Origin of the sequence: Undibacterium sp. RuTC16W, assembly GCF_049339445.1 — a bacterium.
GTDB lineage: Bacteria > Pseudomonadota > Gammaproteobacteria > Burkholderiales > Burkholderiaceae_D > Undibacterium.
Genome location: NZ_JBMPPE010000010.1, coordinates 57,672 through 154,639 on the forward strand (window position 1 = coordinate 57,672; position 96,968 = coordinate 154,639).

Below are 96,968 nucleotides of genomic sequence, written 5' to 3' on the forward strand. Positions count from 1 at the left end.
CAGGCGGATGAACAATTCATTCCCTTGCTGTCGTACCGTGTCGGCCCTTATGCCGCTGGTGGCTCCGGGTTCTATGGCGGGGCGATTGATTACTTTAATCTGATCAATGCCAAAGGCGGATTGAACGGCGTCAAGATTTCATGGGAAGAATGCGAAACCGAATACAACGCTTCTCGCGGTATTGAATGTTACGAACGCCTGAAAAAATCAAATGGCGGCGCATCGCTGGTCGAGCCACTCTCTACCGGCATTGCCTACGGTATTCTGGACCGGGTCGCCGACGACAAAATCCCGATGACGACACTGGGATATGGCCGCTCTGACGCCGCGAACGGTAAAGTATTTCCGTATATTTTTCCCCTGATCACGAGTTACTGGAATCAGGCAGCGGCAATGACAAAATATCTGGGTGATAAATCCGGCGGTATGGATAAACTCAAAGGAAAAAAAATCGTCCATCTGTATCACGACTCTGCATTTGGTAAAGAACCTCTGCCCGTACTCGAAGCGCAGGCCAAACAATACGGCTTTGAACTCATCAAGATCCCGGTCGCCCATCCGGGTAATGAGCAGCAATCACAGTGGCTACAAATCCGTCAGGCCAATCCTGATTACGTGATTCTGTGGGGCTGGGGCGTCATGAATGCCGTCGCGATCAAGACCGCACAACGCAATGGTTTCTCACGCGAAAAAATGCTCGGCGTCTGGTGGGCGGGTTCAGAGGAAGATGCGATTCCAGCAGGCGATGCGGCCAAAGGCTACACCACGATGACCTTCAATACACCGGGCAATTATCCGGTGCTCGATGAAATCCGCAGCAAGGTATATGCCGCGGGCAAAGGCAATCTGGGTGACAAGAGCCGGGTCGGATCGGTGTATCACATGCGTGGTGTAACCGCCGCGATGCTGTGGGCAGAAGCGATTCTGAAAGCGCAGGACAAATACGGTAAGGGTAAAACCGTCACGTCGGAACAAATCCGCTGGGGCTTTGAAAATCTGAATGTCGATGAAGCACGTCAAAAAACCTTGGGCGCGCTCGGCATGTTTCCGCCGGTCAAAACCTCATGCGAAGACCATGAAGGTTCAGGCGCCGTCAAAGTACAGCAATGGACGGGCGACAAATGGAAAGCCATCACACCAAACTGGATGACGGGTGATAAGGCACTGACACGCGCATTGCTGGAGGAATCTTCCAACAAATATGCAGCGGAGAAAAAAATTACCCCGGCTTGCCTGAAGTAAATCACCGCCGTATCGAGATACAACAGCTTCCTTATTGGATTTCCCACTCCTGCCGCCTCATTCGTGAGGGATACAAAGCAGGAGTGGGTTCTTTTAGCGTGATGAATTAGCGCAGATGAAGTTTGATCTGCTATCAGTACAAAACGACTGTGATTGCCGTACACGTGCGAGCCGGCACAACTTGTCCGAGATGAATGAGAACACCATGACGATACACACGATCAGCAATACCAATGCGGGACATGGCAATAGTGGCACCAGTATGGTGGATCAAAATCCTGCCTATCTCAGTGTGAACAATATCGAGGTCATATACGACCATGTAATCCTGGTACTCAAAGGTATTTCACTGCAAGTCCCGCAAGGAAAAATCGTCGCCCTCCTCGGTGCCAACGGCGCGGGCAAATCGACCACGCTAAAAGCCATTTCGACGCTGCTACGCAATGAGCGTGGGGATATTACCAAAGGGGATATTTGTTTTAAAGGACAGCGTGTCGATCACCTGACCCCGAACGAGCTCGTCAAGCGCGGCCTGTCACAAGTCATGGAAGGACGCCACTGCTTTGCGCATCTGAGCATAGAAGAAAATTTATTGACCGGTGCCTATACCCGCAGCATTTCGCGCGGCGAATTAAAAGAGTCGCTGGAGATGGTGTATCACTACTTCCCGCGCTTACGTCAGCGTCGCAGCTCGCTGGCGGGCTATACCTCCGGTGGTGAGCAGCAGATGTGTGCAATCGGACGCGCGCTGATGGCAAAACCGTCGATGATTTTACTCGACGAGCCATCAATGGGAATCGCACCGCAACTGGTCGAAGAGATTTTTGACATCGTCAAAAGCCTGAACACCAAAGAGAACGTGTCCTTCTTGCTGGCCGAACAAAACACCAATGTCGCTTTACGCTATGCCGACTTCGGCTACATCCTGGAAAACGGACGTGTGGTGATGGAAGGTGATGCCAGGGATCTGGCGACCAATGAAGACGTAAAAGAATTTTATCTCGGCGTCTCAGGGGCTGGTCGCAAGAGTTTTCGCGACATGAAATTTTATCGTCGTCGTAAACGCTGGCTGGCTTAGCCAGGCCTCAACAGCATGAGCATGCTTCCATAACACCAACGTGATCTTTTACCGACAACCTCTTTCTATCCTTTTCTATCAGCCATGAGCGCATATTTTGACGCATATCTGGACGCATTAGAAACCCGTCACCCACAGAGCCGCGAGCAGGCATTGATGACGCGGCTACCGCAATTGATCGCCCAGGCGCAAACCGCAGCGGGATGGGCAGCGATTTTGCAGGGAGTACAGGCCAGCGATATCAAAAGCCGCGCCACCCTTGCACAACTGCCGGTGACGCGTAAATCGGATCTGAAACAGATACAAAGAAGCGCGCTGCCCTTCGGCGGACTGACAACGACTGGCGTGCGGCAGATGAATCGCATTTTTATGTCGCCGGGACCGATCTTCGATCCCGAAGGCAGATCACAGGACTGGTGGCGGTTTGCGCGTCCGCTGCATGCGGTCGGCTTGCGCGCCGGACATCTGATTCAAAACTGTTTTTCTTATCACTTCACACCAGCGGCCTTTATGGTAGAAGGTGCCGCCGCCAGAATCGGCTGCACGGTGATCCCGGCAGGCACAGGCCAAACAGAGATGCAGGTGCAGGCGATCGTTGAATTACGCCCTGATGCCTATGTCGGCACGCCAAGTTTTTTAAAAATTATTATCGAAAAAGCGGCAGAAATGGGGGCTGACATCTCCAGCTTGCAATATGCCGTCGTCGGCGCAGAAGCGCTACCACCGAGCCTGCGCCTGTGGCTGCAAGAGCACGGCATACCGAATGTGGTGCAGATGTATGCGACTGCCGATATTGGCAATATTGCGTATGAAACCGTCAGCGGGGGCACACTCAATCCCGGCATGATTCTCGATGAAGACCTGATCCTCGAAATCGTCAGACCGGCCACCGGAGATCTGGTGGCGGAGGGAGAAGTCGGCGAAGTCGTGGTCACCTCATTTAATCCAGATTATCCCGTGATCCGCTTCGGCACCGGGGACATGTCAGCGATATTGCCCGGCATATCACCGTGCGGCCGCACCAATACCCGCATCAAGGGCTGGATGGGCCGCGCAGACCAGACAACCAAGGTCAAGGGCATGTTTGTCCATCCGTCTCAAGTTGCCGAGGTCGTCAAACGCCACCCCGAAATCCGCAAAGCACGGCTGGTCGTCACCGGTGAATTGGCGAATGATACGATGACCTTGCATTGCGAGAGCGAGATACGCGACGCAGCTCTGAAAGCAGCGATTGTGGATAGCTTGCGCGAGGTCACCAAACTACGCGGTGACGTGCTATTTGTCGATCATCAGCAATTGCCGAATGACGGCAAAGTCATTGACGATGCGCGCAGCTATCAGTAGCAGGCAAGGAGGCTGCCGTCTGTAAGGTTGCAGATTCCAGATTGCAGGTTACCTGCTGAACCTTTAACTTGCAATCTGAAGCGACGGGATGAATCAGGCACAGCTACAGGGACTACCAGCGACGCCAGTGATGATAGCCGTAGCCATAACCCCAGCCAGGACTGACGACAACGGGTACTGGCCTGACAACGACAGCGGGGCCATAAGGTGCCGGCGCGTACACTGCGCAACCAGATAACGCGGCCGATGCAGCGATGAGACTAATGAGGGCAAATTGAGATAAACGCATGGGGTACTCCTGTTCGATAGTGTGCATCACACTAAGGAGATAACCCCTGAGATACCTGTTGAGTTGACGCAGAATTTGTAAGAGTTTGTAGCCTTGCCGCACCGCGTAGTGCGCGGTCATTGTTGCGAAAAAAAGTCGCCCTTCCTTGCATGGTGACGCTATGTTACTGGCAGAATTGCCTATACTCCAACCCAGTATAAATAATTCATGCAGTAAATACTATAGGTTGCCCCCTATTTTTTCAAAAAATAGGGGGAGTATAGTAAATACCACTCTCAACGCTAGTTCGATTCTTTAATCAGGCGACCTGATGGTTTCTGGATGGGGCGCGCATTCATCGGATACAAACGGTAAAAAATCGCGAGTTGTTCCGGTGAAATCTCTATCGGCTCTTTCATCACCAGCCACAACACACCCTCACTGCATGGCGGTGTCGTCAGTGATCCCATATAAGTGTAGTAGTCGCGCTTGACTGGCAAAATCTGATTCATATCGATTGTGGTCAGCGCCTTGACCGGGTCATCTTTTTCTAAGGGCAAATTGTTCCAGACCTGCTGCACCAGCGCTTGTGGCTTGCCGCGCTCAATCAATACGGCAACAACGGCGAGCTTGCCGCTCGCGTCTTTGTGCACCAAATGCGCGACCATCTCAAAACTACGGCCATTGACCCGCTCTTCTGAGGGCTTATGAAAATGAAATTGCACCAGTTCATAGCTATGACCGCCCACCATGATGTAGTTACCCGCACCCAGATTGACCTGGATTGTGTGACCGTTATCCAGGACATTGAAACTCGCCGATTTATAGTCAAAGCCAATCGGATCCAATTCAACTTTAATCCCGTCACGTATATCAATCGGAGACTGACGCTCACCGGTATCGCATTTAGCATTAGCCGGACTCAGCTTGCCCCAGCTCAGCGGACCGCCCTCACCCTCATAGCTCCAATGCACAGCGCTATGCGCCGCCAAAGCAGACGCGCCGTGCGCATCAGTCATCTTGGCTTTGCTTTCGATTGACTCAACCGGCTTTCTGACCGGTGAAATATACGAATTACGGATCACAGGACGTGGATTTGGATTAGAACGAACGCTGGCCTCCTCTTTTTCCTTGCGGATAACGGCAAGCTTTTCTGCGATTTTGGCGGCGAGCTCGTCAGCGGCAAGCGACTCTTTTGCCCGCGCCGCCGCCGCGGCCTTGCTCTCTTTGGTTTCTTTTTCCTTAGGTTCTTTTTCCTTGCTGTCTTTCTCTTTGCTGGACGCCTTGCTCTCCTCCTTATCTTTCGAAGAAGCCTCCTCCTTCGCCGACGCCTGCTTGATCGGCTTAGAAGGAGTCGACGCATCATTAGCCTGGACTTGCGCACAGGTCAGCGGTGCCACTAAGGAAATTAAAGCAAGAGTGAGGCGGCGCATAAGAAGTTTCTTCGCGGAAAAGGCTAGAGGTAGTCTGGTTACGGCACACAAGCGAAAAAACTTGAATTTGGGCAGCTGTTTAGACACATGAGGTGCAGGTGACACTGATTGCCAGTGAGCAAATGTATTCTTTAGACAATAGGAAATTTTTCCGGTGATGGAATTTAGTTGGTCGGATAAAAAAATAACCGAGGTTGTCAGGTGCGACCAGAGTCAACTTTCCATTACTAGGCTCAGACAAATATTCAACAGCAAAAAAGGCATCCATGGATGCCTTTTTTATTTCAGTGACTAATCACTACATTCGCACGTATCTCAATCTACGCGTTACTGATACGCTGTTTTGCAGTATCGTATTCCGCCTTCAGACGGGTGACGACTTCGGCGACGCTTGGTGCGTCTTCCATCAGGCCTACGCCCTGGCCTGCGCCCCAGATGTCGCGCCAGGCTTTGGCTTTGCTGCTACTGCCTGAACCAAAGTTCATGGCAGTTTTATCGGCGACCGGCAAATTGTCCGGGTCGAGACCTGCGGCGACGATGGATTTTTTCAGGTAGTTGCCGTGCACGCCAGTGAACAGATTGGTGTAGACGATATCGGCGGCGCTGGATTCGATAATTGCCTGGCGGTAGTCGTCATCGACGTTGGATTCTTGCGTTGCCAGCCAGCGTGAGCCGATGTAGGCGAAGTCTGCGCCCATCGCCAGAGCTGCCAGAATCGCGTCGCCAGAGGCAATCGAGCCGGATAAGGCGATCGGTCCTTTAAAGAATTTGCGGACTTCGCCCACCAAAGCGAACGGGGACAAACCACCGGCGTGACCACCAGCGCCTGCGGCCACCAGAATGAGGCCGTCAACACCGGCTTCCAGGGCTTTTTGTGCATGGCGGATAGAGATCACGTCGTGCAATACGATACCGCCGTAGCTATGGATGGCGTCCAGCATCTCTTTTGGCGGTGCGCGCAGTGATGAGATGATGATAGGGATCTGATGTTTGACGCAGACTTCGACATCATGTGCCAGACGGTCGTTTGACTGGTGCACGATTTGATTGACGGCGATAGGGCCGACTTTGGCATCGGGATTGGCTGCCTGGTACTCGGCCAGCTCGGCTTTGAGATCGGTCAGCCAGGTGTCGAGCAATTCGGCAGGACGGGCGTTCAGTGCAGGAAATGAGCCGACAATACCGGCCTTGCATTGCGCGGCAACGAGCTTGGGACCGCTGGCGATAAACAGCGGTGAGCCGATAACCGGCAAGGAAAGATTCTGTAATGCTTTAGGCAGATGAGAAGTCGTCATAAGGGGTCCGGTCTCTTAATTAAATTGGTTCTCACTGGATGATACCGAGCTGGCGTCAGGCGTCGTCGTATCAATCAAATTGCACAAGAAACCTGGTTTGTTTACCTGTTTAGCGTGTTGTTCTTGGCGTTTTTTAGTGAGGCTGATATGATGTTATCAGAAAAAACGTTGTTTTTCACAAGAATTTTGCGGGTCATTTATGCCAACACCGAAAACCAAAGTCATCGATTTCAAGCAAGGGCAGGAAGAGTTGCGCAACACCCTGCGTCAGGGCATGCTCGACGCGGCAACCCGCTTGCTGGTCGAAGAAGGCGCGGCAGCACTAACCGTGCGCAAGGTCGCCGATGCGGTGAATTGCTCCACCACTTTGTTGTATTCGCTGTTCGGCGGTAAAGACGGATTGTCTAATGCGCTGTATCTGGAAGGGTTTAGCCGCCTGATCCAGGATTTCACGCAATACGAGGCTAGTCTGCCCGTCGCAAAAAAAACCCACGGACTCGATCGGATCTGGATGTACGCAACCAATTATCACGATTACGCCAGACGCAACCCCAGCTATTACATGGTGATGTTCGGCGATGCGATTGCCGGATTTGTGCCGCCGCTGGAATCACGGGTCGCAGCATGGGAATCATTCACGCCGCTGATTAATGAATTTGAGCATTGCATGCAAGAAGGCAGCTTGCCCAAATCCAGTCCGAGTGCCGCGGCCCGCTTGTTGTGGGCGGCAATGCACGGTGTGATCAGTCTGGAGCTCAAAGGCTATTACCTGAAAAAAGAACACTCGGATGAGCTCTACCGTGCCGCCATCCGGGCGGTGCTGCATTCGTTAAAACACCCTGAATAAAGCTTTCTGAATCTGATACGGCGAATTAGTTTGTCTGGCAATTTTTGCGCTACATTCTTACGCCATTTGTATCCACATTATCGGCACTATCAGCTACATCACTAACAACCAAAAATCGCCCACGATCACCCACGATCATCATCTCCGGAGACCCTATGACTTACCAATGTTTTGACTTCAGCATCAAGGACAAAGTCGCTCATCTGCAATTGAACCGGCCTGCCAGTATGAACACGATGCAGCCGGTATTTTTTCGTGAGCTGGTGAGTATTCTGAGCACTCTGCAACGCGAAGCATCGGCACGGGCGCTGGTGATTTCATCAACGGGTAAACACTTCACTGCCGGAATGGCGCTCGACGTATTCGCAGGTGGTGGTGTAAGTCTGGATGACGCCACCGCGGTTGGTCGCGCCAATATCACGCTGGTGCTGCAAGACATGCATCACTCTTTTAATCTGATCGAGCAATTACGCATGCCGGTCATCAGTGCGATTCATGGCGGCTGTATCGGTGGCGGCGTCGATCTGATCTGCGCGAGCGATATCCGGCTCGCCAGCGCGGATGCTTTTTTCTGCATCCAGGAAATCAATATCGGGATGACTGCGGATCTCGGTACCTTACAGCGCTTACCTAAACTGATCCCCGAGGGCATCGTGCATGAAATGGCCTATACCGGTCGCCGCCTGCCCGCCCAGCGCGCGCTCGCGGTCGGGCTGGTGAACGAAGTGTTCGACAGCCGGGAATTAATGATAGAAGCCGCACTGCACATGGCTGCCGAAATCGCCACCAAACCGCCGGTAGCGATCTGGGGCAGCAAACAGGCGATCCATTATGCACGCGACCATTCGACTCACGATGCCTTGCAACAAATGGGCTGGCTGCAATCGGGCATCTGGCAAAGCAGCAACCTGATGGAGGCGTTTATGGCGAAACAGCAAGGCCGGCCAACAGACTATGCAGATCTGGCACCGGTCAGTGCTTTTGAAGATGCGCCTTATCAGTTGAAATAAGCATACTCATCCGGCTCAGCCACTGGTAGTCTCAAGTAGTGAAACAGACTTGGCAATTCAGGACACTAGTAAAATATAGCTATCCACCAGCGAGGCGATCATGGCAGAAAACAAAACCAGGCAAAACGATCTGAGCGTCAGCGACTACGTTGACGCAATCACTGATCCGGTTCGCCGGCAGGATTGCCTGACGCTGATTGAGCTGATGTCTGTAGCGACAGGACATCAAGCGAGAATGTGGGGAACCAGCATCGTCGGTTTTGACACGCGCCACTACCGGTACGAGAGCGGGCGGGAAGGCGATATTTGCCTGATCGGTTTTGCATCGCGCAAACAGGATCTGGCGCTGTATCTGACATTGGGGGCGGGTGGCTGCGATGATTTGCTGGCGGATCTGGGCAAACACAAGCTGGGTAAGGGATGTTTGTATATCAAACGTCTGTCGGAGATAGATCTCTCTAGTCTGACCAGCATCATTGAACAAACTGTCATCCGCATCAGACAGTCGGCCTGATGGCTTATGCGGTAAGTGTCATGAGTATCACTCATGCACTGCAAGCCCGGCAAACCGTGAAAAGTGGTTGCATTGTATTGCATCGCATCCCCATCGCTTATGATGAGTCTCACTCTCCACTCATCGCTGCCAATTTTATCGACATGACTCGTCTCCTTACCTCATGCCTGCCTGCACGGTGTCCGGTTAAAGCTACAGTGCCGCGCTTAGACAAAGTCCCTGAATGACGATGTCTCATACTCTGAAAGGCATCTTCCGTCCGCGCATCACCCTGCAAACCCTGACGCGTGGCGATGGTTTATTAGGTATGAAACCGACCGGCACCTTCGGACCACGCGGCGGCAGTGTGACGGTTATCCAGATTGACTGGCTCTACACCACAGACACGGGAGTGCGCTGGCAGACGTCGGCACCGACCACTTTACTCAACCGCCGCCCGCATTCCACACAGGACCTGCTTGACGCAGAAGGACAACCCGTCGTGTTGCTACGCGATCTCGGCGCGGAAGCGGATGCGCTGGATCAGGTCTGGGATCTGCATTTGCACCCCCTGCCCGCAGCAAGTCTGCAGTGGCGCAGTGATGATGCCGCGATACCATTCGGGCCTTTATGGAGCTTGCAGCAAGAAGATTTTTTTGCTGATTTTTGGGCGGAGCGATTGCCGGCACTGCAAGCGCTTGGCTGGTCCGTAGTCCTCCATCCAGGCTTCGCGCATGAGAGCGTGCCTGTCGATGCCTGGCATCTGATCATCGATCAAGAGACCGGTGAAATAAGCGGTAAAGAAGTGGCATCGCCCCTGCATGGCTATACCACCGCTATCACACGGCTAGGGCTGCCAGCACGTGAGGGATCGTGGCTTCTCAGCCTGGGGATAGAAATCGACGGCCAGGTACTGGATCTGGTTCCCATGCTGGCGAATCTGATACAGCGCGATGCCCGCTGGTTGAGCGCGGCGCAAGTCGCTGCGATTGACGATCTGGCCGTGATCCAGTTACGGGCGCCGGGTGGCAAGCGGATCGATGCGCTGGCAGCTCCGCTCAAAGCGATTGTCATGCACATGCTGGAATTGCTGACCGATGAAAAACGTCTGCAAGATAAACTGCAAGGTCCCCTGCAGTTATCCACCTGGGATGCCCAAAGAATAGAAGCACTGCGCCTGAGTTTGTTAGAGAGTCAGGCCGCGCGCGCCGGTGTGCATGGCGGCTGGCAATTGCAAGGTGAATCCGGCTTGCGCACGCTGGCAAGACGTCTGCAAGCCGTTGGTCAGCCACAAGCGATCAACGCACCTCCGGGCCTGGGCATTACGCTGCGACCGTATCAATTGCATGGCGTCGCCTGGCTACAATATTTACGGGCGAATCATCTGGCGGGTATTTTGGCGGATGACATGGGCCTGGGGAAAACTGCACAAGCTCTTGCTCATATTTTGATTGAAAAACAGGCTGGCAGGCTCGACCATCCGGCGCTAGTCGTCTTACCCACTTCGCTGATCTTTAACTGGCAAGCCGAAGCCCGACGGATAACGCCGGGCTTACGTGTGCTGGCATTACAAGGCTCGCAACGCGCCGATGAATTTGCCAACATCGCAAATGCCGATATCGTGCTGACGACCTATCCGCTACTGTGGCGTGATCTAGCAATGCTGGAAGCGCAGACCTTCCACCTACTACTACTCGATGAAGCCCAGACCGTCAAAAACGCTGCCAGCCGCAGCGCCGATGCCGTACGGCGCTTGCGAGCCCGGCATCGCTTATGCATTACCGGCACGCCGCTGGAAAATCATCTTGGCGAGTTATGGACGCAGTTTGATTTTTTGATGCCGGGTTTTCTTGGCGACATGCGCAGCTTTACCCGCTTATGGCGCAAACCCATCGAAGTCAATGGTGAAACCCTGCGCGCACAACTGCTGGCACAACGCGTGCGGCCCTTTATTTTGCGACGCCGGAAGCAGGATGTCGCCAGCGAATTGCCGCCAAAAACCGAGATCATTAAACGACTCAAACTGAGCGGACAACAACGCGATCTGTATGAGAGCGTGCGAGTCGCTGCCGATGAACAGGTACGCCGTATTTTGCAACGCAAAGGCTTTGCCGGAGCGCAGATCACGATACTCGATGCCTTGCTCAAATTGCGGCAGGTATGTTGCGATCCCTATCTGCTGAAAGGGACAAAAACACCGGACACGATGGAGCGAGCCAAACTCGAACTGCTCAGTGACATGCTGCCCAGTCTGGTGGCCGAAGGCCGCCGTGTGCTGGTATTTTCACAGTTTACAGAAATGCTCGGCCTGATCGCCGGACGACTGACGACGCTGGCATTGCCCCACCTGAGCCTGACCGGCAAAACCCCGACCGCACAACGCGGCAGCATCGTCGCGCAGTTCCAGAACAAGGAGATGCCTGTCATACTGATCAGCCTGAAAGCCGGTGGAGTCGGGCTTAATCTGACAGCGGCTGACACGGTAATTCACATGGATCCGTGGTGGAATCCGGCAGTCGAAGAACAAGCAAGCGCACGCGCTCACCGCATCGGTCAGGAGCAAGCCGTGTTTGTGTATAAGCTGGTGGTCGAAGGCAGTATCGAAGAACGCATTCTCGATCTGCAAGCGCGTAAGGCCGCACTGGCAGAAGGCGTACTGGGCAGCGATGCCGCGCTGGCACCGAAATTTAATGCAGACGATCTGCAGGCGTTGCTGGCGCCTTTGAGCGTGTAATGTCTTTCAATCAGAGCTTACAAATTCTGAAAAGAATAGCATCGAAAACAGAATCCGCTTATTCCATGCGCTTTTCCACGTGTTTTTGGCCCAGAAGCCCCACAGAATATGCGGATTGATTTTTTTAGACTTCTAAAAATCCTTTACTCGATAGAACGATGAACTGATTACTACTGCTACTCCTGTCCTTTCTCTGTGTCTCCGTGTCTCTGTGTCTCTGTGGTGAGAGGTCTTATTTTTTGCGTCACTCCTGTCAATGTGATTTTTTAATGTGAAGGTTATTAGAAATTTCTTTTTTAAGATTTTATTACTCTAGCGCTTACAATTCTTGCAGTCCGATGTCGTAATCGTTCAATACACCAATTTTTTACCCGGGTAGTATGCCTTTCTATGCCAGTAACCGAACTCAATAAAATTCCACAAACCAGCATGTGGCCCGCCAGTGCCCGCTGGGCTGAGCATGTTCTGATGTATGTGGTCAGGGATACGCGAGGCTGTGAACTGAATGAGGTCGAACGTATGAACCATTTTCCTGCGACGCCGTTCTGCTGCATCACCTGGATGCTGGCGGGCGAAACGGAGTTGCGACAGCAAGGAGAACAAGTTCGCGATCAGCGCCTGCCGCGCATCATCCTGGCCGGTTGCCAGAGCCACTATGGAATGACGATGAATATCGGTGAGCGGCATAGCTTTATGGCGGTATTTTTTTCAGATGCGTTTCATCATTTGTTTGAAGTGGATCTGTCCTTACTACAAGACCAGCTTGTCGATGCAACAACGTACCTGAATGCAACTGGAGCAGCTTTATTACAAGCAGTCGCTGTAGCGCCGGATCATGCGCAAAGACGTCGCCTGATTGAGAATTTTGTGGCGCTGCACACCCGGCAACTTGAGAATAGTCCGTGGCTGAGATTGCGGCGTCTTGGTCACAATCTGAGTTTGCATGTGGCCAGTATTTTTGTCGGAGTTGGCGCGCGTCAGATACAACGCAGGGTAAGGCGGGAGACGGGTCTGCCTTTACTAGGTTTGTCTAAATTGTGGCGCGCCAATCGCAGCTATCAACAATTGAAAGAAAATCTGAAACAGGGCAAAGCCTTGAGCTGGGCGGACCATGCCAGCGATCAGGGGTATGCCGATCAATCGCATATGGTCAGGGACTGTAAAGAGATTACCGGTCGTAGTCCGCAGCAAATTTTGAACGATACAAAGAAGAACGAGAACGACTGGATGTACCGCCTGTAGCCGCACTTTCTATTTTTTACTTTCTATTTTTTTGTTGTCTCTGCATTGATATGCAGATTCGTCAATAAGGAGTTTTCATGGATCAAGGACAACGCCTGCATTCGCTCGATAATCTGCGCGCGGTCATGATGTGGCTAGGCATCGTCCTGCACATTGCCGTCATCTACACCGCGGGACCACGCATGCTACCCTGGCACGACAATCAGAGTACGCTGGCGGCAGATTTGCTGGTTGTTGTGATCCATGCATTCCGGATGCCGGTATTTTTTATCGTGGCCGGTTTTTTCGTCGGCATGCAACTGCAGCAGCGCGGGATAGAGGCGATGTTACGTAACCGACTGCGCCGCCTGGCGCTGCCTTTTATCGCGTTCTGGCCGCCGCTGTTTATTGCCTCCGGTTTGATGATCAGTTTATATGTGCACCTGAATCAGTTTGGTACTGTCGGATTTGATACGTCACTGATCCCCCAGATACCGGGTAAGGCGGTCATACATACCCTGCATCTGTGGTTCATCTATTATCTGATGCTGTTTTGCCTGACCGCAGCCGCCGTGCATCGCTTAAGCCAGCATCTGACGGATACACTGAAAACGCGTATCACCCACATCTGGAAAATCCTGTCCTCGGCATGGTGGGGCTTCTTGGTACTAGCCTTGCCACTGGCAATGACGGGAGCCTTCTATCGCGGTGGCGTGGTAGCACCGGGCGGGTCGTTTGTTCCGGATGCGGCAGAGTTCATACACAACGGGCTGTTCTTCGTTTTTGGCTGCTACCTGTATCAGAATCAGTCGGCGGTGTTAACACTTTATGCGCGCTATCGCTGGCGTTATATGCTGGCGGGCTTTGTACTATTGTTTGTATATCTGGCGCTGTTTAAACGCTTTGAAACTCTGCAAGACAGCCTGTTACCGCTCAAGGCGGGGATGGCTTTTTTATATAACGGTGTCAGTTGGTTGTGGTGCTTTGGCATGATCGGTCTGTTTTTACACTACCTGCCCAAACAAAACCGGTTCCTGGCGTATATCGCGGAGAGTTCTTACTGGGTCTATCTGGTCCATCTGGTGATGACCATCGGCTTCGGAGCCTTGCTGTATAACAGCCCGCTCAATGCCGTCGGACGCATCGCTGTCAATATCGGACTGACAAGCGCTGCCTGTCTGCTGAGTTATCAACTGCTGGTAAGACATACCTGGCTAGGCCGATTTTTAAATGGAAAAATCCTGTTTAAAACAGTGAATCCCGCACAGGCTGACGTTATTACCCGGGACTAAGGTACAGCGGGTGCTAATGAAATTACAGGATTTCTGCCACCGTCGCTCAACACAAACTGAGTCACGGTATCGAGGGTGGGTGCCAGAGCGCGTAAAGGCCAGGCCATACTGCCGATCAGGCTGACATGGTTAGTATGAGCGAAGTGAAATTCCTGCACCGGCACACCCGCGGCACGAAGCTTGTTTGCCAAACCCGTCGTATTACGCACGGGATTCACTAATGTATCTTCCAGCGGCGCAATGAGTAGACTGGGCGGCGCACTGGCGCTGACGTGATGAACCGGTTGTGATTCTCTGGGTGTATCGGGATAAAAAAATACCGGACGGGCATCGACATTGGTAATCGGAATAAAGTCGTAGGGTCCGGCTAGTCCGATCAGGCCTCGAAATATTGATGGCTGCATCCCGACTTCTGCCAACCAGCGCGGATCAAGCGCGAGCATTGCCGCGTTATAAGCCCCCGCGCTGTGCCCCATCACAAAAAGACGGGAAGGATCTCCGCCATAACGCTGTATCTCTTTGTTGACATAGGCGATCGCCAGCGCACCATCCTGTATAAAAGTAGGATAACGGACTTGAGGATATAACCGGTAATCTGCCAGCACACAAAGGATGCCGCGTGAGGTGAGCGCCTCTGCGACGAAGAGATAATCTGCACGCTGACCGGAATTCCAGGTTCCGCCATAAAAGAACACCACGACAGGGACGCTACTGCCAGAGGGCACATGAGCCGGAGCATAGATGTCGAGTTTCTGCCGTAGATCTGCTCCGTAAGCAAGGTCCGCCGTCTTGACATAAGCTGAACCGGGTGTCAGGGCATTAATCGTACGCACCGGAGAACAAGCAGCGATCACGCCAAACAAGATCAGGAATGCGCTAAAGGAAAATAGTATTTTGAGCCAGACTGCCACGATACCTCCGACAAGATGTGTACAACTTTATTCGCAGGAAAATCGCTTTTGGTTTCAACAATCTCAAGATTGAGACCGGTGATGCAAGAAATCAGAATTAAGGTGTGCAGATTAATGTTCGCTAATTAATGTGTGCTAACTAACGTGTACTAATTAATACATCGCCTTGCAGGCTTGCAACACCGGATTTGAGCAAATCCGCGACCAGAGAATCGAGCAAAGGATCCAACGGCTCATCGACAAGATGCGCCGACGCTTGCATCAGCCGATGCTGAACTAAGGATTGCCTGATCTGACGGAGCGGCAATTGCTGCGACTCCAGCAGCTGAAAAGCGATCATGACTTTAAGCGCATTCCGCGCATTGCGTCTGGGATCGGCTGATAAATATGCAAGCCGGCTGCGAGCACGATCAATCGCATCTGCCACGTCACTAAACGGCGCGCCATGACCGGGAATGACGATACGGACATCGAGTTTGTCAATCAAGTCCAGCACAGCGGCCTGCTCGGTAAAACCCGATTCAGCTTCCAGCTCGGGGAAAATAACGCCAAAGCCGTTTTGCCATAATGCGTCTGCAGAAATGAGTATGGCTTCGCTGGCGCAGTACAACATCAATGAGTGAGGATCATGCCCGGGAGCCGCCAGCGCCTGCCATGATAAACCGCCCAGATGCAGCTTCTGACCGTGGGACAGGATGCCATCGAAAGTGAAACGCTGGCAACGCTGTCCGGTCGCGCTGAAGGTCAATGCGTCTTCATCCCATGCAGCGACCGCTGCGGCATCTGCCTCCGGAATCAGGGTATGGCAGCGATACGCTTGTTGCAATATCGCGTTACCACCGCAATGATCAGAATGCAGATGAGTGTTGATCAGCAGATCGAGTGGCCGCGCCTGCAATGCATGCTGCACCAGCGCCAGCGTCTGATCAGCGTGGATCATATAGCCGCTATCGACCAGCGCAGCAGATGCAGAATCAGATGCGTCATCAATGAATAAAATATTATTCGACGACAGCCAGCCTCGCTCGAATACCTGCATGCTGGCGGGCAATTCTGGTACTTGTGCGGCGGCTGTTGACATAGAAATTGTCGCTTATTTTGGCTTGATACATTATTCTGAACTAAGTAATCTCAATTAATTAAGTAAGCTCAACTAAGTGCGTTGAACTAATTGATCTCAATTGCCTGATCTGAATTGTTGAACTGTTTGGGTTGTTTGATTTTTTTAAAAAACCTGAGCAAGATCCAGCCTAACCCGGCTCAAACATACGCTGTTTAATCTCGATCCAGACGCGTCGCTTGGCATCATTACTGGCGCGGCTCCACATCGTGATCTCATCAATGCTACGAAAGCAGCCAACGCACCAGCTCCGCGTCTCATTCATTTTACAGATACCAACGCAAGGCGACGGTACCTCATTGACAGCAGCCTGTGCGCTCGTCGGATCGTAATCGTACAAAATACTCATCAGGCGACCCTCAAAGCGATATCTGCTACCGGCGCCTGCGTCATCGCAATCAACTGTGCGGGCGTCAGTTTAAAAACCGCATGCGGATGCCCCGCAGCGGCCCAGACTGCGGCGTATTGAAGCAAGTCCTGGTCGATCAGCATCACTGTTTTTTCGACGTGTCCAATAGGACAAACGCCACCAATCGCGTAGCCAATTTTTTCTTTCACGAACTTCGCATCAGCCTTGCCCAAAGGGCCGACAAGTGCTGCGACTTTGGCCTCATCGACACGGTTGCTGCCGCTGGCAACCACCATCACTGCAGCATTATCGGATAAGCGGCGGAAGACAATCGATTTGGCAATTTCGGCGACACTGCAACCGAGACCGGCAGCAGCCTCGGCGGATGTCTTGCCGGTTTCCGGGAGCATAACGATGGCGTGTTCGTGAGCAAGTTGTTGTAGCAAAACGGCGACGCGCTGTGCTGTATCTGGAAGCGTAGGATGTGATGACATAGTAATTAATTAAACCGAAGTTTTCATTCGACGCACCACGAGTAGACGGGTACACAGTTACTACGGAGTGCTGATGGCGAATTTTCGCTCATCATCTTAAATCGTATCGAAAACATCCGGATGGGCGGAAGAGTATGTTTATAACACAGCAGGTAGTGCCGTGCTCAGGAGTGCGGGAAGTGTTCCGGGATCATCTTGAAAAGCCGAGCTGCCGGGCTTATTCCATGGTGACCGGAGCACCGGCCCAGCTTTGCAGCAACAACAGATGTTCCGGTGCAAAGTCGAAATATTTCATACCGGAGCGGTATTCATTGCCGCTTAAAATATTGTAGCGAACCGTCGCCTTGCAGACGACCTGGGTGCGTTGCGACGCATCGCGCTTCGATGGCACTTCCATCATGATCTGATATGTCTGTCCTTCCTTCAGAACATGAGCGCATTGCAGTTGTATACCTGCCATCGTGAAATCCAGAATTTTGGCCGCAACAATGTTGCCGGGAGCGAGCAAAATCGCAGCGCGCCAGGAAACTTTAGACCGGGGATTTGAACGAGAGTCACTCATGCCACAAATACAGATGTCAAACAAAACAAATAGAATCGGAGCCAATCAGTATCATGAATTAGTCACGGTACATAGTGCGTAGATTGTACCAAATTTCCGCACTGCAAGATGACTGAGTCCAGACTATTTAACATTTAATGGACGCGGGGATAAACTGAATTCTGCTGTTTGCTAAGCTGTCAATTGATCTGAGGTGATCTACAGGGCTTACACAAAAACTAAGACCTCTCACCACGGAGACACAAAGAGAAGGCAGGAGTAAGCTGCTCCATGACATATGGATTCAAGGTTTTTTAGAAGTCCCCTGTGTATTGGCAGGCATCGCGTCACTTTGCGTAAGTCCTGAATAAAATAATATTATTTATTGAACATGACTCAATCAATAGACTTCAATTTATATCAAAGTCTTATTTTTTAACCAGTTTATCGCTCCGCTGCCTGCACGCTTACCCGTGGAAAAACAAGCGGTGAGCAAATAACCGCCTGTCGGTGCTTCCCAGTCCAGCATTTCACCTGCACAAAAAATACCGGGCAAATCTAGCAACATCAACTGATCATTGAGCTCCTCAAACCGCACACCCCCTGCACTGCTGATTGCCTCATCAATCGGCCTTGCCGCGTGCAACACGAGAGGCAAGGCTTTGATCGCTGCGGCCAGCAGAACCGGTTGCTGAAATTGATCCGGAGGCAAGCATTCGCGCAACAAGGCCATCTTTACGGCATCGAGTCCGACTTTCGTTTGTAAGTGGCTTGAAAGCGAGCGTGATCCGCGTGGATGCGTGACCTCTTCTAAAATGCGCTCGGCACTTTTACCCGGTGCCAGATCGAGATGCAGCAGCGCTTTACCCTGGCTCGCAATCCGCTTGCGTATCAAGGCTGATAGTGCATAAATCAGGCTACCTTCTACACCACCGCCGGTAACGACAAACTGCCCCTGACGCACCAAGGACGTACCATCATCCTGAGCGAACTGCACGGCAACCGTCATGAGCGCCTGACCTGCAAATCGCTGCCGGAAGTAGTCCGACCACGTCACATCAAAGCCACAATTTGACGGCGCCAGAGGTGCAACCGCAATACCACGTTGCTGCAGAGGCGCAACCCAGGCTCCGTCCGATCCCAGACGCGCCCAGCTGCCGCCCCCCATTGCCAGCACTACGGTATCAGCGGGGATGATTTTCTCACCATCGGGCGTCGCAAACAGATAATCATTACCGTGCCAGCCCAGCCAGCGATGACGCATATGAAACCGGACTCCGGCTTGACGCAAGCGGTGCAACCAGGCACGCAGGAGAGGTGCGGCTTTCATATCTACGGGGAATACCCGTCCGGAACTACCGACAAAAGTCGCGATGCCCAAACCGTCTGCCCATGCCCGCAATTCCTGCGCGCCAAATTCTGTGAGCATCGCACTTAAATCCGCCTGGCGCTCACGATAACGGGTATGGAACGCACCAACTGGTTCTGAGTGGGTGAGATTCATACCGCCCTTTCCGGCCAATAAAAACTTGCGCCCGACCGACGGCATCGCATCATACACATCCACCTGAATACCGGCAGCCGCCATGGTTTCTGCAGCCATTAAACCAGCTGGTCCACCGCCAATGACGATGACTCCTGGCGATGCAGATCGCGTATTTTTTTCATCATTTTTCATGCGCGAATTGTAATTCTATTTCACCATTTCAGGAACAATCCCGGATTGTCCATCATCTCGCCAGCGCCATCAGGTCGCACAAAACAAGAAGGGCAATCAGTTGCCTGATCGCCCTTCTCGCGGTAGCCGATTAACTCGTCAACTCATGTAGCCAAACATACGCGACGTGGTTTATTTTGCCCAGATTCTCTGATACTGGCTGCGATAATCATTACTCGGATCAAAGACGTTTTTCGGGCCACCGTCATACGCGATATTTTGCGCGGTGACCAGATGTACCGGTGTGATATAACCGCTAGGAGCCACATCTGAGAAGGCGCGGTTGAGTTCATCAACCAATTGCCAGCCGTGCATAAACAGAGGCTCCGGCACTGTACCGATTTGCAATGAACTGGCACGAATACGTTTGAAAGCACCGCTTGATCCATCGCCTGCCGATAAACCCGCCACCTTATTCGTCGCGATCAGCGCAGCGATAGCGGGCCGTTCCATTAAATCAAAATACATATCGTTCACACCGATTGCGTGAGTCCATTTGGCACCAAATTTCTTGGTCAGGTTCTCGACTACATGCTGCATTTTGGCGCCAGCTTCTGCGACAGGAACATCCTCTACACTTAACAGACGGCAGCTTTCGCATTGCTTAATGATTTCAACAATCGCCTTTGATTTTTCGACAGAGTAAGGATTTGAGGTATCCGAAAAAACCACAATACCGGCTTTACTATTGGATTCGACCACACCGTACAAGGCGGCGATCTGCGCAGCTTCTTTTGGATTCGACGTCACATTCGTGAACAATCCGTCAGTAGGACCGCTCTTCACAGAAGCATGCCAGCCAACGACAGGAACTTTAGCATTGGCTGCCGCAGCAAGACCCTTAGCCTGACTAGCAGCGTCAACACCAGCGAGAATAATACCGTTTGGCGACATATCCAGTGCCTGACTCACGATGGCGGCACCCTGATTGCAGCGACCACGACAATCGATGTACAGGATTTCCCAGCCAGCACCGTTGATCGCTTCTTTCACGCCGTTAAACAGACCCGCGATACTCGGATCGCTGAGATCGGAGGCAATGAATACAATCTTTTTCTTTTTCAATAATTTAGGCCCGTCAACCGGACCTTCCCAACGAGTCTTCAATGCGGCAGCTTTTGCTACTTTCGCATTCGCACGGCTCAGGAACTGCATAGGATTTTCCTGCGCTACAGCATCGGTAATCAGACAAAAAGCAACAAGCAACACGGTCAGGCACTTACTTTGGATAGCAGTCATGATTCTGGGTCGGTCAAGTTAAGAGGAAAAACCGGCATGTCTTTTTATTTTTTGAGACATCCGCACCACGAATGAAACTTTTTTTACAAATGCGGAACGATTATTGCAGAAAATTGTCCCAAGTAAATAGAGTTTCACTACCAAGCAGCGGCCATTGAATTTTATTTCATTTTACTGAAGCAGTACTACATTATATTTGGTGCAAAGCAACATTTCCCATGATAAATACCAAAATCAGTGGTTGCAGCGCGACACAATTTTCCTGCTGATACTCACTGATTTGGTGAATATTTTGATGTAATGGCATGCCTGATCCAACGGTATCACTCTCTGCTGATGTCCGCTTTATTTTTCCATTTTTATTGCCGGTTTATCGCTTATTGATTACTTATTTATTGCCAGTAAATATCGCCGGATCCTGATTTTGTCAGTTGGCGTTTTGCCGGATTACCGTAGACTCTGACGTCGCCACTACCACTCAACTGACCTTTGATTTCTTGTGTTGCCGTAATTTTGGCGTCGGATGAGCCACTAAGACTGATGCTAGCCTGGTTGCTTTTCAAGCCAGCCGCATCCAGATTACCTGAGCCGCTTAATTTTGCACGCAATACTTTGGTTTGCCCCTTGACCATGACATCGCCGGAACCCATCACGCTGATGTCCACATTCTCGCAGACAGCCAGAGCCATCTTCATATCACCGCTGCCGACAATGCTGGCCAGTACGTCCTGGAAGTCACTATCAAACTGCAAGTCACCGGAACCACGAATGGAGACATCGATTTTTTTCCCGCGAAAACCCTTCACACTTGCATCGCCACTGCCCTGCATCTGTAATTTTTCCAGTGCTGGCAAGGCCATCTCTAACTGCAAAGGCTGACGGATCATAACGAACATGCCTCGGGTACCGATATATAAGGTATTGCCTTCGATCCGGGTAGTCACGCGTGACAGCATCGAGGATTCGCCACGCACCATCAGTTCCGGTGTGGCAGCCTGCCTGAGCACCAGATCAATAGGGCCATTCATGACGATATTGATGACACCCGCATCGACGGTACGCGTCTCACTCGATACAGAGGCGCTGGAGCTGGCAGCGGGAGCGCCTGCATGCGCCCGCATCACCGCCGTGCTGATGGCGATCAGGACGATGGCCATCAATAACATTCCTACCGCGGTTTTAACTAAATTTTTCATGATGATTCTCCTTTGAGGAATAATTCAATCAAGCATTCGCTGGAATACGGAGCAAAGATATATTCCATTGCAGGTAATTTTTAAAACCAACGAAGGTATATCGGGTCATCAGTAAACTCAGCAAGAACAGAGCGATGCCACCCAGCAAAATACCGATGCCCTGAACAGCGTTGTAGCGGCGTAATTTGTTTTCCACATTGACTTCGACACGACCAGGCGCAACTGTCGATACACTGGCAGATGCGACCTCAGAACCGCCGAGTACGGCGACGGCGACAGGGTTGCCGGCCGTAGTTGCTGATGCTGAAGCAGATACTGCGCTAGCAGGGGGTTTTTCCAGATTTTTCCCTTGCGCCTTTTCTTGTACTTTTCCTTGTACTTTTCCTTGTACTTTGTCTTGTTCCTCAACCATGATCCCCGAGGACGAAATATCGACCTTGAATCCATCATTAGAGCGAGAATGAATACGTACGTCGTCGCCGTCGTCCACCATGACCTCATAACGATGCGAAGGCATATTGACTTTGAAGTGCTCGACACCCGACAAGCTACCCGCAGTAATCACAATACCCGCAACATAAAAAACCATTGAAGCAACAAATGCCGTAAATAACATGCTGGCATACACCATCGCCGGAATGATCATGAAGAAGTTAAACACCATCACGCCGATCAGAGACACAAACAGGGCAGCGAGATTGGACGGACTGGCTTGCTGTTTAAATGCATCCAGACGCTGTTTGCTGCGCTTTTGTGCGGCAACCAGTTGAGGACTTGGCAAGCTGGCCACAACTTGCTCCTCGGTGCGCCCTTCCATCATGGCATTAACGAATTTCGCTTCGTAATCCCACATCGTTTCTTCAATCACGATGGCAGGCAAACCTTGCAAGGCTTGCTTGAGTGAATTCATATAATCGGCTTTGTTCATGTCTTATCTCCCTGATCACTTTGCGATGAATACCTCATCGGATTGAGGCAAATTGGATTGCGTAGGGTGACTTTAAGCAAACGCCAGAGGCAAGACCAGCAGGATGCGACAGTGCGCAGAAATGGGGGAACAGATGGCAGGGATCAGCGACAGAATGAGTGCGTTCGAGCGCTCTTAACAAGCTCTGCCAGCGATGAGCGCCCTACAGATACTAGCGATGGGCAGCATTACGCCTTGCAATCCAGGCATCTACTATGGCGCTGACCTCAGCTGGGTTATGCAAACCCAGCTTAGTACGGCGCCACAATATATCTTGTGCCGTGCAGGCCCATTCGCGATGAATCAAATACTCGGCTTCGGCCTCATACAAGCCCTCAACAATTTGCTGACCCATGGCGGCCAGAGACTGTCGCCCCTCCAGTAGCTTGCGGATACGTGTGCCGTAAGCGCGGGCATAACGGTGCAATAGCGCAGGAGGAAGCCAGGGATATTCGTCAGCGAGTTGATGTATGAAGCGATCAAATTCGAGGACTGCGCGGTTGTCTGGCCGATTGGTAAAAATATCCCCGCCTGGTAAGCAGGCACTGGCCGTCCACGCAGACGGATGCGGCTTGTCGCTCGCGATTACAGGCATCAGCATGTCGACGGCCTCTTCTGCGAGTTTGCGAAACGTGGTTATCTTGCCACCAAACACCGTCAGCATGGGCGCGTCAGCATCGGATAACTCCAGACGATAATCGCGCGTAATCGCTTTGGCATCTACACTGCCGTCATCGACCAGCGGACGCACACCCGCATAAGACCACAGCACATCGGCAGGCTGAATGCTCTGCTGAAAATACAAACTGCTCAGCTCACACAGGTACTGAATTTCATCCGGCTCAATCGCGACCTGATTGATATCGCCGTGATAATCGATATCGGTTGTACCGATCAGCGTAAAGTCATTCTGATAGGGAATGGCAAACACAATCCGGCCATCGGGATGCTGAAAAATATAGGCGTACGGATGCTCGAATAAGCGTTTAACAACAATATGGCTACCCTTTATCAGACGTAAGGTTTTACCTGCCTGATCGGGAGCGACCATCTGCTGAAATTGTGCCGCCCAGGAGCCGCTCGCATTGACCAGGCTCTTCGCACGTACCGTCGTCAGCCGGCCATCGTCATCACGCAATTCGGCCAGCCATGCACCGCTATCTCGTTGCGCCGACAGGCAAACTGTGCGCGTAAGTATCCTTGCGCCACGCTCTGCCGCATCCATCGCATTCAATACGACGAGGCGTGCATCATCAACCCAGCCGTCGGAGTACTCAAATCCCCGAACCAGATGTTGCTGTAGCGGGACACCAGCAGGATGCTGATGAAGTTTGATGGCGAATGACGAAGGAAGCAATTCGCGAGGTGCCAGATAATCATATAAAAACAGCCCGGCACGCAGCATCCATGCGGGTCTCAGGCCTTTCATATGGGGCATGACGAAGCGCAATGGCGTGATAATGTGGGGAGCCGAACGCAATAAAACTTCGCGCTCAATCAGCGATTTTCTGACCAGTCCGAATTCGTAATACTCGAGATAACGCAGGCCGCCATGAATTAATTTGGAAGAAGCAGATGAGGTATGTGAGGCAAGGTCATCTTTCTCACACAGCACCACGGACAGTCCGCGTCCGGCTGCGTCCCGTGCGATACCGGCACCATTGATGCCTCCACCGACGACCAGCACATCACTGTCGATTACGGCTGAAGGCTTGGACGGGATACTCATGGCAGGCGACAAGCTAAGCCTTTTCTACCCGGTTACGGCCATTATGTTTAGCGCGATACAGGGCAGCGTCAGCGCGGCTCATCATTGATTTCAGATCGTCGCCATCCTGAATATGGGTAACACCAAAACTCATGGTGACGTGCAAACCTGCAGCAAGCCGGGACCAGTCAAACGCTTCAATCGCTTTGCGGATACGTTCACAGGCCTCCACCGATTTGGCGGTCCTGTCCAGTACCAGAGCGAATTCTTCTCCTCCGATACGGGCTGCCAGATCGCCGGAACGCAGGCAAGACTGTATCAGGTGGCCGACCTCACGCAATACGTCGTCACCGACCAGATGCGAATAACCGTCATTCACTTTTTTAAAGAAATCGATATCACACATCGCGAATGCGACATTAGTCACGCGGCCTGTCAGGCGTTGCAACATTTTTTCTTCAAGGGCGCGACGATTTGGTAATCCCGTCAGAGCGTCCTCATGTACCTGGACTCGCAGAGTACGGTTGAAATCCTCTAGCTGATCTACCCGTGTTTTATGAACACTGGCCTCTTTCTGCGCCCGTTCCAGATCCATTTTTGCAGCAAAAATCTGCGCGCTGATCTGGGCGCGCTGATCGCGGGATTTCAAGGTAACGCTATGAAATTCTTTATACACTTTCAGCGCAGCATCAAATTCACGACTTGCCTCATAGACCGTCGATAAAATCTTCAGCAGATCCCCCATGAAAGGATAATTGCCGATATGCAAAGCGGATTCGCGCGCTTCCAGCATGCATTGGATGGCTTCGGCAATCTGCCCCAGGTGTAAACGCAGAGCACCGATGCGAACCTTGATGTCGAGTTCTTCTTTCGCAAAACCATGTCCGGATGCACGGTTCAGCCCAGTTGCCAGCTCTTCCAGAGCAAGACTATAAAAACCGCGTTCTTCCAGCGCATGCGCAAGGGTCTCTGTGGCTAATAACTGCGTTCGCAGCAGGGAACCGGACTGTGCATGCTCAAGCGATTCACGTGCCAGACGGATCGCCTCGTCCAGCATGCCAAACGGCGGCGACGCATTATCTTCTTTCAAAGCTTCAAAATAAATGACGAGATTATCTGCCCAATTATTTTTGACCCTTGCCAAACCGTCCTGATCATCATGACGCAGGCATAATTCAAGCGCCTCTGCATACATCAGGGCACCACGCTCAAACTGCTGGGTATAGGTAAAAACCAACCCCAACGTAATCAGTATCTGGGCAAATTTTTTGGGATTATCAACCTCACGACCAATCGCCAGCGCTTTTTCACCATACTGCAATGCGCTGTGGGTATCACCGAAGATGACAAAAGTCCTGGCCAAGCCATGGAATACATCGGCTTTCAATGAGGTGCTGTTGTTGCGCTCGGCGAACTCCAGTGCGGATTCGAAGTCTCGCACCCCCAGAGGGTCGTTGAGCATGAGACGGCAATTACCGAGCTTGCAATAAAGATCGCCCAGCAATTTGGGATCGGTATGACGATCTGCCTGCCGGATCGCTTCCAGCAACACCACAACGGTCTTGGCAGGTTCACTCTCGATCATGGCATCCGTCTGCTGGCTTAACACAGACAGGGCATTATCGACCTCAGTGGCAGGCAAATCGAATCGATTAGACAAAATGTCACTCCAGTTCGTCAGCGAATAAGGCGTGCTATACGGTACATAGTAAGCCATTCTTGATTGGATTTTGCAGAATTTATATGTTGCCCGTCATACCCGGCCCTGCCATCCGGAACGCTTACGCCGCCGCGTTCAATAAATCCATCATCGCCTGATCGATCTTCATCGCTCTGGCTGGTGGAATCACCAGTGTCGTAATCTGTTTCAAATCAGCATGCGGCAAATCACCGAGGCGCAACCTATCTATACGGGTTTGCTCCAGCGGATGAGTTGCCGCCTCGTACAAAATCACCTCATGATCAAGCAGATAATCCCGCGCCAGCTTATCCACCAGCAACTGCAAACGCTGGGTACTGGTATCAAAACGCTTCAAACTCAAATCCCCGGCAATACCCGGTTGCCACAGGATCAGCAAAGCACTCGGATCGATGGTGCGCTGGTAGATCATGAACTGCGTCGCCTCCATTGATTGCATGCCATGTTTACCCGGATCAATACCGATATCGGCAACCAGACAATCCTCGGCAGAAATACCAGGCTCCATATGGGCACTGAATCCCTCAGCCCGCGCATCCGCAATTGCCATGTGCGAGATACAGGCAAAAATCCCGGGATGCCCATAAAATGCGGCGCACACATTTTTACCTGCGCGCAACTCCGCCAGAATCGTGTCTGCCATGCGGCGATAGGTATCACGACGGTCTTTACCCTCTTCATCACAGTCAGAGTAATAACCCAGCAGGCATACGTATTCTTTCGCAATTCCCTGTAACCATTTTCGGGCAAAAATATTCGGCACTGCGGCAACAACGACATCAGAGGTTTCAATATAACTCTGGGCTATCGGGGTCAATTGCCCTGCCATACGCATGCCTGTGCCGACGCAGACCAGCTTACCTTTTTTTGTATTTGGCATTAAGTGCTTTGATGTAAATTATTGAAAAGTCGAAACGCGATTGCGTCCATCGGTTTTTGATACGTATAAGGCCTTATCAGCAGCCGCCAACATGTCTTCAAAACTGGTGTCAGCATGCGCAGCACGGGTGGCAACACCGAAACTCGCCGAAATAGGAAAACGGTAGCCGCTAGGATTGGTATCGATCTCCATAATCGCAACACGACAGCGGTCTGCCAGCGCCACTGTTTCCTCCTCGCTAGCACCCGGGATACAGATGACAAATTCTTCGCCACCGAGGCGTCCGAACAAATCTTTTTTACCTAGTAAAGCTTTAATTTTTTCAGCCACAGTGCGCAGCACCCAGTCGCCCACTGCATGACCAAAACTATCGTTAATGCGTTTAAAAAAGTCCATGTCAAACAAGATCACGCTGACAGCAGTATGCGTCGACTGCATCGCATGCGTACCGCTTGTAATGAAGTGAGCGCGATTACTGATCTGGGTCAGACCATCAATTTGCGCCGTCTGGCGGAATTGATTCTTTTGTTGCCAGGTACGGATCAGCCATGCGGTCAGGATCAATAAGATAACGGAGATTAAAGTCACCAGCAAAATCAGATTTTGATTATTGCGCTTCTCTAATTGACGTGCAATTGCCAGGGTTTTATTTTTCTGTTCCAGCAAACTCAGTTGATTTGCCTTGTCCTGGCTATCGTATTTGACGCGCTGATAAGCGAGATTTTTGTGTAACTGATCGTTTAGGATCTTATCTTTCAACGCAAGGCTGATGTCGTAGTATTCGAGTGCGCTGGAGAATTGACCTTGTGCTCGTTTGATCGCTGCCATTGTTCTGCTAGTTTTTTCTAATTGCAGAACAAGATTTTTTTCCTTGGCCTGTTGGTATGATCGAGTCCCGTAAAACTCTGCACTACTAAGCTTTAACAGTTTTAAATAAGCACGAGCTAAAGCTTCTTCCAATTGAATTACATAATCCGAATTTTCATTAATTTCGTCGAACTCTTTGAGCAAGGGGATGCCGGTACCTATACCATCCATAATTTTTCCTGAATCGATTAAATCAATAGAGGCTAAAGTTTGGACTAACAACGAAATACTCGACATCCCTATAGCATTACAAGTCCGAATCACGGATGGCAAAGTATTTTTTGCATCAACTGCGTTCCCACGTAAAAAATTAATTTCTACTTTGTTTGCTAGCCCCATGCACTTGCTGACATGATTGCTATCATCATTTGTAAGTGCGAACATACGCTCTGCATATGTCATAGACTCGTCAAATGCCCTCAACGAATTAAGCAAAGAAATGGCCGACTGCAACGTAGCCCCCTTTGCATCTAAATCGGTAAGTTTGGGAATTAAAACGATATTCTCGTTCATTACCATCAAAGCTCTCTCAAACTCTCCTTGTGCAACATATGCATCAGATAATTCATACAAAAATTTTGCACGAGTATTTGGTTCTAAATCTTTTTTTATTACAGATAAAATTAAATCAATGCGCTCTTGATGCAATCCTCTATTCGCAAGTGAGTTAGCCAATAGTAGGTAATAGTGCTCACGTTGTACCTTATTAAAGGTGGATTGTTTTTCTTGTAGTTGATTTAATACTTCTATCGTTTTTTCTGGAGCACTTCTCAAATATTTTTCAGACAATTTAAATAGTTGCTCAACTGAAACACCATCATTTGCACTTAGATCAATAGGGAAACTGAGTACGAATATCGACACTATCGAGGAAAATACCCTCAAAAATAAACGATATGTCATACAGATAAAGTTTAGTAAGTGGTATTTTGAGACTGCGGCCAAAGAAGTGCCGGTAAGTCTGCCTCAGGAATTCCTATTGATTTAGCAATTCTCTTCTTATCTTTAGATAAAAATGCGTCTTGCTCATGTGTAGACAATCCAAATTTTTTCATAGCTGCTTTGGGATCTTTGTTATGCGCTTCACGCGCCGCTGCATCTTTATCCAGAGTATTCAGATAATCCAATAATTTAGACATAATTACTCGCTTCAGTTGTGGAGGAATGAATTTGTTACAACAGGGAATTTTATAGCGTTTTGATGCAGTCAAACCAAGTATTTTTGGCAAGTTTTGCTTTGTGTCATCTTAAATAGCTATGCTCTGGCCTCCGATACGGTAATTTAGCTCGGCAGCACGGGTGAAAAGCATGTCTGGCATAGCGACCGTATTGCACTCCGGTCTGGCAATCATGTTGCTCATCTGCCTCATTTTTTGGCAAGCCAGCCTATGCTATTGGCGCGCAGGCTCTGGATATACAGGCGATCTGCCGTCTCGGTGAGGCCGGATGTTTCTGGATAGACGCCTGCAGGATCTTGCATGTCCCTGATGACTTTGCCCGCTTCATCGAAGGCAATGACGTGGCCATAATCCTGCGGCACTTTCCACATCGAGCGTGGCAGGCGCAGGGTCAGTGAACGTAGCCATGGCTTAAGCGACATTTTGTCAAAATCGGCGCTGCGTGGCTTGACGATGCCGACCCACAGTTTGCCGTCTGTGCCGCGCATCAGGTTGTCGGGGAAGCCCGGTAAATTATCCAGCAATACCGATGCTCGCTGCGGATCTGGCTTGTCCTTGAGTTGCAGTTGATCCTCCTGTATCGCGAGCTTCCAGACGCGGTAGCCGGCGGTTTCGCTAACGAATAGATGTTGCTCATCCTGACTCAGGGCGATGCCGTTAGAAAAGCAAAAGCCGTCAGCGACGATGCGGGCGGCTGAAGTGACGGGATCATATTCAAGCACACGTCCGGTACAAGAATGCTCTAAAAAATCGAGCATACTGGCGTTCAGCACACCACCAAATGCATTGACGCCAAAACGCTGGGTCGCATCAGTGAAGTAAATTTTGCCATTGCGGGCAATGACGACGGCATCCACAAACTGCAACGGGATTTGCTTCACTTGTGTGACCAGCTCGCTGACTTTTTTGTCCTGAGTAATCATGAGCAAACCGCGCGAGGGCATGGCAACGATCATGCGTCCCTGCGCATCAAACGCGAAACCTAGTACACGGTCACCCATTGAGATCCATGTCTCTAGCTGTGTGCCATCTGGCTGCATGCGCAAGATCGCGCCGGATGCCACCGCCGCATAAATTTTGCCATCCGGGCCGGGCAAAATATGCTCTGGACCAGACTCTTTACCGAGAGAGACTAGTTGCAAGCCGCTGAGATCACGGTTAGGCGCATGAGCACCGGTGTATCCGGCATTGGCTGGCGCCTGCCAGGCAAGGGGTTGTATCGGCACTGGTGCAAATAACAGATAGACGAATATCAGGAAGATCACTGTGAAGATGCTGATTGCACTACGTATCATTATTTTTTTAAGCATGACTCTCTCCTGATTTGCGACATTGTTAGATATGGATAGACATAGGTTGCTATGATGGCATGTAAGACGCTGGTATTGTCAATGACTCTTGCTCTCTTTTGCTCTCAATAGACTTTTTTGTTCTTCAATTATGCGGAAATTTTTTACACTGATATTGACGGCACTTGTCAGCATCCCGGCCATCACAAGCGCAGAGCCGCTGACTGTCGCCTGGCGGATCAAGCCACCGCATCAGTATATTGAGAACGGTGTTGAGAAGGGCATATTGCTAGATCGTGCCCGGCAGGTATTCGCCGATGCCAAAATTGTCGTACGTTTTTCAGAGGAACCGGCGAAACGGATCTGGAATAATTTTGCGATCGGGACGCAGAATTACTGCTCATTTGGCTGGTACCGGATTCCCGAGCGTGAGGCATTGGTGCAGTTCAGTAATGTATTTCATACAGATCCGCCCCATACCTTACTCGTTAGTACGGTAGCGGCAGCGCAAGTGACGGCGCATAAAACGCTGGGCTCCTTGCTGTCTGACAGCAGCTTAAGCTTAGGCGTTGTGGAGGGTGTGTCCTACGGTGAGACGATTGATACCCTGATCAAGACCAGCCAGAATAATCAGGTACGCAGCAGCGCAGCACCCATGATCATGGCTCGCATGGTCGGCGCAAACCGGGCATCGTTTATGTTTATTGACCGTGAGGACTGGGAATTTTTACATGACAAGGAGGACAGCATGCGTGACACCCTGCAAGTCGATCTGAAAGGCATGCCACCGGGCTTGAATCGCTATATTGTGTGCAGCAAGGATGTCTCTGCCGAAACTATGCGAAAAATCAATCTGTCATTGGCAAAGCTTCTGGCGGTGAAGCGCTAGGAGCTGGCGCTTATTGTGCGCTGCCGCTGTTACTGGCACTGAGCTTAGACTCAAAGGTGCGCAGCCAGGTTAATTGCAAGACCCTTGCATCGCTGCTGGCACGATGACGCGCCACATGCAGCTCTTCCTGAACCCGGTCCTTGGTCGCATGCCAGAGTGCCTGCTGTTCATCCGAGATAATTTCACGTAAATCTGCCAATTTGAATCTCGGCACTTTATCGGCAGCATCAAACAAACGCGCCATCCAGACATAATCCTGCGCCCAGCCATCGGTGTAGACCGTATAGCCACTTAAAAAATAATTAAGCTGATCCGCAACGTAACTGGCGGAACGACCGCGTTCAACCAAAATCTCGCGGGGAATATGATGAACTTTCGCAGCATCAAGGTCCCAGTGATCCCAATCATCTTCCGGACGAATTAAGGTACACCACCCCTCGCCATGCCGGCCAGAGAATCCGACCTCAATCGGATAACTGCCCTTACCAAATCCTGAGGCTTCAAAATCGATAATGATGGGCACGGTCATCATCACTGGCTCCTGTCGGGCGGTTGGTATTTTAACGGTCAAAAAATAAAACCGGCCAATGCCTGACTAGCACCGCCGGTTTTGCTCTATCACCACAACACTAAACGGAAATTAGATCCATTTCATGCACATAATAGGCTAAAGCCGCAGATATGATTGCATTTTGCGCTATTTATATCGCTTTGCAAGCCATATTCATGATTTTTGTTGATTCAACAACAGTGGTAATAAATATCCCACCTTTTACTGAAGTTAAGCAATTCATGAAGCAGATAAATCACCGGCAATAATCTGGAAACAGAGCTTAAAGAATAAAATTCAAAAAAATCCGCCCACTTAAATACAACTCAACAGCCGTACAGTGACTCGTTTTAACCTGCCTAAGTTTCGTCTTTACAAATCCTCTCGCACTTCTCTTTGTCGTCGAGTTCCTTCATGCAACGCTTGTAACAATCTTTCTTGATGTCAAGCGCATAAGCTGTCAAGGCGGACAGTAAAGTAAAGCCCACAAATACCGCTATATATTTTTTCATAGTTATTCTCCTGACGATAAAATTTGAACAGCAAGTATTTTGATTCTAGTCTTACATACTTATTGTTTTACAACGTGATTTTTTATTATTTCATCATAAGCATTTTCATCGAAACCGACTACCATTTTGTTCTGAGAAACGAGCACCGGCACACCGCCTTCGTGTAGCTGTTTAAAACTTAGGGCCGCCTCTTTGGATTCATCAATTAAGACATCATTGAATGCTATGCCAGCTTGTTTTAAAAATGTGCGGGCTGACTGACAATGCGGGCAAGTAGAGGTGCCATATAAAGTCAGACGATGAGGTTTTTTTTCAAGGTGAGCAGAGAAATCTCCGCTTCTGATCGGGCCGCGCCATTGATTAATGAAGTGCGGTAAGTTACCTCCTATCGCTATCGCGGCAGTTACCGTTACGGCCATCAGCACAACGTTCTTCATCCAATTTTTAATCTGTTGTTTCACTTGTTCATCCTTGTTTAGCGGTATTGAGCGGTAATGACTGACATTTATAATTTCACTTCTAACCGAACACCTATTTTTGCCGGCGTCGTCTTATTGGTTTGTAGTCTGATTAATTCATCATTGGCGATATATTCATCGACGCGTGTTGAGGTTTTGTTCAATAAATTATCCAGATTGATAAAGAGCTTGGTATTTGAGCTGAATTTCCAGCTTGCACTTGCGCTCACATTTATTTTGTTTGCATAAAAAATGCGCTGAGAGAGATTGGTACGTACCCAGTCACCTGGCGTCCAGTTCACATCGGTATTTAACTTCAATGGCAATTCTTTCGATTCATAAGTAAGTCCCAGCTTCGCCCGATACGGAGACTGGTCAGCTAAACGATTATCAGGTCCAGGCAAACTACTTATCTGTGAACGTGCAAAACCGAGGCTGCTACGAACGTCAAGTTTGGGCGCATCTGGCCAAACGTCGCGCATCGATAATTGCACTTCCAGATCGACTCCTTGTACCGTTACACGTCCCAGATTCGAGGGGCGCGCAACATAGCGCTGTGTGTTAGACCAGGAAACATTTTCAAGCATGAGGTCGGTACCAATCAGGCGATCAATCGCACGTGAATATAGCTCAACACTCAGTTGGCTATCGGCACCAATGCCGTGTTCATAAGATACATTTAAACCAAGCGCACGCTCCGGCTGCAAACGTGGATTACCTGCTGTATCCGCCGTTTCTATGCTGTTAGTACCGCATACGCCGCTGGCCGCGCACATTGCGAGCGGATTAATCGTTGGACGCAAACTGAGCTGGTCGGGCGACGGTGTTTTGTAGGTTCTTGCCAGGCTAATACGAAATTGACGTGATTCGTCCCCGTCGATTTTTCTGGCTAAGTGGATTGACGGCGAAAACAAATCGTATCGCGTCTCACTGTGAAAGTTACCCTCGGTGATGTCAATGACACGCTCTTCAAATGAGAACCCAAAATTCAGCGCGAACTCTTTGTTCAGCCGCCAGTCATCCTGCATAAACAGCCTGCGCTGGTCTTGTCGCATGTCGCGTCGTGTACCCAGCGCATCCAGACTGGTGTCTGGTGTGCCATTAATCTGGTTGCTGAATTCACTGCTGTTCCTGCCGTATCCTATGTGACCACCGGCTTTGACATCGTGATCATTTGGCAGGGCAATTTTATAATTGACACGCAAAAAATCCGCATCAATGCGTCGATTTTCAGTTCGTTGGCGCAGCGTCGTTGTTTGTTGAGATGAGCTCTCTGTCTGGCTCATTTCGGAGCGTGAGCGAATACGGTTGGAGTTCCAGTTTAGCGTGAGCTGACTTTCGTCATTTGGGATGTAAGTCCAGTTAAGAGGCAAGCCTAAAAAAACAAAAGGTCCTGCTGTCCTTTGTTGCCAATCACGCGTCTTGCCATCGGCATAATTTTTGTGCTCAACGCTACCTTGATCAAAATAGGTATCACTGATTCCCGGTGAAAAGTTAATCGTATTACGTGCATCTGCCTTCCATTCAATTGCGCTGCTCACTGACAGATCCGAATTACGGTTGTACGCTACGACATTAGCATCATCGCTTTGCGTCGTGAGTCCGGCTCGGGTAATAGTTTGCCTCTGCTGGTTTTCATTGGATGAGGATTGGCGGTAAGCAGATACTTGAGTATTGAAACTCAGTGGCGAGTCCGTTTCGCTTTGATTAAGCGACCATGCCAGATCGGCACCCAGCTTGCCGCCCACGCTGCTCGCACCCGCACGTAATTGTTCAGCTTTTTTGCGTTCGATTTTGCGCGTAACGACATTAATCGTCCCTGCGATACCAAAGGGACCAAATTCAGCGACGGCGGATTTGATAATTTCAATTTTTTCTACACGAACCAGATCTAGTTCGCTCAATTCCTTACCTGCCGTCGGCGGCATACCATCAACCAGCACCTGGGTATAACCGGGCAAACCAAGTAAGCCAATGCGACCGTCCTTACCAACCGTCACGACCGGTTCGCGTTTTAATAATTCGGCGACATTTTGTAAGCCACTGTCTTCAATACGCTTACGCCCGATAATGATTTTTCCTGCGACAAAATCACGCCGCGCCTCGACATCAGTCAGGCTGCCATTGATCACAACTTCTTTTGACGCGGAGGTAGCTGGGAGGTCTTCAGCCGAGCTGGAAATTGTTTGCTGACTCGCTAAAACGAGCAAGACCCAGAATCTGGTATGTGTTTTTATGATGATAGTTCCGTGATCGGGTGTCACACCCAAACTATGGGCAACTTTTTGCCTATATTGCCTATAGTTTGGGACAAACTTAGATTACAAGTTAGCAACTACAAATACGTTTGCAGCTTGCTTTAGATACGCCTTCCATACCGCAGAGGCCATAGCAACCAGCGTCACAAGTCGCATACTCAACTGCTTCATATGCGTAAGCCGCAGACATACTGGTAAAAAACACGAATAATAAACTTAAGCGACGAAACATTGAATTTCTCCTTCTGTTAATGGGAAGGCAACAATATCATTTAAAATAGATATTGTGCCAACTTTTCCAACAGGAAAAATTACCATTCAAAAATTATTAAGATAGTAATTTTTGAATGGTTACGTAAGCATTTGATTTATTGGAAATTTTCCCAGCTTAGCGAGGCGACAGAATTCATAGAATCTCAGAATTTATGTGTGTTAAATGCAACACTTTTACCAATCACCATAGGCAAATTAGCGCACTCCCTCAGCTACCACGAGCTTATTCATAGCGCAGACAATCCACCGGCAATAGCCTGGAAGCACGTCTTGCCGGATAAAATCCAAAAAAGATACCGACAAAACTGGCAAAACCGCATGCGACGATCATTGCGCCTACGCCGATTTCCACATCGAGCTTACCGGTCGACGTAATCGCCGCCGCGCCTGCACTCGCCAGCAGGATCCCGATCACACCGCCGACTAAACAGATCACAACCGCCTCGGTCAGAAACTGCAACAGCACATCGCGTGGCTTGGCACCGATTGCCATGCGGATGCCGATTTCGCGGGTACGTTCCGTAACGGATACCAGCATGATGTTCATGATGCCGATACCGCCAACAATCAATGAGATCGCGCCGATAGCTCCTAGCATCGCTGCTAAACCTGCACTGATTTTAGCGCCGGTCTCGGCAATCGATGCAAGGTTGTCGATACGAAAATCATCGACCTGATCGGCGCGAATGCGATGGCGGTCACGCAGCATATCTTTGATGTCATCTTCCGCCTCCTTCATGCCTTTATCACTTTTTCCCTGCACCACAACATAGTGCACATTGCGTGGAAAAGGACTGCGCATCAGGGTTGCCCTCGCTGAGGTAATCGGTACCAGCACCATCTCGCCGAGATCGCCGCCGTCAAACATGCGGCCCTCACCTTGCAAGACGCCGACCACTTGAAACGGTACGTTATCGATGCGGACAAACTGACCTATCGGATTGGCTTTATAGAAAAATTGTTCCGCGAGTTTTTTGCCGATAATGACCATGCGGGCAGCGCCCCGGATATCAGATTCGCTAAAATAATTTCCCTGATCGACTTTCCAGTTACGGACTTTGAACATCTCAGGCGTAATACCGAGCACAGCATTATTCGTATTGTCGTTACCAACTGCAATCTGGAAAAATCCCTGCAAAGCCGGTGCCGCACCGTTCAGGCTTTGCAAATCGTTTAATGCCAGTGCATCTTCAACCGATAACGATGGCGCGGTACCAGTGCGCGCCCGCACGCCTTGTGTCCGGTTAGCGCCCGGGGAGATAATCATCAGATTACTACCCAGTACCTCAAGCTCTTTGGCAATGAACTTTTTGGCGCTTTCGCCGACCGCCAGCATCATGACGACAGAGGTAATACCGATAATAATGCCGAGCATAGTCAGCGACGTGCGCAAGCGATTCGCATTCATCGAGCGGAATGCTTCAATAAACACCTGAAGAAAATTCATACCTGTACCCCGCTTAATCCTTGTTGCAGGCCAGCCAGCGCGTGTGCTTCGTGGCTTTGCACCAGTTGTTGCAAACCCTCGGCAGACGGACCGTCGTATAAGACATGACCATCTTTTAAGCGCATCAGGCGTTTGCTGTAGGTCGCGATATCCGGCTCATGGGTGACCAGTAAAATCGTGATGCCGCGCTCTGCATTTAACTGCTGCAAAGATCGCATGATCTCCACGCTGGTCTGGGTATCCAGATTACCGGTCGGCTCATCTGCCAGAATCAAAGGTGGATCGCCAACCAGAGCGCGGGCAATCGCTACCCTTTGTTGCTGTCCGCCGGATAATTGGTTCGGCAGACGTTTCGCCAAGTCTTTTAATCCTACCCGCTCGAGTTCAACCAATGCTTTTTTATGTGATTTATCACGCGAAACTCCAGCGTAGATCAGGGGCAAGGCAACATTCTCCGCAACACTCATGCGCTTGATCAGATTAAAACTCTGGAATACAAAACCTATCGTGCGGTTGCGTATCGTAGCCAGCTGGCTGCGTGAAAGCGTCAGGGTATCAACACCATTCAGCAGATACGTGCCACCGGTCGCCTGATCGAGACAGCCCAGAATATTCATCAGCGTTGATTTACCAGATCCTGATTGCCCCATGACGGCGAGAAAGTCGCCGTGAGGTACCAGCAGATCGATACCGTGCAAAACCTGGGTTTCAATACCGCCGGAAAAATAACTCTTGGTCACCTGATGAATATCAATCAGCGTCTTTGGTATGGCACTGGACGCATTGAGTGCATTTGAGGCCATCATAGTGCTATCCATTAGCGAGCGCTGGCGCTGGCATTGTCTAGTGCGCGGATGACGACTTTATCACTGAGTTTCAGATCGCCGGACAGCACCTCGGTATAACGAAAATTAGACAATCCAATCTTGATATCAACAGGTTTTGCCTTGTTCTTGTCATCCAGAATAAATATTTTAAATGAGCGTGTCATCTCGCTTTTACTGCGGAACGCAATATCATCATCAGCTTCAGGATAAGGGACTGCATTGGCACTGGCTGACGCGGATGCACTCTCGGTACCGGATTTTTTTGCAGCCTCTTTTTTGGCTTTTTCTTCTTTGGCGATCTCTTCGTCACTCAACTTAAAACGCAATGCGGCGGTAGGAATACGCAAGACATTCTGGCGATTGCCAACGACCAGGCGAACCTGAGCCGTCATCCCGGGCTTCAGTAACTCGTCTTTATTATCTACGTCGAGCACCACGTTGTAGGTGACGACGTTTTGCTGCACATTGGCCGCAAGACGGAACTGACGTAAGGTGGCTTCAAATTCACGATCAGGATAAGCATCGACGACAAACCGTGCGGGCTGGCCGTCTTTCAAGGCACCGACATCGGCCTCTGAAACACTGGTATCGATCTGCATCTTGGTCAGGTCGCGGGCGATCTGGAACAGATTGGGCGTCTGGAACGAAGCGGCAACAGTCTGTCCCATGTCAATCGTACGCTTAATAATCACGCCATCAATCGGCGAGCGAATCACACTATTGTTGTAATCTGCCTGTACCCGGTCGAGCTGGGCTTTGGCGAGTTTGATATTGGCATCGGCGACTTCGACTTCGCGCTTGGCCTGATCCAGCACACTGCCAGAGATATAGTTCTGTGTGACCAGCTTCTGGTTACGCTCAAAATTCGCAACTGCCAGACGCTTGGACGACTCGGCAGATGCCAGACTCGCTTCGCTTTGCTTGATCTGCGCGTTAAAAATAGTCGGATCGAGCTTCAGCAGCACCTGACCTTTTTTGACCCGGTCGTTAAAATCGGCATTCAGTTCAACGACGGTGCCAGAGACTTGCGAACCGACGTTAATCAGCGCGACCGGATTTAAGGTGCCGCTGGCGGTCACAGTCTGCGTGATATTGCCCTTATCAACGATGGCAGTTTTAAACTTAGGCTCATCTTCCTTGTTGGACTTTTGATTTTTCTGATAGTAGCTGGCAGCCGCTCCGGCCAAGACCACAATACCAACAGCCCAAGCAACTCGTTTTTTAGTCAGGAATGTCATCGCAAGATCAATCAAAAAGGTAAAAAATCAGTGAACAATAGGAACTCCGGCATAGCCGAAAGAATGCTATTTGACCAACTACCGGGCATTTCGTTCAATCCGCATCAACCACGCAACACCCAATAACAATAGCACTGCAATGAGCGGCGTCAGCCCCATCCAGCCATACTGCATACTAAAATAGACAGTCGCAGCCCATGACATCGCACTGAAGGCTTCAAGCACACTTGCCAGCCAGTTCCCTTGTCCGCGTTTATTAAATTGCGCTCTGGAGCCTGGCTTGGCCAGCCATAAATTCAGCATAGCGATATTTGTCATCGCAGCGAACGCTGCGATTGTTAACATCAGTCCGGTCAGCGGCGCCTGTAATACCAGCCAGAGTAACAATGGCGCGATGAGTATCAGCAAAGGAATCACTGCCGCGCTGACCTTCGCATTGCGGATAATCCGCTGACTGCTTGGTGCAGACAGAAGCAAATCCGGTGCGTCCTCCGCAGAGACCATGACCCAGATCAATGATCCGGCTAGCGATGCGCCGATAAAAATCACCATCGCCGCAGTAGCGGGCAAGACTGTACCGTTTTTATACGCAATAAAAAACATCGGCATCAGGTACAGTAATTGCAGCAAGACCTGAGAAATCAACTGCGGATCGCGCAGGATCATGCGCCATTCTTTTATAACAACGGTGCGCCATAATCCTGACTTGAACTGATGCTGAGCGCCTTTACGCTTGCCGCCCGTACGGGCTTGCGCCGTGATCGATGCCGCACTGACGCCACCTGCCTGCTGTACGCCCCGGACAAAAAAATCATGCGTCAAGTAAGCCGTCAACTTGAAACATGCAAAACCGAAACCCGCCATGACCAGCATGGCCCAAGGCGAGCCGAACAACGCATGTGCAGGCAACCAGACCATACTCTGCTCACTCAGCAAGCGACCTGGCTCCAGTAGTGGCTGAATCTGGGCAAAGACTTTTTGACGCCAGGCGATATCCAGATGATTCATCAACTGGATGATCAGAAAAATTGACGCGCCACTCGCCGCGCCCAGCAACTGCGCAGCAACCAGCGTACGGCGGACGCCTAGCCATCGCACCAGGCCTAGTGTCAGCATCATGGATAAGGACGAGGCAATCAAAGCCATACTCACGATGGCCGGATAAACACCCAGATAACGTGGCTGCCCCAGAATCAAGCCCACATGGGCAACCGGTGTCAACAACAGTAAAAACAACGTCGCCACACCAATCACAATGCCCGTCAGCCTGACCGTAAAAATCGTCTGCGATGCCAGCGGCGAAGACAAGAGCAAGTCCAGATCGCCGCGCTCAAACAGGGCCCGTACGCTGCGGTTCAGACCAAAGGAAAGCATGAAGGTGAACATCACAAATAGTGCCGCACCCGCCCCCATCATGATCATCGCAGGTGGTTCGTCCTTGAGTACCGGCATTTTGCGCATGACGAGCCAGACAGCGGTGTGCACCAGCAAGAACATCGCGATGATGAGGAGTTTGCTCATCCGTGACATACCGCGTTTACGCTTTTTTCCTGACTTGCTCTCACCCATGTCGTAAAAAAACAGCCGTACTTCATGTGCCAGCAACCATGCTGCGCTTCCCTCTCTCAATTGGAGCAGGCCCGCCATTATGTCGGCTCCGTGAGTTGCAGGAAGACATCCTCCAGTGTCGTCGCACCGTGACTGGTCTGGCTACGCAGCTCGTCGAGAGTACCCTCGGCGATTAATTTGCCGTTTTGAATAATCCCTATCCGTTCTGCCAGACGCTCTGCCACGTCGAGAATATGCGTAGTCAGGATCACTGTGCCACCGGCCTGCACATGCCGCAGCAACAAATCCTTGACCTGGCGCGCAGCGGCGGCGTCCAGTCCGGTCAATGGTTCATCGAGAATAATCAGTTCCGGCGAATGAATCAGCGCACCGGCCAGTGCGAGTTTTTGTTTCATGCCACGCGAAAACCCTTCGGTCAGTTCATCCGCATGTTTGCTGAGATCGAGCCAGTCGAGCAATTCCTGCGCTTTGGTTTGTGCAATTTCCGCAGACATCCCCCACAGACCCGCGACGAACTCCAGATATTCAAATGGCTTGAGCTTGTTGTACAACATGGGATCGTCAGGCAAGTACGCGAGCTTTTGTTTGGCCACATGGGGCTCTCTGGCGAGATCGGTACCCAGTATCCGGATGCTGCCTGAGTCCGGTGCCAGCAGGCCTGCCACCATGCGCAGTGTCGTCGTCTTACCCGCGCCATTCGGGCCCAGCAGAGCATACAGCTCGCCGCGCCGGACTTGCAGATTCAGTTGATCGACCGCAGGGCGTCCAAATTGCTTGCTCAGTCCGCTGAGTTCCAGCGCCGGGGTAGTCGGTGTCAGGTTCATTTTTATTTGCTTTTTTGGAAATAGTGAATCTATTATATTTTCCAAAAGGGAATTTTTTGTTGTCTGCCGGTTTTATTTTTCATCAGTCTGGATTTCTCTTCTGAAAATCCGGGGCCAAGGTATTCGCCTTGCGTTCTTGATGTGACTCTACTAGCATGGGCGGGTCTCATTACTCCCCTACCTCGCCATGGCCGCTTTACCAGAACTGCAGGAACTGGAACGTATATTGGAATTAGGTCGTGGCCATCTGGAGGCAGAAGTCGTCTGCGAAGTCAGTGCGGCTCATCAACGCTTTCCGGTCTATCAGATCTGCCTGGGCAATCCTGATCCAGGGTTGCCGGCGATCGGATTTTTTGGTGGTATTCATGGTCTTGAGAGGATCGGCACGCAAGTGCTGCTGAGTTTTTTGCGTGGATTATTGACACGGCTGACGTGGGATAAAAGCTTGCATCATCTGTTGCAAGATGTGCGGCTGGTGTTTATGCCGCTGATTAATCCCGGTGGCATGTGGCAATCTACCCGCTGTAATCCGCAAGGCGTCGATCTGATGCGCAACGCACCGGTCGATGCCGAAGGCAAGGTTCCCTTCCTGGTCGGCGGTCATCGTATCAGCCGGCATCTGCCCTGGTATCGCGGTGCCGCAGGTGCCGGAATGGAAGCCGAAAATCAGGCGCTATGCCAGGTCGTACAAAAAGAGTTGCTAGGCCGCTCGTTCAGCATGGCGATTGATTGTCATTCGGGTTTTGGCCTGCGCGACCGGATCTGGTTTCCGCATGCGCATGATGTGCATCCGATTCCGCATCTGGCGGATATTTTGTCGCTGGAAGAATTATTTCAGCAAACGCATCCGAATCATCACTATCTGTTTGAACCGCAAAGCCTGCAATATCAGACGCATGGTGATGTCTGGGATTATCTGTATCTGCAATCACAGCAGCATCATGGCAATACTTTTTTACCGCTCACGCTGGAGATGGGATCATGGTTGTGGGTAAAAAAAAATCCCCGTCAGTTATTCTCGCGTCACGGCATGTTCAATCCGATTGCGGAACATCGCTTGCAACGAGTGCTGCGCCGTCATAATTCCTGGCTTGATTTCTTAATGCGTGCTACCTGCGGGCATCAGCAATGGCTGGCACAGGGACCAAGCCGTCTGCGTCTGCAAGAACGTGCCGTCGCCCGCTGGTATCGGCCATGACCTGGGTACTGCTGCGCGGGCTGATGCGTGAGTCACGCCACTGGGGCGAGTTTGCGACGCAATTTAGGGCTGCGCATCCGGACGAAGACATCATTACTCTGGACTTTCCGGGAAATGGTGTGCTGCACCGGGAAACGAGCGCCAGCAGCGTGCAAGAAATGGCAGAATTCTGCCGTCATGAACTGAAAAAAAGGGGCTATGCGCCGCCGTATCAGCTCTTATCTGTATCACTGGGAGCCATGGTCGCCGTCGCATGGGCAGATGCTCACCCAGAAGAACTTAGCAGGGTCGTACTGATCAACACCAGCCTCGCTCCGCACAACCCGTTTTATCACCGTTTAAGACCCAAGAATTATCCGGCTCTGCTACTCACCATGTTATTTGGTAATGTGGCAAAACGCGAGCAGCTGATCTTGCGTATTACCAGCAAAATTAGCAAACAGAGCACTGCCGTAGCAGAGTCGATTTTAAAACAGTGGCAGACGTATGCAGAGAGCGCTCCTATCTCAGTCAGCAATATCTGGCGCCAATTACATGCCGCATTGGGTTACCGCGCCCCCGCGCAAAAACCCGCCGTGGCACTACTCATGCTGGCGGGTGAACGAGATGATCTGGTTAATCCTCTATGCTCGATCCATCTGGCAAAAAAATGGCAATGCGAACTGCGCCTGCATCCGTCCGCCGGACACGATTTGCCACTGGATGACGCGGCCTGGGTGATACAGCAAGTTGCTACCGACCACGCTGTTTAAGGAACCATGTAAGGTGATCAGGGAAATACCGGCATATGCGGCTCAACACCGCCAAAGCGCACTTCCGGATGACGTTTCGCAATCAAATCTTCGACTTGGGCAACCCGGTGATAAGGCACATCGACCATCATGAGCACCTGGCCACGTTCAATATCCTCACTGAATTGTTTCAGGCGAGAATTCGGAATCGCCGCAGCCGCCATACCTGATGCCCAGGAACCAAAAATCGCGCCACCGAGTATCGACACCAATAGGGAAACCGTACGCAATTCTATGCCTTCGGGAGGAAAAATCAGAATCATGCTACCCGCCAGCAAACCCGAAAACGCACCGATCAGCATCCCGATCTCGGCCCCGTGAATCAGATCTGTTTTTTGGAAAAAATTTGCCTCTGGCATATCACGCGGCAAGCTGCCTTCTTTGGCATGGAAATGCAAACTACGTTCGTCTATACGCGCCAGCAACAACTCGTCCAGCATCGACCTGGCATTAGGTACATCGGGGAGCATGAAATACAGTCGGCGTTTCATAATGGCCTCCATTTTTTGGAAAAAAAGTATCTCGGAGGTTTTGCGTTGCGCGCCGGCATTGGCAGAGTCGTCACAATAAATTTGTCAACAACGGTGGTCAGAAGCAAAGTACATCAATGCAAAGCCTCTTATCTCGTTATAGCAAATTCTGGCTAAATTTCTGGTAATTTTTTAGAAAAAAGCAAAAAAAATTAACCGTCAGATCGTCTTTAAAAAAACATGCTGACCTGCAATAGAAAAACTCTTTTTTGATGTCAAACACTGGTCATTGATTCAAGCTACTATCCAGCAGGTAAAGTAGAACAATCTTGCTTTGTTACTGGCTTGAGGCTGGCTTGCTCAATTGTCTCGTTACCCGCTTACTGGTGACAAAACATGTTCGGCATGTCTCTTCTGCTGGCCTTGACTGATGTTTTATAAAAGGTGGTGTATGTCTGATATCGTTCACGCAAGTAAGGCAATCCAGCAAGAACTCGCCGCAGGACTGCTGGCTGACAGGGCGCACACCTCCCCCAAATATTTTTATGATGCCGTCGGTTCAGTCCTGTTCGAAGCAATTTGTGTGTTGCCGGAGTATTACCCGACACGTACCGAAGCCAGCATCATGTCGGAGCACTTGGGTGACATCGCACATACGATTGGGCCTGGTGGCACGCTCATCGACCTGGGTGCGGGCAACTGCGCCAAAGCAGCGCGACTGTTTCCGCAACTTCATCCGGATCAGTATGTACCGATAGATATTTCAGTGGATCATTTACGTGATGCCGTACGGCGCTTGCAGCAACGCTTTCCCCACATAGAAATGACCGCTCTGGGCATCGATTTTTCGCAAGAATGGCGTCTGCCTGGCGAGGTACGTAACGACCGTCGCCTGTTCTTTTATCCTGGCTCTTCCATCGGTAACTTTGAACCGGAAATGGCGCTCGCCTTCCTCAAGCAACTGCGCGCCTTATGTGGTGAAGACGGCGGTATTCTGATCGGAATAGATCTGATCAAGGAGCATGCGGTATTAAACGCCGCCTACGATGACGGACTGGGCGTGACGGCCGCATTCAACCTGAATGTATTGCGACACATCAATCAACAACTCGGTACCGATTTTGATGTTCAACAATGGCAGCACCGAGCCTTCTTCAATGCAGCACAATCGCGGATAGAAATGCATCTGGAAGCGCGTCAGGATCTGACTATTCATTGGCCCGGCGAACATCGGCACTTCATCCGTGGTGAGCGTATTCACACCGAAAATAGCTACAAGTATAGCCTTGAGTCCTTCATGAATTTGCTCCATGAAGCAGGATTTGGCCAGTCCCGTCACTGGACCGATGCCGCAGAGTGGTTCGCCGTGGTCTATGCTAAAGCTCTCTGACTTGAACGACATCCCTATGCCATCACACTTATTACACCAGCTGTCGCCCCAGTTGCGACAGCGCTGGACGCAAGTCAGAGAGCGTTCGCTGCGCATTGCGGCCTGCTTGTCGGCTGAAGATGCGGGGGCACAATCAATGCCGGATGCCAGTCCGCTGAAATGGCATCTGGCGCATACCACCTGGTTTTACGAGACCTTTATCCTGGCTGAATGTGAATCCGGCTTTCAGCCTTTTCACCCGGCGTTTCGGCTATTGTTTAACTCTTATTACAACGGCATAGGCGAAAAACATCCACGACCGCAGCGAGGTTTGCTAACACGCCCCAGCATCGACGAGGTGCAGGTATACCGGCAGGATGTTGACCGGCGTATGCAGCAGTTGTTCAATCCCTCCTCCAGTGATTCCTTCAATGAAACCCTAGCTGCGACGAACACCTCCGCTAGCCTGATCGGGTTAGTTGAGCTGGGTATACAACATGAACAGCAGCATCAGGAGTTGATGCTGACCGATATCAAGCATCTCCTGTCCTGCAATCCTATGGCTCCCGCAATGCTGACCAGCATCGACACAGATAAAAATGACGATATAACAGATCGTTGCGCTGACGTCGTGCAAACACAGCAATGGCGAACATTCGCAGCGAATCTTGTGGACATCGGTCATGCTGGCGATGGGTTTTGCTTCGACAACGAAGTACCCAGACACCGGCAATTTGTCGAAGCATTTCAGCTGGCACCAGCATTAGTCAGCAACGGCGACTATCTGGCGTTTATCGACGATGGCGGCTACCAGAATCCTGTTCACTGGCTGGCCGAAGGCTGGGACTGGATACAGCAGCACCACATCCGGCATCCGCTGTATTGGCGACACGGATCAGACTGGCAAGAATATAGTTTATACGGCTTACGCGAACTACCTCTGCAACAAGCGGTATGTCACTTATCGTATTTTGAGGCGTCCGCCTATGCAAGCTGGGCAGGTGCGCGACTCCCGACCGAAGCCGAATGGGAATGCGCCGCACGGCAAGAAAAACAGCATCGCCAGGAAGCTAGGGATAACGCCATATCGCAACTCTTCGATTGTTGCTGGCAATGGACCAGCAGCAGCTACGCGCCCTACCCCGGCTACGCAGCAGCAACAGGTGCGATCGGTGAATACAATGGCAAATTCATGGCAAACCAGTATGTTTTGCGCGGCTCCTCCTGTTTTACACCCCAAGATCATTCACGCATCAGCTATCGTAATTTTTTCCCCTCCACCGCCCGTTGGCAAAGAACCGGCATCCGCCTCGCCCGCAGCGTAGCGACTGTCCTCTAATTTCATTAAGGAACTCTATGCCAAGCGCTATCTGGAACAATGCCGTCATCGCCGATGCCGATGCCTCCGAAGTCATCGTGGTCGAGGGCAACACTTACTTCCCGCGACATGCGATCAAATCCGAACATTTCCGGCGTACCGAAAAAGAAACCGTCTGCGGCTGGAAAGGTACGGCCAATTACTTCGATGTCATCGTCAACGACGAGGTCAACGCCAACGCCGCCTGGACCTATGAACATCCCAAAGATGCAGCAAAACAAATCGCCAGTTTTGTCGCCTTCTGGAAAGGTGTGACGGTCGTTGCGTAAGGCTGTAACAAATAAGGCAGTAACAAAATAAAAATGGCGCATTATTTACTAATGCGCCATTGTCAATTCAGCTTACTCAGCTTACTCAGTCTATTCAGCCGCTAAGAAGCCAGTTTATTTTTTCAAGGCATCCAGAAAACCGATACGATCGGTCGTCGCATTACGTGCATCTTCGAGACCAATTTTTTTCTCGATCAACAACTGCTTCAAAGACATGTTCATCGAAAAGCACCCCGGATGCTGCTTGCTCGCGTCACCATCCATCAAAGCCCGCAGACCAGAGATGCCGCCGGTTTCTATCATCCGCGCCACCGCAGGACTCGAGGTCAGACATTCCGTCGCGAGGTAATAGCGTTCGCCTTCGACTGACGGCAATAACGCCTGACATAGAACACCGCGCAAAGCCTGGGCCAGTGCTTGTGCCTGCGGCTCGCCGTTACCCAGCAAGCGCAACATTTTTTGCAACCCCAGCTCGGTCGAACGCGCATGCAGAGATGCCAACACGAGAGGCCCGGACTCCGCCAGCGCCAGCGCCTCTTGTGCCGTCTGCGCATCGCGGATCTCGCCGATCACAATCACATCAGGACGCTCACGCAGAGCATCCAGAGCGCCCAGATAATAGCTCTCGACGTCACCGTCAAAGCCGACTTCGCGTTGCGTGATGATGCATTTGCGTTGCGGTATCAGCGTCTCGACCGGATCTTCGATCGTAATGATGTGACCAGAGCGGGTCTTATTAATCTGATCAAGCATCGACGCAATCGTGGTCGATTTACCCTGGCAGGTATCACCGATGATCAACACCAGACCGCTAGTCAGTTTGGCAAAATCCTGTTCGCACTGACGCAAACCCAGCTGACTCAATTCCATCGGCTCACGCGGGAAACGACGAATCACGCAACCCAGCCGCTTCTTGCCCTGGAACGTAAAACAGTTGGCACGGATACGCGCCGTGTTCAGATCAATCGAGCGGTCAAATGCGCGATCCTGTATCCGCGCAGACCAGTTCGGCTCAATGACTTCAAAAAATTCTTCAAGCTCTTCTTTAGTAATCGGCGAATCCGTCACCGCAACCAGGCCCTTAGGCTGACGCAACATGATAGGACTATTTTGATGAATCAGAATGTCGCTAAAACTCAGACGTGAGTTCAGCAAATGCAAAATTTGCTCAACCAGGGTACCAAATACCGGGTGGTCTTCATTCTCGATATACGACAGGGTACGGATCTGCGAGGACATATGGGCTTCCATCATTATTTGATCTCTGTTTGGAAAATATGCCTGATTATAAACTCAGTATATTTGCAGATGGGAAAGATTCTGCGATTTGTTGCTTTGGATGATTTTTGCTGCTTAAGAAAGTCGCAAGCTGTTCTAGTTGCCAACCGTATTTCACGTCACGGCAAGCATTCAGATTTTTGGAAATTGGCGTTGTCGGGTTGTCCCGTTCGGGTGCGCTACATGCTTTATAGCTTATTCGGCTATGTCGTGATCAACTTCATCTTTTGTATCAACAATATGCCAGGTCATCAAGGCGGATTGAATACGTCAAATGACGGAACCGACGTGCGGCTCTTTTCCGGACATTGGATGGTCTTCTACGCCGTAGCGTTTGCAACGCTTTACTCAGCAATCAATAACCCGCATCTGCTAAAAAACCGGAAGTGCGATCACGGGCATGAGGTCGCACCATTCGACAAGTTCTGTCCAACATGTGGCGCAGTTTTGGTGCCTGATCACCCGAAAGTCTGATCCTCGTATCAAACGCCCCGCCTACCGGTTACGCCCCCAAAAACTCAATCAACCCCTGATTGAATTCCGCCGCATGAGAAAGATTAAATCCGTGCGGGCCGCCCTTGATCACGCATAGCTGACTTCCCTTAATCGCCTTGTGAGTGCGGGCGCCGCTGACTTCCAGCGGTACGATGGCGTCAGCGTCACCGTGGATGATCAGGGTGGGGACAGTGCACTTAGTCAGGTCGTTGCGGAAGTCGGTGTAAGAGAATGCACCTATGCAATCCAGCGTGCCTTGTGGCGAGGCAAATGAGGCGATCTCACGTGCATATACGCGTTGCGCTTCGCTAACCAGCAACTTGCCGCCAGCGCTGAAAAAAATCGCGGTGAAGGCATCCAGAAAAGCAATGCGGTCCTTGATGACGGCGCCCTGAAACTGCTGGATCATTGCATCGTCCAAGCCGCCTTCAGGATTGTCATCGGACTTGTAGAGATACGGCGGAACAGCACCGGCAAACACGGCTTTGGCGACGCGCTCCGTGCCATATTTGCTGATGTAGCGGGCGACTTCGCCACCGCCCATGGAGAATCCGACCAGCGTTGCCTTTTTCAGATCGAGATGGGTCATCAGTTGATGCAAGTCGGCAGCAAAATGGTCGTAGTCGTAGCCTGACCATGGCTGTGATGACCAGCCAAAACCGCGCCGGTCATAGGTAATCACGCGGTAACCGGCTTCTATCAGGGCCGGGACTTGCGCCTCCCACGAGCGTCCGCTCAGTGGCCAGCCGTGGATCAGGACAACGGGCAAACCGCTACCGTGGTCTTCGTAATACAACTCGACCGGGGCTTGCTGAGCATTGTCGATTTTTAGTATTGGCATGTCATAACTCCTTGAGATAGAGATGGAACAGCGATATCGCAACACCACGCTGGCCTGGCGCGACGATGATGGTGTTGATGCTGCAGGATCGTTGCTGCCTGTGCCGCATGCGAAGGACGGACCGGAGAGTGTCTTCGCAACAGCGGGAAGGCGAGTGGAATCGTGTTACGGAAGTCCCGACCTGACCGCTCTCGTCACAATGATCTTTACCAACCGCTGAATCACTCCACCAGCAACGGAATCATCACAGCCTCAGTGCAGATACAGCAGGTCAGAATTATCTCAAATAATTATTAAATCGACATGACAAAAACAATTTTTTACCGCGTATTGTTGTTGAGGTTTTATGTGCGCAAGTGGCTGGATTATTCGTAGTGAACGGCGCGTGGAATCAATGATTGCCCGAATCGTTAGCCATACATTTTGCGCTTGGCTTCGAGTCGCTGTTGGGCATCTAAAGACAGCGTGGCAGTTGGCCGGGCTAAGAGTCGCGGTATCCCGATCGCGTCGCCTGTCTCGGTACACCAGCCATAATCACCTTGCCCGATGCTGGTCAGCGACGTTTGAATTTTCTTGAGCAGTTTGCGCTCGCGGTCACGGGCTCTTAATTCGAGTGTATGTTCTTCTTCCATGGTGGCGCGATCTGCCGGATCTGGCACCAACACGGTCTCTCGCAGGTGCTCCGTCGTTTCATTGATATTGTGTTGCAGCTCGACCTCCATGTCCTTGAGTCGTCGGGTGAAAAAGGCGAGCTGCACGCTGTTCATATAGGCATCGTCGCCCATGGCACGAATTTGCGCCTCGCTCGGAACAGACACCAGATTGCGAGCAGCGTCAGCGGCGTCATTAACATTGTCAAAAGAGGATTGGTGATTGCGCATAGTGACTCCAGGGTGATCATTACAATATGAACCAAGACGGATATGGCGACTGTGCGCTGACGCACAAAAGAGAAATCGCTTTTCAGCCTCCGGTTCTTCAACGGCATTAAGTACAACTGGTGAAATGAGCAACTTACGATCAAATCGGCCTGGCGATTAATATCAAGCTAAAGGCAAAAATCAAGGCTTCTCACCACAGAGGCACAGAGATACCGAGAAAAGCATGCGTATATGATCCGTGAAATATCGATATCAAAATGAACCCGCAAGTAGTATGCGCCTGTTAGCCTGAAATGCCTCTGAAAGCCGCATCCAGCCTGCGGATTCAGTGTGGTGACGACTAAAAATCCTTTAACCAATATTTGGTCTAACCGCTTTTACTCCTGACTTTCCTCGGTGTCTTAGTATCTCTGTGCCTCCGGGGTGAGAGATTTGGGTTTTGTGACAGTCCGGCATCAATCCCGCCGACATCTGCAGCTCTCCCGCATCACCCCTTCTGCACTGATGACCTTAACACCAACTCATAATAAAAATTGAACTGCCGGCTAAAAAGAGAATTCGTTTTAAACAGAGCAACAGGGATTGCAAACGATTGTGATAAATGCGTCAAAATATAAAAATATTTCTGCACACCAAAAATCTCTTGGCTAGACTGAAGGTGAACTGATGCTTGTATTGTTTCTGTTTTATCCTATTGTCAAGTGTGGGTTCCATTAGGAGAACGATCTTGAATACCCCTCCCTTCCCACATACTGAATCTGAACGTGTTGCGGCGTTACATGCCCTGCATGTGATTGATACCGGCCCAAAAGCCGAACTGGACGCGCTGGTCAAAGCCGCCTCACTGGTGTGCGGCGTACCAATATCGCTGATTAATTTGGTCGATACAGAAAAAGTCTGGCTAAAGGCGAATCTGGGTCTGCCCGGTGTTTCTGAGGCTCCCCGGGATATCGCGTTTTGCTCGCTCGCGATTCTGGAAAATGGCATGCTTGAAATCCCGGATACCTTGCTGGATCCTCGCTTTGCCGATAACCCGCTGGTCATCAATGATCCTCTCATCCGATTCTATGCAGGCGCACCGATCAGCATCGGAGATGGCCATCGCATCGGCACCTTATGTGTCCTAGACAAACAACCTCAACGTTTAAACCTACAACAACGTGAGATTCTGCTCTGTCTTGCAGATACGGCAGCAGCGATCCTCGAAGGACATCGCGACAAGCGGGCGCTGCTTGAGAAGGGGCAGCGGTTTGCCGATATTATCGAAAGCACGCGCATCGGCACCTGGGAAAAAAATTTCCAGACTGACGCAATCAAATATAACGAGAGATGGGCGGAAATCACCGGCAGGACATTGGCTGAATTAGGTAAATTGACTACCCAGACCTGGGTCGATCTCATTCATCCGAGCGACAGAATATTGTCGCAGCTAGAGCTGGAAAATCATTTCAACAACCGCGTCAACCGCTATGAATGCGAAGTCCGATTACAGCATAAAAATGGATCATGGATCTGGGTATTAGACAGCGGCAGAGTCATCAGCTGGACTGCCGATGGCAAGCCAGAATGGATGCTGGGCACCCTGCTCGACATCACTGAACGCAAGCATCAGGAAGAAAATCTTCGCAAAAGCCAATTGTTCCTGGACCGGACAGGCAAGCTGGCCGGTGTCGGCGGATGGGAAGTCGACCTGATTACCAACGATATTTACTGGTCAGATGAGACATGCCGCATTCATGGCGTGCCTGCCGGTTTTAAACCGACGATGGATGAGGCGATTCGCTTCTATGCACCTGCCGCTCAGCCTGTCATATTGGCCGCCGTACAAAACGCCATTTTAACGGGGAAGAGCTGGGATCTTGAATTGCCATTTATCCGTGCCGATGGGCATCCTATCTGGGTGCGCGCGGTAGGCACAGTGGAGTTCGCAGATAAAAAACCGATACGGCTGTTCGGTGCTTTTCAGGATATCACTCAGCGCGTTAAAGAAAACCTGGCATTACAGGCCGCAAATGATCGCACCACACTCGCCACCGACAGCGGCGCAATCGGTATCTGGGAATACGATCTGATCAGCGGTACCGTAATATGGGACGCGTGGATGTACCGTCTATTCGGAATGGTGCCACGTAAAGAAACGAGCACGATTGAGCTCTGGCTAAACCAGATTCATCCGGCCGATGTGAAAAAAATTGAATACGCAGCCAGGCAAGCGGTGCGCGGAGAAAATAATTTTGACACCGAATACCGGGTGATCTGGCCAGATGGCAGCCTGCATTATCTCAAGGGCTCGGCCATCGTCAAGCGTAATGCCGACGGGACTGCTCTGCGCATGGTCGGTACAGCCATCGACATCTCAGTACCAAAAAAACTCGCACTGGAATTGGCTGAACAGCACGCCCTGCTGCACGTGACGCTCAAATCTATCGGCGACGCCGTCATCACCACCGATTCTAAAGGCTATATCAACTGGCTCAATCCCGTCGCAGAGCGGATGACAGGATGGCTCGTCGATGAAGCAAAAGGCAGGTCGCTGACGCAGGTCTTCCACATCGTCAATGAAGAAACCCGCAAGCCCGCCGCTAATCCGATCACCGCGTGCCTGGCGCAAGAAAAAGTGGTTGGCTTAGCGACCAGAACGATACTTATCTCCCGCAACGGGACTGAGTACGGCGTTGAAGATTCTGCCGCGCCTATCCGCAATGAGCGCGGCGACGTACTCGGTGTGGTGCTAGTGTTTCATGACGTAACAGAGCAGCGCCGCCTGTCTGGCGAGATGAACTTCCGTGCCAGCCATGATTTGCTCACCGGTCTGGTCAACCGTGCAGAGTTTGACGTACGGTTACGGCGAGTTCTGCAGATGGCGCATAGCGATCAAAGCCAGCATGCCTTGCTCTACATCGATCTTGATCAGTTCAAGCTGGTCAACGACGCCTGCGGACATGCCGTAGGCGATCAGTTACTACAACAAGTCGCCAAGCTATTTGCAGAAACAGCACGGACCCGCGATACCCTGGCAAGGCTGGGTGGCGACGAGTTTGCTATCCTTCTTGAGCAGTGCTCCGTCGATCAGGCACAGCGGGTGGCACAAAAAATATGTGACCGGATGGATGATTTCCGCTTCACGCATGACAACCGGCGTTTTCGGATTGGCGCCAGTATCGGCCTGGTTCCCGTCGACAGCCGCTGGCCCATCACAGAGGCGATTATGCAGGCCGCCGATACCTCTTGTTATGCAGCGAAAGAAGCAGGACGAAACCGCGTACATGCCTGGTTTGACACCGATCTGGCGATGCGTGCCCGTCATGGCGAAATGCAATGGACAACGCGGATAGAACAGGCACTCGACGACAATCATTTCGTACTCTATGCACAAAAAATTATCGCACTGAACGATCAGTCTCCGGGCTTGCATGCCGAGGTCTTGCTAAGGATGCGGGACACTGACGGATCGCTGATCGGGCCCGGTGCTTTTTTACCAGCAGCAGAGCGTTTTCAGCTCGCGACACGGATCGATAAATGGGTATTAAAGCACACCATCGCATGGATGAAGACGCTCGCCTGTATCGACCACATCGGCAAAATCAGCGTCAACTTGTCAGGCCAGTCAGTCGGTGACCGCGCCTTTCACCGCTGGGCAATCGATCTGCTCAAAGAGACCGGATCGCGGATCTGTTCACGGCTATGCATAGAAATCACAGAAACTGCCGCCGTCACCAATCTCTCGGATGCCGCGCTGTTTATCGAACAGATCCGGGAGATCGGCGTGCGCGTAGCCTTAGATGATTTCGGTGCCGGCGCATCATCATTCGGCTATCTGAAAAAAATGCCTGTCGATTATTTAAAAATTGACGGTCAATTCGTCGTAGATGTCGTCACGGATCCTTTAGATGAAGCCGCGGTCAGATGTTTTGCCGACGTCGCCAAAGTAGTTGGCGTAAAAACGGTCGCCGAATTTGTTGACCATCCGGATGTACTGGCAAAATTACGAGAGATCGGAATTGATTTTGCGCAGGGGTTTTTACTGCACAAACCTGCACCGATTGACGAGCTTGCCATGCACCAGAGCGAGATTCTAAGCGTCGCCTGAACACAGATCATGCAGGCGACAGAGGAGAATAGGTGATGAGCAATATCAACGCCTCAAAAACCACAAAAAAACAAGATTTAAAAACCGAATCCGCAAGCTTGGTGCGCCTTCTGGCCTGAAATGCCACTGAAAGCCGCACCCAGTCTGCGGATGTGATATTAGGAACTTCTAAAAACCCTTTCATCGATATTTCATGAAAACCCTTACTCCTGCTCCCCCGCTACTCTGGCGTGTCCTCGGTGTCTCGGTGTTTCTGTGGTGAGAGGTCCTGACTTTTTTACGTAAGTCCGTCGATGTAATTTTTTAATGTGAAGGTTTTTAGACATCCTTTATTAGAAACTTAAAAATCCTCCATCCGAAAACATCAAGCCGGAGACATCTCCTCCGAACTCACCGCCCTTGCCTTATTTACCGAGCTGATCCGCATTGATGACCTCGTCAGGAAAAACAATCCCGATCATTTCGCCGATCTCGGCAATTGACTTCTGCATGCGTTCAAACTTAGGTGGTACCGCTAATTCTTCCTGAATTTGCAGACCATATTTTTTCACTACATCGGCCTGCGACAGCACGTAACCATAGGCGAGTAACTTGGGACGGCGGGCTGGTGAGGCAGGAACGACAACGACTTTCCAGAACAATGTTGGCACGGCAATCGCCACTCCGCCGACCTTGACGGACTTGATACTGTCATCAGTCAGCACCGGTCCGGCAAACAAGACCGCCTGACCGCCACCGGCTGTCACCTGTTTTTCTACGACAGATTCAAACTCACCCCAGATTCCTTTAACACCAGCGTACATTGGTTGTTTGGTGAAGTTGTCTTTCGGATTTTCCTGATTAAATGCCTCATGCTGAGGCGTGCAGTTGGTCCAGTGATAGCTGTCGGCATTGGCGAATGCGGTCTCTTCGCCTTCGACACCCCAGCAGTTATCTTCTCTGCGCACAATATGGCCGCGATCTATACGTTTGCCGGGTCCATAGATGTCTTTATCCTTCAGTTGCAATGCAGGTGGAACACGCGGATCCACTGCCCAATCCTCGCCGCCCAGATCCTGACGCTTACGCTTGTCCTGCCGTGCCGCATCGGAGTAATCAACATTCGACGCTGTCCACATACACATACGCAATGCCTGATTGAAGGCCAGCGAATAATGGTGGTAATGCAGGATCAGCGGATCATCTGCCGTCAGGCCGGACACATCCACATCAGGCACGGCACGATCCGTATCGGCATAGTTCTGATAATCCTTGACGCAATAAAGCTCGCTCAGGCGTGACGCCGCGATAGTAGGTAAAGGCAAGGCGACACCGAGAAAGTGATCGTCGTAACCAGTACGCGATGCATAGTCCGGATCGAAAGTTTGTCTGGCCTCGGTCGCGACGGTACTCACACTGAATGCCATATTATTGATGTTGCTGGCATTGTTGGCGTTGCCAGTATCGGCTCCGACACTGCCGTCATTGGTATTGTTCGCCAGATTGCCCGGTGCATACACATGTATCGTCACCGGACCGTTGAATGAAAATAGATTGTTTGCCATGGTGCTTCTTTCAGAGGAGGAAACAGCTTGAGGACTCGCGGTGTAGGCGACGAGAGGGTCTGTGGTGCTAGTCAGTAATCGCTCCAGCATCAATCGCTGCGCGGAAGAGCTGCCAGATGCGCTCGCATACAAAGCCCCAAGCCGCTTGATCACCGCACTGATGCGCGCACCTTCGTTAGCAATCCAAACGACATCGTTTTCGCTATCGGCATCTTCATTAAAAGGCTGACCGCTACGGGTAATCACCTGATCATTGACGATCTTAGGAATCCCCGCGTGATGGACCCCCAGCAATTCCCAATTGGCGTTGAATAAAGGGGATCCGGATGAGCCAGGCAAGGTATCCGTTTCGTAATGCAGAAAACCTTCGGGCAAGATATCCACCAGACGATTATTGGTTACGGCAAACGCACGGGGCCCGCCATCAGGATGCTGGATGATATTGACAGGCATACCGGTCAGGGTTTTGCCGGTAGCCACAATCAGGCGGCATACACCGACATCAGCGAGACGCTCGCCATTGGTGCCGTTGTCAGACACACCGACCAGCGCAAAATCCAGCACCGGATCCGCAAAGTAAAAACGCTCGACGTCAATCGTGAAATAGCTTCCGGCAGCAGTGCCACGTTCATCCCGGATATAACCAAAATTAGCCGCTGCCTGAAAAGCCTCTTCCTTACGGGGGAAAACATGGTGGTTCGTCATCAGCAAACCCGGCGCCACCATGAAGCCCGTCGCAATCGCGCTAGGGCTGTAGCCATTACCCGGCAATCTGACAATCCGCGCCACAGGAGCCGCCGCCTTCAACGCCAGATCGCCTGGTGCCACCATCGTAAAATCCACCGTCGGCCCGATAATCCGCTCTTGAAAACGCAAATTAACCCGAGCCGATTCACGCAAAGTATGTGCTCGCACCTGATCAACTGGATCCGCCGCACCGATGCCACTCTGAGAAATTCTGGCAAGACCCGCTTCCCGCACCACCGTCCTCTCTCGCCACCGACTTAACGCCGCTGCATTTGCCGAACGAACCGCTTGCGCTAAAGCATTATCAATATCAGCCATCGTCAGTCTCCCATTAAACTAGCTGGTCACTCTTTGACGTTACAGATTTGCTACCACAACATTCATGTCATTCCTTTGGTGCTAAAAATATTCTAGTCCACGTATATGACAGTTCCATGGCAAATATCAGAGAATTTGTACGAAACTTGATGGTTCCGTGCCGCAGAGAAATAGTAGGAAGGAACTTTGTTTGTATCTGGCGTTCATAACGACAATACTGGTGCAATCAAAATATGCAAGTAACGCTCAAGAAATTGAAAGTCCAGCACTCATGAGGCCTTGCAGCCAATATCGGCCTGAGAGCCGCATGGGGATTGCGGAGTCAGTTCCCAAAACAACTCACCGCAGAAATATTGAGACCCGGGAGACCCCGTGAAAAACAGGAGTAAGCTGTAATGCCGTTCAGGTAAGCCGCAAGCTTAAAATCGTCATTCCGGGGCAGGCAGGGAGCCAGCGTCTTTTGGCAATGACGACGCTAGATTCCGACCTTCGCCGGAATGACAAAGCGAAGAGCATGGTTTAGGTAAAAAGCTTGAAGAGTGAACAGTTCCATCGACTATCGATTAAAGTTTTTTTTAGAAGTCTCTGATGAATTTTTAGAGATATTTTTTTAGGTAACCAGACCGCTTTATTGAACGCACGTCAAAACCGAAGGAGTCATCATGAATCGTCAAACACTGATCATCAATTCCGTGCTGTGGGCAAGTACCATCATCGCATCCGCCATCGTCGGCGCACCAAGCCTGCTCACCACCGTACTGCTACCCGCGCTGGCGATCATGTCGCTGATACTCACAGAGCGCAAGCCAAACACGCAATAACAGACAAAACAATTCGCTGAGCTCAGAAGCTTAGTAATAAGAGTAAGGCGGAATTTGTCTGTGAGCATTTCACCATCAAGGACATTTAACGCAAACGGTACGCAACGCTATTACCGTTGCTTTTGAATTTGCAGTTGACCTGCAACCCGCTGTGGCGCTGCCGTTTGAGCAGGTCAGGAATGGAAAAAGAAGTGTCCGTTGTCTGAGCCGCAGGCGAGTTTCGGACACTTCCCATTTTTTGACCTGCTTAAACGTGAACCCGAAGGGCAGCGACTGTGCGGTCGCCTTCTTTTGCTTACTTTTCTTGGCGAAGCAAGAAAAGTAAGTAGCCGCCGGTCTACCACCGGCCTGCAATCCAGGCAGGCGACATCCATAATTTAACAAAAGACGGTGCGCTCGGCGCACCCTACGACTACTACGAATCCTACGAAACTAAAGCTGCCGTTGATTGAAGTTCAGTTTTACAGTATCTGCAATTACTATCCGTCGCGAAGTTGGAACCGCCACAAGCTGAGCATTTGACTGGGTCTAGTTTATTCGATCGATCTTCCAGATAGTAGTAAATAATCAGAGAAAAAATTCCTAATGGCAGTACAAATAGCCAAGCAGCAGATCTCTTTTTTGCTCTTAAATAAAATAAACAAGCAGCCAAAAAACTACCTGTACACACGAAAAGAACTACATTGATTAACCGCTCCTGAATACCTAAGTTTAGTACCTTTATGGCGATGATAATAATCATACTTACAAAATACACTAACGCAGCGGTATCTCTCTTTTTTAAATAATGTGGTGTCATCGTAGGCTTTTAAATATTAAGTTTTAGTTTATGAGAACCATCACAACGGTCAGAATGTTGAGGCCGGAACAAATATAAACTCAGATCAACTTTTCAACAATATTTTTAATTTGGAATTAAAAATACTTTAAGTCTCAATACTAATAAGTCTAATTACCCAGTCCGCTTCGCAGCAATAGCATTCCCAGCACGACTAACCGCCTTCCGCCCAAGATGCCCGGAAATAAACTGCCCGGCATCCACCACCGCATTTAAATCAATCCCAGTAACAATCCCCAAGCCCTGCATCATAAACAGCACATCCTCCGTCGCCACATTACCCGTCGCCCCTTTCGCATACGGACAGCCGCCTAGGCCTGCAACAGATGAATGGAAGATCGAGATTCCGACTTCCAGACTCGCATAAATATTCGCCAGTGCCTGACCATAGGTATCGTGAAAATGTCCCGATAAACTATTTAACGGAAAATCCTGCGCAACCAGTTGCATCACATGTTGTACCTGCCTGGCAGTGCCGACGCCGATAGTGTCGGCAATGTCGATTTCATCGCAACCCAGATCGCGCAGCCGCTTGACCACATCCGCAACGCTGGCGGGATCAACCTCGCCCTGATACGGGCAACCGAAAGAGCAGCTAATCGAACCACGCAGGCGGATCTTGTTTTGCTTGGCAGCTAGTGCAACATCACGGAAACGCTCTATCGATTCGGTGATCGAGCAATTGATGTTCTTTTGTGCGAAGGCTTCAGACGCCGAGCTAAAGATCACCACTTCGTCAGCACCGGCGGCGAGCGCTGCTTCGAAGCCTTTCATGTTTGGGGTGAGTACCGAGTAAATCACACCGGCCTTGCGCTGGATGCCTGCCATGACTTCGGCTGAGGTTGCCATCTGTGGCACCCATTTGGGAGAGACAAACGAGGCGGCTTCGATATTGCTGAACCCGGCATCGGTGAGGCGATTGACCAGCGCGATTTTGACCTCGGCAGGGATGCTTTCTTTTTCGTTCTGCAGGCCATCACGTGGACCGACTTCAACGATGTTGACTTGTTTGGGTAAACTGGTCGTCATATTAATATCCTCTCGATGCGTCAACGATACCGCTGATCACCTGACCTTGTTGCAGTGCCTGAATCTTGTCGGCGATCTGCCTTGCGCTTTCGTCACGCAGGGTGAGTGCAGCGATATGCGGGGTAATACTGATGCGCGGCTCGGACCAGAATGCATGTCCGGCTGGCAGCGGCTCTTGCTGAAATACATCGAGGGTCGCGCCTGCAATATGCTCCTCTTGTACCAGCGCCAGCACGTCCTGTTCGACCACATGCGCACCGCGTGCGACGTTGATCAGGTAAGCGCCTTTGGGTAATTTTTGCAAGTTCTCGCGATGCAAAATACCGTATGTGTCCTCGGTCAAGGGCAGGATGCAAACGAGTACGCGCGATGCTTGTAAAAATGCATCCAGGCCGTCTGTCCCGGCATAACAAGTAACGCCGGGAATATGTTTTTGCGTGCGGCTCCAGCCATGGAGCGGAAAGCCAAAATGAGCAACCGCATCAACGATGCGCTGCCCCAATACGCCGAGCCCTAATATGCCGACGCTAAAATCGCTTTTTTCAAACGGCTTCAAAAACCGCCAGTGCTGCGCGTCACGCTGGTGATCGTAGCTGTCAAACCGCCGGAAGTATCGCAGCACCGCGTGGCTGACATACTCTGCCATCTGTATCCCCATACCAGCATCGTCGAGACGAATCACCGGCACGCCGGCTGGCAAGGCATCCCCCAACTGCAAAATCGCGTCAACACCGGCACCGAGATTAAAAATCCCTTTTAAATCGCTGCGGCCTGCCAGCATCGCAGCAGGCGGTTTCCAGACAATGGCGTAATCAGCAGGCGCAGTATCGCCCTCATGCCAGACGCGGATGTGGTGCTGCGGGAGTGCGAGATTGAGGCTGTGCAACCAATGATCCGGATTGCCGCCGGTGGCGTGGAAAATAATTTTCATATTCGATAGCCGTAATATTTCCCCTCCCACAAGCGGGAGAGGGTTCTGACAATCAGCTTAGTCTTGCTTGAAACTCAGCAAAGGTGCGCCCTCTGCGACCTGATCGCCGATCGCGTACAGCACCTCATCGACCACGCCGTCATGCGGTGCGGCGATAGTGTGTTCCATCTTCATGGCTTCCATGATCAGCAGGGCATCGCCTTTTTTGACTTCTTGCGCTGAGCTGACCAGGACAGCGACGATCTTGCCCGGCATCGGTGCCGTGAGGCGACCGCCTTCGGCCTCGGCTTCGCCTGCGTGGGCGAGGGCGTCGTGGTAATGCAGATCAGTATGCACGCCACGGCTAAAGACATGGAAATGCTCGCCATCGCGCACCACCGTGCCCGTGATCGTCTGGTCAGCGATTGTCAACACCAGATCACTCCGGGTTGCCGATCCAAGTTTGACCTGAGCTACTGCACCTCCCGTCTGGACCTGCCATCCACCCGCCAGATAAGTCAGCAGGACATCATGCGTCTGGTGTTCTTCGGTGAATTGCAAAGCGCGTTGCAATTGACTATTCATGCGCCAGCCCTGGCTGCTTTGCCACGGGTCACTGCCTTGGGATTTTTCAGACAACACGAGTGACACGCTTGCCAGCGCCAGTGTCGTCAGCGATGCAGCGACCGGCATCGGAAATAATTCGTCCTGATTACGCTCGATCAAACCCGTATCCAGATCTGCGCCGGAGAAGGCTTTGCTGCCGATCAGGCGCGACAAGAAGGCGATGTTCGATGACAAGCCGACGATCTGGTATTGCGACAAGGCCTGTGACATACGCGCCAGCGCTTCGGTTCTGTCTTTGCCCCAGACAATCATCTTGGCAATCATCGGATCGTAAAAAGGAGAAATCGTATCGCCTTCACGGACACCGCTGTCGATACGGAATGCCGCCGGATCCGCGCTACCGCCAAGCTCAAAATGTACTGCGGCTGGTGTGCGTGCGTGGCGCAAAGTACCGATCGATGGCAAGAAGCCTTTTTCCGGATTCTCCGCGTAGACCCGGGCTTCAATGGCATGACCATGAATACGTAATGCAGACTGCAGCATTGGCAGCGGCTCGCCTGCGGCAACCCGCAATTGCCATTCAACCAGATCCGTACCGGTGATCATCTCGGTCACGGGATGCTCAACCTGCAAACGGGTATTCATTTCCATGAAATAGAAAGAACCATCCTGATTGGCAATAAATTCCACGGTACCGGCACCGACATAACCTACCGCCTTTGCAGCAGCGACGGCGGCCTCACCCATGGCAGCACGGCGTTCTGCAGTCATCCCTGGCGCGGGTGCCTCTTCTAATACTTTTTGATGGCGACGCTGTACCGAGCAATCGCGCTCAAACAGGTAGACGCAATTGCCGTGCGTGTCGGCGAACACCTGGATCTCGATATGACGAGGGCGTTGCAGATATTTTTCGGCGAGAACCTTGTCATCACCAAAGGAGTTAATTGCCTCTCGTTTGCAAGAGGCGAGTGCATCTTTAAAGTCAGAGGATTTTTCAATCACGCGCATGCCTTTGCCACCGCCGCCGGCGCTGGCTTTGAGCAAGACCGGATAGCCGATGCGGTCAGCTTCTGTTTGCAAAAAATCGGCATCCTGATTATCACCATGGTAGCCGGGCACCAGCGGCACATTGGCTTTTTCCATCAATGATTTAGCGGCCGATTTACTCCCCATCGCCTCAATCGCCGAGGCGGGAGGTCCGATAAAGGCGATACCGACTTTGGCGCAAGCATCAGCAAATTCGCTATTCTCGGATAAAAATCCGTAGCCAGGATGGATCGCTTGCGCACCCGTTGCCAGGGCGACTTCGATGATCTTATCAGCACGCAGATAGCTCTCTTTAGCGGGAGCCGGTCCGATCAGGACAGCTTCATCGCAGACAGCCACATGTTTCGCGTTCGCATCGGCTTCGGAGTAGACAGCGACAGTTTTGATGCCCATGCGGCGTGCGGTAGCAGCGACACGGCAAGCGATTTCGCCACGGTTGGCGATGAGTATTTTGGTGAACATGTCTCTAACCTCTGTTGGATTTTTTTCTGTTTTTTTAATTGCAGCTACCTGCTTTGGCTTCGACCTTGCCGCGGGTTTTCAAACCCAATTTATCGAGCAAGACGCGGTCATCTTCGGCTTCAGGATTTTGCGTGGTCAGTAATTTATCGCCGTAAAAAATCGAATTGGCACCAGCCAGAAAGCACATCGCCTGTACGGCTTCGCCCATCTGGCGACGACCGGCTGACAAGCGCACCCGGGCTTTTGGCATGGTGATGCGGGCTACCGCGATGGTGCGGACAAATTCCAGAGGATCGAGCGGGTCGAGACCATGCAGAGGCGTGCCCTCTACCTGCACCAGATGATTGACAGGCACGGATTCTGGATACGGGTTGAGGTTTGCCAGTTGGGCAATCAAACCAGCGCGCTGGCGGCGTGATTCGCCCATACCAACGATGCCACCGCAGCAAACCTTGAGTCCGGCACTGCGCACGTGACCAAGTGTATCCAGCCGATCCTGATAATCGCGGGTAGAAATCACATTGCTATAGAACTCGGGGGCGGTGTCCAGATTATGATTGTAGTAATCAAGGCCCGCATCAGCGAGGCGTTGCGCCTGTTCTTCTTTCAGCATGCCTAAAGTCGCGCAGGTTTCTAATCCCATGGCCTTGACTTCGCGCACCATGGTTTCTACTTTTTCCATGTCGCGGTCTTTCGGTGAACGCCATGCTGCCCCCATACAGAAACGGGTTGCGCCGTTTTCACGAGCGGCTTTGGCGGCATCTAAGACTTCGCGCACATCGAGCATTTTTTTTGCTTCGACGCCGGTGTCGTAACGCGCTGCTTGCGGACAGTAACCGCAATCTTCTTCGCAACCACCGGTTTTGATCGACAACAAGGTCGCAAGCTCGATATCGGCATTCGGGAAGTTTGCGCGATGCGCAGTCTGCGCCTGAAACATCAAATCATTAAACGGTAAATCAAACAAGGCCAGGACATCATCTACTGGCCAGGTATCGGCTTCGATTTTTTTGACTGGTGCTTGAAATTGAACCGCTTGTTGTGTTTGTTCTTTGGCTTGCATGAGTCTTCCTTCACTTCAATAAATTCACATTGATATACGCGGCAGCACGCTGCGCCAGCGTTACGTCTGCACCCGGTGCGGATGCATCTAATCTTGGTATCTGTCCTAATAAAGGTGCGGATAATCGCATCTGTAAAGCCGCTATGTTATCAGCAAGGTAGAGCATGTCCGGATCGACGGTATTCGCGACCCAGCCTGCCAGCCTTAAACCACGTGCAGCAATCGCTTGCGCCGTCAGCAAGGCATGATTAATACAACCGAGGCGCAAGCCCACAACCAGAATCACCGGCAAACCCAGTTGCTGTGCCATATCGGCAGTGTCGTACTGCGCTGTCAGCGGTACACAGAAACCACCGACGCCTTCCACCACGACGGCATCTGCCTGCGTCGTCAACTGCTGGTAACAAGCGCGAATATGCGGCAAAGAGATCATCACCTGTTCACGCTGCGCCACGATATGCGGTGCAGCAGGTGTCTGCATCAGATACGGACAAACTAATTCCAGCGGCGCACTGACCGATGATGCGGCAAATAAAGAGTCGACATCATCGTTATGTAATACGCCATCGCGCACATCAGCACCGGCAGCGATGGGCTTCATGCCGACACTACGCCAGCCTTGCTGCGTCATTGCATGCAGAACGGCGCTGCTAACCAGTGTCTTGCCAATCTCGGTATCTGTACCGGTCACAAAATAATCATGCGGACGTAAATGTGCATGTTTATTTATATCGGTATTTCGCTCGGCATTTAGTTCGGCACTTATTTCTGTACTCACGCTGTCTCCACCAGATTCATCGCCAGATCGCTACCATTTTGTGCGTCCAGCGTATTCAGGGCATCGACTAACTGCGTCACTTGCGTCTCAGTATGGGATGCCGACAAGGTGATACGTAGCCGCGCTGAACCGACCGGCACGGTGGGCGGGCGAATTGCACCGACCCAGATCTCCTGCTCCAGCAAATCCGCTGCTACCTGTAACATCACCGCATTGTCGCCAATCACAATAGGTTGTATCGCCGTATCTGAAGGCATCAGCTCCCAGCTAGGCAAGTGCAAACCCTGACGAAAACTTGCAATCAGTTGCTGTAAATGACGACGTCGCTGTTGACCCTCGGCACCGCTGATGATGTCGAGACTAGTCAGCAACGCATGCGCCAGAGCGGGCGGTGCCGCGGTGGTATAAATGTAGGGACGGGCTTTTTGTACCAGCCATTCGATCACCGTGGTGTGCGCGGCGACAAACGCTCCGCCAACACCTGCGGCTTTACCAAGCGTACCCATGTAGACCAAATTCGGTGAGCACAAATTAAAATGTTCCAGCACGCCACGACCATGTTCACCGAGCACACCAAAACCATGCGCATCATCGACAATCAGCCAGGCATCGTAACGCTCGCACAAAGCAAGCAAGGCAGGCAGATCAGCGATATTGCCATCCATGCTGAACACACTATCGGTGACAACGACCTTGGTAGTTGCCGTCGACTCTTGTAGCATCTGCGCCAGCAACAGGTAATCACGATGCGGAAATACTTTGACCGCAGCGCGCGATAAACGGGCACCGTCTATCAATGAGGCATGATTTAATGCTTCTGAAAACAAGGCTGCGTCTTTACCGGCAAGCGCACTGATAACCGCAAGATTTGCCATATACCCGGTACAAAAATACAGGGCACGCGCATGATCTATGTAAGGTGAGATAAATTCAGCAAGGCGATCTTCCAGCAGCGCATGCGCCCTGCTATGTCCGCTGATCAGGTGTGACGCGCCGCTGCCTGCGCCGTACAGACTTGCCCCTTCTTGAATAGCGGCGATAACTGCCGGATGTGCTGCCAGTCCTAAATAGTCATTGCTGCAAAACGCGAGCAAGTCCCGGCCATCGGCGCGCAACGCCGGGGCTGACGCGGTCTCAACCGTACGACGACGGCGAATCAGATGCCTGGCGTCCAGCTCATCAAGTTCATCGCGTAATTGGCTTAATGGGTGGAACAAACGCTGACTCATACAGCCACCTCAGTCATGACTTCATTAAATACCTGCATCGTTTTTGACGCTAACAAGGCGATTTCTTGCGGGTCGAGAATGTACGGCGGCATCAGATACACAGTGCGGCTAATCGGGCGCAATAACAATTCCTGTTTTAAGGCCGCCGAAAAAAATCGACGTGAAAAAGTCGCGGCCTGCGCAGCATCCTCTACCACCGCATCAAATGCGAAGATCATGCCCTGCTGCCTGATGTGACTCACACGCGGATCATCGGTCAGGCCGGCGAAAGCATCTTTAATCGCTATTGCCTTGATGCGATTTTTTTCCAGTATCTGGTCGTCTTCAAAAATTGCCAGCGTCGCCAGGGCTGCACGGCAGGCCAGCGGGTTGCCGGTGTACGAATGCGAATGCAAAAAGCCACGGCGCATATCTGCATCATAAAAAGCCTGATACACCGAGTCCGTCGTCATCACCAGCGATAAAGGCAAATAGCCGCCGCTGATGCCTTTAGACAAGCATAAAAAATCTGGCCAGATACTGGCAGATTCACAGGCAAAGAAAGTACCGGTACGGCCACAACCGACAGCAATTTCATCGGCAATCAGATGCACCTGATACTGGTCGCATAATTCGCGCAAACGGCGCAGATATACAGGGTCGTGCATGGCCATGCCAGTCGCACACTGCACCAGCGGCTCAATAATTACAGCGGCAATTTTGCCCTCACGCTCTTGCAAAACACGCTCAAGATCGGCAGCGGCACGCAATGCGACATCAGCGGCTGTTTCTCCCGCTTGCGCCAGACGGGCATCAGGTGAGGCAACGACATGCGCTCGTTGCAGCATCGGGCCATAGGCTTCACGAAACAGGCTGACATCGGTGACCGCCAATGCGCCCACAGTCTCGCCGTGATAGCTGCCTTTGATACAGATAAATTCTTGCTTCTCTGTTTGACCACCGTTGCGCCAGGCGTGGAAACTCATTTTCAAGGCGATCTCGACTGCCGATGCGCCATCGGATGCGTAAAAGCAATGACCTAAGGCGTGGTTACTGAGCGCGGCTAATTTTTCTGATAACTGAATCACCGGCTCATGCGTAAAACCGGCGAGCATCGCATGTTCGAGCTTATCGAGCTGATCTTTAAGTTCTGCATTGATACGAGGATTGGCATGACCAAACAAATTCACCCACCACGAGCTGATCGCGTCGAGATAGCGCTTGCCGTCCATATCGTAGAGCCAGGCACCGCGACCATGACTGACAGGAATCAGCGGCACAGGATTGGCACTGGAATGATGCTGCATCTGGGTACATGGATGCCATACATGCTGCAGGCTACGTGCGACCCAGTCTTGTTGATTATTCAAATTTACTCCAGACTACTTTTAAAACCCGCACATTTTACGGGCTTTTCCAGCCATTTCTGACTTAACACCCGCATAAATGCTGGACTTATTTGTCAGACTATCTAAAACCTTCTCTAACCGGAATACAAAATACTGCACTGTATCGTGATGACTATTGCGTTTTTTGCAGGCGCTAGCCGCTCCGCTACAACGACTACCGTTAAGAATGACGACACAGCTACCAGACACCAGTCCGTCACTCTGACGAGGGTGATTAGAACTGAATTTCCTTAAGATGATTCTCGATATGCATGACATGCGCGTTTGCAAACTCTGTCTTACTCAATACACCATAGGCAAAGTGCGGACGCAGTTCACCGCTATAACTCTGGAACGCTTGTAATGCCTTGATCACCAGATCAATTGCCTCACTGACATTGCCCGTATCGGCAATTACCGGCGCCCCCGGAATCGGCTCGGTCAGGTTATGACGCATCGCTCCGGCGACCGAGAACGCATAGAAGGCGACGCTGCCAGCGGTATGCTGAAACAGCTCCGGCTTCATTTCGGGGTAGCCGGTCATCGAATACTGAATACTCTGCGCCAGATGCACGAATACTTTGTAGGGTGCCCAGCCCGTTTTAGCAACTAATTTCGTCACTGAGTCAGGCGACTTCAGCGCCTCTAACTGCATCAGCATCGTGGCAATTGAGGTGATTTCCACTGTTGATTTGCGATAGGTCGCTAATCCAAGCGCGGCGACCGCAGTGAGGGCGACCGCACCTGTCAATAAACGTCTCTTTTTCATGGCAACCATCCTGGTTTGCGTTTTTCTAAAAATGAACGGACACCTTCGCGCCCCTCTTCCGATGCGCGTATATGGGCAATGCCTTCAACAGTTGCAGCAATCAGTTCACCAGTGAGTTCGCGACTGGCAACCTCCTGCACCAGACGCTTTGCCTGCCTGACTGCATTCGGACTGTTCGACACCAGCGACTTGACGATTTCAGCCAGCTTTTCATCAAGCGCCTCAGCACTGACCAGTTCATGCACGAAGCCGATACGATGCGCCTCTGCTGCACTGAAACGTTCAGCCGTGATGAAATAACGCCGCGCCGCACTTTCCCCCATCGCCTTAATCACATACGGTGAAATCGTCGCCGGAATCAAACCGAGCTTGACTTCACTTAAACAATAATTCGCGACATCTGCGCTGACCACGATATCGCATGCAGCAACCAATCCCATGCCACCCGCGTAGCAATCGCCCTGCACTTTGGCAACCACCGGTTTGCTACAGGTATAAATCGTGCGCAACATCTCGGCCAATTGCCCTGCATCGGCAAGATTTTCTTCATGCGAATAATCGGCCATCTTCTTCATCCAGTTCAGGTCAGCACCTGCACAAAACGCCGGGCCATTCGCTGCGAGCACCACAGCACGGATCGTAGTGTCTGTATCAAGTTCACGAAACACCTGTGTGATTTCGGCAATCGTTGTTTCGTTAAAAGCGTTGCGGACGTCGGCACGATTGAGGGTCACTGTCGCCAGTCGCTCAGTAATTGAAAGGATCAAAGTCTGGTAATTCATTCTTGCTTGCTCTCTACTAACATAGTAATCATGTCTGGCTAAGGACTAAGCAACTCCATCGCCGTCAATACTGCATTTATCTCGAGGTAACGCTGAATATCATCATTCAGGGCATGACTCAGACCGTGCTAAGAACACACTAAGCTGAGCGCCGGAAATACGGACACGATGCATCACCTCGTCGTTATCGTTCATGTTGTCCGGTTTGTTCGTCAAGCAGAGATCTCTCCAGATTTAGATTTAGATTTAGATTTAGTTTTGCTTTTGTTTTGCAAAAAAATCTGAATACTCATACTACTCACTGTGCCAAATCAGGAAAATCAGGAACGGCTAAAGGCCGGTCATCACTGGTCAAAGATTTTTTATAAATCGATGGCAACTGTTTTGTCCAAGCAATAAATTTATCCATATATATCTGCTTATCAGTGTCTTTTTCTAAACGGTCCTTGTGCCAGTCGCTTTTAATCCAGCTAGCATTCTTTGATGGCGTCTGACCAGCAAGCTCAGGATTGATCCAAAAGCGAACCTTCACAAAATCACCGGTTTGATATTTGTCATATTGCGCGAGCAGGGTGGTCACAGGGACTTTAATCTGATTATTTTCTAACCACAATGGCACGGCATTCAGCCAAGTGTTACTCGATGCGAATGCATTCGTGTTGTGGTTTATCAACAGGCACTCCGGATAGTCATAATTGCTTTTCATCGTATCCTTAAAAACTACGTCATCACGCTTACATGGTTCTGGCATCCAGCGATGAGTGGCGGTTGACGAAGTAGTTGCCTCTATTTTGACACTCGCGCGAAATTGTTTGTCTTTAACGTTGATTAAATATGCAGTCAAAATATCAGCACCTTGCTGACTGGAATACGCAAAAGTAACCCGACTTTTATTTTTTCCAATCAAGACCCATTCTCCTGGTGGAAGCGGATATTGGTGTGACCCGATTTGAACAATACCGTCTTTAACAATCGCGCCAACCTCAGTCTTGTCGATCTCTATACCGTATGCCAATGACGCCAGCATAAACGACAAAATACCCAGGCTAAAATTCCGTATTCTTTTACTCAAGTTCATCTCCGACATAGTTGAAAATAAGACCCCATTTACTACGAAAAACAGCAATTAAATACTCGTGATTTATTCAAAAAAATACCAAAAAAAACTACTCACCTATTCCTTACACGGATGTGTGGCATCAAAAAATTTTTGATAAAAAATTATTTTCTGCTCATTTTATTTTACATCCTGAACAAGCCAAATTTCACATCAGGAATAGGTGCATTCAACGCGGCTGACAAACCTAATCCCAAGACCATCCGCGTATCAGCCGGATCGATCACGCCGTCATCCCACAAGCGTGCCGAGGCGTAATAAGGATGCCCCTGATGCTCATATTGTTCTTTGATGGGCTGTTTGAAAGCGGCCTCTTCATCTGCGGTCCAGCTACCGCCTTTACCTTCGATACCGTCACGTTTGACCGTCGCCAGAACGCTGGCAGCTTGCTCACCACCCATGACCGAGATCCGCGCATTTGGCCACATCCACATAAAGCGCGGAGAGAAAGCGCGACCGCACATGCCGTAGTTACCGGCACCAAAACTACCACCGATGATGACGGTGAACTTTGGTACATTGGCGGTGGCAACAGCAGTCACCATCTTCGCGCCGTTGCGGGCGATGCCTTCATTCTCGTATTTGCGCCCCACCATGAATCCGGTGATATTTTGCAGAAATACTAACGGAATCTTGCGCTGGCAACATAGCTCAATAAAATGCGTTCCCTTCAATGCAGACTCAGAAAAAAGAATGCCGTTATTCGCGATAATACCCACCGGCATACCGTGAATATGTGCGAAGCCGCAGACTAGAGTTGTTCCATAACGCGCTTTGAATTCATCGAAATGACTGCCGTCAACCACACGCGCAATAACCTCTCTTACATCAAATGGCTTACGGGTATCGACCGGGATCACACCATATAATTCTTGCGCGGGAAATTTTGGTTCTTCGACGTCTTTCAATACGACGCTGGCTGGCTTTTGACGATTCAGATTCGAGACGATGGTACGCGCCATGGATAAGGCATGCGTGTCGTTTTGTGCGAGATGGTCGACTACGCCTGACAAACGCGTATGGACATCACCGCCACCAAGATCTTCGGCGCTGACGACCTCACCGGTCGCGGCTTTGACTAAGGGGGGGCCACCGAGAAAAATCGTACCTTGATTTTTGACGATAATCGATTCATCGCTCATCGCCGGGACGTACGCGCCACCAGCAGTGCAAGACCCCATGACGACCGCGATCTGCGGAATACCTTTAGCCGACATGGTGGCCTGATTAAAAAAGATACGACCGAAATGATCGCGATCCGGAAATACATCGTCCTGATTCGGCAAATTCGCACCGCCGCTATCGACCAGATAAATACATGGCAAATTGTTTTGCTCGGCAATTTCTTGTGCGCGCAAATGCTTCTTTACTGTCATCGGATAGTAGGTACCACCTTTGACCGTCGCGTCATTACAGACAATAACGCATTCTTGCCCGGACACCCGGCCAATACCGGTAATCACACCCGCTGACGGTGCGGCATCGACATCATTTTTTTCCTTGTACATGTCGTAAGCCGCAAGCTGAGAAAACTCCATAAACGGTGTACCCGCATCAAGCAACATTTGTACGCGGTCACGTGGTAATAACTTGCCACGTGCTAGATGTTTCTTGCGTGCTTCTTCACCACCACCGAGAGCGATTTTAGCAATTTTTTCTTTTAAGTCGTCGACCACGCGTTGCATCGCAGCGGCGTTCGCCTTGAAGTCTTCGGAGCGGCTATTCAGTTTGGAATCTAAGGTCGTCATTTGTCTTTTCTCTTCTTGTCATCTTTGGTCGGGAAGTTACCATCCACATAAAACCATTTGCCGTCTTCTTGTGAAAAACGGCTCACTTCATGCAGGCGATGTGCTCGCCCGCCTATTTTGTAACGCGCCACAAATTCTACGGTGGCGCTGTCTGTCTTACCTGTATCCAGTGCGTATTTTTTGACCTCCAGGCCCAGCCATTGCGTCGGATCATCATGGACAATACGCTCGACAGGACAGGTACGCGCATCCCAGGTAGCGCGCAAATAGGCCTCGTCACCCAGAGTGTAAGCCGAGTAACGTGAGCGCATTAAGGTCTCAGCATCCGGCGCGATCGCACTACCGTTTAAAAATGGTGCACAACAATGCTCAAACTCTTTTCCAGAACAGCAGGGACACATGACCTTCATACTGATTTATTTACTTTCACTTTTAGCTGGCTTAGCCGTCACTGGCGCGCCTGCCGCTTTCCATGCGCTAAAACCACCGTCAATATGCGCGACATTCTCTAAGCCCATATCTTGTACGGTCTTGGTTGTCAACGCGCTACGCCAGCCAGCGGCACAAAAAAATATGAACTCTTTACGCTCACCGAAGACCGGTTTGAAATACGGAGAATCAGGGTCAATCCAAAACTCGATCATGCCGCGAGGTGCATGAAAAGCCCCGGGAACCATGCCCTCACGCTCCAGTTCACGAACATCGCGGATATCAATGAACTGCACATCAGGATCAGTCAATTTAGCCTGTGCTTCAGCAACGCTATAGGTCTTGATCTCTGCGCTGGCTTCATCGACTAATTGTTTGTAGCCTTTTTTCATCTATCCCTCCGTAAGGTACGCCATGCGCACCAAGCGACTCCACCGGTGCGCGTGACACACCCTACCCTATCGTTACGCCAGTGCCCTGGCGATCAGGATTTTTTGAATATCTGAGGTGCCTTCATAGATCTGGCAAACCCGCACATCACGATAAATACGCTCGACCGGGAAATCGCTGACATAGCCATAGCCACCGTGAATCTGGATCGCATCGGAGCAGACTTTTTCTGCCATTTCAGATGCAAACAATTTCGCCATCGCCGCTTCTTTCAGGCAAGGCTTACCCGCATCTTTTAAGCTCGCCGCGTGCCAGATCAATTGACGGGCGGCCTCGATCTGGGTCGCCATGTCGGCAAGTTTGAACTGCACCGATTGATGATCAAAAATCGCCTTACCAAAACTGGTACGGTCTTTGGCATACGCCAGAGCTGCGTCGAATGCGGCGCGTGCCATGCCGACTGATTGCGAGGCAATTCCGATGCGTCCACCCTCTAAGCCGGATAAGGCAATTTTGTAGCCCATGCCCTCTTCACCGATCAAATTCTCGGCGGGGATACGGCAATTCTCGAACAAAATTTGTGCCGTATCGGAAGAATGCTGGCCCATTTTTTGTTCCAGGCTGGCGACGATATAGCCCGGTGTAGTGGTAGGTACCCAGAATGCACTGATACCTTTTTTGCCTGCCGCTTTATCCGTGACTGCCATGACAATCGCGACGTCCGCATGTTTGCCACTGGTGATGAATTGCTTGACGCCGTTGAGTACGTATTCATTACCCTTTTCGCTTTTTTCCAGCTTCGCTGTCGTACGCAACTCGGAGGCATCACTGCCTGCATGCGGTTCTGTCAGGCAAAATGCGCCGAGCATGTCACCGCTAGCCAAGGGGCGTAACCATTGTTCTTTTTGGGCCTCGTTGGCATACATCATGGCGATACTGCATACGGGACAATTATTGACGGAGATCACGGTAGAAGTCCCGCCATCGCCGGCGGCAACCTCTTCCAGCACCAGTGCCAGGGACCGATAATCCATGCCCGCACCGCCGAGCTCTTCTGGCACTGCCACGCCATACGCGCCCATCTGCGCGAGCTCCTTTAATTCTGCAGCGGGGAAATGATGCTCTTTATCCCAGCGCGCGGCGTTAGGGACTAACTTTTCCTGGGCAAAGGCGCGAATGGCATCGCGTATCATTTCGTGTTCGGGCGTTAGTAACATACTCTGTCTCGTGGTTCTGTTATTAGTTACCAGCTCAGGCTGGAACCGTTGTAATTAAAAAATTGTCCGTTGTCGTCGGCGTGCAGACCGGCAAGTGTGTTGCGTATGCCTTGCGCACTGTCTTCCACAGTAAGTTCAGCACCGACACCGCCCATTTCTGTTTTGACCCAACCCGGATGCAGCGCCACACAAATTGCCTGTTGCGTCTGCAAAGACACATCCTTGAGCACAGAATTCAAAGCGGCTTTACTCGCGCGATATAACCAGCCGTGGCTACCATTACGCTCACTGATGGAACCCATCATGGATGAAATCACGGCAAGGCGGCCACCGGCGTTTTCAACCAGCGGCAACACCATCGGCAATATCCGCATCGCCGCCAGCACGTTGGTATGCATCACTTCATCAAACTGCGTGTCATGCGGTGTCTGCAATCCTGTCGTGCGCGGGCCATAGACACCGGCATTCAAAATAGCGACGTCGATTTTTTCATCATCAAGCCGCCATCCGAGGCCACCACAGTCATTAATATTCGTCACATCCAAAGGCATGACCTCGCAGCCCATGGATTGCAAAGCGGTCAGATCGACCGCTTTACGTGCGGTGGCAATCACGCGCCATCCGGCGGCCTTATATTGCAAGGCCAGTTCGTGACCAATACCGCGTGAGGCGCCGAGGATGAGTGCTGTTGGCATAGTTATCTACTTTTATTTGAACCGTGACCAGTTATTTTTGTGCGTAACTTTGTGCGTAACTTAATATCTAAGTTCATGCATAAGTTAATTCAATTTCCGATCTGCATAGACCGGCGAAAGCATCACTATACTTCCGGAAATTGAATCCGACGTACCCGTTTTATATCAGTTCAATAGCCATCGCCGTACCTTCACCGCCACCGATACACAGTGATGCAACGCCGCGTTTTTTACCTTGTTTCTTCAACGCGCCGATCAGGGTAATCACGATACGGGCACCGGATGCGCCGATAGGATGACCGAGTGCGCAGGCACCGCCGTGGACATTGACCTTATCATGAGAAATACCGAGGTCTTTCATTGCGGCCATTGGTACTGCGGCGAAGGCCTCATTGATTTCGAACAGATCGACATCGGCGGTTGTCCAGCCGATTTTTTTGTACAATTTTTCAATCGCGCCGATGGGTGCGGTGGTGAACCAGCCTGGTTCTTGTGCATGGCTGGCGTGACCGAGGATTTTGGCGATGGGTGTCAGACCGAGTTCTTTGGCTTTAGATTCGCGCATCAGGACCAGTGCAGCCGCGCCGTCGTTGATTGATGAAGACGATGCAGCAGTGATAGTGCCGTCTTTTTTAAATGCCGGTTTCAATGCAGGGATTTTATCTAGCTTGGCTTTGAGCGGGCCTTCATCTTTGTCGATGACGACATCACCGCCACGACCGGATACGGTGACCGGTGCAATTTCCCAGGCAAAAGAGCCATCGGCGGTTGCTGCCTGCGCACGTTTAACAGACGCGATCGCAAAGGCATCCTGTTCTTCACGACTGAACTGATATTTCGCTGAGCAATCTTCAGCGAAGGTACCCATCGACCGGCCTCCGCCTTTTTCGTCTTTTATGTAGGCGTCTTCCAGTCCATCAAGCATCATATGATCAAAAATCTGACCGTGACCAATACGATAACCGCCACGGGCTTTAGGAATCAGATACGGTGCGTTGGTCATGGATTCCATGCCGCCTGTCACGACCACGTCATTGCTGCCAGCACTGATGGAGTCGAACGCCATCATGGTCGCCTTCATCGCGGAGCCGCACATTTTTGACAAGGTGACCGCGCCGGTGGACATCGGCAAACCCGCCGCCAGCAGTGCCTGACGTGCTGGTGCTTGTCCCTGGCCTGCCATCAGGCAGTTACCGAACAGGACTTCTTCAACCAGCTCCGGTTTGACGCCGGAGCGCTCTACTGCTGCCTTGATGGCGACTGCTCCCAACTGGCTGGCGGTCAGCGAAGAAAAATCGCCCTGAAACGCGCCCATAGGAGTACGTGCAGCACCGACGATAACGATAGGATCATTCATGTTTGTCTCCAAAAAATAGTCAAAAATTCGAGTGGGTCAATGTAAGCAGTGCATTCATTCTTCATCGGTAGTAATTTCAGCAGTCTTCTGCACATTGGCTACCGCTGCCTGATGTCCGGGATACGTACTGGCGTGACTGAAACGCACTTCTTGCGGATACGGAAAAACATCATCGACCTTGCCTTCCATGATGCGTTTTTTACGGGTCTGCCAATAGTCTGCCGTCAGCAGATCTGCATGGTGTTTCATAAAATACTGGCGCACCTTGGTATTACCAAGCAAGAAGGTGCCGAATTGCTCAGGAAACACATCGTTCCTGGCGATCGGATACCATGGCTCTGCAGACATTTCATCTTCTTCATTACGCGGCTGCGGGATCACGCGGAAACTACAATCGCTGATGTACTCAATCTCATCGTAATCGTAAAACACGACACGGCTGTGGCGGGTTACGCCAAAGTTTTTGTACAGCATATCGCCAGGAAAAATATTCGCTGCGACCAACTCCTTGATGGCATTACCATATTCGACTATGCCATGCTCGATAGCGGCATCATCACCACGTTTTTCTGCTTCGGTCAAAAAGATGTTCAGCGGCACCATGCGACGTTCAATATACAGATGCTTGATGATGATTTCATCGTCATCTTCTTCCAGAATCGACGGTGCAAATTGCTTGATCTCTGCCAGTAACTCATCCGAAAAACGGGCGCGTGGAAATGCCACATCCGAATATTCCAGCGTGTCTGCCATGCGGCCGACACGGTCATGGTTTTTGACGAGCTGGTATTTTTCTTTGATCAATGCTTTGGTGGTCTCTTTCGGTGGTGGAAAACTGTCTTTGATCAGCTTAAACACATACGGAAATGACGGCAAAGCAAATACCAGCATGACCAGACCGCGAATACCCGGGGCGGCCTCGATACGGTCGGAGGAGTATTTGAGATGATGTAAAAAATCGCGGTAAAACAAATTCTTGCCATGTTTTTGCAAACCTAGAATCGTATAGATTTCGCTACGTGGCTTTTTCGGCAAAATACTGCGGATAAACTGGACATAGGCCGACGGCACCAGCATATCGACCATGAAATAAGCGCGAGTGAACGAGAACAATACCGTGATCTGAATATTGTCAAACAAGACGGTATCGAGTACCAGTTCGCCTTTACGATTGTGCAGGATGGGGACGACGAACGGATATTCTTTATTACCGTTAATACCTTTACCGACAATGTAGGCGCCCTTGTTACGGAAGAATAAATTTGCCAGTACCTGGATCTGATGATTGGGTTCGATCTTATCGTTGCCGAAGATGGCCGTGAGGCGCTCGGCGACGAAGCCGATATCTCTGTCGAGATCAGAAAAGTTTGCTTTGAGCTGGAAATTCGTGACGATACGTTTTAGCGTGTAATGCAGACCATCGGTGGCCGGGTAATACACACGATAAGTCGGCGGCGTCTCTTTGTTTTCGATGTATTCGGTCGATACCGCCGGACGTACAAAAATGAAGTCATTGTGGAAGTAATTCCGGTGGAGCATTTTGGTACAGACCGTATTGTAAAAAGTCTCGGCCAGCTCAGGTTGCAGATGATCGATCAGCAAACCCATGTAATGCAGTTTGACTTCGCGCCAGACTTCATCGGTCAGATCGTCTTCATCGTATTCATCTTCCAGACTTTGCACACACTCTTTTACGCGCTTGTCGTAATAACCGATACGCTCTCTCGCAGCGCTCTGCGCAGCCTTCCAGTTACCTGATTCAAAATCGCGCTTGGCCGTCTGGCTCGAAGCGCGGAACAGGCGGTAATGCTTGTCGAAGCCATCCATGATCATGCGTGCAATATCGAACGCAATCTGGGATGACAACAATTTAGGGAAGGCGACTTGGGGCATGGCGACTCGGCTGGCAGATTAAAGGAGGTAGCTCATCATGCTCATGTTAGTGATGGGCTAAACGCTAGTGTACCTAGCTTCGCCAAGTTCGCCAGATCTACCCCCATTCCGCCACACACAATCAGTAAAGGACGTTGGTATTGCGCCAAAACCGGTAAATTTTGATAGGCCACCGCCAATGCGGCGCCGCAAGCAGGCTCCACCAGCGCGCGCATATCATCGGCAAAGCGCAGGCAAGCATGGATCGCCTGCGCATCGGTGACGGTCACGGTCTTTATCTCATGTTCTTTCGTGTACTGAAACGCTTGCGGTGCGACACGACGCGCGCCCAGCGTACTGGCAACCGATGTGATCGCCGGTAAGGTGACCAGCTCACCAGCCTGCACGGCTGCATGCAAAGAGGCAGCACCTTCTGTCTCCACTGCGATCACGGGAACATGCGCCAGACCATTTCGCTGCAGGCCCTGCACCACACCGCTCATCAGTCCGCCGCCGCCGACAGAACAAACAACGACATCAAATACGTGGCCAGCGTTCACAACTTCATCAATCAAAGTCGCGTTGCCGTCCCAGATATCGGGATGATCGAAAGGCGGAATATACATCGCCGCAGGGTCCTGACACATACCGAGAGCAAGTTGATTCGCTTCATCCCACTGCTTGCCCTCGACGATCAGTTCGGCGCCGATGGCACGAATCGCCTGACGGACATTGTCCGGTGTCGTGTGCGGCACGACGATGGTCGTACGGACACCTAAAGCGGCACCCGCGACAGCAGCGGCAAATCCGGCGTTGCCCCCCGATGGACAGACCAGGTGCGTCGCCCCCTTGTCCACCGCACGCTGGCACAGCACGCCAATACCGCGCAGCTTGAATGAACCGGACGGCTGTGTGTTTTCCATTTTCAGCCAGACCGCTTTGTCGAGCTGAACCGACAAGCTACGATGCTGCAGCAAAGGTGTTGATATGTGCAAGGGCGTCATGTGATCGGCAATAGACAATTGGTAATAGGCAATCGGTTGATGTGCTGCGCTGTAATTCTCTACAATTTCGCTCTGGTTTTGCTAGAGGCTAGCGACATTTTCTTAGAAGCACTCTTGTGATGCTCTCCCCGCTCTTGTAAGCAGGGAGGAGGCTCACAAATTTATTTCGTCTCAGCAAACAATTCACGACCAATCAGCATACGACGAATTTCGCTGGTGCCTGCGCCGATTTCATACAGCTTGGCATCGCGCCACAGGCGTCCGACCGGATATTCATTGATATAACCGTTACCGCCCAGTGTCTGAATCGCTTCGCCCGCCATCCAAGTCGCTTTTTCTGCGGAGTACAAAATCGCACCAGCAGCATCTTTGCGCAAAGCGCGGATTTGCTCGGGATTGGTGGCGCGGTCACATGCCTGACCGACCGCATAGACATACGCTTTACACGCCATCATGGTGGAATACATGTCGGCAAGTTTGCCTTGCATCAACTGGAATTCGCCAATCGGCTGACCGAATTGCTTGCGGTCATGGACATAAGGCACCACCTCATCCATACAGGCCTGCATGATACCCAGCGGACCGCCGGACAAGACTGTGCGCTCGAAATCCAGGCCAGACATCAGAACATTCACGCCTTTACCCAGACCACCGAGGACGTTTTCTGCGGGCACTTCACAATCCTGGAACACCAGCTCACCGGTGTGAGAACCGCGCATGCCGAGCTTGTCGAGCTTTTGCGCAATGCTGAATCCTTTGAAATCCTTTTCGATCAAAAAAGCCGTCATGCCGCGCGGACCGGCTTCGAGGTCGTTTTTCGCATAGACCACCAGCACATCGGCGTCAGGACCATTCGTGATCCACATCTTGGTACCGTTCAGCACCCAGCGATCACCTTTCCAGTCGGCGCGCAATTTCATGCTGACGACGTCGGATCCGGCGTTTGGCTCGGACATGGCGAGCGCGCCGATATGTTCACCGGAGATTAGTTTTGGCAGGTATTTTTGTTTTTGTTCTTCGCTACCGTTGCGTTTGATCTGGTTCACACATAAATTGGAATGAGCACCGTACGACAAGCCAACCGATGCAGAGGCGCGGGAAATTTCTTCCATCGCGATGATGTGGGCGAGATAGCCCATATTCGCGCCACCGTATTCCTCGCCAACTGTAATGCCCAGAATACCGAGGTCGCCCATTTTGCGCCACAGATCCATGGGAAACTGGTCGTTGCGGTCAATCTCAGCGGCACGCGGGGCGATTTCGGCGGCGGCAAATTGTTGAATTGTCTCGCGCAGAGCGGCGATGTCTTCACCGTGATCAAAAGTCAAACCTGGTAGATGGAGCATGTCATCCTCACTTCATTATTAAAAGTTGTTGTACTTCATATTACGCTTCCGGGCACTGCTGTTGGCGCATTTTCCGGGATTCCGTCCCCCTGCGATCAATCAGTGTCAGGAATTTTCCCTGGGAATTACAAATAAAGTCTGCTGCATGACAGCGCAAAGTTTTTCTTTTCCCAAACTGACGACAAAGAGTTCTGCGCTAGAAACGACCAGCGTTTTTCCTGCCTTGACGACCTTGCCGCGGGCGATCAGGGTGTCGCCGATACCGGGCGACATGATGTTGATTTTATACTCGGCAGTTAAGCACTCACTTACTGGCATCAGCAAGGTATTCGCCGCATAGCCACCTGCCGCATCGGCTAAGGCGCCCATCACACCACCGTGAAAATAGCCGTGCTGCTGACTCACTTTATTACTCATCGGCACAATAATTTCACAGGCACCGGGCGTCATACTGGTCAGGCGCGCATCCCATGAGGTCAGAGCACCTTGCTTGTTAAAGCTCTCCAGCAGCATAAAAGCGAGCTTGTGATCCAGGGCTGCGGGTGTTGTCGGTTGATCCATACATCCTCTGATAGCGGTGAAAATCAGGGTAGTTCAGTGGCACAGTGCCGACATGCTGGCAAGGTACGCTGATGAGTCTGAAAATCATACGTCAAATTGACGTTTACGTAAACGTCAATCAAATCAGTCTAAGGCTTACCGTAGTTTTACTTGCTACCAGCTTGCTCGGCCAATAACCGCTGACTTTCTTCCTCGTGGGCACTGATTTCGGCCAGCATGATCTCTATATCTTCGCGCTGCTGCTCCAGCGCTGCCCGGTGTCGCGCCAGCACCTGCAAGAAACTTTGCAACTGCGCTTCGGTATCCTTGGGCGAACCGTACATGTCGACCAGACTCTTGATATCGGACAGGCTGAGACCGAGCCGCTTGCCGCGCAAGGTCAGCTTCAGGTGCGTACGCTCACGGGCGGTGTACACGCGATTACGCCCGGTCGGGCCGTCGCGCGTCGGGCTAATCAAGCCCTGGTCCTCATAGAAACGAATTGCACGCGGGGTGATATCGAATTCTTTGGCGAGTTCTGTAATCGTGTAGGTGGCCATAGGCAGAAACAAGGAAGTAAATAGTTGATTACAATCTGGGGCGAAACAAAGCGAACCTGGGCATTGCAAAATTCGGGCTCGTGATGTGCACAATGCGTCACAAATGCCGTTTACGTAAACGTCAAATCAGGCAAAATCGCATTGTAGGACATTCTGCGGCGGCTGTGTACACCCTCAACTTAGCAAAGTACTACCTAGTGAAAGTACCACGATGAATCCATTGGAATTGCAACTCGACTACCCGCTCGGCGAGCATTTGCCTGAACTTGGGCAGACCATAGAAATCGCACCCGGTGTGCTGTGGGTGAGAATGGGTTTACCGTTTGCGCTGAACCACATCAATGTATGGCTGATCGAGGATGTGATTGAGAATGAACATGGATCGGTGCATGGCTGGACTCTGGTTGATTGCGGGATTTCCAGCGATGCGACGCGTGCGGCGTGGGAAAGCCTGTTCAGCAATCCCGATGCAGGGCTGCGCGGATTGCCGATCGTCCGGGTGATTGCGACGCATTGTCACCCTGATCATATCGGGCTGGCAGACTGGCTTTGCAATCGCTGGCAGGTACCGTTGTGGATGACAGCAGGAGAATATGCGTTTGCGCGCATGATGTCGGCGAGCTTGCCAGGTGCCGACGGGAGCGCCATGTTTCCGCACTTTAAAAAACATGGCATGGTTACTGACATGCAGGAAAAAATTCAGGAGCGCAAAAGCTATTACACCACGCTGGTGCCCTCGGTGCCGGCCGCTTATCATCGCATGCAAGAGGGTCGCCCCGTTCGCATTGGCGGGCGTGACTGGCAGGTAATCACTGGTTTTGGACATTCGCCGGAACACGCTTCGCTATATTGCGCAGATGTGGGGCTGCTGATTGCAGGCGACATGGTGCTGCCGCGGATCTCAACCAATGTATCGGTATTTGCAATCGAACCGGAAGCCAATCCGGTGCAGCAATATCTGGACTCGCTGGCAAAGTATGCATCCCTGCCAGAGGACGTGCTGATTCTGCCTTCGCACGGCAAACCCTTCCGCGGTTTGCATACCAGGATTCAGCAACTCAATGACCATCACCGCGACCGTCTGGCCGAAGTGGTTGACGTCTGCGCCACGCTGCAATCCGCAGCCGATATCGTGCCTGTCATGTTCCGCCGCCCGCTGGATGCGCATCAGATTACCTTCGCCATGGGCGAGGCACTGGCTCATCTGCACAAACTATGGTTTGACGGCGTGTTGCGTCGTGAACTTGGCGCTGATGGGATTCTGCGGTTTATCCGGATTTAGCCCAAATTATCGGCTGGATAGCGGACTCCCGTAACGGCTCTTATAGACGATCAAGGCTAGTCGGGATTAACTCAATTGAGGCGAGATCGTCAGGACGAAACGCTACGAAGCGCCGCAAGACTAACGGCACTCCGGTATCAGGAATTTTTATATACTACGGTAGAGTATCAACATTAGATTGCCCATCCCGCTTATTAAACGTGCGGAACGTCATCGAAATAAGTGATACTCCCCTATTTTAACTATCTGATCTATCTACGCATCGCCCGAATATCAGCTTTGTTTCATATGAACCATCAGATTTTTTTGCTCTACACTCTCATGTCCACTACCGCACACGCACCACTCCGTACTTATCTCAAACTGATCTGCGTCGCCTTGTTCTGGGGCGGTACTTTTATTGCAGGCAAAATGGTCGCGCAGCAGATCCCGCATCTGATCGCCGCGACGGGCCGTTTTCTGGTCGCCAGTGGTTTGTTGCTGTTACTTGCATGGCGGGTCGAAGGTGGTTTGCCCAAGCTGACCCGGCCGCAATTGCATGCGACCTTTGCGCTCGGTGCGACAGGAATTTTTCTTTACAATATTTGCTTTTTTTCTGCGCTGGCTCGCATGCCTGCGGGACGTACTGCCTTGTTTGTGGCACTTAATCCCATCGTCACGGCACTGGCGCTCGCGCTGCTGTTCGGCGAACGCCTCGGCGCACGTAAATGGCTGGGAATCGCGATTGCCTTTGTCGGCGCGGCGATTGTGATTACGCGCGGCGATCTCGCGGGGGCCGCGCATGATTTGTCACAATCGGTCGGCGTCGGTGAGTTGTTTATGCTGTGTGCTGTTTGTGCGTGGGCAGCCTACACCATCATCGGCCGCCATGCGCTGAAAGGCTTAAGCCCGATCGCGGCCACCACGTATGCATCGCTGTGGGGATTATTGCTGCTGACCTGCGGTTCCCTATTTGAAATTCGCGATGTCGACTGGAGTCAGTTCACCTGGTCCGTACTGGCAGCGATCGTGTACCTAGGGGCGTTCGGTACGGTGATTGGCTTTGTCTGGTACTACGAAGGAGTTAAATCGATAGGACCTGCCCGCACGGCTGTTTTTAATAATCTGGTGCCGGTGTTTGGCATCAGCCTGAGTTCGCTGCTGCTCGGTGAACCTGTTTTGGTGTCGATGGTGATCGGCGGCTTGCTGGTGATTGCCGGTGTCTCGCTGACGAATAAATAATTCATGCAGAGGCGCGAAAGACTCACAACCAACGCTCTCACCGGCCATCTGTATTCCAGCGAACAACGCCGCTCAGCGGAAAACACCATGCCCTCTATTTTTCATTAGCGATCTGTACTATTCTGAGAGCCTGAAACAAAAATAGGGGACAGCATGGCAGACGGAGGACGTGCGGCGTGTGTACTCAGGCAATCTGCGCTTGCCAGACTCGCTGCGGCTGCCCTGTCTGTCCTGTCAACCTGTGCGGATTTAGCATGAGCCCTTCGGACGGCATGCCTACTCCCATGTTTGGCTCTCACGGCATTTCCAGGGAGGCAATCTATCAAGCAATGGTCGAACAATCGCTTGATGCCATGCTGGTGCTGGAGGGGACGCGGTTTGTTGACTGTAATCCAAGTGCCGAGCGCTTATACGGTGCGACACGCGAGCAATTTTCTCGCATCTCTCCCATCGATTTTTCTCCTGAAATACAACCGGATGGCCGCGTATCATTGCCGACCGCGCGTGAGTATGTGCGACTCGCTAACGAAGGCATACCTCAGCGCTTTGAATGGATGGCACGGCGGCTGGACGGCAGTCTTTTTCCGGCAGAACTGGGACTAAGCTGTCTGACGGATAACGGAACGACGCGTACGATTCTGGTAGTACGCGATCTGAGCAGCCGCAAATTAGCCGAACAAGCGACACAGCAAAAAAACTCTACGCTTCAGGCGGTGCTCGATAACTTTCCCGGCGGAGTGGCGCTCATCGATGAGTCATGGCATATCGTGACCTGGAATCAGGCGGTCTTACAAATACTGGGCTTACCTGAGCATTTGTTTGAACAGGGACCGCCTCACGTTCACTCCATCATTTCATTTAATATCGAGCGCGGCGAGTACGGCGAGTTTGGTAAAACCGCCGAAGAAAAATTCACCCGGCTATTGCAAAAGCTGGAACAAGGTCAGGCATATACCTATGAACGCACACGGTCCGATGGCAAAATCATTGAAATAAGCAGCACACCGGTCAGTGGTGGCGGTTTCGTGACAACCTTTGTTGATGTGACGAACAAACGCAACATAGAACGGGAATATAAGCGTCAGTCCTTACTGTTAAAAACCGTGCTGAGCAGCATGCCACAAGGTATCAGTGTATTTGATAAGGACTTGAAACTGCAACTCTGGAACCAGAGCTTTATCGATGTCCTGAATTACGATCCGGCAGTCATTAACGAGGGCAAACATTTCGCTGACTTACTGAGAATCATGGCGGAGCGCGGTGAATATGGCGACGGTGATATTGAGCTGCAGGTACAGCAACGCCTTGCTCTGGCAAAGCGTTTTGAAGCACACAGGTTTGAACGCAGACGCCCCAATGGCCATACCCATCTGGTGCAAGGCACGCCGTATCATGATGAGGGTGAACTGGGTGGTTTCATCACGACTTACACAGATATTACGGACCTCAAAAATACGCAGCTCGCACTCTCCAACGCCAACGCGCTGCTGGAAAAAAACGTCGCGGAACGCACCAGCGAACTGCGTAGCGCATTAGACGATCTGATCCGCAGCGAAAAACTGGCCGCACTCGGCTCACTCGTGGCCGGTGTAGCGCATGAATTAAATACACCGATTGGCAATAGCCTGCTGATTTCAAGCACCCTCAAAGAACGCACCGGTGAATTTAATAAACTGATTGAACAAGGACAATTACGGCGCTCGGATTTGCAGCAATATTTAGCAGAGGCCAGTCACGCCTCCGCATTGCTGGAGCGAGGACTCAACGCAGCGGCGGATCTGATCAGCAGTTTTAAACAGGTGGCAGTTGATCAGGCAAGCTCCAAGCGAAGACACTTTAATCTGGCCAAGGTTGGCAGCGATATCATCGCTACCGTGATGATGAAAATCCGTCAGTCAGGAATTAAAGTCGATCTGGATATCGCAGCGAATATCGAGATGGATAGTTATCCTGGTCCGCTGGAGCAAGTCATCACTAATCTGATCGACAATGCGATTCTGCATGGCTTTGAATCGAAGACCAAAGGAGAAGTCCGGCTCTCGGCGCAACTACTCAATAGGGAAACAGTCGAAATCCGCTTCCGGGATAACGGTGTCGGCATACGACAAGACGATATTCCACGCATCTTTGATCCATTTTTTACCACCAAGCTTGGCAAAGGTGGCAGCGGATTGGGACTGAATATCGTGTACAACATCGTGACATCTCTACTAGGCGGCAATATCCATGTTGAGAGTAATCCTGGTGAAGGTGCCTGTTTTATCTTGCGCTTGCCATTGAGTTCCCCCTCGGAGCAAGAGTAATCCTTAACACGCCGTTTTCATTGATAGTCTGAGCACTCCATACATCCACCTGAAAGGCAATCCCCTCATGAATCATCAAGCAAGCGGCACATTTGAAGTCACACTCCCTGCGCTCAATCTGCATCATGGCGATGCGCAGCCGATGATGGGCAGACGCGCAATTGACAAGCAATTTCATGGTGATCTGCAAGGTAGCAGCCAAGGCGAAATGCTGAGCGCCGGCACGGCAGTAAAAGGCTCGGCAGGCTATGTTGCCATCGAGTTTGTGACGGGTAGTCTGCATGGCCGTCACGGTAGTTTTGCCTTGCAACACAAGGGGATCATGACGCGTGGCGCGGCGAGCTTGTCGTGCACCGTCGTCCCGGATTCAGGTACGGAAGAGTTGCTTGGGCTCAGCGGTACTCTGGCGATCACGATTGCAGATGGCAAACATCACTATGAGTTCAATTACCGTATCGATCCTGATTAACAATAGCGGTAGCGGACGTCTGTTGATTCAATAAAAAATGGCAGCAACCGAAGTTGCTGCCATTTTTTTATGGGACGAATAAGATGTCTTTAAAACTTTTTCCAGAGTCTGGCAAAATACGACGTTCCGTTCAAACCGAACTGCACGCTATCGTAGTAGAAACCATTATCAGTTTCATCCGGATTTTGTCGTGTTGGTTTGACGTTGAAGACGTTATTCGCACCGATGGTCAGCTTGGTTGTATCGTTAAACGCATAAGTCAGGCTCACGTCAGCCGAGGTCTTAGGCGCGTAATACGCGTTCGGCACACCGGCAGCCGTACCGGAGAAAGTGCCCAGAGTCTGAGAACCGAAATGGATAATCTTGACATCGCTTTCCCAAGGACCACGAGTGTAATCAAAGCCTAAAGTTGCCTTCAGGCGTGGTCCACCGTTTTCGATAAACAGTCTTTCGCGTTCAGACAAGACAACATCCTCGAAGCCTGCCAGCGAAGCTGGTGGGTGTACTTTGGTGACTTCAGTCTTGCTGTAGTTCAGCCCGAAATAGGTTCCAAGTTTGGCACCAGCAAAATCCATTTTGTGAGTCAGCGTCAAATCAACACCTTGTGTTTTGGTATCGATGGAGTTGACGAAGAATTGTGCCTGACCAACGCCCAAAGTTGCCAGAGTCGCGCCGAGTGCCGGGTAGTTATCAGAGTCAAAACGGCCTGACAATACGATGCGATCCTTGATATCGATACGATACAAATCGGCTGTGATGGACAAGGCTTTGGCTGGTGTGAGCGTGACACCCAAGGTGTAGTTTTTAGATTTTTCTTCTTTCAGCTTCGGAATACCTGCGGCATTTGCTGCTGCACTGCCATTTGGCGCAAGTACGACGTCTTGTGGCACACCGCTGATGAAGTCAGTAAAAGTCGAGGAGAAATACACTTGTTGCAGCGACGGCGCGCGGAAACCCGTGCTCAGCGAGCCGCGCAACAGAGCGACATTATTCAGCTTATAGCTGCCAGCCAGTTTGCCCGTCAATGTGGAGCCAAAGTCGCTATAGCGTTCGCCGCGAACGGCTGTCTGTACTTTAAAACGATCGCTGACATCGGTTTCAATATCGACATAGGCAGCAACGCTGTTACGACTCTTGTCAGTCCGGTCACCAGGCTGAAAACCCGGGAAACCCTGGCTACCGGCATTACCACCAAAGCCGACGCCGTCGGCATCGATATAGGAGCCGGGTTCGCCTGCATTGATTTTGTAGTTTTCACGACGATATTCACCACCAAACGCGACGTTCACACCATTCATGAAGCCGTCAAAAAAGCGGCTAAAGTCCAGGTTGGTGGTCGCTTGCGAAAAGGAAAAACCACCTGCGTTGAAACTGCTAGGACTAATGCCTTTACCACCTGCCAGCAAATCCTTGTTCGCAATCGAGGCATTCAGTGTATTGGTAATGTTGTATTTCAGCTCGTTGTAACCATAGGTCTGGGACAAGTCTGCACGCCATTCGCCAAGCTGCCATTTATAGCCAGCGGTGCCGTAAATATCGTTGATATCGCCATTGATATAAGGAACGAATCCGTTCGGGTACATGGCGGCCGAGTTACGGGATGGGATGTCGTCAGAACCGATACCACCGCGCGCGAATGCCGCAGAAGAGGCCTTCCGCTGTTGCGTGCCGAGGGTGAAATAAAATTTATCGCTACCGCCGTTCGGCAACTCACCATTCACATATACCGTAGGGCCTTGTACCTTGGTGTCACCGATGGTACGTGGATTACCAGGATCAGCACGATTCGAGCGACCGCGGTCTGTGTACTCAGCGGTGATACCGATCACGCCTTTTTCGCCGATCTGAATACCGCAATAAGCAGAGGGCAAAAAGCTCTTGCCATCGCCAACAGAATACTGGCTGTAGCCAAATACGGCTTCACAACCAAGGTTCTTTTTCAGGGTGATGTCCATAACACCGGCAATCGCATCAGAGCCATACTGCGCTGCTGCGCCGTCACGCAAAATCTGTACGTTATTGATCGCCATCATAGGAATAGAGTTCAGATCGGTACCGGTATTGCCACGATTGCGCGCACCGAACAGATTGACCAGCGAAACGGTATGGCGACGCTTGCCATTCACCAGAACCAGCGTCTGGTCAGAGCCGAGGCCACGCAATGCAGCGGAGTCGATCAGATCGGCCCCATCAGCACCGGTTTGGCGCGTCGAATTAAACGAAGGAGACAGATACTGCAAGGTCTGCGCCAGATCAAACTGACCACCTTGCTCTGCAACCTTGGTCAACGAGATAAAGTCGATAGGCAATGGCGTGTCTGTTGCAGAATTATTTGCACGACGGGATCCGACAATCGTCATCGTCTGAATACCAGAGTCGGCCTTATCGGCAACCGGCGCAGTCTGGGCAAATACGACAGGGCTAACAGTGGCAGCAGTCGCGCCGTAGAGAGCCAGCAGGACAGCTCTTCGCAAAATGGTCATAACAGGATTCCCCAAAAAATGTATACAAAACGAATACGTCTGTCCTCTTTTAGCCAATGTTTCAGATTAAAAAGACGACGTCATTTATTTAATTGAAAGCAAAATATAAGCCTGCAATATGCATCCATGTAGTGCACGCCTATGTCTGCGATGCTGGTGACTTGGAGAGAAGACCAATTCGAAGTCAACATTAAAATCAAGCTGAGAACAGGGGTGACAAAACATTGCCGGATGCTGCTTTATTGCAAGTCACCAGCGCCCCTCATTGCAAGCAAAGAGGATGGTTTGCAGTATCTGCGCGGCCTTCAATATGTGTCAACAAGGATGCGACTGACTGTGTCTTTTATGAGTAATCTTCCACAAAAGAAAGATAAAAATAGGGAAAACGATCTAAACAAAATAAAAATTTTGTTGTTCTGTGATATCGGGCCGGACTATATCTGAAGCCGGGCTCAGCGCTACTCTACGAGAATCAATGTAGACATGCCGCTGGAAAGCAGTTTTTTAAGTCCGCTCTAATGTATTGAGATAACGTAGCCCCTGAATAGCCCTGCTGCCATACCAGGACAGCATTTCCCCATCGACTAACTGAACCGGTTTGCCTAGCTGCCTTTCTAATGCGTCGACATGGGCTTCAGTGAAACGGTACGGTTCGCTGGATAGCAGGACGCGGTCAATGCTGTGTACCAGCTCGTCGCTCCACGCGAAAGATGGGTAACGCTGAGAGGGCGTTTGCTCAGGCTTGCCGGTGCGCCATTGCTGCCAGCCGATCAGCGCTAGCATATTGGCGATGTAGGTATCCTGCGACACTGTCATCCATGGGTCTTTCCAGATGCAGTACAGCACTCGCTGCGGATGCTTGTGTTCGGGTAGTTCGTTATAGGCAAGTTCAAATTCAGAGCACAGCAATTCTGCCGCAGCATCTACACCAAATATGCCGCCTAACATGCGATACAGATCCAGATTGTCGCGTGGCGTATTCGGATGCGTGACGACGATATGAGGAACAAATCCGGCAAGCTGATCGACGGTGGGCTTTTCATTCTCATCGATGTTGACGATCAGGTGCGTCGGTGCGAGACGCCTGATTTTCTCAATATTGACATCTTTGGTACCACCGACTTTGGGAATGTTTTTTATTATTGCTGCCGGATGAATACAAAAGCCAGTACGCCCTACCAGGTACTTCGCCAGGCCAAGATCACAGAGTAATTCCGTAATCGATGGCACGAGACTGACAATGCGCACCGCATCATCCGCGGGTCTGCACGGAAGATGCTGCTGACCTATTGCATCGGTAAAAAATAAAGGCATTCCCATTGTATTCAGCTTTCGCCGGCACGAGGCTTACGGCGCGCTTTCGCAAATACAGCGTCATACAAGAAGTTTGGCAAAAGCCGGAGTATCTTGGCAACGACGCCCATTTGCCACGGGATCACACGATAAGAATCGCCCCTCTCTATCGCAGCAAGCGCTGCCACTGAAAAGGCGCGGACTGGCATCAAAAAAGGCATGGGATACGGATTATCCCTTGTCATCGGCGTATCAATATAGCCGGGAGCGATCGTGACTACCTGGATACCGCTTCCTCTCAGCTCAACACGTAAGGATTCGCAATAACTGATTACGGCAGCCTTCGATGCACTATAGGCTTCGGCACCTGGCAGGCCGCGGATACCGGCAACACTGCCAATTCCGACCAACCGGCACGGATACTCTTTTGCGTAGCCCTGCATCACTTGAATAAATGGTGAAAAAGTCGCTACGGTGGCGATCAGATTGGTCTCAATCACGCGGGCAAATACAGGGATGTCTTCCGCATGTTCCGTCAGGGTGCCAACGGATACACCAGCGTTTGCAATCACGACATTCACACGACCTACCTTGCGAATAAAGGCATTCGCAGCGCTGGCAAGCGCATCGTGATCGGTAACGTCGACAGCATAGATGTGATGCTGATCCGCACCGGGCAAACTCTGCCGTAATTGCTCCAATACGTCCTGGCGACGGGCGACCAGACCCAGGACAGCGCCTTGCTCTGCATAACGGCGGGCCAGTTCAGCACCTATGCCGGATGATGCGCCGGTAATAAAAACGGTTGTCATATAAAAAAAGTCCGCCATTGACTGACGGACTTCCTTAGATTCAGGGCAAGCCCGGAATGATTAGTATTATTTCTTCTTTGATGCGGCTTTTGCTGCTGAGGCTGCCGATGTTGCTGGCGTTGCTGCTGCCGGTGCATTTTTTTCGCGTTGAATTTTGCTGACCAGCGAGTCCAATACCTGGATTTGTGCAAGGTTCTGAGCATCTTCAGTGACACGTCCCATACCGCTGGCAGCCATCACTGGTGAAGTCACATAGCGGCCATCAATCGCAAGTTTAGGCCAGGAATCGACCTGATAAGCGGACATCAATTGTGTCGCACGACTCAGTTTGCTCTGCACAGAAAACGAGTTATAGACGTCGACAAATTTTTGTTTGTCGATACCGGACTTCACGGCAAATTCCAGCACATCACCATCTGACATCAGGCGGTTGTTGCGCTCAACGTGAAAGGTATGAAATACCTTGGCATGCAATTCATCGACCTTACCCAGTGCTTCTAAGGTATAGAACAATTTTTGCTGTGGCAGGACGCGACTGTCAGATACGTGCACACGCTTGAAGACAATATTGTCGCCTTGTTTTTTTACCCAGTCAGCCAATAACGGCTCCAGCGCATTGCAATGCGGGCAGTAGTAAGCGAAGAATTCAATGACTTCAATTTTTTTTCCGCTATCGACTGGCTGCGGTCTTTCCAGCGTTGCATATTCCTTGCCGTTTTCTGGACTGGCAGGTGCAGCACTTGCGGACAAGGCGCACAAACCTAAACCAGCTACGAACAATAATTTCTGTGTCATTTGACGGATAAAACGCATCATATTTCCTTTAAATTAGTCACTTGTTTTATGTTATTTGGCAGTCCGGACAACCGCCACATCCACACTATTCTCAGACAACTTGGCGCGCATTCGGTTCATTGTCTCAATCTGATTGAAAGGACCGATACGCACGCGATACAGATTTCCTGTATCAGAAGGCTTTTCGCTGATACGCGCCTCAAATCCGATCAATGCCAGTTTTGCACGGGCACTTTCTGCATCTGCCTGCTCACGAAATGCGCCAGCTTGCAGATAATAAACGTATTTATCATCGACTGCATCAGCAGACTTAGCCGCAGCATCTGCTGGTTTGGCATCGGTTTTTTCCTGCGTGGTAGCGGTGACTTTATCCACGACAGGTGCCTTGACATCGGGCTTGGTTTCAGGCTTCGTCTCCGGCTTATTGTCGCTGGTTTTATTGGCAGCAGTTTCTGCAGCCTTGACTGCATCATCTTTGGCGAAATCTTTAGCCGCCTCTTTGACGGCATCCTTATTGCCATAAAGCGGCTTGTTCGGATCCTGTATCTGGGTGACCGGTGTATCGGCGGCCTTGTTCCCTTTATTGGTAAAGGGTGTTGAGGATTTGGTAATCAGCAAAGCAACCGCTACAGCAATCGCTAGTCCGATGACTAGGCCAACGATCAAACCTAGCAGAGTGCCGCCACGCTGCTTATGCGACAAAGGATAAATGTGTGATTTCATGCGTCTCCGATACACCTGTTTGTTTACATTTTATTCGGCGCTGACACGCCGATCAGGGCGAGGCCATTACGTAATACCTGACGCGTTGCCAGCATCAAGGCAAGTCTTGCCATCTTAGTCGCTTCGTCATCAACTAAAACACGCTCGGCATTGTAGTAACTATGCAGCTCACCGGCCAGGTCACGCAGATAGAAGGCTACTTGATGCGGGCCAAGCTCTTCCAGTGCTTTTTGCAGAGCTTCGGGATATTCGGCAAGTTTTGCCAATAAGGATGCTTCGCGTGGCGCTGTCAGGAGGGACAAACCGACGTTTCTTAGTTGTCCCAATACTTCTTCATCTGTACTGTATTGCGCCAGTACCGAGCAGATACGAGCATGAGCATACTGGACGTAGTAGACCGGATTTTCATCTGATTGTGCCAAAGCGACGTCAACATCAAACACGAATTCTGTATCTGCCTTGCGCGAGATCAGGAAGAAACGTACGGCATCACGGCCACGCTGTTCATCACCGCCGCCAGACCATTCGATCAGATCACGTACGGTGACATAAGAACCAGCACGTTTGGAAATCTTGACTTCAGCACCATCCTTCATGACGGTGACCATCTTGTGCAGGATGTAGTCGGGGTAGCCTTGCGGGATGCCTACATTCAAGGCCTGCAAGCCACCGCGTACACGGGCAATAGTGCCGTGATGATCACTACCCTGAATATTGATGGCCTTGCGGTAACCACGCTCCCACTTGGTGACGTGGTAGGCCACGTCAGGGACAAAGTACGTATAAGTACCATCCGACTTTTTCATGACGCGGTCTTTGTCGTCACCATAGTCGGTAGTACGCAGCCAGAGGGCGCCGTCTTGCTCATAGGTCTTGCCGGCAGCCTTCAGAGCGGCCACGGTGGTCTCTACCTTGTTATCTTTATACAAGGAAGTTTCAAGATAATAATTATTAAATTTGACGCCAAAAGCCAGTAAGTCAGCATCTTGCTCACGACGCAGATAGGTCACGCTGAAATGGCGTATGGAATCGATATCGTCAACATCGCCACTGGCAGTCACAGGCGGGCAATCACCAGCAGAGACTGTTTGCTTGCTTAAAAAATCTTTTGCAATATCGGCGATATAGTCGCCGTTGTAGGCAGACTCTGGCCAGTTTGCATCGCCAGGCGCAAAACCCTTGGCGCGGGCTTGTACCGACAAAGCCAGGTTGTTGATCTGTACGCCAGCGTCGTTATAGTAAAACTCGCGGCTGACGTCATAGCCTTGCGCATCCAGCAAGGCAGACAAGGCATCACCCAATGCACCCTGACGGCCATGGCCCACATGCAGCGGACCAGTAGGGTTGGCAGAAACGAATTCCACCACCACTTTTTCACCTGCCCCGCGCTGGCTTTTGCCAAATTCAACACCTTTTTGCAAGATATTGCTGACTACTGACTGCTTGGCAGCCGCAGTAAGACGGATATTGATAAAGCCCGGACCAGCGATTTCTACACTGGCAACCAGCGGATGATCTTGTGCCTCCACTGCTGCAACAATATCCTGCGCCAGTTCACGCGGATTTTTACGCAGTGGCTTGGCGATCTGCATGGCGATATTGCATGCTGCATCGCCATGGGAAGGGTCGCGTGGACGTTCCAGCAAGATAGTTGGATTCAGTTCGGAACCCACCAACAAGGGTTCAACCGCGTTCTGGAATAATTTCAGTAATTCTTGTTTTTGTTCAGCTAGCATGGCACAAAAGTTTTATTGTATTTTGACAATAAATAAAATAAGGACAGGGGACATTATACTGTCTCACCCTGCCCCTGTCTGAGATGCCGCACGCGAATCTTGCATCTTCTTGTTACGAATTACGACTCATCCTCTTTCTTTAGCTACCCGTTGTATTTTAAACCTTAGCAGCGCTGGCAAATACTGCGCTGGAAGACATTGCTTGTTTGCACATGATCAGAACACGCAGCATTTTGCCAAGGAACAGACCGTTGAACAGACCGAACAGTGCTGTGGTGATGACAGCGAACGACATGTTGCTATGCAGGGCAGGATCCACATGCAAAGCCACATTGACAACGTACTTCATGACAAAGATGGACATCATCATGACCAGCGGGCCCCAGCTACCACGGTAAAACACTGTGCCTTTTTCAGCCAGGATGCGAACATTCTTGTCGCTGACCATGCTCCAAGACACTGCTACACCTGCTGTCATCGTTGCCAGCCATGCTGCCAGCACCAGAGGATCTGCACCGAAACCGGACAATATGCCTTGTACCGACAAGGCCAGCATAACCAGAGGGATAATCATCACGGACCTGACCGTCAATTCACGGTCTGCGCTGGCTTTGATACCACGAAATGCCAAAAAACCCAGAATTGCCCATACATAGATTGGTGTGTTGCTGATGACTTGGTTCAACATGATGATCTCCTTGAGTGCTGTCAGTATTAGATTCGGGTATTTGTTTTGCTGCGATGGAAGAAGTATTGCAAAGCTGATCTAACCTGTATGCCAGAAAGCGACGAAGCGTTGGTTCTTGCCGCAAAAGGGGTGTTTTTGGTCGTGAGCGTGCGGTCTCAGGCGTGTAGAATGCTAGGTTTTCTTCGTCTGGATACGCTATGTGGTTCAAGAATTTGCAAGTTTTTCGCCTGACAACTCCCTGGAAGATCACTGCCGAGGAGTTACATACCCAATTGTCACGCATCGCCTTTGCGCAATGCGCATCGAACGAGATGCAAAGCCAGGGTTGGGCGTCGCCACGCAGTAATGATCAGCTGGTGCATTGTGTTAATCAGCAATTCCTGATTTCGCTAGCAACTGAAAAAAAACTGCTGCCTTCCAGCGTCATCAACCAGGTGACCAAAGCGCGTGCACTGGAAATTGAAGAAGAACAAGGCTTCGCACCTGGTCGCAAAGCCATGAAAGACCTGAAAGAGCGCATTACGGAAGAATTATTGCCACGTGCCTTTGGCGTCAAGCGCAGTACCAATGTGTGGATCGATCCGGTGAACTGCTGGCTGGTCATTGATGCATCGAGTCCATCCAAGGCTGATGAAGTCATCAAGCTTTTGCTGAAATGCTGCGACAAACTGCCACTCGAAGGCTTGCGCACCAAGACTTCGCCACAAGCAGCCATGACAGGCTGGCTGGCTGGTAACGAAGCTCCCAAAGGTTTCACTATAGACCAGGATACCGAACTCAAGTCTTCGGCTGAAGACAAGGCCACTGTGCGTTATGTGCGCTACACGCTGGAACCGGACGACATCCAGAAACATATTGCTGCCGGCAAGCAATGCACCAAGCTGGCCCTGACCTGGGATGACAAGGTCAGCTTTGTCCTGACCGACACATTGACGATCAAGCGCATCAAACCGCTGGATGTGCTTGATGAAAGCAAGGACAAGGGTAGTAATGAAGAAGAACGCTTTGATGCTGACTTTGTACTCATGATTGCAGAGCTGGCGAGTTTGCTCAATGATGTGGTGTTTGCGCTGGATGGTGAGATGGACAGCGCACAGGCTGCGTGACGGACTGACGCCTCTTATACTGGAAACCCCCGCTCAAGTAATTGGACGGGGGTTTTGTTTTGCACGCGACTTTAATGCAAAAATGAAGACCTCTCAACACAGAGGCACGGAGACACAGAGTCGCACTGAGAAAATGAATCACATACACTGTTGCGAGATTTGAATTACATAATTAGATATTCAGGAAAATGAAATGAAGAAGATTTCGGCATTCCTTCGAGCGAGTATTAACTATCGGATTAAAAATACACTATATTTATAGCCGATGTAAAACTATTGAATGGTAATAACGTGGAGAACAAAAATGGATTGGATATTACCCCTGATTGGCGGACTTGGCCTTGGAGCAGTTATTAAGTCCATTATCGATTTTTTTCTGAATAAAAATACAGCACGGCAAAAAATTCGATATACGGAAATGAGAGATGCTTATCTTGGTTTGCTGGATGCGTTGCACAAGGCTGCAATTGAACCTAGTGACAAAGCTTCAAAAGATTTTGCACTTTGGCATATAAGAGTACAGTTATTTGGCTCTGAAAATGTTTCAAATGCCGTACAAGGCATGATCGATACAAACTCCAGCCCTAAAGATGAGCGGGATCACTTTTACAAAAAAATGATTTCAGAAATGACGAAGGATTTGCAGAGTAAATCGGCATGAATGGAATCTAAAGCATAGGAAAATGCAGACGAAAAAAAAGACAAGCATTGCTTGTCTTTTTTCTTTATAACTGGCGGAGCGGACGGGGCTCGAACCCGCGACCCCCGGCGTGACAGGCCGGTATTCTAACCAACTGAACTACCACTCCGAAACTACTTAACCATTCTTGCTGTTTATCTGTGGTGGGTGCTGAGAGGCTCGAACTCCCGACCTACGCCTTGTAAGGGCGCCGCTCTACCAACTGAGCTAAGCACCCATATTCTTGCCTAGTCAGATAAACTTGATGTGTGTCACCACATCAACAGAAGCAAAATTATACTTCATCTTTATGCTTCTTGTCTAGTCTTTCTCCAGCTTATTTCGCTAAAATCTGCGAAACCGCTTGCAAAATCGACTATTCTCACTTAAAGCAAAAGCCCCGATCAATTTCTTGAACGGGGCTATGCGGAATAAAAGCCTGACGATGACCTACTTTCACACTGGTTGCAGCACTATCATTGGCGCGGAGTCGTTTCACGGTCCTGTTCGGGATG

The 96,968-nt window shown here is 51.0% G+C and carries 84 protein-coding genes and 2 tRNA genes (1 of these 86 only partly in view); 25 read left to right on the plus strand and 61 right to left on the minus strand.

The annotated features are described in order from the left end of the window. The 3 genes from ACO0K4_RS17040 to ACO0K4_RS17050 all read left to right on the plus strand — a co-directional run. Positions 1-1,242: the 3' portion of an ABC transporter substrate-binding protein gene (locus ACO0K4_RS17040; RefSeq protein WP_422957868.1), read on the plus strand. It extends 69 nt beyond the left edge of the window; the window shows 1,242 of its 1,311 coding nt (coding positions 70-1,311); its start codon lies off the left edge, out of view; the stop codon is at positions 1,240-1,242. A gap of 262 nt (positions 1,243-1,504) precedes the next feature. Beyond that, positions 1,505-2,320: an ABC transporter ATP-binding protein gene (locus ACO0K4_RS17045; RefSeq protein ID WP_422957946.1), complete on the plus strand. Its 816-nt coding sequence runs from the start codon at positions 1,505-1,507 to the stop codon at positions 2,318-2,320. Positions 2,321-2,404: 84 nt separating this feature from the next. Next, positions 2,405-3,664, plus strand: coding sequence for a phenylacetate--CoA ligase family protein (locus tag ACO0K4_RS17050; RefSeq protein WP_422957869.1), 1,260 nt, complete (start codon positions 2,405-2,407; stop codon positions 3,662-3,664). Positions 3,665-3,776: 112 nt separating this feature from the next. On the opposite strand, the gene ACO0K4_RS17055 is transcribed toward ACO0K4_RS17050, so the two are convergent. From ACO0K4_RS17055 to ACO0K4_RS17065, 3 genes are all read right to left on the minus strand, one after another. Then, positions 3,777-3,953, minus strand: coding sequence for a hypothetical protein (locus tag ACO0K4_RS17055; protein WP_422957870.1), 177 nt, complete (start codon positions 3,951-3,953; stop codon positions 3,777-3,779). 281 nt (positions 3,954-4,234) lie between these two features. Continuing rightward, positions 4,235-5,365, minus strand: coding sequence for a carbonic anhydrase (locus ACO0K4_RS17060; protein WP_422957871.1), 1,131 nt, complete (start codon positions 5,363-5,365; stop codon positions 4,235-4,237). A gap of 320 nt (positions 5,366-5,685) precedes the next feature. Beyond that, a complete protein-coding gene (locus ACO0K4_RS17065) occupies positions 5,686-6,660 on the minus strand; it encodes an NAD(P)H-dependent flavin oxidoreductase (RefSeq protein ID WP_422957872.1) in 975 nt (324 codons plus the stop codon). Between the two features lie 199 nt (positions 6,661-6,859). Here ACO0K4_RS17065 and ACO0K4_RS17070 point away from each other — a divergent pair, with 199 nt between their 5' ends. The 6 genes from ACO0K4_RS17070 to ACO0K4_RS17095 all read left to right on the plus strand — a co-directional run bounded on the left by ACO0K4_RS17070 (position 6,860) and on the right by ACO0K4_RS17095 (position 14,257). Beyond that, a complete protein-coding gene (locus ACO0K4_RS17070; protein ID WP_422957873.1) occupies positions 6,860-7,507 on the plus strand; it encodes a TetR/AcrR family transcriptional regulator in 648 nt (215 codons plus the stop codon). Positions 7,508-7,662: 155 nt separating this feature from the next. Then, positions 7,663-8,517 carry an enoyl-CoA hydratase-related protein gene (locus ACO0K4_RS17075; protein ID WP_422957874.1) on the plus strand — a complete coding sequence of 285 codons (855 nt, stop codon included), beginning with the start codon at positions 7,663-7,665 and terminating at the stop codon, positions 8,515-8,517. A gap of 100 nt (positions 8,518-8,617) precedes the next feature. Then, positions 8,618-9,031 carry a DUF1801 domain-containing protein gene (locus ACO0K4_RS17080; protein WP_422957875.1) on the plus strand — a complete coding sequence of 138 codons (414 nt, stop codon included), beginning with the start codon at positions 8,618-8,620 and terminating at the stop codon, positions 9,029-9,031. Between the two features lie 229 nt (positions 9,032-9,260). Beyond that, a complete protein-coding gene (locus ACO0K4_RS17085) occupies positions 9,261-11,744 on the plus strand; it encodes a DEAD/DEAH box helicase (RefSeq protein WP_422957876.1) in 2,484 nt (827 codons plus the stop codon). 390 nt (positions 11,745-12,134) lie between these two features. After that, positions 12,135-12,986: a helix-turn-helix domain-containing protein gene (locus ACO0K4_RS17090; RefSeq protein ID WP_422957877.1), complete on the plus strand. Its 852-nt coding sequence runs from the start codon at positions 12,135-12,137 to the stop codon at positions 12,984-12,986. Between the two features lie 77 nt (positions 12,987-13,063). Continuing rightward, entirely contained in the window at positions 13,064-14,257 is a 1,194-nt protein-coding gene (locus ACO0K4_RS17095; protein ID WP_422957878.1) for an acyltransferase family protein, read from the plus strand. Here ACO0K4_RS17095 and ACO0K4_RS17100 read toward each other — a convergent pair. The 15 genes from ACO0K4_RS17100 to ACO0K4_RS17170 all read right to left on the minus strand — a co-directional run bounded on the left by ACO0K4_RS17100 (position 14,254) and on the right by ACO0K4_RS17170 (position 30,433). Then, the gene (locus ACO0K4_RS17100) at positions 14,254-15,168 is read right to left on the minus strand and encodes an alpha/beta hydrolase (RefSeq protein WP_422957879.1); all 915 of its coding nucleotides are present in this window, start codon (positions 15,166-15,168) and stop codon (positions 14,254-14,256) included. The genes ACO0K4_RS17095 and ACO0K4_RS17100 overlap by 4 nt on opposite strands. A gap of 139 nt (positions 15,169-15,307) precedes the next feature. Beyond that, positions 15,308-16,249 (minus strand): MBL fold metallo-hydrolase, encoded by a 942-nt coding sequence (locus ACO0K4_RS17105; protein WP_422957880.1) that lies wholly within the window; start codon positions 16,247-16,249, stop codon positions 15,308-15,310. Positions 16,250-16,418: 169 nt separating this feature from the next. Continuing rightward, on the minus strand, positions 16,419-16,637 hold the full coding sequence (locus ACO0K4_RS17110; RefSeq protein WP_422957881.1) for a DUF1289 domain-containing protein: 219 nt from the start codon (positions 16,635-16,637) through the stop codon (positions 16,419-16,421). After that, complete coding sequence (locus ACO0K4_RS17115; protein ID WP_422957882.1) at positions 16,637-17,131, minus strand: YbaK/EbsC family protein; 495 nt, start codon at positions 17,129-17,131, stop codon at positions 16,637-16,639. Before ACO0K4_RS17115 ends, ACO0K4_RS17110 begins: the two co-directional genes overlap by 1 nt. 217 nt (positions 17,132-17,348) lie before the next feature. Beyond that, the gene (locus ACO0K4_RS17120) at positions 17,349-17,693 is read right to left on the minus strand and encodes a hypothetical protein (protein ID WP_422957883.1); all 345 of its coding nucleotides are present in this window, start codon (positions 17,691-17,693) and stop codon (positions 17,349-17,351) included. A gap of 394 nt (positions 17,694-18,087) precedes the next feature. Then, complete coding sequence (locus tag ACO0K4_RS17125) at positions 18,088-19,350, minus strand: TIGR03862 family flavoprotein (protein WP_422957884.1); 1,263 nt, start codon at positions 19,348-19,350, stop codon at positions 18,088-18,090. A gap of 171 nt (positions 19,351-19,521) precedes the next feature. Beyond that, positions 19,522-20,628 (minus strand): substrate-binding domain-containing protein, encoded by a 1,107-nt coding sequence (locus ACO0K4_RS17130; protein ID WP_422957885.1) that lies wholly within the window; start codon positions 20,626-20,628, stop codon positions 19,522-19,524. A gap of 392 nt (positions 20,629-21,020) precedes the next feature. Next, entirely contained in the window at positions 21,021-21,824 is an 804-nt protein-coding gene (locus ACO0K4_RS17135) for a head GIN domain-containing protein (protein WP_422957886.1), read from the minus strand. A gap of 28 nt (positions 21,825-21,852) precedes the next feature. Next, complete coding sequence (locus ACO0K4_RS17140; RefSeq protein ID WP_422957887.1) at positions 21,853-22,752, minus strand: DUF1700 domain-containing protein; 900 nt, start codon at positions 22,750-22,752, stop codon at positions 21,853-21,855. A gap of 211 nt (positions 22,753-22,963) precedes the next feature. Next, positions 22,964-24,520 (minus strand): glycerol-3-phosphate dehydrogenase, encoded by a 1,557-nt coding sequence (glpD, locus tag ACO0K4_RS17145; protein ID WP_422957888.1) that lies wholly within the window; start codon positions 24,518-24,520, stop codon positions 22,964-22,966. Positions 24,521-24,533: 13 nt separating this feature from the next. Beyond that, the gene (locus ACO0K4_RS17150) at positions 24,534-26,159 is read right to left on the minus strand and encodes a diguanylate cyclase domain-containing protein (RefSeq protein WP_422957889.1); all 1,626 of its coding nucleotides are present in this window, start codon (positions 26,157-26,159) and stop codon (positions 24,534-24,536) included. Positions 26,160-26,280: 121 nt separating this feature from the next. Next, positions 26,281-27,078: an SAM-dependent methyltransferase gene (locus ACO0K4_RS17155; RefSeq protein ID WP_422957890.1), complete on the minus strand. Its 798-nt coding sequence runs from the start codon at positions 27,076-27,078 to the stop codon at positions 26,281-26,283. Between the two features lie 18 nt (positions 27,079-27,096). Further along, positions 27,097-28,848, minus strand: a complete 1,752-nt coding sequence (locus ACO0K4_RS17160) for a diguanylate cyclase (protein ID WP_422957891.1) — start codon at positions 28,846-28,848, stop codon at positions 27,097-27,099. Between the two features lie 11 nt (positions 28,849-28,859). Further along, complete coding sequence (locus tag ACO0K4_RS17165) at positions 28,860-29,084, minus strand: hypothetical protein (RefSeq protein ID WP_422957892.1); 225 nt, start codon at positions 29,082-29,084, stop codon at positions 28,860-28,862. 227 nt (positions 29,085-29,311) lie between these two features. Then, positions 29,312-30,433 (minus strand): SMP-30/gluconolactonase/LRE family protein, encoded by a 1,122-nt coding sequence (locus tag ACO0K4_RS17170; RefSeq protein ID WP_422957893.1) that lies wholly within the window; start codon positions 30,431-30,433, stop codon positions 29,312-29,314. A 130-nt stretch (positions 30,434-30,563) separates the two neighbouring features. Here ACO0K4_RS17170 and ACO0K4_RS17175 point away from each other — a divergent pair, with 130 nt between their 5' ends. Continuing rightward, on the plus strand, positions 30,564-31,301 hold the full coding sequence (locus tag ACO0K4_RS17175) for a hypothetical protein (RefSeq protein ID WP_422957894.1): 738 nt from the start codon (positions 30,564-30,566) through the stop codon (positions 31,299-31,301). Positions 31,302-31,311: 10 nt separating this feature from the next. Here ACO0K4_RS17175 and ACO0K4_RS17180 read toward each other — a convergent pair whose 3' ends face one another. The 8 genes from ACO0K4_RS17180 to ACO0K4_RS17215 all read right to left on the minus strand — a co-directional run bounded on the left by ACO0K4_RS17180 (position 31,312) and on the right by ACO0K4_RS17215 (position 41,257). Beyond that, positions 31,312-31,833 carry a hypothetical protein gene (locus ACO0K4_RS17180; protein ID WP_422957895.1) on the minus strand — a complete coding sequence of 174 codons (522 nt, stop codon included), beginning with the start codon at positions 31,831-31,833 and terminating at the stop codon, positions 31,312-31,314. A gap of 589 nt (positions 31,834-32,422) precedes the next feature. Then, positions 32,423-32,824 (minus strand): glutaredoxin family protein, encoded by a 402-nt coding sequence (locus ACO0K4_RS17185; protein ID WP_422957896.1) that lies wholly within the window; start codon positions 32,822-32,824, stop codon positions 32,423-32,425. Between the two features lie 44 nt (positions 32,825-32,868). After that, entirely contained in the window at positions 32,869-35,031 is a 2,163-nt protein-coding gene (locus ACO0K4_RS17190) for a TonB-dependent receptor plug domain-containing protein (RefSeq protein WP_422957897.1), read from the minus strand. Positions 35,032-35,575: 544 nt separating this feature from the next. Next, positions 35,576-36,799 carry an ABC transporter permease gene (locus tag ACO0K4_RS17195; protein ID WP_422957898.1) on the minus strand — a complete coding sequence of 408 codons (1,224 nt, stop codon included), beginning with the start codon at positions 36,797-36,799 and terminating at the stop codon, positions 35,576-35,578. After that, positions 36,796-37,602 (minus strand): ABC transporter ATP-binding protein, encoded by an 807-nt coding sequence (locus ACO0K4_RS17200; protein WP_422957947.1) that lies wholly within the window; start codon positions 37,600-37,602, stop codon positions 36,796-36,798. The genes ACO0K4_RS17195 and ACO0K4_RS17200 overlap by 4 nt, the downstream gene beginning before the upstream one ends. 14 nt (positions 37,603-37,616) lie before the next feature. Then, positions 37,617-38,864: an efflux RND transporter periplasmic adaptor subunit gene (locus tag ACO0K4_RS17205; RefSeq protein WP_422957899.1), complete on the minus strand. Its 1,248-nt coding sequence runs from the start codon at positions 38,862-38,864 to the stop codon at positions 37,617-37,619. A 78-nt stretch (positions 38,865-38,942) separates the two neighbouring features. Then, positions 38,943-40,511, minus strand: coding sequence for a putative ABC transporter permease subunit (locus ACO0K4_RS17210; RefSeq protein WP_422957900.1), 1,569 nt, complete (start codon positions 40,509-40,511; stop codon positions 38,943-38,945). Then, positions 40,511-41,257, minus strand: a complete 747-nt coding sequence (locus ACO0K4_RS17215) for an ABC transporter ATP-binding protein (RefSeq protein WP_422957901.1) — start codon at positions 41,255-41,257, stop codon at positions 40,511-40,513. The genes ACO0K4_RS17210 and ACO0K4_RS17215 overlap by 1 nt, the downstream gene beginning before the upstream one ends. Positions 41,258-41,444: 187 nt before the next feature. Here ACO0K4_RS17215 and ACO0K4_RS17220 point away from each other — a divergent pair, with 187 nt between their 5' ends. Together ACO0K4_RS17220 and ACO0K4_RS17225 are read left to right on the plus strand one after the other, a co-directional pair. Then, positions 41,445-42,455, plus strand: coding sequence for a M14 family zinc carboxypeptidase (locus tag ACO0K4_RS17220; protein WP_422957902.1), 1,011 nt, complete (start codon positions 41,445-41,447; stop codon positions 42,453-42,455). Next, positions 42,452-43,207 carry an alpha/beta fold hydrolase gene (locus ACO0K4_RS17225; protein ID WP_422957903.1) on the plus strand — a complete coding sequence of 252 codons (756 nt, stop codon included), beginning with the start codon at positions 42,452-42,454 and terminating at the stop codon, positions 43,205-43,207. The genes ACO0K4_RS17220 and ACO0K4_RS17225 overlap by 4 nt, the downstream gene beginning before the upstream one ends. A 17-nt stretch (positions 43,208-43,224) precedes the next feature. Here the strand turns inward: ACO0K4_RS17225 and ACO0K4_RS17230 are convergent, their stop codons facing one another. After that, a complete protein-coding gene (locus ACO0K4_RS17230) occupies positions 43,225-43,737 on the minus strand; it encodes a DUF1269 domain-containing protein (protein ID WP_422957904.1) in 513 nt (170 codons plus the stop codon). Positions 43,738-44,167: 430 nt separating this feature from the next. On the opposite strand from ACO0K4_RS17230, the gene egtD reads away from it, so the two are divergent. Genes egtD through ACO0K4_RS17245 form a run of 3 tightly spaced genes read left to right on the plus strand, consistent with a single transcriptional unit; the run spans position 44,168 to position 46,732 of the window. Next, a complete protein-coding gene (gene egtD, locus ACO0K4_RS17235; RefSeq protein WP_422957905.1) occupies positions 44,168-45,106 on the plus strand; it encodes an L-histidine N(alpha)-methyltransferase in 939 nt (312 codons plus the stop codon). 16 nt (positions 45,107-45,122) lie between these two features. Further along, positions 45,123-46,424, plus strand: coding sequence for an ergothioneine biosynthesis protein EgtB (egtB, locus tag ACO0K4_RS17240; protein ID WP_422957948.1), 1,302 nt, complete (start codon positions 45,123-45,125; stop codon positions 46,422-46,424). A 17-nt stretch (positions 46,425-46,441) separates the two neighbouring features. Next, positions 46,442-46,732, plus strand: a complete 291-nt coding sequence (locus tag ACO0K4_RS17245) for a DUF427 domain-containing protein (RefSeq protein WP_422957906.1) — start codon at positions 46,442-46,444, stop codon at positions 46,730-46,732. A 114-nt stretch (positions 46,733-46,846) separates the two neighbouring features. Here the strand turns inward: ACO0K4_RS17245 and ACO0K4_RS17250 are convergent, their stop codons facing one another. After that, positions 46,847-47,983 (minus strand): type IV pilus twitching motility protein PilT, encoded by a 1,137-nt coding sequence (locus ACO0K4_RS17250; protein ID WP_422957949.1) that lies wholly within the window; start codon positions 47,981-47,983, stop codon positions 46,847-46,849. A gap of 57 nt (positions 47,984-48,040) precedes the next feature. On the opposite strand from ACO0K4_RS17250, the gene ACO0K4_RS17255 reads away from it, so the two are divergent. Beyond that, positions 48,041-48,484 (plus strand): hypothetical protein, encoded by a 444-nt coding sequence (locus tag ACO0K4_RS17255; protein ID WP_422957907.1) that lies wholly within the window; start codon positions 48,041-48,043, stop codon positions 48,482-48,484. Between the two features lie 28 nt (positions 48,485-48,512). Here the strand turns inward: ACO0K4_RS17255 and ACO0K4_RS17260 are convergent, their stop codons facing one another. Together ACO0K4_RS17260 and dksA are read right to left on the minus strand one after the other, a co-directional pair. Then, positions 48,513-49,346, minus strand: coding sequence for an alpha/beta fold hydrolase (locus ACO0K4_RS17260; protein ID WP_422957908.1), 834 nt, complete (start codon positions 49,344-49,346; stop codon positions 48,513-48,515). A gap of 410 nt (positions 49,347-49,756) precedes the next feature. Continuing rightward, positions 49,757-50,131, minus strand: a complete 375-nt coding sequence (gene dksA, locus ACO0K4_RS17265; protein ID WP_422957950.1) for an RNA polymerase-binding protein DksA — start codon at positions 50,129-50,131, stop codon at positions 49,757-49,759. Between the two features lie 823 nt (positions 50,132-50,954). Between dksA and ACO0K4_RS17270 the strand changes: the two genes are divergently transcribed. Further along, entirely contained in the window at positions 50,955-54,317 is a 3,363-nt protein-coding gene (locus ACO0K4_RS17270) for an EAL domain-containing protein (protein WP_422957909.1), read from the plus strand. Positions 54,318-54,721: 404 nt separating this feature from the next. Here ACO0K4_RS17270 and ACO0K4_RS17275 read toward each other — a convergent pair whose 3' ends face one another. Further along, positions 54,722-56,926: a DNA/RNA non-specific endonuclease gene (locus tag ACO0K4_RS17275; RefSeq protein WP_422957910.1), complete on the minus strand. Its 2,205-nt coding sequence runs from the start codon at positions 56,924-56,926 to the stop codon at positions 54,722-54,724. Positions 56,927-57,588: 662 nt separating this feature from the next. Between ACO0K4_RS17275 and ACO0K4_RS17280 the strand changes: the two genes are divergently transcribed. Beyond that, on the plus strand, positions 57,589-57,747 hold the full coding sequence (locus ACO0K4_RS17280; protein WP_422957911.1) for a hypothetical protein: 159 nt from the start codon (positions 57,589-57,591) through the stop codon (positions 57,745-57,747). Positions 57,748-58,699: 952 nt separating this feature from the next. On the opposite strand, the gene ACO0K4_RS17285 is transcribed toward ACO0K4_RS17280, so the two are convergent. The 21 genes from ACO0K4_RS17285 to ACO0K4_RS17385 all read right to left on the minus strand — a co-directional run bounded on the left by ACO0K4_RS17285 (position 58,700) and on the right by ACO0K4_RS17385 (position 80,863). Next, positions 58,700-59,614 (minus strand): hydroxymethylglutaryl-CoA lyase, encoded by a 915-nt coding sequence (locus tag ACO0K4_RS17285; protein ID WP_422957912.1) that lies wholly within the window; start codon positions 59,612-59,614, stop codon positions 58,700-58,702. Between the two features lies 1 nt (position 59,615). Continuing rightward, positions 59,616-60,545 carry a 2-hydroxyacid dehydrogenase gene (locus ACO0K4_RS17290; RefSeq protein ID WP_422957913.1) on the minus strand — a complete coding sequence of 310 codons (930 nt, stop codon included), beginning with the start codon at positions 60,543-60,545 and terminating at the stop codon, positions 59,616-59,618. A gap of 57 nt (positions 60,546-60,602) precedes the next feature. Continuing rightward, positions 60,603-62,600, minus strand: a complete 1,998-nt coding sequence (locus ACO0K4_RS17295) for an acetyl/propionyl/methylcrotonyl-CoA carboxylase subunit alpha (protein WP_422957914.1) — start codon at positions 62,598-62,600, stop codon at positions 60,603-60,605. Positions 62,601-62,634: 34 nt separating this feature from the next. Continuing rightward, positions 62,635-63,663 (minus strand): biotin synthase BioB, encoded by a 1,029-nt coding sequence (gene bioB / locus ACO0K4_RS17300; RefSeq protein WP_422957915.1) that lies wholly within the window; start codon positions 63,661-63,663, stop codon positions 62,635-62,637. 10 nt (positions 63,664-63,673) lie between these two features. Beyond that, positions 63,674-64,393, minus strand: coding sequence for a dethiobiotin synthase (gene bioD, locus ACO0K4_RS17305; protein WP_422957951.1), 720 nt, complete (start codon positions 64,391-64,393; stop codon positions 63,674-63,676). 44 nt (positions 64,394-64,437) lie between these two features. Beyond that, a complete protein-coding gene (gene bioF / locus ACO0K4_RS17310; protein WP_422957916.1) occupies positions 64,438-65,670 on the minus strand; it encodes an 8-amino-7-oxononanoate synthase in 1,233 nt (410 codons plus the stop codon). Then, complete coding sequence (gene bioA, locus ACO0K4_RS17315; RefSeq protein WP_422957917.1) at positions 65,667-67,019, minus strand: adenosylmethionine--8-amino-7-oxononanoate transaminase; 1,353 nt, start codon at positions 67,017-67,019, stop codon at positions 65,667-65,669. Before bioA ends, bioF begins: the two co-directional genes overlap by 4 nt. A gap of 253 nt (positions 67,020-67,272) precedes the next feature. Further along, on the minus strand, positions 67,273-67,806 hold the full coding sequence (locus ACO0K4_RS17320; protein ID WP_422957918.1) for a DUF1569 domain-containing protein: 534 nt from the start codon (positions 67,804-67,806) through the stop codon (positions 67,273-67,275). Further along, a complete protein-coding gene (locus ACO0K4_RS17325; RefSeq protein WP_422957919.1) occupies positions 67,803-68,588 on the minus strand; it encodes an enoyl-CoA hydratase/isomerase family protein in 786 nt (261 codons plus the stop codon). Before ACO0K4_RS17325 ends, ACO0K4_RS17320 begins: the two co-directional genes overlap by 4 nt. 298 nt (positions 68,589-68,886) lie before the next feature. Next, positions 68,887-69,714 carry a hypothetical protein gene (locus ACO0K4_RS17330; RefSeq protein WP_422957920.1) on the minus strand — a complete coding sequence of 276 codons (828 nt, stop codon included), beginning with the start codon at positions 69,712-69,714 and terminating at the stop codon, positions 68,887-68,889. A gap of 116 nt (positions 69,715-69,830) precedes the next feature. Next, complete coding sequence (locus tag ACO0K4_RS17335; protein WP_422957921.1) at positions 69,831-71,453, minus strand: carboxyl transferase domain-containing protein; 1,623 nt, start codon at positions 71,451-71,453, stop codon at positions 69,831-69,833. Continuing rightward, complete coding sequence (locus ACO0K4_RS17340; RefSeq protein ID WP_422957922.1) at positions 71,450-71,863, minus strand: YchJ family protein; 414 nt, start codon at positions 71,861-71,863, stop codon at positions 71,450-71,452. Before ACO0K4_RS17340 ends, ACO0K4_RS17335 begins: the two co-directional genes overlap by 4 nt. A 6-nt stretch (positions 71,864-71,869) precedes the next feature. Then, entirely contained in the window at positions 71,870-72,274 is a 405-nt protein-coding gene (locus ACO0K4_RS17345) for a rhodanese-like domain-containing protein (RefSeq protein ID WP_422957923.1), read from the minus strand. A 72-nt stretch (positions 72,275-72,346) separates the two neighbouring features. Next, positions 72,347-73,489: an acyl-CoA dehydrogenase family protein gene (locus ACO0K4_RS17350; protein WP_422957924.1), complete on the minus strand. Its 1,143-nt coding sequence runs from the start codon at positions 73,487-73,489 to the stop codon at positions 72,347-72,349. Between the two features lie 26 nt (positions 73,490-73,515). Further along, complete coding sequence (locus ACO0K4_RS17355) at positions 73,516-74,184, minus strand: SDR family oxidoreductase (protein WP_422957925.1); 669 nt, start codon at positions 74,182-74,184, stop codon at positions 73,516-73,518. A 160-nt stretch (positions 74,185-74,344) separates the two neighbouring features. Then, entirely contained in the window at positions 74,345-75,541 is a 1,197-nt protein-coding gene (locus ACO0K4_RS17360) for an acetyl-CoA C-acetyltransferase (protein ID WP_422957926.1), read from the minus strand. A 54-nt stretch (positions 75,542-75,595) separates the two neighbouring features. Further along, positions 75,596-77,434 (minus strand): bifunctional isocitrate dehydrogenase kinase/phosphatase, encoded by a 1,839-nt coding sequence (aceK, locus tag ACO0K4_RS17365; protein WP_422957927.1) that lies wholly within the window; start codon positions 77,432-77,434, stop codon positions 75,596-75,598. A 41-nt stretch (positions 77,435-77,475) separates the two neighbouring features. Next, positions 77,476-78,417 (minus strand): pyridoxal-phosphate dependent enzyme, encoded by a 942-nt coding sequence (locus ACO0K4_RS17370; protein ID WP_422957928.1) that lies wholly within the window; start codon positions 78,415-78,417, stop codon positions 77,476-77,478. A gap of 161 nt (positions 78,418-78,578) precedes the next feature. Beyond that, positions 78,579-79,763: an isovaleryl-CoA dehydrogenase gene (locus tag ACO0K4_RS17375; protein ID WP_422957929.1), complete on the minus strand. Its 1,185-nt coding sequence runs from the start codon at positions 79,761-79,763 to the stop codon at positions 78,579-78,581. Between the two features lie 105 nt (positions 79,764-79,868). Further along, positions 79,869-80,324, minus strand: a complete 456-nt coding sequence (locus tag ACO0K4_RS17380) for a PaaI family thioesterase (protein WP_422957930.1) — start codon at positions 80,322-80,324, stop codon at positions 79,869-79,871. 146 nt (positions 80,325-80,470) lie between these two features. Continuing rightward, positions 80,471-80,863, minus strand: coding sequence for a MerR family transcriptional regulator (locus tag ACO0K4_RS17385; RefSeq protein WP_422957952.1), 393 nt, complete (start codon positions 80,861-80,863; stop codon positions 80,471-80,473). A 211-nt stretch (positions 80,864-81,074) separates the two neighbouring features. Here ACO0K4_RS17385 and ACO0K4_RS17390 point away from each other — a divergent pair, with 211 nt between their 5' ends. The 4 genes from ACO0K4_RS17390 (at position 81,075) to ACO0K4_RS17405 (ending at position 86,138) form a co-directional block, all read left to right on the plus strand. Further along, on the plus strand, positions 81,075-82,145 hold the full coding sequence (locus tag ACO0K4_RS17390) for an MBL fold metallo-hydrolase (protein WP_422957931.1): 1,071 nt from the start codon (positions 81,075-81,077) through the stop codon (positions 82,143-82,145). 321 nt (positions 82,146-82,466) lie between these two features. Then, on the plus strand, positions 82,467-83,366 hold the full coding sequence (locus tag ACO0K4_RS17395) for a DMT family transporter (protein ID WP_422957932.1): 900 nt from the start codon (positions 82,467-82,469) through the stop codon (positions 83,364-83,366). Positions 83,367-83,620: 254 nt separating this feature from the next. Then, positions 83,621-85,669 (plus strand): PAS-domain containing protein, encoded by a 2,049-nt coding sequence (locus ACO0K4_RS17400; RefSeq protein ID WP_422957933.1) that lies wholly within the window; start codon positions 83,621-83,623, stop codon positions 85,667-85,669. 67 nt (positions 85,670-85,736) lie between these two features. Then, complete coding sequence (locus ACO0K4_RS17405; protein ID WP_422957934.1) at positions 85,737-86,138, plus strand: DUF3224 domain-containing protein; 402 nt, start codon at positions 85,737-85,739, stop codon at positions 86,136-86,138. An 89-nt stretch (positions 86,139-86,227) separates the two neighbouring features. Here the strand turns inward: ACO0K4_RS17405 and ACO0K4_RS17410 are convergent, their stop codons facing one another. Then, on the minus strand, positions 86,228-88,621 hold the full coding sequence (locus tag ACO0K4_RS17410; protein ID WP_422957935.1) for a TonB-dependent receptor plug domain-containing protein: 2,394 nt from the start codon (positions 88,619-88,621) through the stop codon (positions 86,228-86,230). A gap of 141 nt (positions 88,622-88,762) precedes the next feature. Between ACO0K4_RS17410 and ACO0K4_RS17415 the strand changes: the two genes are divergently transcribed. Beyond that, positions 88,763-89,065, plus strand: a complete 303-nt coding sequence (locus ACO0K4_RS17415) for a hypothetical protein (protein ID WP_422957936.1) — start codon at positions 88,763-88,765, stop codon at positions 89,063-89,065. Positions 89,066-89,125: 60 nt separating this feature from the next. Here ACO0K4_RS17415 and ACO0K4_RS17420 read toward each other — a convergent pair whose 3' ends face one another. The 6 genes from ACO0K4_RS17420 to ACO0K4_RS17445 form a co-directional block, all read right to left on the minus strand. After that, positions 89,126-89,935 (minus strand): helical backbone metal receptor, encoded by an 810-nt coding sequence (locus ACO0K4_RS17420; RefSeq protein WP_422957937.1) that lies wholly within the window; start codon positions 89,933-89,935, stop codon positions 89,126-89,128. Positions 89,936-89,946: 11 nt separating this feature from the next. Further along, positions 89,947-90,726, minus strand: coding sequence for an SDR family oxidoreductase (locus tag ACO0K4_RS17425; RefSeq protein ID WP_422957938.1), 780 nt, complete (start codon positions 90,724-90,726; stop codon positions 89,947-89,949). 66 nt (positions 90,727-90,792) lie between these two features. Next, positions 90,793-91,542: a thiol:disulfide interchange protein DsbA/DsbL gene (locus ACO0K4_RS17430; RefSeq protein ID WP_422957939.1), complete on the minus strand. Its 750-nt coding sequence runs from the start codon at positions 91,540-91,542 to the stop codon at positions 90,793-90,795. 30 nt (positions 91,543-91,572) lie between these two features. Further along, positions 91,573-92,244, minus strand: coding sequence for an SPOR domain-containing protein (locus tag ACO0K4_RS17435; protein WP_422957940.1), 672 nt, complete (start codon positions 92,242-92,244; stop codon positions 91,573-91,575). Positions 92,245-92,267: 23 nt separating this feature from the next. Beyond that, positions 92,268-93,980, minus strand: coding sequence for an arginine--tRNA ligase (gene argS / locus ACO0K4_RS17440; protein ID WP_422957941.1), 1,713 nt, complete (start codon positions 93,978-93,980; stop codon positions 92,268-92,270). A 157-nt stretch (positions 93,981-94,137) separates the two neighbouring features. Continuing rightward, positions 94,138-94,746: a DUF6622 family protein gene (locus ACO0K4_RS17445; RefSeq protein WP_422957953.1), complete on the minus strand. Its 609-nt coding sequence runs from the start codon at positions 94,744-94,746 to the stop codon at positions 94,138-94,140. Positions 94,747-94,865: 119 nt separating this feature from the next. On the opposite strand from ACO0K4_RS17445, the gene ACO0K4_RS17450 reads away from it, so the two are divergent. Both ACO0K4_RS17450 and ACO0K4_RS17455 read left to right on the plus strand, forming a co-directional pair. Continuing rightward, positions 94,866-95,774: a recombination-associated protein RdgC gene (locus tag ACO0K4_RS17450; protein ID WP_422957942.1), complete on the plus strand. Its 909-nt coding sequence runs from the start codon at positions 94,866-94,868 to the stop codon at positions 95,772-95,774. Between the two features lie 304 nt (positions 95,775-96,078). Continuing rightward, the gene (locus ACO0K4_RS17455; RefSeq protein ID WP_422957943.1) at positions 96,079-96,435 is read left to right on the plus strand and encodes a hypothetical protein; all 357 of its coding nucleotides are present in this window, start codon (positions 96,079-96,081) and stop codon (positions 96,433-96,435) included. 71 nt (positions 96,436-96,506) lie between these two features. On the opposite strand, the gene ACO0K4_RS17460 is transcribed toward ACO0K4_RS17455, so the two are convergent. Together ACO0K4_RS17460 and ACO0K4_RS17465 are read right to left on the minus strand one after the other, a co-directional pair. After that, positions 96,507-96,583, minus strand: a tRNA-Asp gene (locus ACO0K4_RS17460). A gap of 32 nt (positions 96,584-96,615) precedes the next feature. After that, positions 96,616-96,691, minus strand: a tRNA-Val gene (locus tag ACO0K4_RS17465). Positions 96,692-96,968: the final 277 nt, after the last annotated feature.

Excerpts from the sequence above, each read along its gene's own strand:
- argS (WP_422957941.1), bottom strand. The coding sequence starts at position 93,980 with ATGCTAGCTGAACAAAAACAAGAATTACTGAAATTATTCCAGAACGCG.
- ACO0K4_RS17130 (WP_422957885.1), bottom strand. The coding sequence starts at position 20,628 with ATGACTGCTATCCAAAGTAAGTGCCTGACCGTGTTGCTTGTTGCTTTT.
- ACO0K4_RS17215 (WP_422957901.1), bottom strand. The coding sequence starts at position 41,257 with ATGAACCTGACACCGACTACCCCGGCGCTGGAACTCAGCGGACTGAGC.
- aceK (WP_422957927.1), bottom strand. The coding sequence starts at position 77,434 with ATGCCCCAAGTCGCCTTCCCTAAATTGTTGTCATCCCAGATTGCGTTC.
- ACO0K4_RS17105 (WP_422957880.1), bottom strand. The coding sequence starts at position 16,249 with ATGTCAACAGCCGCCGCACAAGTACCAGAATTGCCCGCCAGCATGCAG.
- ACO0K4_RS17200 (WP_422957947.1), bottom strand. The coding sequence starts at position 37,602 with ATGGCCTCAAATGCACTCAATGCGTCCAGTGCCATACCAAAGACGCTG.
- ACO0K4_RS17060 (WP_422957871.1), bottom strand. The coding sequence starts at position 5,365 with ATGCGCCGCCTCACTCTTGCTTTAATTTCCTTAGTGGCACCGCTGACC.
- ACO0K4_RS17220 (WP_422957902.1), top strand. The coding sequence starts at position 41,445 with ATGGCCGCTTTACCAGAACTGCAGGAACTGGAACGTATATTGGAATTA.
- ACO0K4_RS17295 (WP_422957914.1), bottom strand. The coding sequence starts at position 62,600 with ATGTTCACCAAAATACTCATCGCCAACCGTGGCGAAATCGCTTGCCGT.
- ACO0K4_RS17070 (WP_422957873.1), top strand. The coding sequence starts at position 6,860 with ATGCCAACACCGAAAACCAAAGTCATCGATTTCAAGCAAGGGCAGGAA.
- ACO0K4_RS17075 (WP_422957874.1), top strand. The coding sequence starts at position 7,663 with ATGACTTACCAATGTTTTGACTTCAGCATCAAGGACAAAGTCGCTCAT.
- ACO0K4_RS17250 (WP_422957949.1), bottom strand. The coding sequence starts at position 47,983 with ATGGAAGCCCATATGTCCTCGCAGATCCGTACCCTGTCGTATATCGAG.
- ACO0K4_RS17375 (WP_422957929.1), bottom strand. The coding sequence starts at position 79,763 with ATGCTCCATCTACCAGGTTTGACTTTTGATCACGGTGAAGACATCGCC.
- ACO0K4_RS17260 (WP_422957908.1), bottom strand. The coding sequence starts at position 49,346 with ATGCCAATACTAAAAATCGACAATGCTCAGCAAGCCCCGGTCGAGTTG.
- ACO0K4_RS17425 (WP_422957938.1), bottom strand. The coding sequence starts at position 90,726 with ATGACAACCGTTTTTATTACCGGCGCATCATCCGGCATAGGTGCTGAA.
- ACO0K4_RS17050 (WP_422957869.1), top strand. The coding sequence starts at position 2,405 with ATGAGCGCATATTTTGACGCATATCTGGACGCATTAGAAACCCGTCAC.
- ACO0K4_RS17065 (WP_422957872.1), bottom strand. The coding sequence starts at position 6,660 with ATGACGACTTCTCATCTGCCTAAAGCATTACAGAATCTTTCCTTGCCG.
- ACO0K4_RS17400 (WP_422957933.1), top strand. The coding sequence starts at position 83,621 with ATGAGCCCTTCGGACGGCATGCCTACTCCCATGTTTGGCTCTCACGGC.
- ACO0K4_RS17140 (WP_422957887.1), bottom strand. The coding sequence starts at position 22,752 with ATGAACAAAGCCGATTATATGAATTCACTCAAGCAAGCCTTGCAAGGT.
- ACO0K4_RS17450 (WP_422957942.1), top strand. The coding sequence starts at position 94,866 with ATGTGGTTCAAGAATTTGCAAGTTTTTCGCCTGACAACTCCCTGGAAG.
- ACO0K4_RS17390 (WP_422957931.1), top strand. The coding sequence starts at position 81,075 with ATGAATCCATTGGAATTGCAACTCGACTACCCGCTCGGCGAGCATTTG.
- ACO0K4_RS17195 (WP_422957898.1), bottom strand. The coding sequence starts at position 36,799 with ATGAATTTTCTTCAGGTGTTTATTGAAGCATTCCGCTCGATGAATGCG.
- ACO0K4_RS17355 (WP_422957925.1), bottom strand. The coding sequence starts at position 74,184 with ATGCCAACAGCACTCATCCTCGGCGCCTCACGCGGTATTGGTCACGAA.
- dksA (WP_422957950.1), bottom strand. The coding sequence starts at position 50,131 with ATGGGCGACGATGCCTATATGAACAGCGTGCAGCTCGCCTTTTTCACC.
- ACO0K4_RS17175 (WP_422957894.1), top strand. The coding sequence starts at position 30,564 with ATGCGGAAATTTTTTACACTGATATTGACGGCACTTGTCAGCATCCCG.
- bioB (WP_422957915.1), bottom strand. The coding sequence starts at position 63,663 with ATGCAAGCCAAAGAACAAACACAACAAGCGGTTCAATTTCAAGCACCA.
- ACO0K4_RS17180 (WP_422957895.1), bottom strand. The coding sequence starts at position 31,833 with ATGATGACCGTGCCCATCATTATCGATTTTGAAGCCTCAGGATTTGGT.
- ACO0K4_RS17385 (WP_422957952.1), bottom strand. The coding sequence starts at position 80,863 with ATGGCCACCTACACGATTACAGAACTCGCCAAAGAATTCGATATCACC.
- ACO0K4_RS17230 (WP_422957904.1), bottom strand. The coding sequence starts at position 43,737 with ATGAAACGCCGACTGTATTTCATGCTCCCCGATGTACCTAATGCCAGG.
- ACO0K4_RS17160 (WP_422957891.1), bottom strand. The coding sequence starts at position 28,848 with ATGACATATCGTTTATTTTTGAGGGTATTTTCCTCGATAGTGTCGATA.
- ACO0K4_RS17360 (WP_422957926.1), bottom strand. The coding sequence starts at position 75,541 with ATGAATGATCCTATCGTTATCGTCGGTGCTGCACGTACTCCTATGGGC.
- ACO0K4_RS17430 (WP_422957939.1), bottom strand. The coding sequence starts at position 91,542 with ATGATGCGTTTTATCCGTCAAATGACACAGAAATTATTGTTCGTAGCT.
- ACO0K4_RS17285 (WP_422957912.1), bottom strand. The coding sequence starts at position 59,614 with ATGACGACCAGTTTACCCAAACAAGTCAACATCGTTGAAGTCGGTCCA.
- ACO0K4_RS17275 (WP_422957910.1), bottom strand. The coding sequence starts at position 56,926 with ATGGCTGATATTGATAATGCTTTAGCGCAAGCGGTTCGTTCGGCAAAT.
- ACO0K4_RS17210 (WP_422957900.1), bottom strand. The coding sequence starts at position 40,511 with ATGGCGGGCCTGCTCCAATTGAGAGAGGGAAGCGCAGCATGGTTGCTG.
- ACO0K4_RS17325 (WP_422957919.1), bottom strand. The coding sequence starts at position 68,588 with ATGAATTACCAGACTTTGATCCTTTCAATTACTGAGCGACTGGCGACA.
- ACO0K4_RS17110 (WP_422957881.1), bottom strand. The coding sequence starts at position 16,637 with ATGAGTATTTTGTACGATTACGATCCGACGAGCGCACAGGCTGCTGTC.
- ACO0K4_RS17225 (WP_422957903.1), top strand. The coding sequence starts at position 42,452 with ATGACCTGGGTACTGCTGCGCGGGCTGATGCGTGAGTCACGCCACTGG.
- ACO0K4_RS17085 (WP_422957876.1), top strand. The coding sequence starts at position 9,261 with ATGTCTCATACTCTGAAAGGCATCTTCCGTCCGCGCATCACCCTGCAA.
- ACO0K4_RS17155 (WP_422957890.1), bottom strand. The coding sequence starts at position 27,078 with ATGCCAAATACAAAAAAAGGTAAGCTGGTCTGCGTCGGCACAGGCATG.
- ACO0K4_RS17125 (WP_422957884.1), bottom strand. The coding sequence starts at position 19,350 with ATGAAAAATGATGAAAAAAATACGCGATCTGCATCGCCAGGAGTCATC.
- ACO0K4_RS17115 (WP_422957882.1), bottom strand. The coding sequence starts at position 17,131 with ATGTCATCACATCCTACGCTTCCAGATACAGCACAGCGCGTCGCCGTT.
- ACO0K4_RS17455 (WP_422957943.1), top strand. The coding sequence starts at position 96,079 with ATGGATTGGATATTACCCCTGATTGGCGGACTTGGCCTTGGAGCAGTT.
- ACO0K4_RS17415 (WP_422957936.1), top strand. The coding sequence starts at position 88,763 with ATGTCTGCGATGCTGGTGACTTGGAGAGAAGACCAATTCGAAGTCAAC.
- ACO0K4_RS17245 (WP_422957906.1), top strand. The coding sequence starts at position 46,442 with ATGCCAAGCGCTATCTGGAACAATGCCGTCATCGCCGATGCCGATGCC.
- ACO0K4_RS17405 (WP_422957934.1), top strand. The coding sequence starts at position 85,737 with ATGAATCATCAAGCAAGCGGCACATTTGAAGTCACACTCCCTGCGCTC.
- egtD (WP_422957905.1), top strand. The coding sequence starts at position 44,168 with ATGTCTGATATCGTTCACGCAAGTAAGGCAATCCAGCAAGAACTCGCC.
- ACO0K4_RS17095 (WP_422957878.1), top strand. The coding sequence starts at position 13,064 with ATGGATCAAGGACAACGCCTGCATTCGCTCGATAATCTGCGCGCGGTC.
- ACO0K4_RS17080 (WP_422957875.1), top strand. The coding sequence starts at position 8,618 with ATGGCAGAAAACAAAACCAGGCAAAACGATCTGAGCGTCAGCGACTAC.
- ACO0K4_RS17420 (WP_422957937.1), bottom strand. The coding sequence starts at position 89,935 with ATGCCTTTATTTTTTACCGATGCAATAGGTCAGCAGCATCTTCCGTGC.
- ACO0K4_RS17335 (WP_422957921.1), bottom strand. The coding sequence starts at position 71,453 with ATGACGACCTTAGATTCCAAACTGAATAGCCGCTCCGAAGACTTCAAG.
- glpD (WP_422957888.1), bottom strand. The coding sequence starts at position 24,520 with ATGAGTATCCCGTCCAAGCCTTCAGCCGTAATCGACAGTGATGTGCTG.
- ACO0K4_RS17135 (WP_422957886.1), bottom strand. The coding sequence starts at position 21,824 with ATGAAAAATTTAGTTAAAACCGCGGTAGGAATGTTATTGATGGCCATC.
- ACO0K4_RS17370 (WP_422957928.1), bottom strand. The coding sequence starts at position 78,417 with ATGACGCCCTTGCACATATCAACACCTTTGCTGCAGCATCGTAGCTTG.
- ACO0K4_RS17205 (WP_422957899.1), bottom strand. The coding sequence starts at position 38,864 with ATGACATTCCTGACTAAAAAACGAGTTGCTTGGGCTGTTGGTATTGTG.
- ACO0K4_RS17165 (WP_422957892.1), bottom strand. The coding sequence starts at position 29,084 with ATGTCTAAATTATTGGATTATCTGAATACTCTGGATAAAGATGCAGCG.
- ACO0K4_RS17410 (WP_422957935.1), bottom strand. The coding sequence starts at position 88,621 with ATGACCATTTTGCGAAGAGCTGTCCTGCTGGCTCTCTACGGCGCGACT.
- ACO0K4_RS17290 (WP_422957913.1), bottom strand. The coding sequence starts at position 60,545 with ATGAAAATTATTTTCCACGCCACCGGCGGCAATCCGGATCATTGGTTG.
- ACO0K4_RS17055 (WP_422957870.1), bottom strand. The coding sequence starts at position 3,953 with ATGCGTTTATCTCAATTTGCCCTCATTAGTCTCATCGCTGCATCGGCC.
- ACO0K4_RS17350 (WP_422957924.1), bottom strand. The coding sequence starts at position 73,489 with ATGTTACTAACGCCCGAACACGAAATGATACGCGATGCCATTCGCGCC.
- ACO0K4_RS17320 (WP_422957918.1), bottom strand. The coding sequence starts at position 67,806 with ATGAAAAAGAGACGTTTATTGACAGGTGCGGTCGCCCTCACTGCGGTC.
- bioF (WP_422957916.1), bottom strand. The coding sequence starts at position 65,670 with ATGAGTCAGCGTTTGTTCCACCCATTAAGCCAATTACGCGATGAACTT.
- ACO0K4_RS17395 (WP_422957932.1), top strand. The coding sequence starts at position 82,467 with ATGTCCACTACCGCACACGCACCACTCCGTACTTATCTCAAACTGATC.
- egtB (WP_422957948.1), top strand. The coding sequence starts at position 45,123 with ATGCCATCACACTTATTACACCAGCTGTCGCCCCAGTTGCGACAGCGC.
- ACO0K4_RS17255 (WP_422957907.1), top strand. The coding sequence starts at position 48,041 with ATGGGAAAGATTCTGCGATTTGTTGCTTTGGATGATTTTTGCTGCTTA.
- ACO0K4_RS17090 (WP_422957877.1), top strand. The coding sequence starts at position 12,135 with ATGCCAGTAACCGAACTCAATAAAATTCCACAAACCAGCATGTGGCCC.
- ACO0K4_RS17435 (WP_422957940.1), bottom strand. The coding sequence starts at position 92,244 with ATGAAATCACACATTTATCCTTTGTCGCATAAGCAGCGTGGCGGCACT.
- ACO0K4_RS17045 (WP_422957946.1), top strand. The coding sequence starts at position 1,505 with ATGGTGGATCAAAATCCTGCCTATCTCAGTGTGAACAATATCGAGGTC.
- ACO0K4_RS17380 (WP_422957930.1), bottom strand. The coding sequence starts at position 80,324 with ATGGATCAACCGACAACACCCGCAGCCCTGGATCACAAGCTCGCTTTT.
- ACO0K4_RS17120 (WP_422957883.1), bottom strand. The coding sequence starts at position 17,693 with ATGAGTGACTCTCGTTCAAATCCCCGGTCTAAAGTTTCCTGGCGCGCT.
- ACO0K4_RS17345 (WP_422957923.1), bottom strand. The coding sequence starts at position 72,274 with ATGAAAAAAGGCTACAAACAATTAGTCGATGAAGCCAGCGCAGAGATC.
- ACO0K4_RS17280 (WP_422957911.1), top strand. The coding sequence starts at position 57,589 with ATGAATCGTCAAACACTGATCATCAATTCCGTGCTGTGGGCAAGTACC.
- ACO0K4_RS17340 (WP_422957922.1), bottom strand. The coding sequence starts at position 71,863 with ATGAAGGTCATGTGTCCCTGCTGTTCTGGAAAAGAGTTTGAGCATTGT.
- ACO0K4_RS17170 (WP_422957893.1), bottom strand. The coding sequence starts at position 30,433 with ATGCTTAAAAAAATAATGATACGTAGTGCAATCAGCATCTTCACAGTG.